General features: G+C 42.4%; 101 protein-coding genes and 1 other RNA gene (1 of these 102 running past the window's edge). 49 read left to right on the top strand and 53 right to left on the bottom strand.

Features of this window, described 5'->3' with window-relative positions; all coding sequences use genetic code 11:
- The 3 genes from V7L07_RS24105 to nfi all read right to left on the bottom strand — a co-directional run.
- Positions 1 to 352, bottom strand: partial view of an FHA domain-containing protein gene (locus V7L07_RS24105; RefSeq protein WP_335061358.1) — the 5' portion only. 1,607 nt of this gene lie to the left of the window's left edge; only the first 352 of its 1,959 coding nucleotides appear in the window; it begins with the start codon at positions 350 to 352; its stop codon lies off the left edge, out of view.
- Positions 353 to 569: 217 nt separating this feature from the next.
- Positions 570 to 1,121, bottom strand: a complete 552-nt coding sequence (locus tag V7L07_RS24100; RefSeq protein WP_335061357.1) for an FHA domain-containing protein — start codon at positions 1,119 to 1,121, stop codon at positions 570 to 572.
- A gap of 107 nt (positions 1,122 to 1,228) precedes the next feature.
- Positions 1,229 to 1,894 (bottom strand): deoxyribonuclease V, encoded by a 666-nt coding sequence (gene nfi, locus V7L07_RS24095; RefSeq protein ID WP_335061356.1) that lies wholly within the window; start codon positions 1,892 to 1,894, stop codon positions 1,229 to 1,231.
- A gap of 243 nt (positions 1,895 to 2,137) precedes the next feature.
- On the opposite strand from nfi, the gene V7L07_RS24090 reads away from it, so the two are divergent.
- A complete protein-coding gene (locus V7L07_RS24090; protein WP_335061355.1) occupies positions 2,138 to 2,650 on the top strand; it encodes a hypothetical protein in 513 nt (170 codons plus the stop codon).
- A gap of 181 nt (positions 2,651 to 2,831) precedes the next feature.
- Entirely contained in the window at positions 2,832 to 3,173 is a 342-nt protein-coding gene (locus tag V7L07_RS24085; protein ID WP_335061354.1) for a hypothetical protein, read from the top strand.
- A 239-nt stretch (positions 3,174 to 3,412) separates the two neighbouring features.
- Here the strand turns inward: V7L07_RS24085 and V7L07_RS24080 are convergent, their stop codons facing one another.
- From V7L07_RS24080 to purC, 8 genes are all read right to left on the bottom strand, one after another.
- Positions 3,413 to 3,787, bottom strand: coding sequence for a hypothetical protein (locus V7L07_RS24080; RefSeq protein WP_335061353.1), 375 nt, complete (start codon positions 3,785 to 3,787; stop codon positions 3,413 to 3,415).
- A gap of 167 nt (positions 3,788 to 3,954) precedes the next feature.
- Positions 3,955 to 5,238 (bottom strand): DNA cytosine methyltransferase, encoded by a 1,284-nt coding sequence (locus V7L07_RS24075; RefSeq protein ID WP_335061365.1) that lies wholly within the window; start codon positions 5,236 to 5,238, stop codon positions 3,955 to 3,957.
- A gap of 79 nt (positions 5,239 to 5,317) precedes the next feature.
- A complete protein-coding gene (gene lpxB, locus V7L07_RS24070; RefSeq protein WP_335061352.1) occupies positions 5,318 to 6,529 on the bottom strand; it encodes a lipid-A-disaccharide synthase in 1,212 nt (403 codons plus the stop codon).
- A 132-nt stretch (positions 6,530 to 6,661) separates the two neighbouring features.
- Entirely contained in the window at positions 6,662 to 7,480 is an 819-nt protein-coding gene (gene lpxA / locus V7L07_RS24065; protein ID WP_292853903.1) for an acyl-ACP--UDP-N-acetylglucosamine O-acyltransferase, read from the bottom strand.
- Positions 7,481 to 7,790: 310 nt separating this feature from the next.
- Positions 7,791 to 8,321 (bottom strand): 3-hydroxyacyl-ACP dehydratase FabZ, encoded by a 531-nt coding sequence (gene fabZ, locus V7L07_RS24060; RefSeq protein WP_335061351.1) that lies wholly within the window; start codon positions 8,319 to 8,321, stop codon positions 7,791 to 7,793.
- Positions 8,322 to 8,402: 81 nt separating this feature from the next.
- Positions 8,403 to 9,269 (bottom strand): UDP-3-O-acyl-N-acetylglucosamine deacetylase, encoded by an 867-nt coding sequence (gene lpxC, locus V7L07_RS24055; protein ID WP_335061350.1) that lies wholly within the window; start codon positions 9,267 to 9,269, stop codon positions 8,403 to 8,405.
- Between the two features lie 217 nt (positions 9,270 to 9,486).
- On the bottom strand, positions 9,487 to 11,997 hold the full coding sequence (locus V7L07_RS24050) for a BamA/TamA family outer membrane protein (protein ID WP_335061349.1): 2,511 nt from the start codon (positions 11,995 to 11,997) through the stop codon (positions 9,487 to 9,489).
- Positions 11,998 to 12,170: 173 nt separating this feature from the next.
- Complete coding sequence (gene purC, locus V7L07_RS24045) at positions 12,171 to 12,908, bottom strand: phosphoribosylaminoimidazolesuccinocarboxamide synthase (protein WP_335061348.1); 738 nt, start codon at positions 12,906 to 12,908, stop codon at positions 12,171 to 12,173.
- An 827-nt stretch (positions 12,909 to 13,735) separates the two neighbouring features.
- Here purC and V7L07_RS24040 point away from each other — a divergent pair.
- Positions 13,736 to 14,011 (top strand): DUF7219 family protein, encoded by a 276-nt coding sequence (locus tag V7L07_RS24040; protein ID WP_335061364.1) that lies wholly within the window; start codon positions 13,736 to 13,738, stop codon positions 14,009 to 14,011.
- A 101-nt stretch (positions 14,012 to 14,112) separates the two neighbouring features.
- Here the strand turns inward: V7L07_RS24040 and V7L07_RS24035 are convergent, their stop codons facing one another.
- The 6 genes from V7L07_RS24035 to V7L07_RS24010 all read right to left on the bottom strand — a co-directional run bounded on the left by V7L07_RS24035 (position 14,113) and on the right by V7L07_RS24010 (position 20,656).
- The gene (locus tag V7L07_RS24035; RefSeq protein ID WP_335061347.1) at positions 14,113 to 16,698 is read right to left on the bottom strand and encodes a GAF domain-containing protein; all 2,586 of its coding nucleotides are present in this window, start codon (positions 16,696 to 16,698) and stop codon (positions 14,113 to 14,115) included.
- 284 nt (positions 16,699 to 16,982) lie between these two features.
- Positions 16,983 to 18,113 (bottom strand): glycosyltransferase family 4 protein, encoded by a 1,131-nt coding sequence (locus V7L07_RS24030; RefSeq protein ID WP_335061346.1) that lies wholly within the window; start codon positions 18,111 to 18,113, stop codon positions 16,983 to 16,985.
- Between the two features lie 6 nt (positions 18,114 to 18,119).
- A complete protein-coding gene (locus tag V7L07_RS24025) occupies positions 18,120 to 18,764 on the bottom strand; it encodes a DUF4291 domain-containing protein (RefSeq protein ID WP_335061345.1) in 645 nt (214 codons plus the stop codon).
- Between the two features lie 12 nt (positions 18,765 to 18,776).
- Positions 18,777 to 19,931, bottom strand: a complete 1,155-nt coding sequence (locus V7L07_RS24020) for an NAD-dependent epimerase/dehydratase family protein (protein ID WP_179069093.1) — start codon at positions 19,929 to 19,931, stop codon at positions 18,777 to 18,779.
- Positions 19,906 to 20,070, bottom strand: a complete 165-nt coding sequence (locus V7L07_RS24015) for a hypothetical protein (protein WP_335061344.1) — start codon at positions 20,068 to 20,070, stop codon at positions 19,906 to 19,908. Before V7L07_RS24015 ends, V7L07_RS24020 begins: the two co-directional genes overlap by 26 nt.
- Positions 20,071 to 20,125: 55 nt before the next feature.
- Positions 20,126 to 20,656: a hypothetical protein gene (locus V7L07_RS24010; protein WP_335061343.1), complete on the bottom strand. Its 531-nt coding sequence runs from the start codon at positions 20,654 to 20,656 to the stop codon at positions 20,126 to 20,128.
- A 482-nt stretch (positions 20,657 to 21,138) separates the two neighbouring features.
- Between V7L07_RS24010 and V7L07_RS24005 the strand changes: the two genes are divergently transcribed.
- The 3 genes from V7L07_RS24005 to V7L07_RS23995 all read left to right on the top strand — a co-directional run bounded on the left by V7L07_RS24005 (position 21,139) and on the right by V7L07_RS23995 (position 23,574).
- Positions 21,139 to 21,492, top strand: coding sequence for a hypothetical protein (locus V7L07_RS24005; RefSeq protein ID WP_335061342.1), 354 nt, complete (start codon positions 21,139 to 21,141; stop codon positions 21,490 to 21,492).
- Positions 21,493 to 21,570: 78 nt separating this feature from the next.
- Positions 21,571 to 23,082, top strand: a complete 1,512-nt coding sequence (gene ycf46 / locus V7L07_RS24000; protein WP_334730886.1) for a stress-responsive protein Ycf46 — start codon at positions 21,571 to 21,573, stop codon at positions 23,080 to 23,082.
- 141 nt (positions 23,083 to 23,223) lie between these two features.
- Complete coding sequence (locus tag V7L07_RS23995; protein WP_015136553.1) at positions 23,224 to 23,574, top strand: DUF1257 domain-containing protein; 351 nt, start codon at positions 23,224 to 23,226, stop codon at positions 23,572 to 23,574.
- A gap of 407 nt (positions 23,575 to 23,981) precedes the next feature.
- On the opposite strand, the gene V7L07_RS23990 is transcribed toward V7L07_RS23995, so the two are convergent.
- Positions 23,982 to 25,019 carry a hypothetical protein gene (locus V7L07_RS23990; RefSeq protein WP_335061341.1) on the bottom strand — a complete coding sequence of 346 codons (1,038 nt, stop codon included), beginning with the start codon at positions 25,017 to 25,019 and terminating at the stop codon, positions 23,982 to 23,984.
- A gap of 56 nt (positions 25,020 to 25,075) precedes the next feature.
- Positions 25,076 to 25,321 (bottom strand): helix-turn-helix domain-containing protein, encoded by a 246-nt coding sequence (locus V7L07_RS23985; protein ID WP_334694971.1) that lies wholly within the window; start codon positions 25,319 to 25,321, stop codon positions 25,076 to 25,078.
- 228 nt (positions 25,322 to 25,549) lie between these two features.
- Between V7L07_RS23985 and V7L07_RS23980 the strand changes: the two genes are divergently transcribed.
- Positions 25,550 to 27,586 carry an N-6 DNA methylase gene (locus V7L07_RS23980; protein WP_335061340.1) on the top strand — a complete coding sequence of 679 codons (2,037 nt, stop codon included), beginning with the start codon at positions 25,550 to 25,552 and terminating at the stop codon, positions 27,584 to 27,586.
- Between the two features lie 140 nt (positions 27,587 to 27,726).
- Here V7L07_RS23980 and V7L07_RS23975 read toward each other — a convergent pair whose 3' ends face one another.
- The 5 genes from V7L07_RS23975 to V7L07_RS23955 all read right to left on the bottom strand — a co-directional run bounded on the left by V7L07_RS23975 (position 27,727) and on the right by V7L07_RS23955 (position 33,599).
- Positions 27,727 to 29,103, bottom strand: a complete 1,377-nt coding sequence (locus tag V7L07_RS23975) for an alkaline phosphatase family protein (RefSeq protein WP_335061339.1) — start codon at positions 29,101 to 29,103, stop codon at positions 27,727 to 27,729.
- 15 nt (positions 29,104 to 29,118) lie between these two features.
- Positions 29,119 to 30,345, bottom strand: a complete 1,227-nt coding sequence (gene eboE, locus V7L07_RS23970; protein ID WP_335061338.1) for a metabolite traffic protein EboE — start codon at positions 30,343 to 30,345, stop codon at positions 29,119 to 29,121.
- 287 nt (positions 30,346 to 30,632) lie between these two features.
- A complete protein-coding gene (eboC, locus tag V7L07_RS23965) occupies positions 30,633 to 31,565 on the bottom strand; it encodes a UbiA-like protein EboC (RefSeq protein ID WP_335061337.1) in 933 nt (310 codons plus the stop codon).
- Between the two features lie 89 nt (positions 31,566 to 31,654).
- Positions 31,655 to 32,659 carry a TatD family hydrolase gene (locus tag V7L07_RS23960; RefSeq protein ID WP_335061336.1) on the bottom strand — a complete coding sequence of 335 codons (1,005 nt, stop codon included), beginning with the start codon at positions 32,657 to 32,659 and terminating at the stop codon, positions 31,655 to 31,657.
- Positions 32,660 to 32,717: 58 nt separating this feature from the next.
- Complete coding sequence (locus tag V7L07_RS23955; RefSeq protein WP_335061335.1) at positions 32,718 to 33,599, bottom strand: EboA family metabolite traffic protein; 882 nt, start codon at positions 33,597 to 33,599, stop codon at positions 32,718 to 32,720.
- Positions 33,600 to 34,092: 493 nt separating this feature from the next.
- Between V7L07_RS23955 and V7L07_RS23950 the strand changes: the two genes are divergently transcribed.
- Positions 34,093 to 35,337 (top strand): 3-dehydroquinate synthase, encoded by a 1,245-nt coding sequence (locus tag V7L07_RS23950; RefSeq protein ID WP_442936084.1) that lies wholly within the window; start codon positions 34,093 to 34,095, stop codon positions 35,335 to 35,337.
- Positions 35,338 to 35,484: 147 nt separating this feature from the next.
- Positions 35,485 to 35,595: a type II toxin-antitoxin system YoeB family toxin gene (locus V7L07_RS23945; RefSeq protein ID WP_335061363.1), complete on the top strand. Its 111-nt coding sequence runs from the start codon at positions 35,485 to 35,487 to the stop codon at positions 35,593 to 35,595.
- Between the two features lie 251 nt (positions 35,596 to 35,846).
- Here the strand turns inward: V7L07_RS23945 and V7L07_RS23940 are convergent, their stop codons facing one another.
- The gene (locus V7L07_RS23940) at positions 35,847 to 36,545 is read right to left on the bottom strand and encodes a YdcF family protein (RefSeq protein WP_335061332.1); all 699 of its coding nucleotides are present in this window, start codon (positions 36,543 to 36,545) and stop codon (positions 35,847 to 35,849) included.
- Positions 36,546 to 36,856: 311 nt separating this feature from the next.
- Here V7L07_RS23940 and ctpB point away from each other — a divergent pair, with 311 nt between their 5' ends.
- The 3 genes from ctpB (at position 36,857) to V7L07_RS23925 (ending at position 41,886) form a co-directional block, all read left to right on the top strand.
- Positions 36,857 to 38,197: a carboxyl-terminal processing protease CtpB gene (ctpB, locus tag V7L07_RS23935; RefSeq protein WP_334694961.1), complete on the top strand. Its 1,341-nt coding sequence runs from the start codon at positions 36,857 to 36,859 to the stop codon at positions 38,195 to 38,197.
- 95 nt (positions 38,198 to 38,292) lie between these two features.
- The gene (locus V7L07_RS23930) at positions 38,293 to 39,282 is read left to right on the top strand and encodes a glycosyltransferase (protein ID WP_335061330.1); all 990 of its coding nucleotides are present in this window, start codon (positions 38,293 to 38,295) and stop codon (positions 39,280 to 39,282) included.
- A gap of 618 nt (positions 39,283 to 39,900) precedes the next feature.
- Positions 39,901 to 41,886 carry a sensor domain-containing protein gene (locus tag V7L07_RS23925; RefSeq protein WP_335061329.1) on the top strand — a complete coding sequence of 662 codons (1,986 nt, stop codon included), beginning with the start codon at positions 39,901 to 39,903 and terminating at the stop codon, positions 41,884 to 41,886.
- 76 nt (positions 41,887 to 41,962) lie between these two features.
- On the opposite strand, the gene V7L07_RS33560 is transcribed toward V7L07_RS23925, so the two are convergent.
- Positions 41,963 to 42,082 carry a lipase family protein gene (locus V7L07_RS33560; RefSeq protein WP_442936083.1) on the bottom strand — a complete coding sequence of 40 codons (120 nt, stop codon included), beginning with the start codon at positions 42,080 to 42,082 and terminating at the stop codon, positions 41,963 to 41,965.
- 425 nt (positions 42,083 to 42,507) lie between these two features.
- Between V7L07_RS33560 and V7L07_RS23915 the strand changes: the two genes are divergently transcribed.
- The gene (locus V7L07_RS23915; protein ID WP_335061327.1) at positions 42,508 to 42,822 is read left to right on the top strand and encodes a hypothetical protein; all 315 of its coding nucleotides are present in this window, start codon (positions 42,508 to 42,510) and stop codon (positions 42,820 to 42,822) included.
- 28 nt (positions 42,823 to 42,850) lie between these two features.
- Complete coding sequence (locus V7L07_RS23910; RefSeq protein ID WP_335061326.1) at positions 42,851 to 45,064, top strand: WD40 repeat domain-containing protein; 2,214 nt, start codon at positions 42,851 to 42,853, stop codon at positions 45,062 to 45,064.
- On the opposite strand, the gene V7L07_RS23905 is transcribed toward V7L07_RS23910, so the two are convergent.
- Complete coding sequence (locus V7L07_RS23905; RefSeq protein WP_335061325.1) at positions 45,047 to 45,622, bottom strand: Uma2 family endonuclease; 576 nt, start codon at positions 45,620 to 45,622, stop codon at positions 45,047 to 45,049. The two genes, V7L07_RS23910 and V7L07_RS23905, sit on opposite strands and share 18 nt — an antisense overlap.
- Before the next feature lie 163 nt (positions 45,623 to 45,785).
- Between V7L07_RS23905 and V7L07_RS23900 the strand changes: the two genes are divergently transcribed.
- Complete coding sequence (locus V7L07_RS23900; protein WP_179065030.1) at positions 45,786 to 46,481, top strand: response regulator transcription factor; 696 nt, start codon at positions 45,786 to 45,788, stop codon at positions 46,479 to 46,481.
- A gap of 638 nt (positions 46,482 to 47,119) precedes the next feature.
- Here V7L07_RS23900 and V7L07_RS23895 read toward each other — a convergent pair.
- Positions 47,120 to 47,404, bottom strand: coding sequence for an Npun_R1517 family heterocyst differentiation transcriptional regulator (locus V7L07_RS23895; protein ID WP_179065031.1), 285 nt, complete (start codon positions 47,402 to 47,404; stop codon positions 47,120 to 47,122).
- A gap of 867 nt (positions 47,405 to 48,271) precedes the next feature.
- Between V7L07_RS23895 and V7L07_RS23890 the strand changes: the two genes are divergently transcribed.
- The 4 genes from V7L07_RS23890 (at position 48,272) to V7L07_RS23875 (ending at position 54,356) form a co-directional block, all read left to right on the top strand.
- Positions 48,272 to 48,631 carry an NAD(P)H-quinone oxidoreductase subunit M gene (locus V7L07_RS23890; RefSeq protein ID WP_334766787.1) on the top strand — a complete coding sequence of 120 codons (360 nt, stop codon included), beginning with the start codon at positions 48,272 to 48,274 and terminating at the stop codon, positions 48,629 to 48,631.
- Positions 48,632 to 49,301: 670 nt separating this feature from the next.
- Complete coding sequence (locus V7L07_RS23885; protein WP_335061324.1) at positions 49,302 to 51,569, top strand: protein phosphatase 2C domain-containing protein; 2,268 nt, start codon at positions 49,302 to 49,304, stop codon at positions 51,567 to 51,569.
- A gap of 420 nt (positions 51,570 to 51,989) precedes the next feature.
- Positions 51,990 to 53,561: a CHAT domain-containing protein gene (locus tag V7L07_RS23880; RefSeq protein WP_335061323.1), complete on the top strand. Its 1,572-nt coding sequence runs from the start codon at positions 51,990 to 51,992 to the stop codon at positions 53,559 to 53,561.
- A 147-nt stretch (positions 53,562 to 53,708) separates the two neighbouring features.
- Complete coding sequence (locus V7L07_RS23875; protein ID WP_335061322.1) at positions 53,709 to 54,356, top strand: hypothetical protein; 648 nt, start codon at positions 53,709 to 53,711, stop codon at positions 54,354 to 54,356.
- Between the two features lie 307 nt (positions 54,357 to 54,663).
- On the opposite strand, the gene V7L07_RS23870 is transcribed toward V7L07_RS23875, so the two are convergent.
- From V7L07_RS23870 to V7L07_RS23850, 5 genes are all read right to left on the bottom strand, one after another.
- On the bottom strand, positions 54,664 to 56,046 hold the full coding sequence (locus tag V7L07_RS23870) for a PrsW family glutamic-type intramembrane protease (protein ID WP_335061321.1): 1,383 nt from the start codon (positions 56,044 to 56,046) through the stop codon (positions 54,664 to 54,666).
- Positions 56,047 to 56,539: 493 nt separating this feature from the next.
- Positions 56,540 to 56,992 carry a nitrate reductase associated protein gene (locus V7L07_RS23865; protein ID WP_335061320.1) on the bottom strand — a complete coding sequence of 151 codons (453 nt, stop codon included), beginning with the start codon at positions 56,990 to 56,992 and terminating at the stop codon, positions 56,540 to 56,542.
- A gap of 42 nt (positions 56,993 to 57,034) precedes the next feature.
- Positions 57,035 to 57,493, bottom strand: coding sequence for a phosphate-starvation-inducible PsiE family protein (locus V7L07_RS23860; RefSeq protein WP_335061319.1), 459 nt, complete (start codon positions 57,491 to 57,493; stop codon positions 57,035 to 57,037).
- Between the two features lie 286 nt (positions 57,494 to 57,779).
- On the bottom strand, positions 57,780 to 60,020 hold the full coding sequence (locus V7L07_RS23855; protein WP_335061318.1) for a molybdopterin oxidoreductase family protein: 2,241 nt from the start codon (positions 60,018 to 60,020) through the stop codon (positions 57,780 to 57,782).
- 381 nt (positions 60,021 to 60,401) lie between these two features.
- On the bottom strand, positions 60,402 to 61,904 hold the full coding sequence (locus V7L07_RS23850) for a NarK family nitrate/nitrite MFS transporter (RefSeq protein ID WP_335061317.1): 1,503 nt from the start codon (positions 61,902 to 61,904) through the stop codon (positions 60,402 to 60,404).
- A 199-nt stretch (positions 61,905 to 62,103) separates the two neighbouring features.
- Between V7L07_RS23850 and V7L07_RS23845 the strand changes: the two genes are divergently transcribed.
- The gene (locus tag V7L07_RS23845; RefSeq protein ID WP_335061316.1) at positions 62,104 to 62,424 is read left to right on the top strand and encodes a hypothetical protein; all 321 of its coding nucleotides are present in this window, start codon (positions 62,104 to 62,106) and stop codon (positions 62,422 to 62,424) included.
- Here the strand turns inward: V7L07_RS23845 and V7L07_RS23840 are convergent.
- Complete coding sequence (locus V7L07_RS23840; RefSeq protein ID WP_335061315.1) at positions 62,404 to 64,008, bottom strand: ferredoxin--nitrite reductase; 1,605 nt, start codon at positions 64,006 to 64,008, stop codon at positions 62,404 to 62,406. The two genes, V7L07_RS23845 and V7L07_RS23840, sit on opposite strands and share 21 nt — an antisense overlap.
- Before the next feature lie 647 nt (positions 64,009 to 64,655).
- Here V7L07_RS23840 and V7L07_RS23835 point away from each other — a divergent pair.
- From V7L07_RS23835 to V7L07_RS23825, 4 genes are all read left to right on the top strand, one after another.
- A complete protein-coding gene (locus tag V7L07_RS23835; protein WP_335061314.1) occupies positions 64,656 to 65,069 on the top strand; it encodes a QcrA and Rieske domain-containing protein in 414 nt (137 codons plus the stop codon).
- A gap of 165 nt (positions 65,070 to 65,234) precedes the next feature.
- Positions 65,235 to 66,479 (top strand): HEAT repeat domain-containing protein, encoded by a 1,245-nt coding sequence (locus V7L07_RS23830; protein ID WP_335061362.1) that lies wholly within the window; start codon positions 65,235 to 65,237, stop codon positions 66,477 to 66,479.
- A 5-nt stretch (positions 66,480 to 66,484) separates the two neighbouring features.
- Entirely contained in the window at positions 66,485 to 66,628 is a 144-nt protein-coding gene (locus tag V7L07_RS33555; RefSeq protein WP_442936082.1) for a DUF6888 family protein, read from the top strand.
- 949 nt (positions 66,629 to 67,577) lie between these two features.
- The gene (locus V7L07_RS23825) at positions 67,578 to 68,354 is read left to right on the top strand and encodes a hypothetical protein (RefSeq protein WP_335061313.1); all 777 of its coding nucleotides are present in this window, start codon (positions 67,578 to 67,580) and stop codon (positions 68,352 to 68,354) included.
- 211 nt (positions 68,355 to 68,565) lie between these two features.
- Here V7L07_RS23825 and V7L07_RS23820 read toward each other — a convergent pair whose 3' ends face one another.
- Both V7L07_RS23820 and V7L07_RS23815 read right to left on the bottom strand, forming a co-directional pair.
- Entirely contained in the window at positions 68,566 to 69,570 is a 1,005-nt protein-coding gene (locus V7L07_RS23820) for a FecCD family ABC transporter permease (RefSeq protein ID WP_335061361.1), read from the bottom strand.
- Between the two features lie 226 nt (positions 69,571 to 69,796).
- Complete coding sequence (locus tag V7L07_RS23815; RefSeq protein WP_335061312.1) at positions 69,797 to 70,420, bottom strand: 4Fe-4S single cluster domain-containing protein; 624 nt, start codon at positions 70,418 to 70,420, stop codon at positions 69,797 to 69,799.
- A 74-nt stretch (positions 70,421 to 70,494) separates the two neighbouring features.
- Here V7L07_RS23815 and V7L07_RS23810 point away from each other — a divergent pair, with 74 nt between their 5' ends.
- The gene (locus V7L07_RS23810) at positions 70,495 to 70,641 is read left to right on the top strand and encodes a hypothetical protein (RefSeq protein ID WP_335061311.1); all 147 of its coding nucleotides are present in this window, start codon (positions 70,495 to 70,497) and stop codon (positions 70,639 to 70,641) included.
- 155 nt (positions 70,642 to 70,796) lie between these two features.
- Here the strand turns inward: V7L07_RS23810 and ssrS are convergent.
- The 4 genes from ssrS to V7L07_RS23790 form a co-directional block, all read right to left on the bottom strand.
- A non-coding RNA gene (ssrS, locus tag V7L07_RS23805) (6S RNA) lies at positions 70,797 to 70,980 on the bottom strand.
- Positions 70,981 to 71,040: 60 nt separating this feature from the next.
- Entirely contained in the window at positions 71,041 to 72,207 is a 1,167-nt protein-coding gene (locus V7L07_RS23800) for a 5-(carboxyamino)imidazole ribonucleotide synthase (protein WP_335061310.1), read from the bottom strand.
- On the bottom strand, positions 72,204 to 72,728 hold the full coding sequence (locus V7L07_RS23795) for a pentapeptide repeat-containing protein (RefSeq protein ID WP_256874920.1): 525 nt from the start codon (positions 72,726 to 72,728) through the stop codon (positions 72,204 to 72,206). The genes V7L07_RS23800 and V7L07_RS23795 overlap by 4 nt, the downstream gene beginning before the upstream one ends.
- Positions 72,729 to 73,050: 322 nt before the next feature.
- Positions 73,051 to 73,203 carry a lmo0937 family membrane protein gene (locus V7L07_RS23790; RefSeq protein WP_334774842.1) on the bottom strand — a complete coding sequence of 51 codons (153 nt, stop codon included), beginning with the start codon at positions 73,201 to 73,203 and terminating at the stop codon, positions 73,051 to 73,053.
- A gap of 562 nt (positions 73,204 to 73,765) precedes the next feature.
- Here V7L07_RS23790 and V7L07_RS23785 point away from each other — a divergent pair.
- Complete coding sequence (locus V7L07_RS23785) at positions 73,766 to 74,089, top strand: hypothetical protein (RefSeq protein ID WP_179067797.1); 324 nt, start codon at positions 73,766 to 73,768, stop codon at positions 74,087 to 74,089.
- 249 nt (positions 74,090 to 74,338) lie between these two features.
- On the opposite strand, the gene V7L07_RS23780 is transcribed toward V7L07_RS23785, so the two are convergent.
- Positions 74,339 to 74,818 (bottom strand): beta-lactamase hydrolase domain-containing protein, encoded by a 480-nt coding sequence (locus tag V7L07_RS23780; protein ID WP_335061360.1) that lies wholly within the window; start codon positions 74,816 to 74,818, stop codon positions 74,339 to 74,341.
- A gap of 659 nt (positions 74,819 to 75,477) precedes the next feature.
- Here V7L07_RS23780 and V7L07_RS23775 point away from each other — a divergent pair.
- The 4 genes from V7L07_RS23775 to V7L07_RS23760 all read left to right on the top strand — a co-directional run bounded on the left by V7L07_RS23775 (position 75,478) and on the right by V7L07_RS23760 (position 78,081).
- Complete coding sequence (locus tag V7L07_RS23775; RefSeq protein WP_335061309.1) at positions 75,478 to 75,981, top strand: GNAT family N-acetyltransferase; 504 nt, start codon at positions 75,478 to 75,480, stop codon at positions 75,979 to 75,981.
- 114 nt (positions 75,982 to 76,095) lie between these two features.
- Positions 76,096 to 76,704: a TetR/AcrR family transcriptional regulator gene (locus V7L07_RS23770; protein WP_335061308.1), complete on the top strand. Its 609-nt coding sequence runs from the start codon at positions 76,096 to 76,098 to the stop codon at positions 76,702 to 76,704.
- Complete coding sequence (locus V7L07_RS23765; RefSeq protein ID WP_335061307.1) at positions 76,701 to 76,871, top strand: hypothetical protein; 171 nt, start codon at positions 76,701 to 76,703, stop codon at positions 76,869 to 76,871. The genes V7L07_RS23770 and V7L07_RS23765 overlap by 4 nt, the downstream gene beginning before the upstream one ends.
- 292 nt (positions 76,872 to 77,163) lie before the next feature.
- A complete protein-coding gene (locus tag V7L07_RS23760) occupies positions 77,164 to 78,081 on the top strand; it encodes a cation diffusion facilitator family transporter (protein WP_335061306.1) in 918 nt (305 codons plus the stop codon).
- Here V7L07_RS23760 and V7L07_RS23755 read toward each other — a convergent pair.
- Positions 78,069 to 78,275 (bottom strand): hypothetical protein, encoded by a 207-nt coding sequence (locus tag V7L07_RS23755; protein ID WP_335061305.1) that lies wholly within the window; start codon positions 78,273 to 78,275, stop codon positions 78,069 to 78,071. The genes V7L07_RS23760 and V7L07_RS23755 overlap by 13 nt on opposite strands.
- Positions 78,262 to 78,633: a hypothetical protein gene (locus V7L07_RS23750; RefSeq protein WP_335061304.1), complete on the bottom strand. Its 372-nt coding sequence runs from the start codon at positions 78,631 to 78,633 to the stop codon at positions 78,262 to 78,264. The genes V7L07_RS23755 and V7L07_RS23750 overlap by 14 nt, the downstream gene beginning before the upstream one ends.
- A 407-nt stretch (positions 78,634 to 79,040) precedes the next feature.
- On the opposite strand from V7L07_RS23750, the gene V7L07_RS23745 reads away from it, so the two are divergent.
- The 3 genes from V7L07_RS23745 (at position 79,041) to V7L07_RS23735 (ending at position 81,800) form a co-directional block, all read left to right on the top strand.
- Entirely contained in the window at positions 79,041 to 80,111 is a 1,071-nt protein-coding gene (locus V7L07_RS23745) for an aldo/keto reductase (protein WP_335061303.1), read from the top strand.
- A 45-nt stretch (positions 80,112 to 80,156) separates the two neighbouring features.
- Positions 80,157 to 81,047: an NAD(P)-dependent oxidoreductase gene (locus V7L07_RS23740; protein WP_335061302.1), complete on the top strand. Its 891-nt coding sequence runs from the start codon at positions 80,157 to 80,159 to the stop codon at positions 81,045 to 81,047.
- Between the two features lie 93 nt (positions 81,048 to 81,140).
- On the top strand, positions 81,141 to 81,800 hold the full coding sequence (locus V7L07_RS23735) for a DUF4142 domain-containing protein (protein ID WP_335061301.1): 660 nt from the start codon (positions 81,141 to 81,143) through the stop codon (positions 81,798 to 81,800).
- A gap of 34 nt (positions 81,801 to 81,834) precedes the next feature.
- Here the strand turns inward: V7L07_RS23735 and V7L07_RS23730 are convergent, their stop codons facing one another.
- Positions 81,835 to 82,041 (bottom strand): hypothetical protein, encoded by a 207-nt coding sequence (locus tag V7L07_RS23730; protein WP_335061300.1) that lies wholly within the window; start codon positions 82,039 to 82,041, stop codon positions 81,835 to 81,837.
- A gap of 67 nt (positions 82,042 to 82,108) precedes the next feature.
- Between V7L07_RS23730 and V7L07_RS23725 the strand changes: the two genes are divergently transcribed.
- On the top strand, positions 82,109 to 83,425 hold the full coding sequence (locus tag V7L07_RS23725) for a Gfo/Idh/MocA family protein (protein WP_335061299.1): 1,317 nt from the start codon (positions 82,109 to 82,111) through the stop codon (positions 83,423 to 83,425).
- A gap of 19 nt (positions 83,426 to 83,444) precedes the next feature.
- Complete coding sequence (locus tag V7L07_RS23720; protein ID WP_335061298.1) at positions 83,445 to 85,022, top strand: MFS transporter; 1,578 nt, start codon at positions 83,445 to 83,447, stop codon at positions 85,020 to 85,022.
- A gap of 70 nt (positions 85,023 to 85,092) precedes the next feature.
- Here the strand turns inward: V7L07_RS23720 and V7L07_RS23715 are convergent, their stop codons facing one another.
- Positions 85,093 to 86,169 carry an AI-2E family transporter gene (locus V7L07_RS23715; RefSeq protein WP_335061297.1) on the bottom strand — a complete coding sequence of 359 codons (1,077 nt, stop codon included), beginning with the start codon at positions 86,167 to 86,169 and terminating at the stop codon, positions 85,093 to 85,095.
- A 160-nt stretch (positions 86,170 to 86,329) separates the two neighbouring features.
- Positions 86,330 to 87,334 carry an ABC transporter substrate-binding protein gene (locus tag V7L07_RS23710; protein WP_335061296.1) on the bottom strand — a complete coding sequence of 335 codons (1,005 nt, stop codon included), beginning with the start codon at positions 87,332 to 87,334 and terminating at the stop codon, positions 86,330 to 86,332.
- A gap of 299 nt (positions 87,335 to 87,633) precedes the next feature.
- On the opposite strand from V7L07_RS23710, the gene V7L07_RS23705 reads away from it, so the two are divergent.
- Positions 87,634 to 87,768 (top strand): hypothetical protein, encoded by a 135-nt coding sequence (locus V7L07_RS23705; RefSeq protein ID WP_335061295.1) that lies wholly within the window; start codon positions 87,634 to 87,636, stop codon positions 87,766 to 87,768.
- 215 nt (positions 87,769 to 87,983) lie between these two features.
- Entirely contained in the window at positions 87,984 to 88,373 is a 390-nt protein-coding gene (locus tag V7L07_RS23700) for a DUF120 domain-containing protein (RefSeq protein WP_335061294.1), read from the top strand.
- 132 nt (positions 88,374 to 88,505) lie between these two features.
- On the opposite strand, the gene pgeF is transcribed toward V7L07_RS23700, so the two are convergent.
- Positions 88,506 to 89,291 (bottom strand): peptidoglycan editing factor PgeF, encoded by a 786-nt coding sequence (gene pgeF / locus V7L07_RS23695; RefSeq protein ID WP_335061293.1) that lies wholly within the window; start codon positions 89,289 to 89,291, stop codon positions 88,506 to 88,508.
- Between the two features lie 60 nt (positions 89,292 to 89,351).
- On the opposite strand from pgeF, the gene V7L07_RS23690 reads away from it, so the two are divergent.
- Positions 89,352 to 90,173 (top strand): biotin--[acetyl-CoA-carboxylase] ligase, encoded by an 822-nt coding sequence (locus V7L07_RS23690; RefSeq protein ID WP_335061292.1) that lies wholly within the window; start codon positions 89,352 to 89,354, stop codon positions 90,171 to 90,173.
- A gap of 90 nt (positions 90,174 to 90,263) precedes the next feature.
- A complete protein-coding gene (locus V7L07_RS23685; protein ID WP_335061291.1) occupies positions 90,264 to 91,802 on the top strand; it encodes a M23 family metallopeptidase in 1,539 nt (512 codons plus the stop codon).
- Between the two features lie 56 nt (positions 91,803 to 91,858).
- Here the strand turns inward: V7L07_RS23685 and V7L07_RS23680 are convergent, their stop codons facing one another.
- Positions 91,859 to 92,539 (bottom strand): riboflavin synthase, encoded by a 681-nt coding sequence (locus V7L07_RS23680; protein ID WP_335061290.1) that lies wholly within the window; start codon positions 92,537 to 92,539, stop codon positions 91,859 to 91,861.
- A 340-nt stretch (positions 92,540 to 92,879) separates the two neighbouring features.
- Here V7L07_RS23680 and V7L07_RS23675 point away from each other — a divergent pair, with 340 nt between their 5' ends.
- The 4 genes from V7L07_RS23675 (at position 92,880) to V7L07_RS23660 (ending at position 97,466) form a co-directional block, all read left to right on the top strand.
- The gene (locus V7L07_RS23675; RefSeq protein WP_012406891.1) at positions 92,880 to 93,377 is read left to right on the top strand and encodes a bifunctional nuclease family protein; all 498 of its coding nucleotides are present in this window, start codon (positions 92,880 to 92,882) and stop codon (positions 93,375 to 93,377) included.
- Positions 93,378 to 93,577: 200 nt separating this feature from the next.
- On the top strand, positions 93,578 to 94,708 hold the full coding sequence (locus tag V7L07_RS23670; protein WP_335061289.1) for an aldo/keto reductase: 1,131 nt from the start codon (positions 93,578 to 93,580) through the stop codon (positions 94,706 to 94,708).
- 359 nt (positions 94,709 to 95,067) lie between these two features.
- Positions 95,068 to 96,771, top strand: coding sequence for an ABC transporter ATP-binding protein (locus V7L07_RS23665; RefSeq protein ID WP_335061288.1), 1,704 nt, complete (start codon positions 95,068 to 95,070; stop codon positions 96,769 to 96,771).
- 77 nt (positions 96,772 to 96,848) lie between these two features.
- Positions 96,849 to 97,466: a Uma2 family endonuclease gene (locus V7L07_RS23660; protein ID WP_335061287.1), complete on the top strand. Its 618-nt coding sequence runs from the start codon at positions 96,849 to 96,851 to the stop codon at positions 97,464 to 97,466.
- A 44-nt stretch (positions 97,467 to 97,510) separates the two neighbouring features.
- Here the strand turns inward: V7L07_RS23660 and V7L07_RS23655 are convergent, their stop codons facing one another.
- The 3 genes from V7L07_RS23655 to V7L07_RS23645 all read right to left on the bottom strand — a co-directional run bounded on the left by V7L07_RS23655 (position 97,511) and on the right by V7L07_RS23645 (position 99,215).
- Positions 97,511 to 98,407, bottom strand: coding sequence for a hypothetical protein (locus tag V7L07_RS23655; RefSeq protein WP_335061286.1), 897 nt, complete (start codon positions 98,405 to 98,407; stop codon positions 97,511 to 97,513).
- Positions 98,370 to 98,873: a hypothetical protein gene (locus V7L07_RS23650; protein ID WP_335061285.1), complete on the bottom strand. Its 504-nt coding sequence runs from the start codon at positions 98,871 to 98,873 to the stop codon at positions 98,370 to 98,372. Before V7L07_RS23650 ends, V7L07_RS23655 begins: the two co-directional genes overlap by 38 nt.
- A 111-nt stretch (positions 98,874 to 98,984) precedes the next feature.
- On the bottom strand, positions 98,985 to 99,215 hold the full coding sequence (locus V7L07_RS23645; protein WP_335061284.1) for a type II toxin-antitoxin system HicB family antitoxin: 231 nt from the start codon (positions 99,213 to 99,215) through the stop codon (positions 98,985 to 98,987).
- Between the two features lie 298 nt (positions 99,216 to 99,513).
- On the opposite strand from V7L07_RS23645, the gene V7L07_RS23640 reads away from it, so the two are divergent.
- The 5 genes from V7L07_RS23640 (at position 99,514) to V7L07_RS23620 (ending at position 110,425) form a co-directional block, all read left to right on the top strand.
- Positions 99,514 to 104,937, top strand: coding sequence for a trifunctional serine/threonine-protein kinase/ATP-binding protein/sensor histidine kinase (locus V7L07_RS23640; RefSeq protein ID WP_335061283.1), 5,424 nt, complete (start codon positions 99,514 to 99,516; stop codon positions 104,935 to 104,937).
- Between the two features lie 167 nt (positions 104,938 to 105,104).
- Positions 105,105 to 106,370, top strand: a complete 1,266-nt coding sequence (locus V7L07_RS23635; protein WP_335061282.1) for a M16 family metallopeptidase — start codon at positions 105,105 to 105,107, stop codon at positions 106,368 to 106,370.
- A gap of 73 nt (positions 106,371 to 106,443) precedes the next feature.
- Positions 106,444 to 107,736, top strand: coding sequence for a M16 family metallopeptidase (locus V7L07_RS23630; RefSeq protein WP_335061281.1), 1,293 nt, complete (start codon positions 106,444 to 106,446; stop codon positions 107,734 to 107,736).
- Positions 107,737 to 108,091: 355 nt separating this feature from the next.
- Entirely contained in the window at positions 108,092 to 108,814 is a 723-nt protein-coding gene (locus V7L07_RS23625; protein WP_335061280.1) for a cyclase family protein, read from the top strand.
- 114 nt (positions 108,815 to 108,928) lie between these two features.
- Positions 108,929 to 110,425, top strand: a complete 1,497-nt coding sequence (locus tag V7L07_RS23620; RefSeq protein WP_335061279.1) for an aldehyde dehydrogenase family protein — start codon at positions 108,929 to 108,931, stop codon at positions 110,423 to 110,425.
- A 78-nt stretch (positions 110,426 to 110,503) separates the two neighbouring features.
- Here V7L07_RS23620 and V7L07_RS23615 read toward each other — a convergent pair whose 3' ends face one another.
- Positions 110,504 to 110,968: a cupin domain-containing protein gene (locus V7L07_RS23615; protein WP_335061278.1), complete on the bottom strand. Its 465-nt coding sequence runs from the start codon at positions 110,966 to 110,968 to the stop codon at positions 110,504 to 110,506.
- 90 nt (positions 110,969 to 111,058) lie between these two features.
- Between V7L07_RS23615 and V7L07_RS23610 the strand changes: the two genes are divergently transcribed.
- Complete coding sequence (locus tag V7L07_RS23610) at positions 111,059 to 111,769, top strand: TIGR04283 family arsenosugar biosynthesis glycosyltransferase (protein WP_335061277.1); 711 nt, start codon at positions 111,059 to 111,061, stop codon at positions 111,767 to 111,769.
- A gap of 60 nt (positions 111,770 to 111,829) precedes the next feature.
- Here V7L07_RS23610 and hetF read toward each other — a convergent pair whose 3' ends face one another.
- Positions 111,830 to 114,334: a cell division protein HetF gene (gene hetF / locus V7L07_RS23605; protein WP_335061276.1), complete on the bottom strand. Its 2,505-nt coding sequence runs from the start codon at positions 114,332 to 114,334 to the stop codon at positions 111,830 to 111,832.
- Positions 114,335 to 115,343 lie beyond the last annotated feature (1,009 nt).

The following is a 115,343-nucleotide window of genomic DNA, read 5'->3' as shown; positions in this document are numbered from 1 at the left end:
CTGGTGCAGAGGCGTTAGCAACAAATGTCACCGTTATTAAATAGGGGCCAATTTGCAACGTATCGCCATTAGCCAAGACACTCCGCGTTTGTGGTTGACCATTGACATAGACACCGTTAACACTGCCTTGATCAATCACCACTAGATGGTCTTGTTCCCACTCAATTAGGGCATGGTAGCGAGAAACTTCGTTACTGTTAAGCAGCATCCGAGAAACGCGCACTCCCTTAAGTTCAGCAGGTAAACGAGCAAATTCTCGACCAAAAGCGATCGGTATATTCAACCTTGGTTCTCGCTGTTCACCTGTCGCTGGTTCTTCCCAACTCAATTGGATTTGTAAGTCATTTGTCATTTGTCATTGGTCATTTGTCATTGGGCATGGAAAAAACTCTTCTCCAGTCTCTACTTGTCACTCCTAACTCCTAATACCATTTCTTTGTGAGGCTGCGCCAAACCCTTTTAACTTCTTTCTTTACTTTGTGTCCTTTGCGTCCTTTGCGGTTCGTTTTCCTTTCTTGTACTTAAACATGGTTTAGCGCATCTTCATACAGAATTGGTATAACTAACTCCTAATTCCTTGCTACCAAAACACTCACAGCCGCAGCTAAAGATGTCCCACACCAATGACAACCAATTTGTAGATTCTCTCCTGGGGAAACTTTATGACATTTGGGGCATTCTAAACCATAAACTCCTGCTGGCAGTGGCGCGGAGGGTGTTGGTGGATGGTGGTGATGTCCGATGTTTACTGGTGGATGGGGTGGCAACAAAATTGTTGCTGGAATGCTACCCGTCGAAACGTTAGTAACATTGAGTTTTATTTGTCCCAAAGTAATAATAGTGCCCTCAGTTAAAGGCATTTCACCTTGGACTAATTGCCGTCCATCGACAACGGGGGGATTTTGCGATCGCAAATTCCTAATATAAAAGCGCTGCTGCTGGTGATGAAAAAAGATTTCAACGTGTAGTCCAGAGACAGTAGGGTGACTCAGAACAATATCGCACCGGAGGGGGTCGCGACCGATGCGGACAGTGCCAGGATTTTGACTTGGCTGTTGCTCGTAAATGTTCTGAGTTTTATCTTGACCTGCATCGTGCCACTGTAAAGTTAGTGCGTTCATTGTTCTAACTTTGTAAATCGTATTTAGCTACTTCAACATCTTCCTGTGCGATTCCTAACACGATTGAGTAGGTGGAAGCAAGTATTTAGAAAAAACTTCAACAAGCTTTATCTGTCCGACGCTAATTTATCAGCAATACGTGTAGTTTCTGGCAGCCGATATTTTGGCGTGCAGCGTAATACATAGTCAATGGCTGTCGGTAAGCTAATTCGATGGCCGCTGGAGATGTATAGAGGTTTTACTGCTGTGCGCGATCGCAAAACTGCCCCAACGGTTTCACCCTCATATATCAGTGGTTGCGTACTGCCTTTGGTTTCTGCCAATTCTTCATGTTTCCCTAACAACCTGGACTTAGCTACACCAATTGTCGGCATATCTATAAGTAAACCCAAATGGCTAGCTATACCTAATCTGCGGGGATGAGCAATTCCCTGACCATCACACAAGATGATATCAGGTGTTGTTTTAATCTTTTCTAGGGCATCGAGAACGGCTGGAATTTCCCGAAATGAGAGAAACCCAGGAACATAAGGAAAGGTCGTAGGACGATGTGCTAGGCTTGTCTCAATTACTTGCAAATCAGGAAAACTCAATACGGCGACAGCTGCACGGCTAATGGTTCCATTAGCTTCAAAACCCATATCTACTCCAGCAACATACTGGATAGGTTCTTGCAGTTGATCCTCAGTAATTACTCGATCTCGTAGCGCTTCTTGGATAACTATCGCTTCTTCTAACGTCGATGGCCAAGCATGATCTCGATAAAACTTCATATTGAAAATTGGAAGTAAACTGATTAATATTAATTCTGTTAATTTGGCAAGCACAAAAACACTAGTTTTTGATGTTGGTCTAGGGGAAATATAATTTTTGTAAAAATCTGTGTAAAGACTATCTTTATACTAAATATTTTAGCTCAGATTAGCTGATATTTTGCATCATAATGTTACTTAAGGCTGTCAAGAGGGAATCCTGAGAATATAAGTTTATTTTCCGAGATTTTTCTTTTAGTGGTTATGACACAGCCAAATATTCTCAAACTTGCAAAGCAGGGAGATGCAGATGCGATCGCATCTCTGATGAACCGCCACCTACACCCCAAAAGGATCAATGCAAAAGTTGCCTTTAAGGATGCTTGCTTAGAGGTAATACTAGAATCTACCCAAGTACTAAATCAGCAAATTTTAGTTGCATTTATCCGCAAAGGTTTAACAGCCTTAGGGGCTGCATCTGTTGAAATAGTCAAAGTTTATGGACAACAAACAGGTAAGGATTTTCCAGATTGGAGTAAAGAGTTTGATTTGGGCATAGAAGAAGCTGAAATAGAAGCGGTAGAGTCTTCTACTAATCCTCAAAATTTAACTATTTGTATTAACTTAAGTGGCGATACTGCACAGGGATTAACAAACCAAGATTTTGAATTTATTGCTAATCAAATCAGCACTGATATTTTATCATGTTCTACTAACGCTTTTATTCAAAGAGTAAGTATTAGTAATGGTACTTCTGTGATTACAAAGGAACGTTAATGTTTAATTTGCCTCACGCAGAGGTGAAGAGAGAGAGTTGAAAATCAGGGCTTTTGTAATAATTTTAATAAATCTATCTAAATTTTAAACATAGGGCTAGATTTTGAAAATGTTGCTTTTACCTGTAAATAGGGAATCCTGATATAGAAGATATTATCTTAGTTTTTTAGATTTATTGGTTATGAAACAGCCAAATACTCAGGAAGCTCCTAAGCAAAAGCTACAAACTTTTTACTGGCCTTTATGGTTTCCTTATCCTACTTCTTGGTTAAAAGCATTAGTTTTGAATCTATTTTTGAGCGCTATTATCTTTATACTCAAAAATCCTGGAGAGTTAGGCTACCGAATCACATATTTTTTAAACAGTCCTGACTTATTTGCTATATTTACAATATTGTTGATCCTATCTCCAATTCCTATAATTTCTTTGACTCATCACTGCTTACACTTGCTCATTAGTAGATTTATCTCAGAAATTCAGACACCAGAAATAGGTAGAAATACTTTTCTTCCAAGTTCGTAGAAATACTTCCGCTAACCTCTAAAATTCCAACACAAATACCATCAAAGTCTATATTAGTTACACCCTCACCAGTGACTTCAAAATTGCCGACTGTGTTACTTCAAACTGATACATTCCGAGAAGCAGTAAGTTAGGAGTTTTTTTAGTGCCTGAACACAGCTGCAATACTTCAAACATTCAAAGTAGTCTTGATAGTAATGGTGGCTGGTTAATGCCAAACCTTTTTGTTAACTATATAGCTAATCATTAAGAAGATTTTTCACTTTCCATTTATCAAGACGTTCCATTAGCTGCCAGAGAATATTTTCTACATCTTCAAGTACAACCTTATATTCATCATATCTATATATATCTTTTAAGTCATAGTAACTATAGTGGAGTGTAAACCAACTAGCTTTTGGATAAATTGCAATACGATGATGCTTAGAATTTAAGTCAATACTTGGGTGTACAATGAGGTTCATATGCGACACCGTTGCAAAAAATGAAATAAACTTGGATTCAATAATTTGGTCAATTAACCAAGGCATGTAAACTAAATAGGTATGTCTTGATGTTTTTTCTAATACATACTCGTAAGCACTCTTAATATTGTACCAATCTTCATTTGACATAACGAGAGTTTAATTAACTCCAAATTAAAATGTTAGGAAAGTGCTGCATAGAAGAAATGTCTGTTAAACCCACTTTTAACATATAAAAACAACGTTTTGAAAAGAATGAGTGTGTATTATTGATTATTTAAACTATACATTTTAATTTGCATCTGGTATCTGCTACACTACATCTGCTTAATTAAACAATCACACTGATAATATTGCGCCGCTTGCGACATATTAAATTGTAATAGCTTTTCCTCTCCCAACTTGTATCGCGAACTTGGCTTAAAAGGCGAAATATTCAAACTGCGAATAATTTCTGATGCCACAGCCTTTGCTAGTAGCGGTGGTACAGAGTTACCAACTTGCCGAAATCCGTGCCATTTAGTTACATGAAATCTAAACCAATCGGGGTAAGAATGCAATCTTGCTGCTTCCCTGACGGTGATACACCGGGGTGTAGATGGATGAATCGGTCTTGGAGATGTGAAAGAACCCCTATACCTGTCTGTTCCGGCCCTTAAAGTATTGCAGACACCAGCAGGATGTAGCTTATGAAAACGACTAATTTTTTCTCTCTCGCCTTGTTGAGTATCCTGAAAACGTTTAATAGTTTCCGCAGAATGTTTTGTTCTTAAACTTGAAGAAAGTATTCGTAAGTCATATTCCCGTTTGTAAGAATAATCATCATCTAGGCACTTAAGACCACGAAGTACAAGAGCATATTTACTAGGTTTTTCGTATTCTGCTACAACCCAATCTCTTGTTAATAATTCAGGATATTTTTCTATTTCAGGTAAATCTCTAATTGCATCCCAGACTGTAGGACTCGATGGAATATGAGATATTTTTTTAGAAGTTAAATTATTTAGCAGCGCTTGTTTAGTAATCGGCTGAGGGTATCTTGGTAACTCTACATCTTCCCTTGCACCTATCAGAAATAATCTCTCACGAGACTGGGGTACTCCGTAATTTGCAGCGTTGAGAATTTGGTAATTTTCTTCTACTTGATAACCGTGAATTCTAAACTCGCTAATTAAGGTTTGGAGGATTTGTTTATGTTCACCAACTGTGATCCCCCGAACATTTTCCATCACAAAGAATTTCGGTTTTAGCTCAAAAACCAGCCGATGAAAGTGAAACACCAAAGAATTTCGGGGGTCATCAACAGCCCGTTTACCAATTAGGGAAAATCCTTGACATGGTGAGCCACAAATTACCACATCAATCTCGCGATCGCCAATGTCAGACCGATTCCTAATTTCTTCCCCGGTTGTATCCACAACACTTTTACATAACACTGAACAATAAGGGAAGTTAAACTCATGTGTTGCACAGTGGATCGGGTCAATTTCCACAGAGGCTAGCACATCAAAACCGGCTTGTTCAAAGCCAAGAGTCATACCACCCGCGCCAGCGAACAAATCAACTGCGATCGCTCTTTGTTTTTTCATCTCATAAGCCATGATACCTCTAAGGGGGATTGGGTATTGGGTATTGGGTATTGGGTATGGCATATTAAATATACAAATATACAAAATTTTCCTAGTCCCCAGTCCCCAGTCCCCAGTCCCCAGTCCCCAGTCCCCGATCCCCAGTCCCCGACAGCATTTGCAAAATTTCTAGAGCAGCGCGATCGCACACCCCAACTTCCCCTAAACACCGCCGCATTTCTTCATAATCTAACAAAGTTTGCTCTCTGCGACTGGGATTGAGTAGTAATTCCATTGCTGCTTGGATAATATTTTCTGCCGTAGCTTCCTCTTGTAAAAATTCTGGCACAATCGGCTTCATCACTACTAAATTAGGTGGCGATGCAAAGCTTATAGAACCTTGGAGGATTTTACGAGCTATCCAAGCAGTTAAGGAACTGAGGCGGTAAACTACAACTTGCGGCACGTTTAACAAAGCAAGTTCCAGGTTGACAGTACCAGATTTGCTAATGGCTAAATCAGCCGCAGCAAAAACTTCCTTTTGTTGAGCTAATAGAACTGTAGCCCGTAAACCGTAACGCTTAATAGCCTCTTCAATTGGTTGTCTATAGACTTCCAGCGACAGGGGAATCCAGAAACGAACTTCAGGTAATTTAGCTTGAATAGTTTGGGCAGCTTCAAAAATAATTGGTAAAAGATATTTTAGTTCTTGCCGGCGAGAGGCGGGGAGGAGTGCGATCGCAATCTCTTCTGGTGCAATCCCCAGGGTTGCACGGGCTACTTCCCGGCTGGGAGCGTCCTGCATCCGGTCAAGCAAAGGATGACCTACCCAACTCACTTCTGCCCCTTTCTCACGAAAGTAACGGGCTTCTTGTGGGAAAATTGCCAACAGCTTATCTGTAAAACCAACAATCCTGTTAGTATTACGCACATTGAGCGACCAAGCCCACTCTTGGGGAGCGATGTAATAGACCACAGGTACATCTGGTAAATGCCGTTTCACGTAAGTCCCAATTCCCAGATTCGGACTCATATAGTCGATTAGTACCACTAAATCAGGTGGATTTTGCTTTAAGGAAGCGATCGCTTGACGTTGCACCTGGAGGGTCGGTAAAACATAAGGTAGCCCTTCTAGAATACCCATTGAGCCAATACTGCTAGTATTACCTAGCAGAACTGCCCCAGCCTCTACCATTTTTTCGCCTCCCAGCGCTACAATCTCTAATTCCAACCCAATCGCCACAGCTTGACGCTTCAGCGCTGAAATTAGCAGCGACCCTTGTAAATCGCCAGATACTTCGCCAGTGCTGATAAATATCCGCATTTGATAATTAAAGTGAGGATTTAGGAATTCAAAGTGAGGATTTAGCAGTTAAAAGTTAGGAATCAGGAGTAAAGAGTTAAAAATTAAATTTATCAACTCATAACTCATAACTCCTAACTCCTAACTTTTAATTCACGATTCATCACTCACGCCTTTTTTACCTTTACCGGGAATTAAGCCACGTCTTCCTGGCATCTGAGAAAGTAGTAGAAAACGGCGTAGATGCTGCAACTCTTCGCTATCCCCTAAAAATTCCAACTTTTCCAAGGCATCCTTAAAAGACAAATCAGAACGGTAGAGAATGCGGAAGGCTTTTTTCAGCGTCAGTAAATCTGCTGAATCCATACCAGACCGTTTGAGTCCGACAAGGTTGAGGGTTCGCACCCGCGCCGGATTTCCCTCTACCAGCATATATGGGGCCACGTCCCGATCAATACGTGCCATACCTCCCACCATTGCGTGTCTACCAATACGCACAAATTGGTGGACACCTAAAACTCCACTCAGCCTAGCGCGTGACTCTATATGAACATGACCAGCCAAAGCCACAGAGTTAGCAATCACTACTTGGTCTTCAATCACGCAGTTATGAGCTACATGGACATAAGCCATCAGTAGATTGCCATCACCAATTACCGTTGCTTCACCAGCACCAGTAGCGCGGTTAATAGTAACGTACTCACGAATCAAATTGTTATCACCAATTTTGACCCAGGTTGGTTCTCCCACAAACTTGAGATCCTGGGGTTCCATACCGATGGCTGCACCTGTAAAAATCTGATTTTGCGCCCCAATTTCACAAGGCCCCTCTAGCACTGCATGAGCGCCGATTATTGTTTCAGGGCCCACTTTGACATGCGCTCCAATCACAGCATAGGCACCGACTTGCACTGTATGGTGGAGTTCCGATTTCGGATGAATTACAGCAGTTGGATGAATTAGCGTTTTCAAGGGTGAATCTCCAGAACTGTCTTGATAAGCCAGCGCCGGGCCGGGTTTCTGGGCAGCGTATGACTCTGCTAAAAAGAGTTATACCAACTGCCGTCCCATCGAGGCGACTGACATTGTTGAGAGTGAAGTATTTTCAGTGAACGAAAGTGCCGGGCAAAGCAAGTTAAGTGTGTTTGTGAGTGCGTCTCATAGAGAGGGCGGCAAAAATCAAGAAATTATCAGATGCTACTGTGGATTTTTTGACTGTTATCCTTTTTCAGAATTCAGTAGGGGCATTTCACGGCTATGCCCACACCACGAAAGCAAACTTTTAGTTAACTAGAGAAAACATTAATTCCCCTTCACAAGCAAGTTGACCCTCAACTTCGGCACGACCTTGCATCTTACCGAAACGACGTTGTTTTACCCATAACAGTTCCACCGTCATTACTAGTTGATCTCCCGGTATGACCTGGCGACGAAAGCGGACTTTATCGATACCAGCGAAGACAAACAGTCTGTCTTCTACCGAAGACATTTGAGTTAGGACAATGCCCCCAACTTGTGCCATTGCTTCGACAATTAACACCCCTGGCATCAGTGGACGCCCAGGGAAATGTCCTTGAAAATAGGGTTCATTGATAGTGACATTTTTAACACCAACAGCTTTTTTACCTGGAACGTAGTCAATTATTTTGTCTACAAGTAAAAATGGGTAGCGGTGGGGTAGTAATTTCTGAATTTCTTCAGATGTGAAAGTTGTTTTAATCTCAGAACTGATTGTAGTCTCATTTATAGCCAGTGATTCGGTAGATGTAGGTGTAGTTGTATCGATCGTATTCACTTCAGTGAGGATTGACATTGGCCGTGTAGTTGATTTTTCATCTGAAAGTTGAGTAGGCAGCCGTATATCCAAAGTCTTATTAATCCTAGACTTTAGGCTTTAGTTTGAATCTAAAATCCCAAATCCCAAGTCTAAAATTCTTTGAGCCAGTTGAATGTGTAAATTATGACTGGCTTTATACGCCAAGAAATGAGCGCGAGGAAAAGTTCCTAGTAAACTTAAATCTCCTACTAAATCCAAGATTTTATGACGTACTGGCTCATTTGCAAATCTCAATGGTGGATTTAGCCAGCCTTCAGGCCCACAAACGAGTGCATTATCCAAACTGCCACCTTTAATTAACCCTGTTTTTTGTAAGTGTTCAATTTGATGCAGTAACCCAAAAGTACGCGCAGGAGCAATTTCAGCAGCAAAGCTAGCAGAAGTTGTTCCTTGTTCAGCTGTTAGTGACCAACTATGCCATTGATTACCAATGGCTGGTAGATCAAAATCAATACCGTAACTAAACCGGGTTTCTGGTGCTGGGAGGGCAGATACAAAAGCATCTCCTTCATAGATCCATAAGGGTTCTGTAATAGCCAAGGGAACTTGGTTATTAACGGGTTGTGATACTAAGCCAACTTGGGCAATGTTGGCTGTCCACACACTTGCTGAACCATCTAAAAGTGGGACTTCTGGCCCATCAATTTCAATCCGGGCATTATCCACGCCCATACCCGAAAGTGCTGCTAACAAATGCTCTACTGTGCGAACAGACACCTCACCCTTACCCAACTGAGTTGAGAGAACGGTGTGATTAACTGCTGCAACTTGGGCTGGAATGATTGGCAAATCTGGTAAATCTACCCGCACAAAGTAGCGTCCACTTCCCGCTTCAGCAGGTAGTATCCGCACTTGGGTATTCACACCGCTATGCAGTCCCACCCCTATTTGGGTGATTTGGGCTGCTAGAGTGTGCTGCTGCATAGCCGAAAAGTCAATATATTTCCTTTAGTATTCATCATCTGTTTTGGTAAAATCCCTGATATTCCCCGAAAAATCTCATTAATCCCTTTATCGGAACAGTATTGAGGTAAATGTAAAAATTAGCAAGCTAATCCAAAAAAGTTAATTGTCATTTGTCCTTTGTCCTTTGTCCAATTGTGATTCACTAATGACTAATGACAACTGACTAATTGACAAATTAAAACCTTTCACCAATACCGAAATTAATCCGACTATCACCCACATCGTTGATACCGTAGTCAATGCGAATTGGCCCCAGTGGAGACTGGACGCGAACGCCAAGACCATATCCGAAGCCAGTACCGTTTTTGTTCAACAATTCAGCTGCTTGAGTACTAGTTCCCAGGTCACTACCAGCATCAAAAAATAGTGCGCCGCTGACTACTGAAAAAACTGGGAACCGATACTCTACTGATGCTTGCACATAACTGCGTCCACTACCTAATGTTCCTTCGTCATAACCCCGAACGGAGTTGCTACCCCCAAGAGTAAAAGCTTCGTAGGGAGGTAAGTCACCAAGAACTGTTCCTGCTTGCAAGTTAAATGCTAGAGTTTGTGCCCCTTTCGAGAGGCTAATCAACTTGATGGGTAAATATTGACTGTAGCTACCCCGTAATCTGGTGAGTAAAATGTTGCCTAGTCCTATAGGGACTGACTGATCAATCCCGAAACGGAGATAAGAACCCCTGGTGGGTTGCAAAGGGTTATTACGGAGATCGCGCTGTACACCGAGTTGCAACAGGAGTAAATCGTCTTCACCTCCTGGAGACTTGGTTAATTGAGTGGTGATTGGTTGTGTGACACCATTTCCATTCTGGTCGATCGGATTTCCATTACTATCAAATAGCCCTCCTGTTTTTACAAGATTGCCATCGGCATCACGGGCAGAAACTCGTTGATACTGTAAACCCGCTGAGGCAGTCCAAACGGAAGTTTTGTAAGGATTGGAGGACAGGGGACGGGTAAAGGTGACACCACCACCTACACGGAGAATACGGGGACGATCCTGAGAATCTGTATTAGTGGGATTAGCTGGATCAAATGTCCTAATATCCCGATCTTTGCCATCAAAAATCAATGAAATGGAACTGCGGCGAAAAATATTAGTTGTATAAGAAGTTCGGTAAGGATCTCCTGCGATCCAAGGGTCTGTGAACCGCAGGTCAAACAGCAGTTCTCGTTCTCCCACCTGTACTTCTGCGCCCAGTTTTTGGTTCCTACCGTTCAGGTTTTGCTGTTGATAGCTTACTGTTCCAAAAAGTCCGCTAGCAGAACTAATCCCTGCCCCAGCTGCAATAGAACCGCTGCTGCGTTCAGCTACATTTACTACTACATCTACCTTGCTAGGGTCAGTACCAGGGTCAAGGGACACATTCACATCTTCAAACAGTCCCAGCCCATACACACGCTGTAGGTCTTTTTGTACTGTGTTGCGATTGAATACTTGTCCTGGCTTCAGTTCTACTTCTCGTGTAATGATGTAATCTTGTGTCCGTCCCCGAATCGGTTGTCCTTTCTCGTCTGTCTCTTGACCATCTTTATTGCGGAACCGGACTCTAATATTTTCTACTACCCCTTCTGCTACTTGCAAGGTAACAACTCCGTTTTCAGAGACTTGTGGCGCTCCAATCACGTTTGCTAGCACGTAACCTTGGTCTTGATACCGCTTGTTTAACTGCTTGATGCCTTCTTGCAAGTCACGCAAGTTGAGAATTTTGCCATACTGCTCTCGAAAGACTTCATCCACAGTATTAGCTGGTAGTACAGAAGCGACACCAGTGCCAGGATTGGCTTGCACTTCTACTTTGCTGAGAACAGGGTTAGGCTGCACCACAAAGCTGACTCGCACTCCCAAGGGGGTATCTTCTGGCGTTGCTTGGACGTTGGAGAAGAAGCCAGTACCAAAAATGGCGTTAATATCTTCTTGCAGTTGGCTGCGGGTTGTGGTTTGCCCTGGTTGGGTACGAATTACTTTGTAAACTTGGCTTTCTAGTTCTGGTGATAGAAGCCCAGCTTGCGATCTAACTAGTACTTCCGACACCAGTACGCGGGGGTCATTAGCTTCTGGGGCTGTGTTGGGTTGAGTATTTCCCGGAGTTGTCGGCGGGTTAACATTCTGCGGACTGGGAGTAGCACCTGGGCGTGGTGCGGGTGTTCTTTGTTGATTATCTGGGAATGGAATGTCTGGAGTACTTGATGGTTTTGGAGTTGTGGGTAATAAAGGTTCCGTTGTCGGTGGATTGACATTTTCTGGGACTGAAGTTGTCTCAGGAGTTGGGGAAGGCGCTGGTTGTTGAATTTCTGGAGCGGGAGACGGCTGTTGAGTAGGGCTGGGATTGAGTTGAGAGGTTTGTGCCGTTTTTGGTGTTGTAGAGGCTGACACTTTTACCCCTGGGGTTGCGTAGGCGTAGCCTGCCGCAGGCATCGCTGCTGGATTGGCAGGATAAATTGCGATAACGCGGGATTGGGGACGCTCCCCTTCCATAACCCCTGTGGATTTAGATAGAGATTCTAGACTTTTACTAGAGTTAAGCTGACCAGTGTCTTTTTCTGGCTGCTGGTTTGTTTCTAGTGTCAAAACTTCTGTTGTCTGTTTTGAACTGTTGGCGGTTTCGGCATTTGCACTCAATGAGCCACCCAAAGGGGCTGCAATTGCCACTACTGCCAGCAATACGGGAGATAAACGCATTTTACTTATATTCCTCTTCACGACCACACACACAAGATTACAAGGCAATAATGCCCTCATGCCAAAGGTAAAATTCAAAACATAATTTTTTTCTTTTGCTTTTTTACTTTACAAGGCAAAAGGCAAAAGGCAAAAGCAAATATAATTCCTTCTGACCTTTTAGTTTTCACCTGTTAATTTGTAGTTTCTACTGCTTTTAACACTCGTTGTAAAACCTCCTGGTAGGCATCCTCTACTTTTCCTAAGTCCCGGCGAAAGCGGTCTTTGTCCATTACCCGGCGGTTTGAGTCTTCTTCTGCGGTATCCCACAAACGGCAGGTGTCGGGGCTAATTTCATCTGCCAAGAGCAACTGCTGTTGTGAGTCCAAACCAAACTCTACTTTGAAGTCTACTAGGGTAATGCCGCACCGCTGCCAAAATTTATTCAGAAATTCATTGATTTGCAATGCTAGATGTGTAATTGCGTCTACTTGTTCCGCAGTAGCTAGTTCTAGCAGGTACAGGCGATCGCGTGTCAACAAAGGATCTCCTAACGGATCGTTTTTGTAATAAAACTCAACCAAAGGCTGTTTCAGAATTGTACCCACTGATAATCCTGTTTGCTGACACAAACTGCCAGCAGCAATATTTCTGATCACCACTTCTAAGGGGAAAATCTTGACAGCCCTCACTCGCATCTGATTTGGGGCAGGGCTATCGATAAAGTGAGTCTTTATACCATAAGCCTCCAACTGTTTAAAAAGCTGGCTGGAAATGCTACAATTTATTTCTCCTTTACCTTGGATGCTGCCACGCTTTTGGGCGTTAAACGCCGTGGCGTCATCCTTAAAATCAGCCAACAAGACTTCCGGATCGTCCGTTGTATAGAGAATTTTCGCTTTGCCTTCGTATAACTTGGAATTAACAGACATGGTGGCAGGTAAAGTTTTAGGCTATGGACAAGAGTTGTCCTTTGAGGCTTCACCATTTTATCTTTAGTTATTAACTATTAGCCATTGGTGATTATTTTAATGAGGGAGCAGAGAGCAAGGGAGAAGAATTTTCCCCTCTACACCCCGCCCCTGTGCCTCTTTCCAATGCCCAAGGCCTAATCCCGAATTTCTCACCACATCTCAATACTTGAATAAGTAATGAGTAATGAATCTTACTTATTACTTGTTACTTATTACTTCGCTCGTGAGGTTCGCTAGTGGGAGAGTTCAATCTGCCAGGTTCAATCCCTTCTCTCATGCGTGAGAAATGCGGGCTAATGCCCTCTTGTTGGTAATTCTTCAGTAGCTAGTTGCCAGAGATTCAGAACTAAATCTCTAACTTTTAACAGAGGACAATTTGCTTTTCTACATAGTATATTTACTTAAGTAAGTTTATTGGTAAAATTGTAATTATTATTGCAAATATAATTTTGCTAAGATATCTGGGTATGTTTTATTATGTATCTAATTGTTTCGACTGAAGTTGATTACAGTTTGAACTTCATAAATTAAGATGAGATAAATTGACAACTGGGAGGAAAGTCAAATGTTCTCTCTGGTTATTTTAGCAGAAGCTTTTTTGTAACATTTACAACAAAAATATTTTAAGATTTATCCTCTAGTCTCAAAATCTGAATTAACCAATTCCTGCATCACCAATTGGAAAAGGATTTGGGTGATTGGGTTTTCCCCAGTCTGACAAAAGAAAGATGAGGTTAGCTAGTGATTCAGCTTCAGAGATTCAAATAGAAGGAGAATTGAATAAATTGGAGAATAAAATAGTGAACAAGGATGATTTTCTCTTCCCTCGTGGTCGCTACTACGGTCAGGTAAAGCCAGAAAACTTGGTTTTTAATGCAAATCTACAGGAATTTGCTCAACGTGTCAGCTACATTTGCAACTTAGAAACAGGTGGAAAACTACCTCCAGGTGCAGCTTACGAACAAATAAAGGATCTATGGAAACAGTTGAAACGCTCAAAAAAAGAGCTAGGAATTGGCGAAGCTCCGTTTCAGGATGATCAGGGAGAGGCTAAAGGTTAAAGGAGAGACACGAGGTCTGGCGTAGAGATAAGGGGGATGAGGGAGATAAACAAAACTCTTAACTCAGCACTCAGTACTCAGCACTCCTAACGCCCAATGCCCTATTTAGAAAGCATTGTCCAGACACCATCCCAAGACTCTGGGGGCGGGGTTTGTTGATAATTACGCGCACGTTCTAGGTGTATATCAACAGCTTGGTCTTGGGGTTGGATGCATTTGGCGGCTTCAAAACAGGCGATCGCTTGTGAGAAGTTGCGCGATAAATAAGCAGCGCGTCCAGTATGATAATGAAACAAAAACTCTTGAGTGTTGGTATCTAGGGGAGTAGTGCGATCGCCAATTAACTCGTAGATATTCACCGCCTGGTGTTTCCCTTTGACACGAATTTTATCTAACTGGCGCACCCAAATGCGATCGCTGCACAATTGGTAAGTAAATTCGCTTAAAATAATGTCACAACCATAATCCTTTGTTACCGCCTCTAAGCGCGAACTCAAATTTACACCATCTCCAATGACGGTGTAATCCATTCGTTTGCGGGAACCAATATTACCCGAAACCACATCCCCAGAACTAATCCCAATACCAATACGAATTTGTGGTTGCGCCTGGATAATTCGCCGCTGGTTAAATTCCTCCAAGCGTTGTCGCATATCCAACGCGGACTGTACAGCCCTCCAAGCATGATTTTCTGTAAGTGGTAGCGGCGCACCAAATACCGCCATTAAGGCATCCCCAATAAATTTATCGAGAGTACCTTCGTGGTTAAAAACCGCCTCTACCATCGTTTCAAAATACTGATTTAGCAGCAACACCACCTCAGCTGCACCAAGATTTTCCGTGAGTGTTGTGTAGCCCCGGATATCAGAAAATAAGATGGTTACTTCTTTGCGCTCACCTACCATTAAAGCATCTTCTCCCAGCGCCATCACTTGTTCAGCGACATGAGGCGTTAGGTAGCGAGACATGGTAGTTTTCATCCGTTTTTCCTGACTGATGTCTTCCAACACCACCAAACCACCGCGTACTCCGCCTTCTGGGTTAGTCAGGGGATTAACAGTGAGATTAGTACTGCGCTCTAATATTTGTACCTTATCAGTAGTGAGAAACTCAGATTGGGGAATCAGGGGTTGATTCCAGGGAATAAAAATATCGGGGTTAGTGCGATCGCGCACTGCTAAAATTGAATGCTGAGTCCTGAGAGTCTCACTTTTAACTCCTAACTCCTCACTCATAACTTGGTATAGTCCCACCATCAAACTTTGCTCTGGCACATAATGTTTAGCTCCAGTTTTGAGACTATCTTCTAGTCGCATTTGGAGATTTTCAATCGGTACAACTTCCCAAACTAGGCGGCCAATCAAATTTTGTTCCCACAAAAGCTTCTTGTTCTTGCTATCGGCGTCTCCTATCGGACAACCCAGCAACTCCAATGCTGCATCATTAATCGTGACAATTTGTCCTGCCATATCTGTAGAAATCACCGCATCTGACAGACTTTGTAAAATATCTTTTTGATACTGTTTTTCTAACAGTACATTTTCAAACAGACGAGCATTTTCTAAGGCAATTCCGGCTTGATTATTAAAAGCCCGCATAAACTCTTCATCAGAAGCAGTAAAACTCCCTTGTTGCTTATTAATTAATTGCGTAACCCCAATCAATTCATTTGCAGAATTAAATACTGGCAAACACAGAATATTGCGAGTTACATAGCCAGTTTTTCTATCTGTCGTTGGGTCAAAGCGGGGGTCTTTGTAAGCATCAGAAATATTTAAGGCTTCACCTGTAGAAGCTACATATCCAGCAATGCCACGGTTAGCAGGAATGCGGATTTCTATCAAGTTTGTGCCATCTGCCGCCGCTGCCACTTTCGTCCAGAGTTCGCTCATCTCTTTACGATATAAAAATAGTGTACTGCGGTCTGCCTGCATGAGAATTCGGGCTTGTTCCATGACTATCTGCAAAGTTGCTTCTAAATCCAGACTTTGCCCTAGTGTCTGAGTTGCCCGTAACAAAGCTGTTGCGCCTCTTTGATTACGAGCAGCGACATAAAAAGATTGGCAGCTTTCTAGAATAATACCAATAGAAGCGGCAAAGTCTCGAAAACGTTCTTCATCATCATGATTAAACGGAACATTCCCGGTTTTATTAGCTAGTTGCACTACCGCTACAGTCTTGTTTTTGCTACTAATAACGGGCATACATAAAATGTTACGTATTTTGTAGCCCATTTGTTTTTCAAGCTCTGGGCTAAATAGCGGATGAGTATAAGTTTCAGATATATTGAGATATTGACCTGTACTCGCAACATGACCAGGGATACCCACTGTAATAGGAATACGAATTTCTAAGAATTTTTGGGTATTATCTTGAGGAACTTTTGACCACAATTGACCTTTGTCATAGTCAACTAAAAAAATAGCTGTATGTTCTGCTTGGAGAATTTGACCGATTTTGAGTGTGATGGCTTCTAATACTTTCTCCAACATAGTTTCTAGAGCTTCATTATTGATTAGTTCAATAGCTCTCAGAAATTGTTGGAACTCAGCAGTTATGAAGTCAAGTAAGCAAACAAATTCGTTAACAGATAAGTCTTTAACGCGACGCAGTAAGGCGTGAGTACGATTAACTTGAGTCAGTTCAGTTAATGTAGCCAAGACGCTGCCAGGGTTGGGGAGTGTCATGGTAATTTTAGATTTTAGATTTTAGATTTTAGATTTTAGATTTTAGATTTTAGATTTTGGGCATTGGGCATGGTTATTTTTTGTCTCCCTCATCTCCCCAGTCCCTATAGCGGTTCTCAGTTGCATAGAATACAGACCTAACAAGAACAGCCCCTTCCCTTCTAGCGTTGGGGAGTAAAATTCCATTCCTCTCTCCTAAAAGGAGAGAGGAATGGAAGTGAGGTCAAAGTGTATTGCTTCCGTTCGAGAAACGCTATAGTCCCTAGTACCCAGTACCCGTCCTGTTATCTTGCCAACTGTTTAGAAAATATCACTTTTTGATAGTAATCTTGTAGCTGCCTGGTGGCAGCTGCCCAACCCCATCTTTCTGCTTCCTGGCGAGCATTTTGGCGGATGATATCTCGTTGTTGTTTTTGTTCCAAGAGACGAACAGTAGCAGCTAACGCCCCTTGAATATCTGCTGTTGGCTCAAAAAGATATCCATTTACGCCATCTGTCACAATATCAGGAATTCCCCCCGAACGGGCTGCTACAACGGGACAGCCAGCAGCCATCGCTTCTAGTAATACTAAGCCTAGTGTTTCTGTACGGGAAGGAAAGATAAAGGCATCAGCACTCGCAAAGGCAGAACCTAATTCTTGTCCCATGAGATACCCAACAAAATAAGTATTTGTGCCAGCAAAGTGTTTTTGCAATGCTTGACGGTGGGGCCCATCCCCAACTAATGCTAACCGCCCTTGGGGAATTGCTTCTAAAATTGGTTTGATGCGCTCAATTTCTTTTTCAGCCGAAAGCCGCCCAACGTAAAGTAGCAATGGACTTTCTGGATGATTTTGCGATAAGCGCGATCGCATCTCTACACTAGCTAAATCGGGGTGAAATAATTCTGTATCTACCCCGCGCTGCCATAAATCTACACGTTCAATACCGTGTGCTGTCAGTTCCTCCACCATTGCTGTGGAGGTACACAGATTCAAAGCTGCTTGATTATGAGCGCTTTTCAGTAATTCCCAAAGAAACCCTTCTAACATCGCCAAACCGTAATGTTGGAGATATTGGGGTAAATGGGTATGATAAGACGCCACTAAAGGGATTTTGAGGATTTTGCTATAAAATATACCTGCTAAACCCAAAACTGCTGGATTTACGACATGAATAATATCAGGCTTAAACTCTTCTAAAACATAACCAATAGCTGGGCGGGGTAATGCCATTTGCAATTCTGGATACAATGGCAGAGGAAAGCCAGTAACACCGTAAACTTTAGCGCCTTTGTGTTCTGTGATGCCTCCATCTGGGGCAATCACCAGCACTTGATTACCACTGCGCTGTAGATGGTCAACAGTATGGCGTAGGCGCGTTACAATGCCGTCAACCTTGGGTAAAAAGGTTTCGGTAAATAGAGCAATTCTCATAAAAAACTATTCAGTCCAGGCAGATAATCTCAGCTTTGCTTGCGTTTCGGTATCAAACACAGAATAGACTCTCTCCTGTGGTGTAATCAACTCTGCACAGTCAGATTTAATATTTTGGCGCTGTTTTTGTACAAAGTCCGAGATATCCTCAATGTTCACAATCCAATCTTTGGCGTAAGCAGCTAGCACTTGACCACGTAACCCTAACTGAATAGCGCGTCGTTCTAATTTTGTCCCAGTTGGGTGATGGTCTGGGTCCCATTGTAGGCGGACTTGTGATTGCTTCAATGCTCTTTGCCATATACTTTTATCGGGATAAAGTTCTGGAACGTAGCTGGAATGAACAGCCGCCGCTAAAATTTCATCAAAAGCTGAACGCTTCATCCAAATAGCTAACACTACCTCCTGTCCATTTTGTGTACCCCATCCAGAACGATACATCATCCAGAGGAAGTTAGGTTTTATCCAACTCATGCGGTCAAAACTAAACTCACCACCAAAATAACCATAGGTAGCGGCGAAGTTCCCAATAGATGGACGATACGCTTGATAAACAACAATTGAATGGTCGTCATATTGTGCTAAAATATGACGACCGTTTTCAGGCCAATTACTGACTTGAGTTAAATAAGCTTCTGTTATCAGCCGCACGCAGAGTTTACCCTAATTTCTGTGCCAAGAGACTTTAGGCAGAATTTGTTTGTGATCAACTCGTTTCTGATACTTAATGGCAAAGTTTAACAGAGAATCGAGTAGAGAATCAGAGAGCAAGTGAGGCTGTAAACCTAAATCGAGCAATTTGGTGTTTTTCGCGTTGAAGTAGTGTTCTTCTTTCTCAACTCTGGGATTATCTAAGTGATTGATTTCTACGTTCAATCCGATAGCGTTACCAGCTTTTTTCACCATCAATGCCAATTCGCCAACGCTGAATTGTTCGGTAAATTGATTAAATACACGGAATTCACCAGCTTCGGCAGGGTTAGCGATCGCTAATTCCACACATCTAACTGTATCCCGAATATCCAAAAATCCGCGAGTTTGCCCACCTTTACCGTAGACAGTTAACGGATGTCCAATGGCGGCTTGAATACAAAAGCGGTTCAGTGCAGTACCAAACACACCATCGTAATCTAGCCGATTAATCAATAGTTCGTCTATCCCCGTTTCTTCAGTTAAAACGCCATAAACCACACCTTGATTTAAATCCGTTGCTCGCAATCCCCAAATCCGGCAAGCAAAGTGGATGTTATGACTATCATGGACTTTGCTTAAATGGTACATTGACCCAGGCTGCTTGGGATAAGGTAGGGTATCCTTGCGTCCATTGTGTTCAATGGTGATATACCCTTCCTCTATATCAATGTTGGGTGTACCGTATTCTCCCATCGTCCCCAACTTCACCAAATGACAATCGGGGAAATCTTCGCGCATGGCGTACAGTAAGTTCAAAGTCCCAACTACATTATTGACCTGGGTAAGAACTGCATGTTCTCGGTCAATCATAGAAAATGGAGCCGAACGCTGTTCACCAAAATGCACTAGGGCATTTGGCTGAAATTGCTGTAGTGTTTTATGGAGAAATTCGTAATTTGTAATATCGCCGATGAACAAGTCAATTGATTTACCTGTCAAATCTTGCCAGCGCTGGAGGCGTTGCTGAATTAGTGCGATGGGAGTAAGAGTTTCGACACCAAGTTCATTATCCCAGTGCCGCCGCACCAAACTATCTAAAATTCCAACTTCATAACCTCGATTGGAAAGGTAAAGAGCAGTTGCCCAACCGCAATATCCATCACCACCAATAACCAGGACTTTCATCTTCACTAGTTTTTACTCGCTGATAGCTAAATTTATCAGGTTTCTGTCCCCTCTCAATCATCATTCTGGGGGAGATGTGGATTTTGGGCATTGGGGATTGGGGATGAGGGGTGGCAAGCTTTTTTATAATCTCCGTCATCTTCCTCATCTCCTTTATTCCCATGCCCCATGCCCTATGCCCCATACTCCATAACTCAAGACTTCGTAATTCGATACTGTTGGGCAATGTAATAAAACAAACGATAGTAATCTTGAAATTTTTGGCTCTTGCTTCGTCCCCGCAAATAGTATTTCACTTGACCCTGAGTTAGGGTCAGTGTCATGGAACCTACTTGTTGATCAACTTCTACAACTACCACCCCAGATACTCCTTGGGTGGTTTGAAAATTGGGTTTTATCTTTTTCACAGACTCTTGATCTGTAACAATCGAATTTGGTAACTGATGACTTGCCCATCCCCGAATTTCCACTGAGTTATCCTGTGCTGAAATAAACGCAATTCCATCATCATTTGCTGGGGCTGCTAAAGAAGTCCAGTTACTCGGATATGGAAATTCAAAGCCATAACGAGAGTTAGTATAAGTCTTCCAAGCGATCGCTCCAGCGTTAAAATCATTTGCAGTACAACCCCACAGGATTATTAGCAGGGCAATTACTCCGCTAACGCTGGCGGCAAACTGATAAATTCTTCGCCCCAAACTACAGGTTTTATTAGCAGTAGCCATTTATATTACACATTTCGCCAAGATCAATACCTTGCACAAAAAAAGCACTCATTAAAAGTTCAATATTCTTTCAGGATATTTACCATTCTCTTTTAAGCTCTCAGTAGAGAAGCTTATAAAGAGTGTTTTATCAGACAGTTTATGTACAGTGCATCTCAGACAGCCGAGCTAACTTTAGAGCTTTTTCACTTCCAAACCAACACTTTATAATTTCCAGCCATGTTTATAACCGGAAAGGTGTTCAACTTTAATCCGCTGAGGCTCCAAATCACTAAAAAATAAGCCAAGTCCGGCAATCATTACTTTATTATTGTTGGTTTAGCGATCGCTAATTCCCAGTTTCAGCCTGATTCATTAGCATCTCATCTCCAAATGTAAACAAATGTAACAAAAATGCCGTTAAAACGTTTTACTGTCTTGACAAGCAAGAAAAGAACCGATAACTTGATATACATACCCGGGTAAGACCGTTAAAGAGTTATATGCAAACGCAAACTAAGCAAAAGGTCACTTTGTATTTATCGCCAGAGTTGCACAGAAAACTGAAGATTCGTTCAGCAGTTGATTCCGAGCCAATGTCAGAACTTGCCGAGCGTGCCCTTGGTTTTTACCTGTCTAATCAAGAATTAGTTGAAGAGTTAGAAGATTCTAGTTATGGGCGGACTCATAGAGTTTATTCATGCCCGACTTGTGATAGCTCACTAGTATTACGTGATGGGGAACTGGTTACTTTAGGCAATCAACCAGGAGTAGTTGGTAAAGAGCATCTTTCTATTGATGAGATGGATGAAGATGAAACCAATCCCAAGGGTGAGGAAGAGTTAGTTCCTTGCTAAATAGATATTCATGATTCGGTTGTCTTTACCAGAAGCAATGTCTCTACTGTCTCTATAAGGTCTCAAGTAGGTCGAAGTATGAAAGAAGAGCTCAATATCCTAATTCAAGCTCAATACCCTTTAATCTACCTTGTGACCTCCGAGGAAGAGCGGGCCGAGCTAGCAGTTTCCACAATCGCCCAGTTATTAAAGCCCCAGCGCCGAGTATTTATTTGGACAGTAACACACGGGATTGTCGAATATGGTCAACCCCGGAATGTTACCCAACATAATACCGTATCTCCAGAGGCGGCGATTGAGTGGATAATTCGGCAGAAAGAACCAAGTATATTTATTCTTAAAGATTTACACCCCTTTATAGATGCGCCTGCAACTAACAGATCGTTACGTGATGCGATCGCTAGTTTCAAGGGTATGCAGAAGAACATCATTTTGATGTCTCCAATGCAACAAGTACCTATAGAACTGGAAAAAGAAGTTGTTGTTCTCGACTTTACATTGCCAGATATGGCTGAGTTGAACAAAGTCTTAACTCACCATATAGAGCAAAACCGTGGTCGTCGGCTGACAACAGAAGCCAGAGAAAAACTTCTTAGAGCCGCTTTAGGTCTAACTAAAGATGAAGCTGAGAAAGTCTACCGTAAGGCACAGGTAACTACAGGGCGTTTGACGGAAGATGAAGTAGATATCGTTTTATCTGAGAAAAAGCAACTGATTCGGCGCAATGGAATCTTAGAATACATTGAAGAAGATGAAACCATTGATGCTGTAGGTGGCTTAGAAGAGTTAAAAAGATGGCTCAAGCAACGCTCTAACGCTTTTACAGAAAGAGCGAGAGAGTATGGTTTGCCTCAACCAAAGGGGATGCTAATTTTAGGAGTTCCCGGTTGCGGTAAGTCATTAATTGCTAAAACTACTTCCCGGCTGTGGGGTTTACCACTGTTGCGGTTGGATATGGGGCGAGTCTACGACGGCTCAATGGTGGGACGAAGTGAGGCAAATCTGCGAAACGCCCTGAAAACAGCAGAATCTATCTCCCCAGCGATTTTGTTTATCGATGAATTGGATAAATCCTTTGCTGGTAGTGGAGGTTCATCTGATTCTGATGGGGGGACTTCAAGTAGAATCTTCGGCTCCTTCCTCACATGGATGCAAGATAAGAAATCACCAGTATTCGTGATGGCAACCGCCAACCGAGTAGAACGCTTACCTGGCGAATTCTTGAGGAAAGGACGCTTTGATGAAATATTCTTTGTCGATCTGCCAACACCGGAAGAACGGCAACACATTTTCAATATTCACCTGACGAAACGCCGTGAAGACATCTCTCGATTCGATCTTGAGCAACTAGCCAAGATGTCTGATGGCTTTTCTGGGGCAGAAGTTGAGCAAGCGATCGTTGCGGCAATGTATGAAGCTTTTGCCCAAGATCGGGAGTTCACCCAACTAGATATTATTGCTGCACTGAAGGCAACATTGCCGCTGTCTCGAACGATGCAAGAACAAGTAACGGCTCTGAGAGATTGGGCCAGACAGCGCGCCCGCCCCGCAGCATCCTCCGTAGCTGAATATCAGCGAATGGAGTTTTAAAAGCTTTCCTCTGCCATCCCAGGGGGAAAGGCTAGCTGAAAATGCTAGCAGTTATAAGAAAGGCCGCATCCTGTTAAGCGCGGCTTCGCCCAAAACAAACCGTTGTCGTTTTTCTCAATCTTCTCATTGGAGGAAACCCAAATGTCTCACTTTAGCACCCTGCGTACCAAAATCACCGATGCCGAAATCCTCAAGGCTTCCTTGCGCGACCTCGGTATCAGCGTAAAGACTGAAGCTGATGTCCGTGGTTATAACGGTCAGCGTGTCCGTTCTGACATCGTTGCCGTGTTGGAAGGCGAATATGACCTCGGCTGGTCTCGCAACAGCGATGGTTCTTTTGACCTAATCGCTGACTTGTGGGGCGTTGCTAAGAAGCACAACCAAACCGAGTTGATCAACTCAATCAACCAAAAGTATGCCGTTAACAAAACTTTGGCTGAAGTAAAACAGCGCGGTTTGCAAAACGCCAATGTGAAGTTGGTATTGCAATAACAATTTCTCTGCGCGTTCCCAAAGCTGCACGGGTTAACCATATAAATAGCGGTTAGCCCGCTTTTTTATCGGGATTGAGATTTATTTCTCAGTCCCGATTTTTGATTAGTCTAGTCAATACTAATTTAAAATTAGTAATTTTATTTCATCGTAGTAACATTGATGTAGTCAGCATGACAACCAAGCTTATTTTTAATTAACTTAAGAAGTTCTGCTTTATGTCGAAGCAACCATTCAGGATTGTTACTAGGGTACAAATATATGTTGTAAGTGTAAGTATAATACGCACTAACATAACCCCTTTCCGGTGGCGGAGAGGGGTTATGTTTTTACAAGAGCATGAGTTGCAAATGCTTAACCGCACTCATCTAGCAATAAATGTATTTTGGCACTAAGCTAATTTTTAGCTAATGAAGTTTAAGTTTTTGATAGTTATCTGCGATTTGCTTAAGCAGCTTTCGGATGCTGTCCAGACTTTTGCTTCCTTGAATGCGGTTCCCGTCGTCTGAAATCCAGCTTATGTTGTCAGCAGTATGTCCAGATGTAGCGCTTGCAGGATCGTCGAGTTTCAACGGGTTAAGATGACCAACTTGGAAGCTTGATTTGCCGTGCGTTCGGGTTGTTAACTCTGCCTCGAATTTTTCAAAGGACATAGGAATAAGTGTGATCGGGCATTGAAATACTGGCTGTGTATTAAAGAGAATTTTCTCTTGTTCAAGTGCTTGTCTTGATGTAGCTGGAAAACCATCAAAAGTACAAAGCTGTTCAATTAAAACGTACTCAATTTCCATACAAGTTCGGCGATTAGCAAATTGAACTGAGTGCGGATGTGTTTCCCATCGCTTTTCTCTGTTAGTTTTAAAATTCCCAGTTAAAGCACGGTCGGTCAGATAAGTTTTAATTTTGATCTTATCGCTCAGAACCAATTTGAAAAATTTTGCATCTGGGCTGGTTTCGCCTTGAGTCAGAAATTTTCGCAGCTTTAACGTGCGTAGAATTGTCTCAGTGTATGTCCAAGCAACATTACCAAGTTGATGTATCCTTGTAGTTTTGTCGGATATATCAGGCTTTGCAAGATAGTCGATAGGTGCTTCGTAGGGAAGTTGTGGGTGTTTGAAAAACAGTTCCAGGGTTTCCCTATGTTCTGGCGTTTGTAACCACTGATCTAATTTTGAAATAAGGTCTATGGCAATTTCAAGACATTCATCAAAAGAGCAATATCGTTGATCGCCATTTAGTTGCTCGAACCAGCGTGTTCGGAATTTAGTGGAATCTATTGTTGGAACCTTGACAAGTTCAATGAGGAACACATGTCGTAAAATCGCCCCACTGACAAAAGAGAGATACTTTTCACTGCCCAACTGTGCAGTGATAGGAATCATAAGCTGTGATATTCTGGAATCACTGCTGAACAATGGCAATGCAGCCTGATACAGATTCGTCATATTGAAGCGCTCTGCATTACAAGCCTGCTCAATAGACGTTTGAAGAGGATGCCTATTCATTCGGTCAAACGTTCCTCGAAGTCAACAATGAAGTTGAGCAATCCAATCCCAACTGCGCTGCACCACCGACGCAATTCAACAATATCCAATCTTCTTTCACCACGTTCACACTTACTAATGACCGATTGAGTTGTGCCAAGGCGTTCGGCTAGTTGTTCTTGCGTCAACCCAGCTTTTTTCCTGCTTTCTATGAGAACTTCTAGAAAAACTGCGTAATCCTTGGAAAACAAAGACTTTGGCATGTTTTGAAATACATTGCCTCATATCTTAAAGTCTGATTGTGAATAGTCCAAAATCGACTTTTTTAACGGTCTTAGTATCAGAATTATCTGCACTCGTTTCAGAGCCAGTAAATTCGAGTGGTCATGGCTTAAAAATACAAATATTTTATGAAGACTTGTTGAATAACAGTATCTGTTTTATTATTTAATTCAATCAGAATATGAAAATCAAAAGCTTTATCACATAAAATGAAAAATAGGCTTCAAAACCATGAGCAGTTGTCATTGCTGGCATCAGAAGCCAGTGAGGGCTTGGATTACAAAGAAGCTTACCGCCAAATCCGCAACTACCTTGCCGGTCAATATGTAGGAGCAACTCGTGATGAAGCACTGCTAACAGAGGTGATTAAGTGCCTCTTTTGCAAGTTGTATCTTATAAAACAACAAGTCCAGTTTGATAATAACGATGCCTTTTTAGTTGCCAAGCAGTATAGAAAAGCATTCTCAGAGCTACGTGATTTATTACCGAACTTGTTTGGTATACAGGCTATTTTTAGCCATGAAGAAGAATTATTGCTCGACCCAGCAAGCATTACGTATATCGATCAGAAACTAGATAAAATCCACCTCAATAACTGGAGTCGTGATCCTTTTGGAGATGCTTACGAAATTTTTATTGGTTCTACCATCAGAGGACAAGAGGGACAGTTTTTTACACCTCAGAATGCCGTTGAACTCTTGGTTTCACTTGTAGCTCCCAAGTCAGGGGAAAGATTCATTGACCCAGCTTGTGGAGCAGGCGGGTTTCTCAATGCCATAGCACGTAGTCTAGTTACTGCTGGTGTTTCTCCAAAAGATGTCTCCAACAGTGTTTTTGGAGTAGATAAAGATAGCTATCTTGTTAATCTCGCAGCAGCTCGCTTATCGCTAGTTACGCTCTCACCCGCCAATGTTTTCTGTGCAGACTCGCTTGCTTGGGTAGCAGAAAGAGAGAAAAATTTCGTATTGAAAGATAGTTTGGGTACTTTTGATGGTGTAGTAACCAATCCTCCCTTTGGCTCTCGTATTGTGTCGGTGATCAGCAATGTACAGAAAGTGTTTGATCTGGGTTATAAGTGGAAAACAGATAAGAAAACATCTAAATTTGTCAAATCTGATATACTTCAAAACTCCGTTCCACCACAAGTACTTTTTGTTGAACGCTGCCTCTCTCTGGTAAGAGCTAATGGACGCATCGGTATGGTTGTTCCAGAAAGCCTTATATCTAGTAAAAACTATCGATATGTTATTAATTACATTAGAGAATATGCACACATCAAAGCAGTATTGGGGATGCCAGAGTCTCTTTTTAAAATTTCAGGGAAGGGAGGAACTCACACTAAAACCTGCTTAGTTCTTTTTCAAAAGAAGCCAGATAGGGAATTAGACGGTGGCAAGATCAGAATCTTCATGGCAGAAGCCAAATGGTGCGGACATGATAGCAGGGGACGACAACTTGGATGTGATGAACTACCTGAAATTGGTAGGAAATATCATGAATTTTTAAGCAATATGCCAAAAGAGTATACTCATCTGGGGTATAGCATCTCTGATAATCAAATCGTAGATAACGTTTTAGCTCCTAGATATTACAACCCCGAAGTTAATGATTCGCTGCAACTGCTTAAGGATACTCATCACTTAATAAAGTTTGGGGATTTAGTTTTATCAGGAGTAATAAAAATTAGTACAGGAGATGAAGTAGGTAAGCTTGCTTACGGAAATGGAGATATACCTTTTATTCGCACCTCTGACATATCTAATTGGGAAATAAAAGTAGATCCAAAGCATTGTATTAGTGAAGAAATTTATACGAATTATGCCAAAAAACAAGATGTTCAAGAAGGGGACATCTTGATGGTGCGAGATGGAACTTACCTGATTGGTACTTGTGCATTTGTGACAAAATATGACACACGTATTATTTACCAAAGTCACCTATACAAACTCCGTGTAACTGATCTTTCTAAACTCTCTCCTTATCTACTGCTTGCGGCATTAAGTTCTGTTCCTGTTCAACAGCAGATTAAATCCAAGAGATTTACTCAAGACATTATTGATTCTTTAGGAGATCGGATTAATGAACTCATATTACCTATTCCAAAAGACAAATTGTTACAGGAGAAAGTAACAAAAATGGTGCAGCAGGCTATTCATGAAAGAATTGAAGCACGAGAGCTAACAAGGAGAGCGTGCTTAGAGTTACTAAGTAACAATGCTATTAATTTTGATATCGGTGATAATTAGTGCGTAGGCCTAGGCCGTCGTAGACATCGCTGGACTGATTAAAACTCTAAAATCTAGCTAATCCCCACATTCCGCCCAGAACTTAACTTCTGGGCTAATAGATCCATCTGCAAATTATAGATTCTTACCAAGATATGTCGCTACTTCTGATTTAAATGTTTGAGAATCAACGAGAAAACATCTGTCGCCTCAATTCGATTTTCATCAACTAGGTGAGTTTGATGGGTGATAAATAGAGGCCCTTCATTTGGAGAGGTGGTAATAGTACCATGAGAGCCACGCACCAGGGAAGCATCCAAAGGAATCACGTCCATGAGGTAGCGAAAACCTAGTTGTTTCTGAAGTAACTTAAGAGCAACTTTTCCTTGAGGAAATTTAATTTGCGGATCGAGGAAAAGTTCTACAGGATCGTAACCAGGTTTGCGGTGAATATCTACAGTTTTAGCAAAATCAGGCGCTTTTGCATCATCTAGCCAATAATAATAGGTAAACCAAGCATCAGGTTGAGCGATCGCTACTAACTCTCCCGATCTAGAATGAGCAAGATGGTAGGCTTGTTTACCTTCATCATCCAATACCTGCGCTACGCCTTCGGTTGCTTCTAAAAGCGATCGCACTTTCGAGATATATGCTGGATCGTTCACATATACATGAGCAATTTGGTGATCGGCAACAGCAAAGGCAATACTAGCACCAAAATCGAGTAGTTCTCGCCCCAATTCTTCTCGTACAGCAATTAAACCATTTTCTCGTAATACACGGTTCAAATCTACAGCTTTAGAAACTGGCGTAATGCCATACTCAGAAAGAATAATTACCTGAGTATTACGTGCTTGATAATATTCAATTAAATCGCCACAAACAGCATCAATTTCTCGCAAATCTGCTTGAATTTGTGTTTGATTGTTACCAAATTTTTGCAGACAGTAATCTAAATGTGGTAAATAAACTAGTGATAGTGTCGGGCTGTAACGTTCCTCAATCCATTTTGCAGAATTGGCAATCCATTGGCTAGAACTAATGGAAGTTTTTGGCCCCCAGAAATCGAACAGAGGGAAGTTTCCTAAATCAGATTGAATTTGCGATCGCACATCACTAGGATGGGTATAAATATCAGGTAATTTTCTCCCATCGGCGGGATACATTGGGCGCGGCGTAATGGCATAATCTACAGAAGAATACATGTTGTACCACCAAAAAAGGTTGGCACAAGTGAAGTTTGGATCAATTGATTTAGCGATTTCCCAAACTTTGGGAGCCTGCACTAGTTTATTAGATTGTCGCCAGAACTTCACTTCACATTCGTCGCGGAAGTACCAACCATTAGCGACAATCCCATGTTCATCAGGCAATTTTCCTGTTAAATAAGTAGCCTGAACAGAACAAGTTACAGCAGGTAACACCGTTGCGATCGGAACTACTTGCCCTTTCGCAGCCCAAGAAGATAAAAACGGTGTGTTTTCTCCTATTAAGTTAGGTGTTAATCCTACGACATTTAGAATAACTGTTTTTTTCATAAACTTAGTTCCTTATTAATTTGCGGCCAGTTCTTTTAATACCCACTCATATTCTCGCTGAATAGAAGTCAGCAAATCTATTTTCATTTCTGATGGCAATACATCCCAAGTGTAAGTCTCAATTTCTAAATGTGAGCAAGCATTATTTGTCTGAAGTAGATGCAAAACAGTAGCAATATCATCTTGAGTAGATTGCAAAATTTGATAATCATGAATAAAAATTGGGACATGAAAATGAGTGCGCCATTCTTCAGCTAGAGATTGCTCTAAATGTGGTAGTGCAGTGATTAAGTCAGGATAGTGATGGAGTGTACCATCATTACGACGTTCTATTACCTGGTGAAGATAGGTAGATTCTGCAAAAGGACGTAAACGTTCAACTATCAAACTACGCTTCTCAACATCAGCAGGTATTTTTACTTTAATTGCTGCGCTGATTTGAATTTTGCCAATCTTAATTCCTGCCAATTGCAAAAGTGTAAATACAGACTTTGGCTGCTCATATTCCACTGAAAAATGACAGGTATCATAGCAAATCCGAACATGTTCTAGCAATTTAGTCTCTGCTAAACTCTGCTCAATATTTAGCTTTTCTGATAAATAATTACCGCCAATTGGCAATAACCAATTTTGATAGAAATCAATTATTTCTGAGGTATTTTCAATTAAACCATCAGGCTCAGGTTCTAAATCAATATGGAGTATCTTTCCTGTCTCTTCGCAGATGCGAATCATTTCTACAACAACTAGTGCTATATTCAAACAACTCTTTTTCAAAACTATCTCGAAGGTTGCTTGGTCTTTTTCCCACCAAGGTTTATAGGATAATGGTAGTGTAGAAATTCCGCCGTCAAGTTCTTCTGGTAATAGAGTAGCTAAAATTTGCGCCAAGTTTAATGTATAATTAACCCGTTCTTCGGTAGACCAATCTGGTAAATAAACTTGGTCTTTTACTACCTGTCGATGAAATCCGCCAAAAGGGAATCCGTTTAAAGTAAAAACATATAAATCTTGTTTAATCAGCCAAGTTTGGAATTGAGCTAAGTTATTACTTTCTAAAAGTTGTTTTGCGGCGATATCTGCTAACCTCAAGCCAATACCAAAAGGTTCTGTAGGCGATAAACGCGACTTTAGTTCAGGAATATAGGTTTTTAAATTAGCGAAAACTTCTAGCCAACTTTCACCAGGATGAATATTGCTACAATAAGTTAAGTGAAAGTTGCTATCTTTTGTGATTTTCATTTTTATGCCCCATATTTCATAAAATAATTAATCTGTTTTCTGAAGTTTATACAATTTCATCAAATATCTACCACATATTTATGGTTAGGGGCGCATAGATACGCGCCTAGAGGTTGTTTACTAGCCCTGGCGATTAGAAATCGCGGCTACACGAGACTTTACCCACCTCCGTGGGTTAAAAACCCTTGATTCCTCATTAGTCCACGGAGGTGGACTTGGTTTGTGTAGTAGCGAATTATATTCGCCCAAAACTTTTCAAACATCCTTTTATAACTGGGTATTCAAGTTTAAGTAACAGCAAATATTTGTGCTAGTTTCATCGAAATTGGTAGCAAGATTAGCACTAATAAACCGTAATATAAACCAGCAAAACCAGATGCAACAGTTGCATCTAAGACTATTAGAGATAAAACACCTATTTTTACGGCATTTCGGATATTTTCGGCTATTGGTTCACGTGCAGCTTTGACAAAATTAGGCAAGATTCTGACAGCTAATAAAACAGCGAATGGTAGTGCTGCAATCGCTGTATATTCTCCTAATAATCCTAAAGCTAAAACTGCCGTCAAAACTATTGCAATTAGCAGTAGTGCTAGTACTCCCGTAATCTTATTACCACCGTGAACTTCACCCTGGCTAATTGCGGTGATCGCAGCAATATAAAGAACAGGAATTAGCGCTAAATACCAACGTTCTCCGATGATTTCGGGTACAGCACTGACACCTAACAATAAATTACTACCACGGCACAAACCCATATTTAAAGGGCCAAAAAAAGGATGATGTTTGGCAAGTGAGTTATAGAGGAGGCATGAAAGAGTGATAAAAATAGCGATCGCAGCACTCAACGACGATACTTGAAAAGCAGCTATAATCCCGATTGCAAATAGTATACTTCCCAATAAAGTAGCATTTTGACGAGATACACGACCACTCGGAATTGCTCTATTTGGTCGTTCTTTTGCATCTAATTCGGCATCAAAAACATCATTAAAAACTATACCACCGCCGTATAAACCAGTTGTAGCTAATAACAACCAAGATAATGGAATTAATACGGCAAAACTTGCTTCTCCGTTAATTAATTTAGCAAAAATAACCCCAGAGCCAGAAGCAGCAAAACCAACAAGAATATCCGCCCAAGCAGTAACAATATTAGCAGGACGCATTAATTCTAGATAACCCCGCCAGCCTTGAAAATTTAAGCTTGCAACATTCACTTATCTGCCTCCGTGTCTACTAATTTCTCAAAATAAACTGCATATTACAGATAAATCAGATATTTATGCAATTCCCCACTCCCTACTCCCTACTCAATCAACACATAATCTGAAACTGATTTGATTCCTGGTTCCTGTCCCCGCAGCACAGAATTACCACTGAACATTTGACGCTGATCGACAGATTGGGGATTGAGCCAATCTGAAGCTTTCATTTGCCCCGTTTGACTGTAAGCAGCTAGGGCATTTTCATAACAAACTGCTCGCACATGTTCTTCAGGAATGCCTCTATCTAACATCAACTGAGCCGTTTTTGGGACTGCCAAAGGATCGCTAATACCCCAATCAGCACTACTATCTACAATGATCCGATCGCGTCCATACTTACGGACAACTTCTACCATTCTGGCGTTACCCATTTTCGTCTGTGGGTAAATCGTGAAAGCTGCCCAAAAACCGCGTCCTAATACTTCTTCAACGGTTTCTTCGTTGTTGTGGTCGATAACTACTTGTGAGGGATCTAAGCCATATTCAATACAGCGATCCATACTCCGACTAGCACCCACTTTTTTATTGCGATGAGGAGTATGAATTAGTACTAAAGTATCGAGTTCTTTGGCTAATTCTAACTGTTGACAAAAGTACTTATCCTCTGCTTCTGTCATATCGTCATAGCCAATTTCGCCAATGGCAACAACTCCTTCTTTACAGGCATAAAGTGGTAGCAGTTCCATAACTTCTGTTGCTAGTGCTTCATTGTTAGCTTCTTTCGGATTTAATCCGATTGTGCAGTAGTGCTGGATGCCAAACTGACTAGCACGAAACCGTTCCCAACCCACAAGACTACTGAAGTAGTCTTTAAATGAGCCGGCGTTGGTTCGGGGTTGTCCTAACCAAAAGGCTGGTTCAATGACAGCGACAATACCATATTCCCGCATTACTAAGTAATCGTAAGTAGTACGGGAACACATGTGAATATGAGGATCGATAAACATCATGGTTTTAATGATTGGGAATTGGGCATTGGGAATTGGGCATGGGGCATGGGGCATTGGGAATTGGGCATGGGGCATTGGGCATTGGGCATTGGGCATTTTCCTTGTCCTCCTCGTCCCCAGTCCCCAGTCCCTTCTATTTGTAAACAAAGAGTCGTTAGCGCAGATCGCCGCAAGCATCTCGGCTAAAACTGCTCCAAGTCAGATTACCTTGTTGAATGGATGACTGTAAATCTGGGTAATGAGAAAGTAATACTTGCGCTTGGGGTAAAGGAGACTCGGCACAAGCTAATGCTGCTGCTTTTTGCTCGTCTATAGCCCCATTAGCCAGTACTTTTTCTAAATCTGTGATGATGGCGCTATCGGCAAACCTCCCTACAGGTCGCCAAAGTTCTGGTGTAACTGAGCGTTTAGCTGCCCAGCGCTCATGGGCATAGGCTGCCAACATCTTCGCCAATTCTGGGTTAGCACGCCGATCTAGACCCCAAATTAGATGCAACGGACTGCCGACAAACACAGCCTTCAGCACCATTTGATTCCAAGCAGCATTATCTAAATAATTTGCAGGATAGGGATTGCGTAATGCTATGGCTTGAAATACATTACTCATATTGCTGCGAATTCCCTCAGCAGTACGGTGGCGATGTAATTCTGGATGTGGCAATAATGGCAAACTTTGATAAAGAACAACTAACTCCCCCATATCGGCAGTGGAGAAGAATTGATCGAGCGATCGCAAATACCCCTGAGTATCATCGTGGGGTAAAGCTAAAAGTAAGAGTGTGCGACCTGCTTGATCTACACTCCAATGAGCAGGATACCAACCGGGAATTACATCCTGTGCTGCTTCTAAGTCCTGGAATGTTAGCTGCAAATCCTCTTTACCGAGATAGCGCGGCACGGCACTAAAAGCTGTAAAAAACACTTGTTCCGCAGCACCGCTAACAATCTGTGCCTGCTTCTGTTCCAGCCAGGCAAAAGCTTTTTCTGAAACAGACTTTAACAGCCATTGATGCAGTAACTTGTTTACTTTACTCATGATAAATTCAGGAGAAGTTGTCCAACTTCTTTATGACAACTAAGTATAAAATCTACCACTAAACTTGATACTTTGGGATTGAAGTAGTTAGCTCGTATTCTACTGAGATCATAAATTCACTGAATCTATAAAAATCTCCCGACTTTAAAGAAGATATTGTAAAGATATCATTTCAATTACATGAACACTGAATTATCTTACGGAAAAAACTTAGAATTCTATGTAATAATGATCCCCATTGCAGTTGCCAACATCAGATACAGTATAAAGTCTAGATAAAGTCCAGGCATTGATAAGAGTTGTAACCTAATTCTATTTTGACTTTATCTACTAAGGTCAAAGCACTTAAAAAGTGTGATTAGTTTAGTAGTTAAATTGGTCTAGTAAATCATTTAAATAATATTTAAGTATTTAATGGATTTATTATGTCCATTGTGCCGTCAACTCTAATTGCAGCAATGTATCTATTTACAGTTATTTCAAAAACAATAATATTCAAATGGCTATTCAACAAAAAACCGCTCTTAATCTGCAACCAATTAACCAATGTGTTCGGGTAACTTTCAATTATGATGTTTACTTCACTAAAGGTTTGTTTCAGCTAGATAATCCTTTACTCGCAGAAGTGATTGCCGCAGATGGGGAAATAACCCCAAAGCAAGTGCTAGCAGTGGTAGATGGAGGATTTTTACAATCCCAGGATGGGTTGCTAAAAAAATTATCAGCCTATGCCCAGCGTTATGAAGACGTGCTAACACTAAGCGGTGAACCGATAGTAGTACCGGGTGGAGAAGCAGTCAAAAACGATTCTAGATTTATAGAGCAAATTCATCAGCAGATCAATGCATCTGGATTGTGCCGTCACTCCTACGTATTAGCAATTGGAGGTGGAGCCGTTTTAGATATGGCAGGATACGCAGCAACAACAGCTCACCGAGGAATTCGACTGCTACGAGTACCAACAACAGTATTAGGGCAAAATGATTCAGGCGTAGGGGTAAAGAACGGCATTAATGCTTTCGGCAAGAAAAACTTTTTGGGTACATTCATGCCACCTTATGCTGTCTTGAATGACTTTGATGTTCTGACTAGCCTTGACGATCGAGATTGGCGATCGGGTATTGCAGAAGCGGTGAAAGTAGCGCTGATTAAAGATGCAGATTTCTTCAATTTCATTATGACTAATGCTGATAAATTGGCTAATCGAGACATGGACATAATGGAAAGGCTAATCTATCGCTGTTCTCAGTTGCACTTAGAGCATATTGCTGGTAGCGGCGATCCCTTTGAAATGGGTTCATCGCGTCCTTTAGATTTTGGACACTGGGCTGCTCACAAACTAGAGCATTTAACTAATTACAGCCTACGTCACGGTGAAGCTGTAGCGATCGGCATTGCTTTAGATACGACCTATTCATATTTAACAGGGCAACTCTTGCAATCAGAGTGGCAAAGAGTTCTAACTACACTCAAAAAATTAGGCTTTACTTTGTACGTATCGGCATTGACAGAGCAATTAGATCAACTAGAGCATCCGCATTGTATATTTAGGGGGCTTACCGAGTTCCGTGAACACTTGGGAGGAAAATTAACGATCACTCTTCTACAAGGAATCGGAGAAGGAATAGAAGTTAACCACGTAGATTTGTCTTTGTATAAAGATGCTATCTTGATGCTGCAAGGTTGGGAACTTTATAAACTGGGCGGGCAAGATGCCCACCCCACAAGAGTTAATTGAATATTTTTTTATTTGGAAGTCCCTTACACAAAACAAGCGCAAAAAGACACGAGGAAATTAGCTTTTAGTAATTTAAAGGAAAAGGCAGAGGAATTACTCGCAGTCCTTGAAGAAAATCCTTTTTAAAATCCTCCACCTTATGAAAAGCTGGTTGGTGACTTATCAGGTGCTTATTCTCGTAGGATAAATATACAGCATCGGTTGGTATATGAGGTCATCGAATCCGAGCAAGTGAATTGGGTTTTGAGTAAAGGTTAAAGGTTTTTTCTTTCCCCTTTCCCCCGCCCCTTATCCCCAGAGGGGGCCCCACCTTTCCCTTTTCCCCAAAACCCGACAAGTATTGACACAGTAGGGGCAATTCATGAATTGCCCCTACGATAGATGTGGTTCAAACACATGAAAACTGCTGTAAGCTATTGGACATTTAACTTGCATATTACCTGGAATTAAAACTCTTGTGGGGTGGGCGTCTTGCCCGTCCTAGTTACGCAAATTAGAAGTACATTAGTTTATCTCCTCAACCCCCCTTGGTGTTCACAATGAAAACCTCGATTTTCCCAAGCTTGCATATCTACTTCGGTAAGTTTTGTCACATTTGAGCATTGCGGTTGAATAATTTGACTTAAAATCGCCCAAAATAAGCTGCGTGTTACATCTAACCCAGTTTTAAGCCAAGATTCATTATTACCAGGGACGCCCAACTCCTGAACGATCTCTGACTCTACCCAAATACCATGAGCGCCCAAAAGAATCTGTGCGATCCATACGGCTCTAGGTAAATGACTTGGTGAGGTAATCAACATGACTTTATGCACTCCCCAACGCCGCAAAATTGGAATACCATAATAAAAATTTTCAAAGGTAGAATTCGCGCAGTTTTCTAACCAAACGTTTTGTAACTCTGCTAATTCCGCCTCAAAAATTAACCGTATACAGGGATCTGGGGAACCATGAGAAATTAAAATTGGGGTTTGTGGGTATTGTTTTGCTTGTTGGGCGACATAAGTCTCTCGACGAATACTGCCACCAAGCACAAAGAAGGCATCTACAGGCTGCAAGGAAGCAAAAACTAAGGTTATAGTAGTAAAAATCAGCCAAACACCCAGGATAACGTACAATCCGCTAGTTAGTTTTTGTAACAATTGCCACAAATTAGCCGATTTTTTTTTAATAGAAATTAATGATTTGATGGTAAATTTGCGTTTCATGACTTAGGTAAGAAAAGCTGATTTAATGGCTATATAACAGTGCTGCAATTCAGTGAGCAAAGTGCTATCTTATAAAAGTAATCGAGAATGCAAATATGACGCTAATCAAAGTGTCATAAGGTCAGTATGGGCTTCCGGAGAAGGCTAACAAACTGAGAAATGGTTGTTAATAACTAATGCGGTATTTTGGCATCATTTAACCATAAAAATGATGAAGGAGCATAGTTTATTTTGGGGTATAAAAACTTAAAATTTTCTGGAAAGCCTGATTGCTAAACTGTCAACAACACAATTATTCCAGCTAAGTATACATGAACCAATCTGCGAAAAGTTACTCACCGCTCCAAGTAGCCTTGATTGGTGGAGCGATCGCCACGACTGCTACGATGTCTGTATTCGGCCCTGCTTGGACTCGTGGTGTCCGTGCTGCTCTAGCCCTACAAGACAGCCCAAAAGTGATAGTTGACCAAGTTTGGCAACTGGTAAATCATGAATATGTCGATGGTAAATTTAATCAACAAGATTGGCAAGCAACCAGGCAAAGCCTGTTAAGCAAAGACTACTCTTCTCGCGAAGAAGCATACACCGCCATCCGCGAAGCTTTACAAAAGTTGGGAGATCCTTATACTCGATTCATGGACCCCCAACAGTTTGAAGCCCTGACGAACCAAACATCTGGAGAAGTTTCTGGTATTGGCGTTCGGATGGAAGTGAACGAAAAAACTCAGCGGCTAACTGTTGTCGAAGCCATAGAAAATTCTCCAGCGCTGAAAGCTGGGATCAAAGCAGGCGATGAAATTTTGGCAATTGATGGCAAACCCACTCTCAAAATGAAAGTGGATGACGCCTCCAAGTTAATCCGTGGCAAAGCGGGTACTCCCATCAAACTACGACTGGGACGGACGGGCCAAAATGCCTTTGATTTGAAGCTAACAAGAGCAAGTATTGAAGTACCAACAGTACGCTATACCCTCAGACAAGAAGGGAATCGCCGCGTTGGCTATATTCGTTTGCGAGAATTTAGCGCCCACGCCGCAGACCAAATGCAACGAGCCATCCGCGATTTGAATACTAAGAAAGTTGATTCTTATGTCTTAGATTTGCGGGGAAATCCTGGCGGGTTATTGCAGGCAAGCATTGAAATTGCTCGGATGTGGTACGATAATGGCGGAATTGTCAAAACAGTAGACCGCGTGGGCAGCAGTGAAGAAACTAAAGCCAATCGCACTGCTTTGACAAATCGTCCTTTGGCGGTCTTGGTAGATGGTAATTCAGCTAGTGCTAGCGAAATCCTCACAGGGGCACTCAAGGATAACAAGCGGGCGGTAGTTGTTGGTGGTCAAACCTTTGGCAAAGCCTTAGTGCAGTCAGTTCATGAACTCGCAGATGGTTCCGGCTTGGCTGTGACTATTGCCCATTACTACACCCCTGCGGGAACCGATATTAACCATAAAGGGATTACGCCAGATATCAAACTAGACTTGACAGAAGCACAAGAGCGTCAGTTGGCTTCTAATCCAGATTTAATTGGCACTAAGAGCGATCCGCAATATGCCCGTGCGATCGCAATTTTATCAAATAATAACTTTGCCCAGCCACCGGCAAATCAACCCACTCAACCCATGAGTCGCGCTGGTGACTTGAAATTTTAGTTTCAATTCCTCACTAATTCTGACTCCTTCTAATTGTTCCAGGATTTGGATTTGGGCATACTAGCTAGTAACCCCATTTTCCAAATCTCAGATTTATGAATCATCAGTCAGTTGATGCAGCCACCGCCACCAGCTTTTTACCAATGGTGTCGGTGGTTGTTCCTATTTATAACGGTGAGGCGGATTTACCAGAGTTAATCAATTGTCTATTGTCTCAAACTTACCCGAAAGAACGGGTAGAGTACTTGTTGGTAGACAATAATAGTAGCGATCGCACTCTCACGATCCTCAAAATATCTGCCGAAAATTGCCCAATTACAATTCACCCATTGAGTGAAAACCAAATTCAAAGCTCTTATGCTGCTCGTAATAGTGGGATTCGCGCCGCTACGGGTGAAATTATCGTTTTTACCGATGCAGATTGTCGTCCACAACCACAATGGTTAGATGCACTAATTAAACCTTTTGTCAATATAGAAGTGGTAATTGTTGCTGGTGAAATTGTGGCACTACCAGGCACAACACTGCTAGAAAGACACGCAGAACTCCAGGAAACTCTATCGCAAAAGCACACCCTGAACCATTCCTTTCGTCCCTATGGTCAAACGGCTAATTTGGCGATTCGACGCATAGCCTTAGAAAAAGCAGGTTTATTTCGCCCCTATCTTACCACAGGTGGCGATGCCGATATTTGCTGGCGAATTTTGGGGGAAAACATCGGGCGTTTGGAATTTGCTCCCGATGCGATCGTTCAGCACCGCCACCGCGCTACACTTCAAGAACTGCAAAGTCAATGGCGGCGCTATGGACGCTCAAATCGCTATCTGCACGAACTACACGGTGTAGATTTGATGCGAGAGATGACACCCAAAGAATACGGCTATCGTTTGACACGTTGGTTATTGAAAGAAATACCAAGAGATATTAAAAAGGCGTTGGCGCAGCCCAACCCAGGCATCGCAGGTCAAGCCACCTTTGTAAATTTATTAAATACTCCCATTGGTTTGTTCACAGCTAGAGCGCGTACTGCTGGGCAAAGAGACGCCAAGCTACCAGAGAATGCCAAGATAATTGATCGACTCTAATAATATTACTAATCTGTCAAGCTAACAATCCTTGGTAAGGGTGGAGAATAGGGAATGGAGAAACGTTTTTTCGGTGTTGGACAAGGTTTTGAAATCACGTAAAATCATTTTCATACCTGAATTCAGCAACGCCAAAGAAAAAAGGCTATTGTCGGTCCAAAAGCATTGACTGAAAGCCTTATTTTTTTCTTTCACTCAAAAAAATGAATCTATCTTAAGAAGTATTTTCAAAAATAGGGAAAGCAAATATGCTGTTAATGATCAAGTTTTAACTTTGATATTTTGTATTTAATAAAATAAAGTTAAGAATTTCAGTAGGTAGGACTTGCCGCAACTTTGCATTTTTGTAATTAATAGACAAGTTTGTGGCACTGAATAGGGCAAACATTTGATTTGAGCGTGTACAAATTTGATTGCTCCCTCATCATTAATAGATAAGTTAGTAAATCAATAAAACAAGTTCTGCCACATTTATTTTATTTACAATGTGTCCGCTCTTGCAAGTAACCCGATCCTTGCCTGCTCAATAGGGTCTGAAACCTTGAGGAAAGTATGGGGTTTGTTTCTCCTGCTTTCTTCATTCACAGCTACGCTTCATAGTTTTGTGAGTTGAGCAACATGAAAGTGGATGAATTTAGCCAACAGATAGAGCAATTACGCTCACAGATACAGGAACAATTGCAATGTGATGGAACTAAGCCAAACTCACAACGGGAAATTGTAACCGGGGCTTTTGAGGAACTTAATACCGCAATGGAAGAACTATTGACAGCTTCCGAGAAGTTAGAAGAAGCGCGAGTAGCAGTAGACAAAGAGCGCCAGCGTTACCAAGATTTGTTTGAGTTTGCTCCCTATGGTTACTTGATAACTAATACCATTGGGACAATCCAAGAAGCTAACCATGTAGCAGCAACCTTACTTGGTATTCAACAAAAGTATTTAGTCGGTAAACCATTAATTATCTTTATTGCTCAACAATACCGCCAGTCCTTTAGCTCTCAAATGAAGAATTTGCAGGAGCTAACCAACTGGGAAATTAACCTAAAACCACATAGAGGAGAGCCTTTTCCTGTTAGTGTAAAAGCCTCAGTCGTATATGACCTTGAGGGTAAACAGCTTGGCTGGCGTTGGCTGCTATGCAATATTAGTGAACGCAAACAAGCTGAAGAAATGTTACACCAAGCTTACAGTGAGTTAGAAATCCGGGTGGCGGAAAGGACAGCGGAACTGGTAAAAGCAAATCAGAAATTGCTAAATGAAATTACAGAGCGTAAACGAGTCGAGTCACAACTGCTGCACCTTGCTTTTCACGATGCGCTGACGGGTCTGGCAAACCGTGCTGCATTTATGAACCGTCTAAAACATGCGATAAATTATTCAAAACGGCATTCAAATTATCTATTTGCTGTGCTATTTATCGACCTAGATCGGTTTAAGGTGATCAATGACAGTTTTGGACACCTAAATGGAGACCAACTTCTGCTTGCTACTGCAAGTAGGCTAGAAGTGTGTGTACGCTCTATAGATACAGCAGCACGGCTTGGGGGAGATGAATTTACAATCCTGCTTGAGGGAATCCAGGATGTGTCAGATGCTATCATAGTAGCTGAACGTATTCACCATGAACTGGCGTTACCCTTTGAGCTTGATGGACAAGAAATGTTCATCACGGCAAGTATTGGCATCGCGTTGAGTTCGACAGTAGATTATGAACACCCAGAAGAACTGTTGCGGGATGCTGATACAGCAATGTACCGAGCTAAGGTGTTAGGCAGAGCGCGTTATGAGCTATTCAACTCAGAGATGTCTGCTAGCGCTCTAGCAAGATTGCAGCTAGAAACCGATTTGCGCCGAGCAATTGAACGCGAAGAATTTCGAGTTTATTACCAACCGATTGTTTCACTCGCTAGTGGCTCTATTTTAGGTTTTGAGGCTCTGTTGCGCTGGCAGCATCCAGAGCGTGGTCTACTTCATCCAGCAGATTTTATTCCCCTTGCAGAGGAAACTGGACTAATTTTGTCCATTGGCAACTGGGCGTTGTATGAAGCCTGCCGCCAGATGCAGGCTTGGCAGGTGTGCCATCGTTCCAACTTACTAGAAAAAATTAGTGTTAATCTCTCCATCAAGCAATTTTCTCAGCCGGATTTGATTGAGCAGATTGGGCAAATTTTGCAATTGACAGGTCTTGACACTAGTACTCTAGTACTAGAGATTACTGAAAGCGTAATTGTGGAAAATGGCGATAAGGCAACTGCTGTAATTTTACAACTTCGAGAGATGGGCATTGAGTTATCAATTGATGACTTTGGTACAGGCTACTCTTCATTAGGTCGTCTTTATAACTTTCCGATTAGTGTGTTGAAAATTGATCGTTCTTTTATCAGCCCAATGAGCGCCAATAGTAAAAACTTAGAAATTATTGAGATAATCGTCACCTTGGCACATAAGTTGGGTGTGGATGTGCTTGCCGAAGGAGTAGAGACAAAAGAGCAACTAGCACTTCTCAGAAAGTTGAACTGTGAATATGGCCAGGGACATTTTTTTTCACTTCCATTAAATAACTCGGCTGCCGAGGCATTAATTATGCAAAATCCTCAGTGGTAAGGGTTATTTAGCTAATTGTAATTTCTTGTTTGTCTCGTTCCCTGTCCCCGACTGGAAACGAGGTTTTAAAGGAGTTTCAACTTAAGTTGACATCAATATCTTCCGTGTTTGCAATTCGCCAGTGCCGAACTTTTAGAGCTTCAAAACTCGCTGCAAATTGTCTATCCCCGCATCGTGGGCTAGCAAAGGTGTACAGTGTAATGCCAGTTTTCGAGCCATTTCAGCATCAAAACCTTTAGGGTAGGTATTGGTATCCAGCTGAGAAATAATTATTCTGTCTGTTGAATGGTTTGTATCAGTTGAAGATTGCATTAGTTCTACCTCAAGCTCAGAAAAATAATTAAATAATTATGAGAATGCGTACAACAAGTCCTGTAATATTTTTGATTGTGAGTTATTTGCATTTGTGCCGTAATAAATAGCCATGTCTTTGTCCTGGTTATTGGTTAGATTTTTGATCGCTGTGATCTTCCAAATACTCTAACGGGCTGGTATAAAGTCTGTCAGTAAGAAAAGGTCGGGAAAAGTTCGGATATTTTTGGTAGATTTACGTAAACTTTTGCGAAAAAATCAAGTTGCTCGTGGGAATATTGTAGTTAAGCTGTATTACTACGGAAATAAATGACGGTTGAAGATGCGATCGCACTTGTTGAGCAATTATTGGAACGAGGACGCTTAACGAGAACGCAAGAGATTGTATTTCGCTATGCTTGGGAAGGGAAAACTTACCTAGAAATAGCGCCAGAAGTCAAATATGACTACGGTCACATCAAAGACGTTGGTTCGCAACTATGGCGATCGCTCTCTCAAGCTTTAAATGAAAAAGTTACCAAGAATAATCTGCATAGAGTTCTGAAGGGAGCTATACAGCAGCAGAATGGTGTAAACATCTCCCCAAGATTAAACCTCCAACCCTTCAGCGATCGCACCGATTAAAGATTATATTCGGGAGTCACAGGTATGTTTGTTATTAAAACCATTAGTTGATCAACTATTTGCACATTTTGAAAATAAAAATAGATTAGAAAAATATATTTATCAAGTTATTACGAACTTACAAAATTATCCTCCCATTCAAACTGGATATGCGGGAGGAAATCTTTTAAATATACTCTGCCATATTTCAGCAAATTTAAAAAATGCCGATTTTTCAAACCTCACTGTTTGGCAGGCATATCTGAAAAATATGAATTTAAATCATATTAACTTCCAAAATGCTGATTTATCAAAGTCGGTTTTTAGCGAAACCTTTGACAGTATTTTGGCAGTAGCATTTAGTCCCAATGGTAAAATTTTAGCGGCTGGTGGCGTAGCGGGTGAGGTGGAATTATGGCAAGTAGCTGACGGAAAACCACTTTTGAGATGGAAAGCACATTCCTCTTGGATTATTTCACTAGCATTTAGTCCCAATGGTCAAATACTAGCGACTGGTAGCGACGATCAAAGTGCAAAGTTATGGGATGCTAACACAGGCATTTGTTTAGAAACCTTTCAAGGACATACAAGTTGGGTCTTTGATGTAGCATTCGCTCCCCAACACTGCGCGAATAGTCCAGATAGCCAAACACTTGCTAGCATCGGCGATCAACACACGATTAATTTATGGGATGTTCGTCAAGGTAAACTATTAAGAACTTTTACAGGACACAGCACTCAACCTCACTCCATCGCCTTTAGTCCTGACGGTCAAATGCTAGTTAGTAGTGCGAATGACAGCACTATCAGGTTATGGAGTGTACCTACAGGTGAGTTACTCAAAACTTTCCCAGGACAAAGCAATTTTGTACAGGCTGTTGCTTTTAGTCCTGATGGAACAACTATTGCGAGTGTGGGCGATGACTATATTATCCAGTTATGGAGTGTGAGAACGGGCGAACTACTCAATACTTTCATACAGGGACACGTTTCTTTTGTACAATCAATTGCTTTTAACCCTGATGGGAAAATCCTGGCCACTGCTAGTCATGACAAAACCATCAAGTTATGGGATGTGACTGCGGGTATCTGTAAGAAAATTTTGCAAGGACACACTAGCCAAGTTTGGGCAATTGCTTTTAATCCTGATGGGAAAATAATTGCTAGCAGCAGTCAAGACCACACTGTTAAGCTATGGAATACTGCGACTGGGCAATGTGTCAGAACTTTCAAAGGATACACTAATGCCTTTAGATTAATTGCTTTTAGTCCTGACGGGAAAACCTTGGTAAGCGGTAGCGGTGACTGTCAGGTGCGATTGTGGGATATTCAGGAGGGTATATGTCTTAAAACTTTATCAGGACATACCAGTTTAGTTGTATCGGTTGCCTTTAGTCCCAACGGTAAGACCTTAGCAAGTGGCAGTATCGTAGTTAAGTTATGGGACTCAAGCACAAGTGAATGTCTCTTGACTTTGCACGGACATAGCAATTGGGTTTGGTCGGTAAATTTTAGTCCTGATGGCAAAACTTTATTGACTGGTAGCGCTGATCGAACTTTAAAATTGTGGAATGTGCAAACGGGTGAGTGTTTAAAAACATTACAAGGTCATACTGATTGGGTTTGGTGTACTGTTTTTAGTCCTAATGGTCAAACTTTGGCAAGCACCAGCGGAGACTATACGGCGAAAATCTGGGATACCACAGGTGTATGCTTAATCACTCTTAAAGGGCATCGCAATAGTGTATGGTCGATCGCTTTTAGTCCTGATGGTAAAATTGCAGCTACCGCCAGCGATGACCACACTACAAAATTGTGGGATTTAACGATAGATAATAGCGATCGCTTACCATCTGGTGTATGTATCAAAACCTTAGAAGGGCATACCAGTGGTGTTTATTTTGTAGCATTCAGCCCCGATGGTTCGCAACTTGCTACAGCCAGTGATGACCAAACAGTTCGGATATGGGACGTAAATACTGGAGAATGTCTCAAAATTTTAACAGGACATAGCAATCGGGTGTGGTCAGTGAAGTTTAGCCCCGATGGTGAAATACTTGCAAGTGCGAGTCATGACGAAACGATTAAACTGTGGAATGTCAGAACTGGCGAATGCTGCAAAACGCTTCAAGCTCCACGACCTTATGAAGGAATGAATATAGCCGGAGTCAGAGGGTTAACTGAGGCACAAAAAGCTTCGTTAAGAATGCTAGGCGCAGTTGAAGTTGATTCCAAGATTAAGTTACTAGAGAATTCCTTGTAAATTCAAGGTAAAACCTGATAGTACATCTTCTCCCGATAACTGATTTGGTGATAGTAGCACTTCCTTCTCTTTTCCCTGGCGATAAATTTCCACTTGCTTACCTTTGGGGTCAATTAGCCAGCCTAACCGCGCACCGTTCTTCATATACTCCTGCATTTTGTCTTGGAGGGACTTGAGGGTGTCGGAATCAGACCGCAGTTCTACTACGAAGTCTGGACAAATAGGAGGAAAAGTCCTTCTTTCTTCAGGAGCCAGTGCTTCCCACCGCCCTAAAGGAATCCAAGCTGCATCAGGTGAACGTAAAGCTCCATTGGGAAGTTGAAACATCGTTGAAGAGTCAAAAGCTTCTCCAGTCCCGTCTTCATCTGTCCAAGTTCCCAGGCGTTGAGTTAATCTGCGATTTCGACTACCAGTTTCTCCACCAGTCGGCGCCATAACTACTAATTCTCCTGATGCGGTGCGCTCTAGTTTAGCATCAGGGTTGACTTGACATAGCTGATAAAACTGCTCAGAAGTCAGATTAATTAATGGTTCTAGGTTCAGGGTAATAGCAGTCATAGCTTCTCCCATCTTGATGATCACATAATAACTGGAGACATGGGGGATGAGGGAGCAGGGGAAGAATAATTACTCCTAACTTCTAACTCCTAACTCCTAACTCTTGATCAATGACTGTCAACTTTCGCTAAATTGGAAAAAGGAAAATTCAAGGAAATCTTAAATGTCAGCACAATTGTTACTGGTGGATGATGAACCAGGGATACGGGAAGCCGTGAAAGACTATTTGCAAGAGAGCGGTTTCAGCGTTCAAGTCGCCAGTAACGCCCTTGAAGGTTGGGAATGGATGCAGCTGAATACACCCGACTTAGTGATTTCCGATGTGATGATGCCTCAAGTGGATGGCTATCAGTTCTTGAAGCAACTGCGAGAAGACCCCCGTTTCCAAACACTACCAGTAGTATTTTTAACAGCTAAAGGTATGACAGGCGATCGCATCCAAGGCTATCATGCTGGTGTCGATGCCTATCTACCCAAACCCTTTGATCCAGATGAGTTAGTGGCTATAGTCGAAAATTTGCTAGCCCGCCGCGCCGCTAAGGCTGCAAGTACGGGAGATGACTCTGAAACCCCCGATCTTGCTGAACTAGCTAATCAGATTGCCCAAATTAAGGCATTGTTAACTCAAAGAAATGCTATTTCCCAATCGCCAGCCCCTTTCAAAATTGATTTGACACCGAGAGAGCAAAGTGTTTTAAATTTGGTTGCTGAAGGGTTAATGAACAAAGAAATCGCCCGCCGCTTAGAAACCAGCGTCCGTAATGTAGAAAAATACGTCAGCCGTTTGTTTAGTAAAACTGGCACCAATAGCCGTACAGAGTTAGTTCGTTTTGCTTTAGAACACGGTCTTGCTAAATAGGCATTGGGCATTGAGCATTGGGCATTGGGCATTGGGGATTGGGCATTGGGCATTGGGCATTGAGCATTGGGCATTAGGCATTGGGCATTAGTTATTAATTCTTCTCCCCCTGCCTCCCCTACTTCCCCTGCTCCCTCTGCTCCCTACTCCCTACTCCCTACTCCCTACTTCTGAGTAATAGGTAACTGGCCGTTAAACCATTACCTATTACTAGTAATAGATAAAACATAAGTATTTCAACAAATCAGGCACTTAGCTTAAGCAAAAAGCTAAAAGAAAGGTTATTTATTTTTACTTTGGTCTTTTAGATTTTCATTTGATTAGCGCCTGTTGTCCAATTCCCCATCTGTAAAGACACAGGGTTTTGTTCTTCCGGCAATGTTTTGATAAAAACTCGGTAAAATGCACCCGGCTGAATTTGCTCTTAGATTCTACCAGTACCCTTTGCTACAAAGTTTTTAATAGCGGAAACTGTTCCTGGGACTTTGTGCTGCTAAATAAGACCTTCACAAAGCAGAAATCACAATATTTTAATTTTATGAATTCTACTTGCTGCTTAGTTTTTATGGCAACGGGGGTATGGGATCAACATTTGATTTGATGCCCAATTCACGTTTTTCAGTAATTAAATTACACCTTTATACTTGAGGATTTTCAGCAACATTACGCAAGCGCATTAGCTGTCGTCGCATTTGAGGAGAGGCTTTAAACTCAGACACTTCTTGCGCTTTAACAGACGCTTGCAGTGTCTCTAGAAAGTCATCAGACCCTTCGGTTAAAGCATCAAGTAGCACCTGTAAAAGCTGCTCGCGATCGCTCAATAAACTCTTTTCCTCAATCAACCGGAATTTAAGATGGATTTCGCACTCATAAACACCTACTTCGAGATTATTTATCTGGCGTGGTAATGCTTTGGAGTTCATAGCTATTGAGATTCCTTTACTTGGTTGTCATGAGGGCAAGGAGGTAGATGTCTAGCAAAAATTCTTTATATCTCTTTTGAATCCAAAGTGCTTGAATTAAGAATTTTTCTTCATCAATCACCTTTGTATTCCATTTCACTCTCCTGTGGTGTATTTTCAAGCTAGATTTTCAGTGTCTAGATTTTGACGTTTCTGTACCAGATGTAGCTTATGGTAAGCCATAACTATTATTCAGTTTTTAAGATTCTACACAATAAAGTTTCTGTAAGAAGTTGCTCAACCTGTTTAAAGGTTTTTACATCAACTTTATGTGAACGTCAACAACAGTTTGACTTGTTACTCTAATTTTAGTGTTTATACGTAAGTAAAACCGCTTAAATCTTTCGAGTTTCTTAAAGCCAGCAGTCGATGTAGCGCTATTCAGTGTAATTACTTGATGTATGTTTTTTGCAATATAAAATTCAGGAGAAATTGATCGGCAGAATTATTAATGTCAAAACTTTTATTCTTCAAAAAAAATGTACACAGATCAAATTATTCCTGGAAAGTGCCTTGTCCTACGGTCTTTTGAGCTTGATTGAGTACAAAAAATTTAGCAGTAAGTCAGATTAGTACACTAAATTAAAATACTCTCTCCATTAATTTTTACAGGAAAATAATTCGACTACTGTCAGTACTAGTAGTTAATTATGTCTTTAACTCATAACAGAAGTAACAAACTAATCAGTAAAGGTGATATTTTTACTTATATCCATTCAATATACCCTTTGAAAACTGCATTCAAAGCTTGTAAATTGAGAGCATCTAAGCTCAGAGATAGCGTTTACAATAATTTCAGTGTAATCCACGCAAATCTTACACCTTTTTATGGATAACCCGATGCTGCTCAAGTCCACAACCCGGCATATCCGCATTTTCGCAGGTGAAATTGACCGGGATGGCGATCTAGTTCCTAGTCAACAAGTCTTAACGTTAGATGTTGACCCAGATAACGAATTTAATTGGAATGAAGATGCGCTGCAAAAAATTTATCGAAAATTTGATGAATTAGTAGAAGCATCTAGTGGCCAAGACCTCACAGATTATAACTTACGCCGTGTGGGGTCAGATTTAGAGCATTATCTGCGATCGCTCCTACAAAAAGGAGAAGTCAGCTACAATCTTTCTGCCCGTGTTACCAACTACAGCATGGGAGTCCCTCAAGTTGCCATTGACGACAAACAATAAGGTTGGGCATTGGGCATTGAAAAGAGGCAGAGGGGCAGGGTGCAGGGGGCGGAGGGGAAAATTCTTCTCCCTGCTTCCCATGCCCCATTTCCCATACCCTAAAACTCCATCCCGCAAGTGGCGTGGAGTTTTTTATTTCTTGGAGTTCCCTTAGGCAGAGAGAGGAATGGTTACAAGTCTACTTCTTAACTCAGCACTGGCTCAACCCTAGCTATCGCTAACAGCAATCCTGAAGAGATTTTTAGAGCCACTGTATTTATCCGGTACTTTTGCCAAAATTAATATTTGCTATTCTTAATTCTTAATTAAAGTTAATTCTTGCTATCCTACTTATAAACTAAATAAATACCAACATTATCCGCCTCTTGATGATGGGATAATTTAGCAAAAGCAAATCGTGCAGTTATGCTTGGGTTATGCTTTGGTGACAGGGTTGGGTTAGTTGCTTTGGCGATGGAGAGTCACAGGGCAATAGAAGCTATGATTAGGCTGTAGGGTTGACTTAGGAGCGTATTTTTTGGATAAGTTTTGTATTAGCACCTGCTGATATCCGCCAGCTAAAATCATCATCTAAAGTCTGGGTATGTCAAGTTTAAGAAAGATGAGCGGTCTAGATTGTCCCTACTAATGCTATTAAAGAAATTGCCAATCGCTGATCGGTGCGAAAACTATGGAAAATGACGCGGCAACGCTCTACTGTCCAAACGAAAATTGTCAGGCTGCCAACCCCCTGACTCACAAGTTTTGCCAGCGATGTTCCACGCCCCTACTCAAAAATTATCTCTGGGCTGTGGTAGATGGCCCAAATGTGGGTAGCCCTGGAGAAATATTAGCCGATCGCTATTTAATCCTTGATAAATTTGTTCTTTTAGATACGAAGCCTGGTTTATTAGCCCTAACGCCGGAGTTAGATAATCTTCAGCCCCTAAAAGCTTACCTGAGACTCATTCCCTACCGCTTACACGTACCGCAGGTGTACGGAGTACTGTTTGTTGCTGACGGATCTTCCGAGCGAGAAATATTACTCTTAGAAAAACCGCCACTATTAGTAGACGACACTATCCAAAAAGTGAGTTTGGGCAGTGAATTAACCACTGCTTGGCGTGATGCAACATCGATGCGCCAACTCAATTGGTTATGGCAAATAGCTCATCTATGGCAACCTCTTGCAAGTGAAGGTGTCGCCTCTAGCTTACTTGACTCTTATGTACTACGGGTAGAAGGATCGTTAGTACGTTTGTTGGAATTACGTTTCGACAGTGCCACACCAGAATTACCCCAATTAGGTGAATTTTGGCAGCAGTTGATCGGTGATGCTAAACCAGCCATAACTGAATTTGTCGATCGCGTTAGCCTTGCTTTAATTCAAGGACAGATTAATTCCACCGATCAATTAATCGGAGTTTTAGATCAAGGACTGGCTGGGTTAGGGCGATCGCAAACACCCACAATCCAAATTATCACCAAAACCGACACCGGGCCCAGTCGTCAGCGTAACGAAGACGCCTGTAGCCCCCCCAGTGGAACTCTAGTCAGCAAACCACCCCAGCCAACAGCCTTAGCAATTGTCTGTGATGGCATCGGCGGCCACGAAGGCGGCAATGTCGCCTCAAATTTAGCCATTGAAACAATCCAGCAGCAGGTACAGCAACTAACAAAAGTTCCCTACGACCACATAGACCCTTCACTGCTGCTAAATGACTTAGATAAGGCAGTGGCAATGGCCAATGACAAAATTAGTCAGCGCAATGACGGTGAAAATCGCCAAGGGCGTCAACGCATGGGCACGACTTTAGTCATGGCATTGCCTGTTGCTCATGAAATGTACATTACCCACGTCGGCGATAGTCGTGCCTACTGGATTACACGCCACGGCTGTTATCAAGTTACCCTCGATGATGATGTCGCGTCCCGCGAAGTGCGGCTAGGTTATGCCATTTACCGCGAGGCTATACAACAAAGTGCTGCTGGCTCTCTCGTCCAGGCTTTGGGGATGGGGCCCAGTAGTTCACTGCATCCCACATCGGGACGGTTTATGCTCGACGAAGATGCAGTTTTTCTGCTCACATCCGATGGTTTGAGTGATTTCGATCGCGTGGAGGAGTACTGGGAAACTGAAATCTTGCCGATTCTACTTGGGGAAGCAGATATAGCAACTGTTGCCAATAGATTAGTCGAACTTGCTAATACTAAAAATGGACACGATAATGTCACCGTCGCTTTAGTTCATTATCAAGTCCAATATTGGGAACCAGAAATCACCATCAAAGCAGTGATTCCAGAGAGTTATTCTGCCAAAACTGTTGATTTGGCATCCAGGGCAACAGCTCCGACACTTTTAGGTAGCCCAAACCACAAAACTCAGGTAATTACTGAAAAGGAGCCAGTCAAAACGCGCAGTTTACCGCTACAGTGGATTGTTCCATTACTATTTGTGGTAGCCGCAGGTGCTTTAGGATTGTTCGTAAAGCAGCTGCGATCGCAATCATGGAAATTTCCAACTTTTGCCAATCCCACCCCAACTGCCAACCCTACCATTGAAGCAACACCCACACCGCGATCGCTGGCTAATCTTTCTCCTGGTTGGGTAATTAAAACCAACAATGACATCTCCTTGGGGAGCAACCAATCACTTCCTCGCGGGACTTTTTTAGAGGTTATTGAGAAAAAATCAAATCCCAAACCGGCTTCTGGGAATTTTTCGGTATCTATGCGAGTCTGTGCCAATAAAAGTACACAAACTCCAGCTAATACTAATACCCCATCTGTAACTACCTCAGTTCCACCAAATTCCAAACCTTTGCCAGCAACAATATTGCTAGACTTGTCCCAACTCAACCGTTTTGGCGTCTCTGTTTTACAATCAGATGCACCAAGTCCATGTACAACTGTCACCCAACCGCCAGTTACCGAACCAGCTGACACAAGTCCAACTTAGTTAAATACTCGATAAACTTGTAAAAACCTGGAATAATAACAGGTAACAACCAAAGTAAAAAATTTACAAGGTAAAAAAGTAGAAAATTTTCGCCTTGGAGGATTTTTATTTGAAATTATCAAGAAAGTCAAGAGAGCAAGGGCATTTCTTACTGGAGGAAAAGGTCTAAGACTTTCACTGTTGCGTCAGCTTCCCACAGGCTACGAGAGTTCAGTAGCTCCAAATCAGGAGAGGTCGAATCCTATAACTGATTTACCCCTCCTGCCCCCAAGATGAAGTTAAAAGTCAAAAGTTAAAGGGCAAAAGAGAACTGATGAAGTCTTAATTCTTTTCTTTTTACTTTTTACTTTTAGCTTTTGACTTACTAGCCCCTGCCCCTGCCTTATAACAATTGTTTTTAGCTTTTAGTTTAATGAATCCATGCCATCCCTGAATTTGGCGATCGCCCGTCTCCTAAACACTGGCACTGACAACTTCGCCATTTGGGTGGTCAAGGCTCCCTATCCCAGTGGCTACGTTTTACGTGACTGTGTATGGCCTGTTGAACTGACCCAAGTCTGGCAAGAATGGCAGCAGATGTTTGCTGGTCATGGTCGCCTTGATATTTCCTCTAACTCAACGTCTCAAAGCAAACCATTGCCCATAGATTTGATTTCACCCCCTTCAGGTCAGACTACTGGCCCCTACAGCAGTCGTCTGATGCAATACTTGGGAATGAATTTATGGCGCTGGGTATTTGACGGACAAATTCTTGGTAGCCTAGAACGCAGTCGCGGTATTGCTATGGGTCAGCATACACGTTTGCGCTTTCGACTAGAAATTCGCGACCCGGATCTCATCGCTTTCCCTTGGGAAATTATGCAGCGTGAGCCTGGTCAATCGGCGATGTCTCTCTCGCAAGATTTGCTATTTAGTCGCACCAGCACTGAAGTTGATGCTTTACCCTATTTGAAAACTGACCAGGCTTTAAGTATTTTGCTAGTTTTAGGTCATGATGACAAACTGCAACTAGAACAAGAAGCTGCCATTTTACAGCAAATTCTTGCAGATACACCTGGTAATTCCCAAAGATACGCGCCTTGTGTAGTCAATCAACTCATTCAACCAACTCCACAGCAGTTGATTGATGAATTAGAAACCAAAGCATACAATGTTTTCTTTTACGCTGGACATGGTTTGCCAGACCCAGATGGAGGGTTACTGTTTTTGCGACCAGAGATGCCCCTGAATGGCATAGAATTAGCACAAGTCTTGACGCGTACAGGTGTAAAGCTAGCAGTTTTTAATGCCTGTTGGGGCGCACAACCAGCCGCAATCAATCGTCAAGCGATCCCTGCCAGCAGTTTAGCAGAAGTACTGATTCGTCATGGTGTGCCTGCGGTTTTGGGGATGCGCGATGAAATCGCTGACCACGAAAGCCATAGTTTTATTCAAGCATTTACCGAAGCTTTGCGATCGCACAAGCCAATTGATGAAGCCGTAGCCCAGGCTAGGCAAGAGTTGTTAACACTGTATAAATTTAATCAACCTGCTTGGACTTTGCCTGTTCTCTACCTGCATCCAGATTTTAATGGCGAACTGATTAAGAATCTGGATGAAGGTATTACGGAACTACCAGATACAGCCATTCCTGATGTCGGTTCCTCACTTCCAATTGCAAGTTTACGATCGCTTACTCCCAAAGGTAAAATCTGGTTACTGCGTTATGGAGTTACCCGCATCGGCCGCACGAAAGATAATGATATCGTCATCCCCGAACCATCTGTATCCAAACGCCACGCCGAAATCTTTTGCCGCAATACTCTTACAGATGCTACATTGGTGCGAACTTATTACTTGCAAGATTTTTCTACCTACGGTACAACCTGGTTTTTAGGCCCTAATGGTTGGCAACAAATCCTCCGAGAGGAAGTCCCATTGAAATCGGGAATGCAGGTAAAGTTTGGAAGTGCTAGAGGTGAAACCTGGGAGTTTGTGATTGAAGACTCCTAGCGGAGCTATTGCACAAATGGATTTCTATGTTAAGCATCAGCTTTTAAAATCTGTTTTTTTGGAGAAAAATGCAACTTTTTTTTGCGGAAATCTCCTCTTAAAATTTGTAGTTGTCAATACCATCAAATAATCACGAGGTAAGAAAAAATGGCTCATAAAATTAACGGCTCAGACACTTTCTCTTCTTTGCCATCTCAAATAGACTTAGAGTTATTAGAAGCCTTACTGGAACCAGAAGATGCTACCTATCCTTGGAATCCAGGTGATGATCAATCAGAAGCTTATTTTCAAGAACTAGAACAACAGTTCGGAATGGACGATTTGCTTGATGAAGAACTAACAAGGCGATCGCAAGATTTTTACGGACATCTAGACACACTTTGGGCTGGTATTGCTTCGACGCCAGACTACAATGACACCCGGCAACAGGTAGTAGTGCTTAATCTTCAAGAAATATTACGTACTAATTTTGCTGCCTGTGTTCCTCAAACATTGCTCAACACCATTGCCACAAAAGCTGCTGAAATATTTGCGGCTCGTCAATTAATCAGCGATCAACTGGTTGAGTGCGTTCAGACAGTACTACCAGCTTGGGAAACTGAGGATCTCCTCGTTTTAGCTCGTCCTTTTGCTTATGCTATGCGAAGTAGTGAATCGCAAAATGCGGCATCTGCACTCAGTAATCTTCAAAATAGCGAGTGGACAGCTTTATCGGAAGTAGATAAAGCAAAGGTTAGTTTAGCGATCGCTTCTTATGCTTTTACACAACTCAACAACTCTCAGTCTGAGGTATGAATGGGGAATGGGGAGTAGGGAATAGGGAAAACTTTTCAGCATGGGTTTTGTTCGCGTAACCCGCACTTTGCGTTCACTCTGTTTAGAGGCATCTTTTGAAAAGATGTTGGTTTACTTATGCAGAAGTGCTAAAGGAAAAGCCAAAAATCAAAACTTTTATAATAAATTCTAATGGTTTTTATTTTTGTATTTACAGTTACCCAAAGTAAAGTAACTGTACGCTAATTTTTAAACGAGGCCATCTATCCCAAGAGGTAAATATTGAAAATTGGGAATTGGGCATTGGTTATTCTTTATCCCCCTACTCCTATTTTGGCCCTAGAAATCGGGTAGCAAAATTTTGCGATCGCGTTGGTGACAGCGCTCGTGCTTTGAGAATTGCCGCCATCAAAAAGGCGTAAGATAACACCCCAACAACTACTAACAGCAAGGCATTGATTGATCCTGTAGCATTCCACAGAGCATGGAGCGCAGAGGCACTCAGATAACCAATAGAAAGAATTTGCCAACTCCTACTAGGTTTGAGGACAGCCAACCCAATAAAATAACCAAGGTAGCCACTATAAGCCATGTGTCCGGCTACAGAGCCTAAAATTCGGGGAATTAGCAGTTGTAAACCTGCCAGTTGACCAGCAGCGCCTATACCTACCTGTTGCGTGACATTCTGAGTGATATCTGGCACATACTGACCTAGAGTTTCTAGGAGAGTGAAACCTACAGCAGAAGCCGTTCCCAAGAGAATACCATCTAGAGGTTCCCAAATACCGATGCGTTCCCGCCAAGGTGAAGACAACATTCTACCGATGGCAAAGGCCCCTAGTACAGGTAATGCCTTGAGTAATTCTTCCATCAAGCCAGCGCCAAAAAACATCCGCACCAGCAACTCTGTGAAAGTGATCGATTCTTGAGGTGTGGGCAAGCTTCCAGGCAAGATGCCGCGAAACACGAAGATAAATAGATCCAACACCGGACTGAGCAAAATCAGCGTTGTACCCAATGCTGTAGCCATTAGTACCCACCAAGGCTTCTGTTTACCGCAAAGTTGATAAACAAAATAGTAGGCAGCAAAAGCGATATAACTTGCTACAATTACTTGATTAGCTTGGGGACGACCGACTGTAGCAAACATTAACACTACAAAGACGACGGTCAGTATTCCCGGTACGAGGTAAGCTTTACTAGTTAAATCTTTACCAGTAGAAATAATCGGAAAAAGCTGGGTGAAGCTAACAGAATCCGGCTGCTTTAATTGCGTATGGTTGTGGTAGTTCGTCGCCGAAGGCAGTGGTGTCACTTGGTTTACTGTCGTCGCCGGAGTAATTGAGGTATACTCATACTCAAAAATATATTGCGGCCCATCAGCACCTAGAGAAATGCGATCGCCTGGGTGCAATTCCTGGCATTCATACAAGCGTTGTCCATTTAAATAAGTGCCATTAGCACTATTCAAGTCACAAAGCACCCAGCTAAATTTGCTATCTGGGGATAGAGAGAGGGGACGAACCACTGCATGACGACGAGATACCATTCGGTAGATCATGGCATCCAAGACAACTTGGCAGCTGGGGTCGCGTCCAATTACCATCTCTTTACTGGGGGGCAGTGAGTAGCGAGATTCTGCTCCAGAAGTTGCCCCATTACCAGACACTAGCCGCAGAAATGCATTATGTCTTGCGTTTTTGCCTGTCATCGATAAGAAGTGCGTTTCTAAACTAATTCTTCACCTAATTTGGCGGCAGGACTAACCTTGGCCACATTAACAGCAGCATTGCTAAATCCACTATAGCTTCACTTACTGCTAAGAAATTTAAAATTCTCGATGCAAAATTTCAAATTGTTTTACCTAATGTAAATAAGTATTCCATCTACTGAGAGTTTGTCATAAAGCTGACTTATTAGGCGGATAAATCAGATTGTATCAGTACTATACTTTTGACCTCCTAGCTGCAAATTAAACCCACGGCAGTTTATCAAAAAATAGTAGTTTTTACTGCTTTCAGTGCCATTGCAGAAATATATAATTTTCCGCCGTCTGTTGTCGGTTGTTTTTGCTACTGATAATTGACTAATCTTGTTGGGAATGGGGAATAGGGAAAGAAACTGCCTTCAAGATTGGGCTATTCCCGATGAATTGGGAAGCTCAATCCGTCTTACGGCACAGTAGTTCACTGACTATTGACTAATTAAAGCAGATGGAATTCTGCGATCGCTCTCTTAAAGTTTTTGTTTTCATGTCCTGGCTGGCTGAGTTTAATCAAGGCAAAACGCTGTAATGGCGTTAAGGCTGCCCAATTTTGTTGTGTCAGGGTTACACCTATTTCTTGAGCTTTTTCTTGAAGGCTAATTGGTACTATGCCAGAGTCTAGCCATGCGGGATGAGGCTCGATGGGCAATTTTTTTGCTGGTATACCACTACGTCCGATAATTAATTGCTGGATATGGTCGTGGTAAGACTGAATTTCCGTTTCTGTAGTGCAAGGTAATTCAACTAAAGCTTGACGCTCATCTGTAGTCATTTGGTTCCAGTCGGGCAATTTTAACTTGATGCCACAGGTATCTAATTTACAGCGTACCTGCATAGGAATGCAACGCAGGGAATCAACAAAATCTGCTTCAAATTGAAAGAAATCTGTCACGTTGTTTCGCTCCAAATTCAAAATTACAAATTACGAATTATTTCAACCTGCATCTTTGGAATTACTGAGACGAATTATCAAATAACTAATCGATAACGACAGAATAGCTATACCTAGACCAATTATATCAAGACCTCCAATTTTTTCTAGATCAAGAATAATAATTTTTCTGGCAACAGCAATTAAAGAAGTAACAATAACTAATTCAACTTGAAAAACGTGTTTTCGGAGATAGGCTGTAATATTTTCTAAGATTTCTAAGGCAATTAAAATATTTAAAAATAAACCAAAAACCTTATACAGGGTTGTGTTAAACTTCCCATAAGGTATTGTAAATAATTCTTTAAAAATAAAGATTCCTAAATCTGTAATCGCTACCAAAATTACAATTACCATGAAAATAGATAAAGTTTTAGAAACTAGAACTTCTATATTTTCGATGATGTGCATAAAGCTCTCATCTTTGGTAGCTCCTAGAATTCGCCTCATTAACTTTTTCATCTGCTGCACCTGATTCTAAGATAAAATAAAATCCCATAGATAAATCTAGAGGATTAAAAATTAATTACTGATACTTTGTAAGTTTGCTATCTATTTTTTTATTCTTCATCCATATCTAAAAAGTAAAACTTCTAGTTGATAGAAATTGTACTTCTTTAGATATAGTAATTGGTAACAGTCAAAATTAGAGAGTCATAAAAAATGATAATAACTATTGACTATTGATTATTGACGAAATTACCTATTGCTGGTTATAAAATACCAGTTTCGGGCGACACTTTGCAGCTTACCATTGTGAAGACTGGAGTTGATGATTCTTGATGGGAACTTCTACAGAAATTGTTATCAATTGCACTGCACAGGCTTTGAATTCTGGTTGCAGTGAATCGGGGCACGCTTCTGGATGGGTAAGGGCGTTAGCTTCGGCATTGTCTGCCCACAGCGAACCCCAGTGCATAGGGACAAAAACTGTACCAGGTGCGATCGCTTTTGTCACTTTAGCAGGAAACTTCGCTTTACCGCGACGCGATCGTACTTCCACACACTGATTATCTACAATACCTAACTTAGCAGCATCATGGGGATGAATTTCAATAAACGGTTCGGGATGCATTTTGCAAATTTTTTCAATTCGACCAGTGCGTGTCTGTGTATGCCAGTGTCCGTAAAGTCGTCCATTAGTTAGCACAAAGGGATAATCTGGGTCTGGTGGTTCTGCCAATCCCTTGGAGTAATATGCCCCAAATCGAGCGCGTCCATCAGGGGTGTGGAAGCGGAGATTGGTGTAAAGGCGTTTGGAGTGAGGAGTGAGGAGTGAGGAGTTAGGAGTTGAAGATTCTAATTCATAACTCCTAACTCTTAACTCATAACTTTTTTCTGGATGAGGCCATTGCGTCGGGCCTTCTGCTTGTAGTTGCGCGTGACTAATACCTGTCATATCGCAGGGGCGATTTTTAGTTAGTTTGACAAACTCAGCGTAAACTTCCGCAGAGTTAGTAAAGGCAAATTCTTTCTCAAAACCTAATCTACGTCCAACTTCGGCAAAAATTTCCCAATCTGCTTTCGCTTCTCTTGGCGGTTGGCGGAATCCTGAACACAGAGTTACTACCCGTTCGGAGTTTGTCATCACACCAGTTTTTTCACCCCATTGGGCTGCTGGTAGCAAAACATGAGCGTAAGCAGAGGTTTCTGTGGGATAATATGCGTCTTGGTAAATGGTGAAAGGCGATCGCAACAACGCCTTTTTAGTCCGCTCTAAATCCGGCATACTCACTGCGGGATTAGTAGCCGCAATCCATAGTAACTCTACAGCGCTATTTTCTAAGCCAGTAATCATATCCCAAGCAGTCAAACCGGGATTGGGCGAAATTTGTCCTGGCTTAAGTCCCCAAAACTCCTCAACTTCTGCACGGTGCTGAGGATTTTTCACCGCCCGATAACCTGGTAATAAATGCGCCAAACCTCCGGCTTCCCGTCCTCCCATCGCGTTCGGCTGACCAGTGAGGGAGAAAGGGCCAGCCCCAGGTTTGCCAACTTGTCCAGTCATCAGGTGCAGGTTAATAATTGTTCTTACCTTAGCCGTCCCTTCTGAGGATTGATTCACACCCATTGACCACAAAGATAGTACCCGCTCAGATTTACCCCAGTAGCGCGCGGCTGTTTCTAAATCCTCAATGCTGATTCCACATTGACGAGCCACTACTTCCGGCGGATAGTGGCGAATTACTTCCGCATAAGCCGGAAAGTTGATGGTGCAATCGTCCATGAACATCGTATCAATGTAGTTCCAGCGCATCAACAAGTGAGCGATGCCGTTTAACAAGTCGATATCTGTACCGGGACGAATGGCTAAATGTAAATCAGCGGCTTCTGCGGTTGGTGTGCGACGGGGATCAACCACAATCATTTTGACTTTGCGGTTCTTTTTGTGATATTTCTCCAGGCGGTTAAAAACGATGGGGTGACATTCGGCTGTGTTAGTACCAATTAAAAATGCACAGTCGGTTAACTCCAAGTCTTCGTAACAGCATGGTGGGCCATCTGAGCCAAAGCTTTGAATGTAGCCAGCCACCGCACTAGACATACATAAACGAGAATTGGCATCAAAATTATTAGTACCCAGACAGCCTTTCATGAGTTTCTGGGCTATGTAGTAATCCTCAGTTTGAAACTGACCGGAACCGTACATACATAAGGCTTCTGTCCCTTGGGTGAAGCGGATAGTTTGAATACGTTTGGTGATGAGATCAAAAGCTTCATCCCAACTAACACGCCGAAACTCTTGATCTAATGAGTCTCGCACCATTGGGTAATGTAATCTATTTTTATCTAAAGATTCTGCGATCGTTGCGCCTTTAACGCAAACCATTTCCTGGCTAGATGGATGGGCTTTATCGCCCCGCACGCGCCAAGTTGGATTTCCTTGGCTATCTCGATTAGTTGCTTTGCCAAGTTGGGCTGGGGGTGAAACTTCTAGTCCACAGCCAACACCACAGTAGGGACAGAGGGTTTTGGTAAATTCACTCATGGCAGTTGTACCATTTTGTTGTTTTGATTATGCAACCTCAGATGTAGCGACAGATTGAGAAATTTATGTGTTACACAAAAACTCTTTGAAACGAATGACACTAAGAAAAGCCCAAAGGCTTTTCTTATCTTGTTCCCAGCCTGGAGGCTGGGAATATATTTAAAAGAGGCTCTGCCTCTTGTCAAGCTACTGGAGGCGGAGCCTCCCAGAATGGGTTCCCAGCCTAGAGGCTGGGAACCAGTCATACGAACCGCCAAGACGCAGAGAGCGCAGAGAGAAGAAAAGAGATTTTCATGCATTAGGATTGCTATGGAAGGATGAAGTGTAAAATTACCTAATTTAGATTTGATAGTTAATTTCACTACTTCATCTTTCAGGTGCTTATTCTTCAGTTAAGAAAATAGAGTTTTGAGTTGCGGTTTCTGGTAATTCACCTTCATAAGAAGGGGCAAAGGAACCTTTTGGTTCTTTGAGGAAGAAGGCACACATAAAGGCGCAGACTAAAGCGGCTAAACCCATTGTGGAAAACAGTGTGGGAGCGTCGGTTAAGCTGAAAATTGTCAGGTAAACTACGCCGCCAAAATTACCGTAAGCTCCCACGTTACCTGCTATTTGTCCAGTGGCTTCTTTTTTAATTAGGGGGACGATGCTGTAGGTTGCACCGCAGCCAGCTTGGGCAAAGTAAGCGGCTAACATTGTCACTGCGATCGCTACTGGAATTGGCCAGCTACTACTAATAAAATGTGCGGTCAAATAACTAACACCAATGCCGATACTGATAATTGTCATTGTCCATTTACGGGAGCTAAATTTATCAGAAATTAAGCCACCACTGGGACGAGAAACTAAATTTAAGAAGGGATAAGTAGCAGCAATCATCGCAGCGACAACATGCTCTAAAGCAAAGGTTTTTTCAAAAAATGCTGGCAGCATGGAAACGGCTGCTAGTTCGCTACCAAAGTTAGTTATGTAGGTGAATTCTAGTAAGGCTACTTGACCAAATTGGAAGCGTTCTGATGGAGTGTAAGTTTTTTTGCCAATTAGTAGTTCTCGGTTTACTTCCCAAGCTTTATAACTTTGGTAAGCAAATAATCCTGCTAATAGCAACCAAGTCAGATACATTTGGCTCAAAGTTAGGAAGTGAATGTTCTTTTGTTCTAAACGCCAAGCTAATAAACCCAAGGCGAAAATCAAACCAAAATTCGAGACAATCATCGCCCAGAAGCTTTTAATGCTGGTTACTTCCAGAGAACCATTTTTCTTAGGTTTTTTATAGACTTTCCCTGCGGGCGTATCTTGGACGGTGTTGTAATAAATTACGCCGTAGATGGCTGCAATAATCCCTGTAAGTGCGATCGCAAACCGCCAGTTAGAAGCACCACCAGCGAAAAAGCTCGTAGAAATTGCCAGTATCGGTAAGGCAAACTCTGCGCCAAATGCCCCAAAGTTGCCCCAACCGCCATAAATCCCTTGAGCAATTCCCATCTCCTTCGGCTGGAACCATTCGGCTACCATACGGATACCAACCACAAACCCAGATCCAACAATTCCCATCAGCAAACGACTGATGACTAGTTGATTAAAATCTTGTGCTAGCGCTGTTGCTAAACAAGGAACAACCGTAAACATCAGCAAGATTGAGTAGGTGATTCTGGGGCCAAAACGATCCAGAAGCATCCCAATAATTAATCGTGCGGGGATTGTGAGGGCGAGGTTACAGATGCCCAAAGTTTTAATTTGCTCTGGTGCTAAATGTAGTTCTCTACCAATGGTTGTAGCGAAAGGGGCAAAGTTAAACCAACAAACGAAGGTGAGAAAGAAAGCAAACCAAGTCTGATGTAAGATGCGGTAGCGATCGCTAAATGAAAATAATTTTTTAAGCATTCCAATCTTTCTAAATTTAATAAAACACAGAGAAGAGGTAGGCACAGTTGCAATATGGTTCGGTTAACGTGTTTATTCGTCGGAGATCCCCCCAACCCCCCTTAAAAAGGGGGGCTTTTTTTCCAATGACCCCCTTAAAAAGGGGGTCGCCACAGGCGGGGGGATCTTATCCGAACTATATTGAGGGGAAGTTGAGTCTTTGAACTCGGAAGTTGCACCTTTGAACTCGGACGTTGCACCTTTGAACTTGGAAGTTGCGCCTTTGAACTCGGAAGTTGCGCCTTTGAACTCGGAAGTTGCGCCTTTGAACTCGGAAGTTGCACCTTTGAACTCGGACGTTGCACCTTTGAACTCGGACGTTGCACCTTTGAACTTGGAAGTTGCGCCTTTGAACTCGGAAGTTGCACCTTTGAACTCGGAAGTTGCGCCTTTAAAGTTGAAGTATGATTCTTACTCCATGCCCAATCCCCAATCCCCAATACCCAATCCCCAATACCCACTAACAGCTACTAACAACTAAAGCTTCTTTGTTGAGTTTTGCCCCAAACTTTTGGATGAGTAAATCTTGCAATATTGGCTGCAAGTCTTCGCATGGTATACCTCTGATAACACAAGTTCCTAAATGAGCATCTTTGCCGACTTTGCCACCCATATATATGTCAACGCTTTCGAGAGTTTTGCCATTTTTGCGAGTTTTAGTTCCCATCAAGCCGATGTCTGCAACTTGGGGCTGTCCGCAAGAGTTGGGGCAACCTGTCCAGTGAATTCGCACTGGTTTGGTGAAGGTTAACTCTTCTTCTAAAGCTTTAATCATTGCCAGGGCGCGGTTTTTGGTTTCGATGAGGGCAAAGTTGCAAAATTGTGCGCCTGTGCAAGATACTAGCGATCGCGCCAGCAAACCAGGGTTAATTGAAAATCTTTCTAGCAACGTTTCTGTTAAAAATGTTGCTAAATTCGAGTCAGCAATGTTGGGAATAACAATGTTTTGCTCAACTGTGAACCGGATTTCGCCAGTGCCGTAAACTTCTGCTAGACGAGCGATTTCAAACATACCTTCGGCATCCAGCCGACCAACAGGAATATGCAGGCCTATGTAATTTAATCCTGCTTGTTTTTGTTTATATACCCCAATGTGGTCGCGTTTTTCCCAGTCGATCTCGTCTTTAGCCGCTGCGGATATTAATGATTTACCCAAACGGCTTTCTACTTCTGCTCGAAATTTATCTACACCCCATTCATCAATTAGCCACATCAGCCGGGATTTTTGCCGATTAGCGCGTGGCCCATGATCGCGAAATACTTCCAAAACCGCTCTACATACAGCTACCACATCTTCTGGAGCCACCCAAGCATTCAGAGGAATCGCCGCCTCACAACGTTTAGCCGAGAAAAACCCACCGACGAGGACATTAAACCCGAAAATGAGTTCTGAGTGGGAAAAAGACTCAGCACTCAGCACTCGGCACTCAGCACTATTTTTAAATGCTGGCACAAAAGCCAAATCGTTAATTTCAGCATGAACCGAATTGTCTCTTCCACCTGCGATCGCAATATTAAACTTCCGTGGTAAGTTGCTAAACTCTGGGTTCCCTTCGCCTTTGTTGGTGAGCATATCTTGAATTTGTTGTACTAACTCTCGCGTGTCGTACAACTCATCTGCATCCAACCCCGCCACCGGATCGCCTGTAATATTGCGGACGTTATCCATCCCTGACTGAATGCTGGTTAAACCAACTGCGTCAAATCTATTAAAGATATCTGGTAAATCTTCAATTCTAATTCCCCGTAATTGGATATTCTGTCTGGTAGTAATATCAGCGCAACCATCATCGCCGTAACGCTGCACTACTTGGGACAAAACCCGCATCTGACTACTGGTAAGAATACCGTTAGGCATCCGCAACCGCATCATAAACTTGCCTGGAGTAACTGGGCGAAAAAACACGCCTACCCATTTCAGTCGATGGTCACGATCTGTTTCGTTCATTGCCTCCCAACCCAAGGCGGCAAATTTCTCTATCTCACTCTTGATGGCAAGTCCATCTTTTTCTGCTTTTAATTTCTCAAATTTATTGAGGCTGGTGGTAATTACTGTGTCTGTCATGAAGCTGAATCTTGTTGCAAATTACTGATATGCTGAGGATCTGTGCTGGTAATTTCCCAATACCAATCAATCCGTAGTGACATCAGGTGATGTCTCCACGAAGGTTAGGGAATAAAAACTCAATCCTGAGGAACTTCCAAATAAAAAAATATTTAATTAACTCTTGTGGGGTGGGCATCTTGCCCGCCCAGTCTGTATGGCGGGCAAGATGCCCAACCCACAACATTGGATAATTTATTTCTTGGAGTTCCCTGAACTGAATTACGGCTGATTATTTTTACTCAAGAGCATTCCAACGCAAAACTTCAAATCCGTGGTTAGTTAAGGAAAACTTGTTGCCATTTACATCTTGGGAATTTGTCAACAGGTTTAGATAATGTTTATGTAACAATTTCGATACTCATAACTTAAAGTGAGATTTTTGTTAAAATCGTATAAATTGCTACGCTTTTTAGATAAAATTGTCAAAAACGCATGGTTTATATGTATTTTTTGCATCTAAGTCACCAATAAGCAATGTAGAACCTTTAATCAAGGGTATTTGAGATGACTGAAGCAATTTTGGATCGCCATAGATTCATCAAAAATCTAAAATCCAAAATTGAGCAGCAGATGTTAGTTAAAACTTAGATATTATTTCAGCAACTATGAAACGTCGTGATTTTATCAATTGGGTAGGTTTGGGTTTGATTGCGAGTTCTCTACCTGTAGCGATCGCAGCTTGTTCCTCTCAAACAACTCCAGCATCTAAAGATTGGCAAACAGTAGGTACATCGGCAGAATTAGATAAAACAGGTCAATTGCTGGCGAAAGACTCACCCGCCGGGCCTGTGCTGGTAGTCGGCACATCTAAAGCCGCAAATCTGACTGCTGTTAACCCTACCTGTACTCACGCAGGTTGCACTGTAGTATGGAAGGCTGATGCGAAAAAATTCGTTTGTCCCTGTCATGCTTCGGAATTTGGGGTTGACGGTAAAGTGCAAAAAGGCCCGGCGACAAACCCGCTGAAAACTTATGCCGCCAAAATTGAGGGTAATTCTGTTGTAGTCAAACCAAGCTAATGGAGGCAGGAGGCAAGAGACAAAATAGTTCCTCTTTTCCGTTAGTGATACCGGGGCGTTGAGCTAGTTCCCAGTCCTGAGTAAAGAAGTGAGATTCTCCACTCAGCACTCAGCACTCATAACTCAGCACTCTTAGGGGGCAGAAGATGATAATTAAAGCAGGATATTGTGAGTAATATCAAACAGCTTTTGGTGCAAGTTGAGACAGCATATAATACAGATGATTGGTCATCATTAATTCAATATTTGCAACAGTTAATTTTAGGGACAGACTCGGAACATTTAGAGATAGTTAAAAACCAAGAATATCTTCTGAACTTAACACTTTCAATGTTAGAAATGGGGGATTTTCAGCAACGCTGGGAAATTACCAAAGTGTTGACTCATTTGGGAAATATTGCCATTCCACCACTCATTGAGATATTAGAAGATGAAGACGCAGAAGAAGAATTACGCTGGTATGCAGCAAGGACTTTGGGCGAATTTGAACACCCAGAAGCCATCGCGGCAATAGTTGAATTATTGAAAACCGATGAAGATGAAGAACTTAAAGCGATCGCAGCTACAGCACTAGGGCAAATGGGTACTGTTGCTATTACTTCACTAACTGAACTTCTATTAGATGAAGATACACGGCTTTTGGCAGTGCGATCGCTTTCATATATTCGCCAACCAGAAACTATCACACCACTCTTGAGTGTATTACAAGATCCACAACCAGCAATCCGCGCCGCCGCAATTGAAGCCCTCAGCAGTTTTCATGACGAACGTCTAGCACCAATCCTGTTGAACGCTTTGGATGATATAGCCGCCACAGTGAGGCGTGCAGCAGTGCTTGGTTTAGGTTTTCGCCCCGAATTACACCAAGCATTAGATTTAGTAACGAGACTGCAACCCAAGCTTTACGACTGTAACCTTGAGGTTTGTTGTGCCGCCGCAGCTTCCCTTTCTCGTATGGGTAGTGATGACGCTGCCAAATACTTATTCGATCTGCTAATCTCACCTGATACACCAATAAAGCTGCAATTAGAAACCATCCGCGCTTTAAGCTGGGTGGGGACATTATCTAGTTTGGAATATTTGCAAACAGCACTGAATCAAAGTACATCAGAAACAGTGTGGCAAGAAATTGTCACAGTTTTGGGACGAGTCCAAAAACCGCAGTTAACTACACCAGCCGCAGAAATATTATTGCAAATACTGCGATCGCAACATCCAGCCACAGAGATTACTAAGATTAAAAGTGCGATCGCCTTATCTTTAGGACAGTTAGGCGAAATGCAGGCAATTGAATCATTGATTTTGCTGTTAGGCGATTCTAATGCATCGGTGAGACTACATGCGATCGCTGCACTGAAAAATCTAGGCAGTAAAGCCACACATCAACAATTGCAGCAGACAGAGGAATAGAGAAGTTGCCTAGAGCAATAATTATTCCTACATCAGAACAAAAGACCCAGTGCTTTATATTATCCTGCTTGTTTACTAAGTATTATTTACCAATAAATTTGGTTCGTGTAGACGAACGAACAGGGAACTCGTTTCCAGCCGGAGGCTAGAAATGCTGCTACTAGCGACTCTGCCGCCAGTAAGGGAGGCGGAGCCTCAACGGCGGGCATTCCCAGTCTGAGACTGGGAACGAGGCAATCACGCCAGATTTAAAACAAGGAATAGCGATCGCTTTAGCGAATGGTAAATTTTAGTAATAACTGATAATAAAAGTATTCCTTAAGTCTCAAGTAAGACACACCTGGAGTATGAAGTTATAAGTTATCACGTGAAATAATATTGTGAAGTATTCTTAATAGAGTCTCAAGCGTTGGTAGCATCTGCCTGCTTATAGTTTCTAGTTCATTTATATCCAAATAACCAAAAGCTAATGTCAAAGTAATTATATCTATTTCGGTGAAAATTCTGCTTAACTTAGCTATAACTTATACTTACTTAATTATATCTATGGAAATAATTAAAAGTAATTAAAAGTTTGTAGTATATTCTATCTTTTGGCTAAGTAAGCTAAGTCTCACGGCTTTTAGAGATTTATCTAATTGCAAGCTCTAAAACATTTTATTGTTTTCACAGTCATAGACTAAAATGCAAAATTAATTCCTGCGATATAAATGGTTTTACACCTATGGTAGAAGTTAGATAAAAAACTAGCAGCTATTCTGTGTAAAGGAAACAAAATAATTCACAATGAGTAATTAAAAGTTGGATAGGAAGAGAATATAATTTTATTTTTTATTTAAAAAATATTATTCCTTCTCTATCGATTGTGAGCAAGCGACTTTGGTCGTGCGTTCTTAATTATGAATTATTTTACTTTCTCTGACCAATAGTAAGTTGTTGTGAGATATTCAAATGCTTTCAATTTTTCCAAAATAGGCTAGATGAAAGACTCCTCAACACTGGTCGATATTTACCTATTTAGCAGTGGATTGGATAGACAATATCGGCTTTGAAAATCAATCACCCACAGAAATCTAGAACATATAAGGAACCATAAGTATGAAGCCTTTGAATTTATCTAAAGCTGTTTTAGCTACTGTCTTTGCCATCAGTTTCGCCTCTGTGTCCTTACCTCCTTCTGTTTTTGCCCAGAGTGGAGGTTCTGGCAGTGGAGGTTCTGGCAGTGGTGGCTCTAGCTCAGGTACTGGAGCTACAGGCAGTGGTACAGGTACAGGTACTACGGGCAGTGGTACAGGTACTGGAGCTACAGGCAGTGGTACAGGTACAGGTACTACGGGCAGTGGTACAGGTACTGGCACAACAGGCAGTGGTACTGGAACTGGAGCTACGGGCAGTGGTACAGGTACTGGCACAACAGGCAGTAGTACTGGAACTGGAGCTACAGGCGGTGGTACAGGTACTGGCACAACGGGCAATGGTACAGGTACTGGATCTGGCACAATGGGCAGTGGTACTGGATCTGGCACAACGGGCGGTGGTACAGGTACTAGCACAATGGGCGGTGGTACAGGTACTAGCACTGATACTACAGGTACTAACACAACAGGCTCTGATTCCACAGGTACTGGAACTGGTACAGGTACTAGCACAACAGGCTCTGATTCCACAGGTACTGGAACAACGGGCACTGATACTACAGGTGCTAATAGGAATGAAGGCATCACAACATCTGAAAGAACTAGCGATCGCGGTTTCGATTGGGGTTGGCTAGGTTTGCTTGGTCTAGCTGGTTTAGGAGGACTAGCTCGTAATCGCGAAAAAGTCCGGGCTTATAGCGATCCTGATGAACTAACAACTCCTCGTTCTAGAAAATAGTATTCACCATACTCTAGGAGTGCGTAGCGGTCGTTTGTGCCCTCTGTGCCTCTTGCAAATCTGACGCGATCGCAGCCGTATACACAAGTTGTACGGCTATTTGCTTGAGGTTGTACAAAACCTTGGTTGATCAAATAGCTCCACCATTAGTCGTGTATTGACTCGGTTGGGATTGACCCGCAAAAAAACGCTTCACGCCAGCGAAAGAAGCTCAAAATTTATTAAAGCCAGCAGAACGACGATAAAGTAACCAGATAAACAGCGGTGAACCCAGCAAGGCAGTGACGGAACCCACTGGTAGTTCTACTGCTCCTAGCCTAGAGAGTAAATCTGCAAAAGTCAGTAACCATGCACCTGCCAGGGCAGAAAGTGGTAAAACAAAGCGATGATCTGTACCAACAATGAGGCGGACACCGTGAGGGACAACAAGACCAACAAATCCAATCAAGCCACTGATGCTGACTGCACCTGCGGCTAATAGAGTGGCAACACCACCAATTAACAGGCGCGATCGCGTTAACGAAACCCCCAAACCCACAGCCAAATCATCTCCTAAAGCCAGCACATTTACCGATCGTGCCAGTAAACATCCCCCAATCAATGCAACGATGATATAGGGACCAGCCGTAGCAATTTCTTGCCAACCACGCCCATTGAGGCTACCAACTAGCCAACTGAGTGCAATTTGAATTTGACCGTCTTCAGCTAAAAGCAACAATGTACTTTGTACAGCACCAAATAAAGAACTGATCGCCACTCCGCCTAAAATCAACCGCTCAACAGAAATTCCCGATCCCGCACGACCGAGCAAAATAACGATCCCAGAAGTCAAAATTGCTCCCATCCACGCTGCTAGAGGAATTGCGATCGGGAATATGTGCCACACAATCATCAGAATCACAATTAATCCTGCGCCCGCTGAAATGCCCAAAATAAATGGATCGGCAAGACTATTGCGTAGCATTCCTTGTAGCAATGCTCCTGACATTCCCAAAGCTGCACCAACAATCAGAGCAGCAGTAATGCGCGGGAGACGTAAATCCCACAGAATAGTCTGTTTAACCGGATCGCCTTTGCGGAGAATGGCTTGCCAAAATTCTGACATATTTAAGGGTACTGCTCCTTGAGAAAGCGATAGCCCTAGCGTTACCACCAGTGCTATACCAAGGAGTAAAACAGCCCAAAATACACGGTGTTTAGTAAAAATTGTCTCAATTAGTCTAGTCAAATTTAGATATGTATTTTTTTTAATATAATTCGTCTCAAATTATAGATGCATTTGGAATGAGAGATTGGACAAGGAGTGAAGGGAGTTAAAATTTGAACTTTGAGCCTCAGAAGGTCAAAGTCGAGCCTCGGAAGCTCAAAGTTGAACCTCAGAAGCTCAAAGTTGAACTTCAGAAGGTCAATTTTTAAGTTTTAACTTCTTGCTCCATGCCCAACTACGTCAGTTCCAGTCCACCTTGATAACCAGTGACAATGCGGCCACCATCCTTGAGGATGTGGATTTCTATCTGGTCGCTAGCCCAAGTAATTTGGTCTTGGAAAGCTGGGTTTAACACCCGAACCTTTTGATTGCTAGAAGAGACTGGAGAGTTGGGAGAATTTATTGCTAGAGATTGGACAAAAGGCCCGTCAATCAGGATATCGAGTTGTTCTAATAATGCTTGCGAACCTGGCGGCGCGGATTCAGACTGTAGCTGCTTAAGAGTGAATCCACTAAAAGACATGACATTTAAGCCAGCAGCTTTTACCTTCTGAGCTAAAGATGCCAGTGCAGTAGCTTGCCAAAACGGTTCTCCACCAGAGAACGTTACACCTGTGTTGCGGGAATTGCTGAGAATATTTTCGGCAAGGGTATCAACAGCAATTAATTGGTTAACCTCAAATGACCAGGAGTTAGTATTAAAGCAGCCAGGACACTCACGAACACACCCTTGCACCCAGACAACTGCACGACAACCAGGGCCATTAACTTCTGACTGATCGACGTAACCCATAATATTGAGATAGCCTGGGGGAATTTCGATGAGTGCTAACGATGGGTCAGTTGGCTTAGTTTCCATCTCTTTAACTCCTTTTAGCCGTTGCCTGTTAACCGTTAACTATAGCTAATCTCCAATTATATAACTGTGAAAATTTGACTATTAAGTTAAGTAATACCATAGTACTTTTATCTAAATTTGCGGGGGAGGTTGGGGCAAGAGGCGATCGCCTTTGCAGAGAGAAATTAAGCGATCGCTTCCTCAAGTTAATAAACAATAATCAGTATGGCGATTTAGTTTGAGGGTAAATGCCCCTATTTTTCTTAACTTGACGCCAATGGCAAGATGCCCACCCCATAAGAAAATTTGGGATGTTTTTTATTTGGAAGTTTCTTTGAAACTGATTGAAATAATTAAAGCTCCCAAATTCTAACTGACTTTGGGAGCTAATAATTTTAAGTTCACCGCGACGCCGTTTTACCTAAGTTTATGACCTGGGTTTATCCAGGTGGGAACCTAAATTCCTCGTTTAAAGTTTCCAGGTACATGCCCGGTATACTGCCACGAGAACAGTTGACTCCCTTGTCATTAAAGGCATAGATCAAAAAACTTGATGGCAGTCACCAACGTCGTAGTGCAACTCATTCATTATAGCTTTCAAAAAGATGTTGTGTGTTCAACATCGAAACTTTCTGATCAATTTACCTGGGATACCAGATAGATTCTATAGTGTGGGCGATATCGTTGGCGTATGCAGTCACCGATTCTTTATTCTGATTATCCAGCAAAACAGTAACATGCCCTAACTTTCGCCCAGGACGTGATTCTGTCTTCCCATACCAGTGAATGTGCGCGTGGGGAATTTCTGCTATTTGTTGACGCTGGCTTTGGTAGTCGCTGTGAGAATTTTCATATCCCAGTAGGTTCACCATCACAGCGCCAGCGCACTGTAAAGCTGGATTTCCCAAAGGTAAACCACAAACGGCTCTGAGATGCTGCTCAAACTGAGAAGTTTCGCAAGCGTCAAGAGAAAAATGCCCAGAATTGTGGGTACGGGGGGCAATTTCATTTACCAGGATTTTGCCATCAGCACGGATAAATAGCTCAATTCCAAAAATTCCCACTACTTCTAGGCTATTTAATAGAGTATGTGCGATCGCTTCTATTTCTGCTACTTGATTGGGAGTAATCTCGGCTGGCGCAATCACCCGCCGACACACTTGTTGTTCTTGTTGGGTTTCCACCACTGGATACGTGACAATTTCCCCCTCTACAGAACGAGCTGCAATTATTGCTAGTTCCCGTTCAAAAGGTACAAATTCTTCTAACAAGAAAAGTGATTGATTTAAAGTCTTTATTGTGCTTTCATCAGTTAGCTTTTGCTGTAAAGTAGCAAAATCCTGAATTATGAAAGTACCTTGACCATCATAGCCGTGACGGCGAGATTTGAGAACTACTGGAAAACCTAGATATTCTATTTTTGATTTGATATTTTCCACCTCGTCAAGGGCGAAAAATTGAGGAACTGGTAAGCCCAAATCGCGTAAATAGCAACGCTGATGATATTTATCTAAAAGAGGGGCTAAAGCTTCTAATCTGGGGCGGAAACAAACGCCTTGCTGTGCTAAAAAAGACAAAGCTTGCAAGTTAACAAATTCGTTTTCAAAGGTGATGACATCGCATTTTTTAGCTAATATCTCTGTAGCACTAGCATCATCTACCGGAGCAAAAACGATTTCCTCAGCAATTGACACTGCCGGGTCATGTTCACTAGGAGTTTGTACTACTAATTCTACACCTAGCTTCTGTGCTGCATCCGCCATCATCCAGGCAAGTTGTCCGCCACCAATTACACCAACACGTTTCATTGACATCCTAGAGAATCACGAGTTTGCACGCCTGTTTTGGAATTTACACCACTGGCTTTACCGCACAGTTCTTTGATTTGCGCTCTATCCAAAATTGCATCTGTAAAATCTGCACCGTCTATATTTACATCATTAAAGATAGCGCGGAGCAAAAGAGCTTCTTTGAAAACTGCATCGCTCAAATCTGCCTTAGTCAAGTTTACCTGATCGACCATTGCATTCGTTAAATCTGCTCCGTGGAGATTTGCTTTTGTCATCACTGAAGCGCTCATGACTGCTCCCCGCAAGTCAGCGTTTGCAAAGTTAGCCAGTTCCATATTGGCGTTAGAAAACTCCGCAGCTTGCAAACTCTGTCCAGAAAAATCACGTCTTGATAACTCTGCATTACTAAATGACAGTGGATGAGTCCAGTCTACTGCCAGTGCAGGATCAGCCACACACCAGATAATAATTCCCAGAAGGAACGCCAACCCTTGCCGCCAAAGGATATCGAGAGCCAATTTGGTGTCTAATCGCTGCATTTAAGCTTACCGCATTTGAATATTAGCAAGACTGGATCATCTAGTTGAGACTCACAGTCTTACTACTGGATTTGGAGATGTGTATTTCTCTAGCTTAATATTTTGTAACGCAAAAAGGTTAGATGCGTCGCAGTTTGTAGACGCTGAAACTCCTTTAAAACAAAACCTCGTTTCCAGCAGGAGGCTGGAAACGAGGCAAATCAAGGTTTTGAAACCCAGGATCGGTAGCTTTTGTTTGTGTAGACGCGGTTTCTAACCGCCCGTTTCACGCAACTCAGCACAGGCTAAACGCCCCGCTACCGCTAACGGTACTCAGCACTCTTCACACATCACGCGCTTTGAAAAAATTATAGATAGCAAGGGCTATGGCTAAAAGCAACACTGCATGAATTAAATTTCCGGCAATATGAAGTGCCAGTCCCAATGCCCAAAAAGCAACCAGTACAACAACAATGCCCCAAATTATACTAAACATATAATATTTGCTCTGATTCAAGTAAGTTTTTATTTGCTCATATACTTTACTCCTACCTTGACTTTGATTCTATTTATCTTCAGAGAGGTATATAACTTTAAATCGTCGCTCTTGAGAGAGAAAACTAATTTAACTCAGTTTGGAAAATAAGTGAGGTCACTTTGCTTCTCTACGATATCGCAGACAAGACTTGCTTTCTTGTCAGGATACGCTATTGGTGAAGTTTGTTGATTTGTTCACAATTCTTCATTTTTAGATTGCAATTTCAAGATATAAAGAGTTTTTTGAGCAGTAATACTCACCGACTTATTTACAATTCTTGACTTTCCATTTTTCAAGTAAAGTTTGTTGTCTTTTAAATTCAATAGCCCCGATCAACTGTTAGTCTTTTAATTAATGAAAGCAAAGTTTGAGCGTAATTATATGCGTCTCAATTGCTTAACAAAGCTTAAAAGTTCGATAATTAGCGTTGATTTTATAGCGATTAGTTAGTTCTTCAGGAATCTCCAAGAGTTGACATTCACCAAGTACACAACTTCCAAAAACCGAACTCCCAAACCCGATGATGAATCATTACTCACTTCAATGGATTGAGGCATGGTGCCAAGAGAATGGCTGGACAGATTTGTTTGTCGAGCGACGTAATAACTTCTGGGCTTTCCCTCCGGGTGGGGTAATGCCAGAACCGATTCCAGTTCATGCTCTCAGATTAATTAAAGCCGAAAATGGGCTGACTTTTGAAGAACGATTGTGGTCAATGTCCGCAGTGATTGGCACAATTTTAGCTGTTCTCTTTACTTTTTGGTTTCAATCGCCGATGCCCTTAGTTTTAGCTTTCGCTTTGAACGCCGTTACAGTAGCTCAATTTGAACTTGAAGATGCCTAGATTATTAATTTGGGCTTTGCGATTAAAAACTGCTCTTGTCTACTTTCAGCAAGAGCAGTTTTTAATTTAACAAGAAAGAATTCAGAATTGAATTCTGAATTCTGTGCAACTCGCTACCGCTGCAAAAAAACAAGCAACGCGCAGCGTCTCGTAGAGAGCATCTTGATTCTGAATTCTGAATTCAATGATTTGTATAGCAAATGTTTAGTCTATTAGGACATAACAATTAGAAATCACTAACACCTCAAATCAACTAGCAGGTACAGCTACCTTTGCGTGTTTGTTAACGTAGTCCACAAATAATTGCTTCAATCGGGGACTAATACCAGCGTGTTCAAAGAATCCAAAGCCAAGACTCTTAGCTTTTGCTAGGGTTTCTTCTGGTGTTAATCCTTCCTGGATAGCGATACTTAAGAGCGCAATTCCAGTTGAGCGCATCCCAGCTGCACAATGTACAACTGCTGGTTTAGGGATTTGTTCGAGTGTCATGAGGATTTTGGTAATCACCTCTTCATTTAAATTTTTTAGATCCACCTTGAGTGGAACATTTTGATAATACAGCCCTAATGCTTCTGCTATTTTTTGCTCATCCTTAGAAAATCCTAATTCATCAGGCGATCGCAAATTTAGAACGGATTTAAAACCTTCTTGAATAGCTTGCTCAAGCTGTTTCGGTATGACTTGTCCTGTAGTTGTTAAATTTTCGTTAATCTGTATGGCGTTGATCACATTCACTCCTTTTGACTTCCTAATGTCTTCCAGCTTGGTTAATACTCTAAGGGAGCAAGCTTTGAGAAGATATTTAAAATAAACACCGCAAAATTAGCCAAATATCACAAGATATTGCTTTATTGCTTCAAAATTAGTCTTTTGAAGCCGATTATTTTATTGCTTTATCCATAATATACGGTTTGCCGATAGGTTTACTGGTGATTAGAACTCATTATACTTTATGCCGATAAAATTACCGTAGATTATATTTCAGGAGCTATACTATTGGGCAGGTTGGCGGAGCAACTGAATCAAGATTTTCGTGAACAAGGGTATAAATAATGACTCCTATAGAACAAGTTCTTTCTCTATGCATTGGAATAGTATTGTTCCCAAATTTGACACAGTTAGATTTCACGGGGTCAAAGAAGCAAGGGGGAAGACTGAGACGGAGCTTGTACTTTGCCCCAGTTCAAGCGCCCTTCCAGGGCGGGGCTTCTCTTCTCTAGCCAACGAGACGCTCCGCGAACGTACCCATGCCGCAGTGCTTGGCGCAGAGTGTTGGGCTTGCTTCCCCTGCGAAAAAGCTCCCTTCCCCTCTGCCTCTTCTGTTGACTCAATTGCAAACTACTATCTAAAATCCAAAATGGTATAATCTGAATGCCAGTCCTGAACCTATGAATGCTAACGAAATCTCTCTTCGACCTGCCCAGGAAACAGATGCCTGGGTGCTGAGTGCAATTCATATTGCTGCTATCAAAGCTCTGCCTGCAACTTTTTACACCCAAAAAGAACTTTTAGCTTGGCGTAATTACCGCAACAAAGCTGATGGTTCAAATATCTTGAAAAGTATGAAAGCGGAAACTTGCTGGGTTGCGATCGCGGGAGATGCTGTTATAGGTTTTGCTAGCTTCATTGTTGACGAACTAATCGGGCTGTACGTTCATCCTAAATATCAAGGAAAAGGGATTGGCCGTGCTTTAGTTCAACATTTTTGTGATGAAGCAACTGAGCAAGGTGTAGATAAGGTAATTACAACTGCTAGCCTTTACGCTGAGGGGTTTTATTTACGACTGGGATTTACTGCCATTGAAAGAGTGCCTCATTATTTAAGAAGTGGGATAGTTGTTCCAGTTACTAAAATGAGTAAAACATTAGCTCCTGCACCAAAATCAATTTGAGAGGGTAAAGATTTTCAATAACTTTAAAAATGCTGGCATCACGATTATTTTTTCCCAAGTTACAACCGCTTTTTCTACATAACATATTATTTAAGTAAGTACTTGCCAGCATCAATGCATAAAACCATCCGTTCATCAACTCTTACCCGTACACGTTTGATAGAAGCTGCCTTGCAGGTATTTGCTAGTTTAGGTGTTCAAGGAGCAACTACCCGTGAAATAGCTCGTGTTGCTGGTGTGAATGAGGTGACTTTATTTCGCCACTTTGCTAGCAAAGAACAACTTCTGGGAGCAGTAATGAAAAATGCTTTGGCACTCCAGACAGAAGCTCTGGCATATCCCGAAGCCTGGACGCAGGATCTAAAAATTGATTTAAGACAGTATGCCTATCTTTACAACACGATGCTAGAGGCACAGGAAGACTTAATTCGTACCTTCATTGGAGAAGCCAAACGTCATCCTGAGGCAGCCAAACAAGTGATTCAAGAAGCTGCCAAGCCATTAGGGGAGAAACTAGTAGCTTACCTGCAATCGAGTCAGAAACGAGGCACTGTCAGAGCAGACCTCGATCCGTTTCCGGCAGTGGATATGTTTACAGGAATGCTGTTAGCTGGAATGCTGTGTCGCACTGTCAAATTCAATCAAGGCAACTATAGTTGTGAGGACTATATCGAAACCTGTGTAGATATTTTTGTGCGCGGTATCAGTACTAAGCTGTTGTGATTATACGTTTGCACATTGAGGCGGCAGGGGAGCAGGGTGCAGGGAGCAAGGAAGAGGATTTACAGGTTTTGCCTAATCATGGTTGTGATGCAATTTGTAGGCGCAACAGCTTAATTCTTTGTCAGTTGTCAATGCAGATGTCAGCCATGAGCCAAATTAGACAATAGACATCTCCGAAAAAGAATGTAGAGACGTAGCAGTGCTACGTCTCTACAAGGGTTCTGGTTAACGCATCTTTAATTTCTGGAGATGTCTAATGATTTAATGGCGCTAATGGAACATACGGTAATAGACCCGAATCTAGGATGTGTTGTCAACCAATACACTTGTAGAGACTTATAGAGACGCGATAAATCGCGTCTTGAAATGCCAATCAGTAGAACTCTCAGGACTGATGACCACTCAAGTAAAATTTGGTACTCTTAGCTTGGAATCACTGTAATTACGTCCGTGACCGAGATGAGTAGTCCAACAGCCCGATCCTACGCTTTCTTATCGATTGCAGCGGCAATCGTCACTATTGGCATAAAATTTGGCGCTTACCAGCTAACTGGGTCAGTAGGTTTGCTTTCAGATGCTATTGAATCAATTGTAAATCTCCTGGCTGCATTGGTCGCTTTATGGGCATTGACCTATGCTGAGAAACCAGCCGATGCCGAACACGCCTTTGGGCATTCTAAAGCCGAATACTTCTCCAGTGGTGCAGAAGGTGCGTTGATTATAGTGGCAGCCATTAGCATTGCTGTTGAAGCTTGGGGACGCTTGCTGCATCCAGAACCATTAACACAGTTGGGATTCGGGTTGGCACTCTCCCTATTTGCAACCGCAATCAACGGCGTTGTTGCCTTTATCTTGCTACGAGCAGGGCGACGGTTGCGTTCTATTACACTGAGGGCTGATGCTCACCATCTGTTTACCGATGTGGTGACTTCGGGTGGTGTGATAGTTGGAATCTTACTCGTCAAGCTAACAGGCACTCTCGTACTCGATCCAATTGTCGCCCTGATAGTAGCAGCAAATATTACTTGGACAGGATTTCGTTTACTGCGGGAAACCAGTAGCGCGTTACTGGATGCAGCTTTGCCTAAAAAAGAAATTGACGCAATCAAGAGCATCCTTAACGAGTACAAACGTCAAGATATCCAGTTTCATGCTTTGCGAACCCGTACTGCTGGAACCCGCCGCTTTGTTTCCTTTCATGTTCTTGTGCCTGGATCTTGGACAGTGCAACAAGGGCATGATTTATGCGAGGCAATTGAGCTTGCTATTCTTGGGGTGCTGCCTTCAACTCACGTTACAACTCATCTGGAACCCGTAGAAGATCCAGTTTCTTGGGACGATTTGGAGTTGGAGCGTCCGAGCAATCAGCCAATGTAAGATATGAAATAAGAGATTAATTGCTGCCGTTGAGCTTTCAGGAATGACGCGATCGCATCCGCGAAGCGTCTCGTTGGCGCAGCCTCTCGTAGAGAAGAGAACCGCTGCCGCCTTTGGCAGTTCGCACTCTCATCAACTGCAACGCCAAATACTGCAAATGCGATCGCTTCTAACGGGCGGTTACGCCATCGCAACTGTTTTTTTACGCGAAGGACGCTTGCGGTCTGATTTTTTCTTCAGTCCTACTGCTTGAGCCTGATCGCTATCTGAGCCATATTGCCCGCGTACAACTTCTTTCATCGCTAATACAGCATTATGAAATTCCCACTCTGCTAATCGGGCAGCATCAGCAGCCGCACGGTATAAAGCTAGTTTCTCAGTTTCGTTTTGCTGAGAAATCAACATCGCCTGATAAACTTCCTGTAAGTTTGCAGATGAGGCATCAGCACGAGTTGTGTTATAGGTACTGACGGTTTGCAAACCGTGGAATGAGTCAATATCTTGACTAATGGCTTGAGGACGCAAACGACGTGTTGTGTCTTGGATAGTCATAGATGTATCAAGTAGTATAGTGTATATTTAATGTACCCATTGAAACTAAAAATATATCAGTAAGACCAAGTTTTAAATTGGGCAATCTTAAAGAAAGAGTAAGTTTTTGCAATACATCGACTCGCATTGTGAATACATCGACTCGCATTGTGAATACATCGACTTGCATTGTGAATGCATCGACTTGCATTGTGAATGCATCGACTCGCATTGTAAATGCCTCGACTTGCATTGTGAATGCATCGACTTGCATTGTGAATACATCGATTTGCATTGTGAATACATCGACTTGCATTGTGAATACATCTTGCGGAGTATGTTTCAAAACACACCTTAGCTAGAGTCTTTGTGCCAAATAGGCGTGATAGTATACGGCTCATTCCTGTTGTTACTTGTAGGAGACACTTATGGAAATCAGTAGACGCAGCTTATTAAAGACTGCTTCTGCTTCGGGATTAGTGGCAGCAGGACTTGTAGTTTCGGAAGGATTTTTGCAACCGATTCTCGCTCAAACAAAAACTGTTGATGAAAATACTCAACTGTTAGCCCAAAGTTCAGCCACTCCAATTCGACGCGGCGAAATGTTATATCGCCACCTCGGACGCACCGGAGAACAGGTATCTGTGATTGGCTTGGGGGGGTATCACATTGGAAAAATTCAAGAAGAGCAAGAAAGTATCAAGTTAATCCGCAGTGCGATCGATCGCGGCATCAACTTTATGGATAACTCTTGGGACTATAACAACGGACGTAGCCACCGTTGGATGGGAAACGCTCTTAAGGATGGTTATCGCCAAAAAGTTTTCTTGATGACAAAAATCGACGGTCGCACCAAAGGCGCTGCCAAAATGCAGATTGATGAATCGCTCAAAGATTTGCAGGTCGATCACATTGATTTATTGCAGCATCATGAAATACTGCGCTTTGAAGACCCCGATCGCGTCTTTGCTCCTGGTGGCGCAATGGAGGCAGTTGTTGAAGCCCAGAAAGCAGGTAAAATTCGCTATATCGGTTTTACAGGACACAAAAATCCCCTGATTCACCTGCAAATGTTGGAAACTGCGGCACAAAATGGTTTCCGTTTTGATACTGTGCAGATGCCTTTGAATGTGATGGATGCCCATTTTAGAAGTTTTGAACATCAGGTTTTACCTGTGTTAGTGAAAAACAATATTGGTGTGCTGGGAATGAAATCCATTGGAGAATCTTACATTCTCAGAAGTAACACCGTCAGTGCAATCGAGTGTCTGCATTACGCAATGAATTTACCAACGTCAGTGGTAATTACAGGCATCGATAGTATGGGAATTTTAGACCAGGCGTTTGAGGCAGTCCGCACCTTTAAGCCAATGGATCAAGCACAAGTTACAGCACTGTTAGCGCGGACTCGTGAGGCAGCAGCTAAAGGGCAGTACGAACGATATAAAACTACAACCCAAAATGATAGTACAGCCATGAATCCAGCTTTTCTTGGCTAAATATTAATCCGATTTTTTTCAAGTAAGACACTATGCGAGAACATCATGAGCAAACGCATTGCATATTTAGGACTCGGCATCATGGGCAGTGGTATGGCAACCAACTTGCTCAAAGCTGGTTATGATCTACGGGTTTGGAATCGCAGCCCAGAGCCTTGTAAGCCTCTAGTAGAACAAGGTGCAACCCAAGCACAAACACCTGCACAAGCTGTAGAAAATGCCGAGGTGATTATGTACTCGCTAGCCAATGATAATGCTATTGAAGAGGTTGTCTTTGGGCAAGATGGCATTTTATCAAAGGTGCAATCGGGACAAATTGCGATCGACATGAGTACAGTTCATCCTGACACCTCCCGCAAAGAAGCCGCAGCATATAGCCAAAAGCACGTTGAATTTCTTGATGCCCCTGTTTTCGGCAGCAAAAATGAATCTGCAAATGGGGGATTGTGGATTGTGGTTGGTGGCAAGCGGGAGGTATTTGAGCAAGTCAAACCAATTTTAGAGCCGTTAAGCGAAACGATCCATTACCTGGGTGACACTGGCAAAGGCGCAGCCATGAAACTCATTGGTAACTCGATTGTGGCAACCCAAATCGAAGCTTTAGGGGAAGCGCTGATTTTGGCCACCAAAGCCGGACTGAATCCACAAGACGTTCTTGATGTTCTGCACGTAGTAGATTTTCGCTCTCCGATTTTTGACGGTATGGGCAAGACGCTGGTGAATCGAGACTTTACACCGAGTTTTGCTTTAAAGCATCTGCTGAAAGATGCCAATTTGATCGCTCGATTTGCCCAAGATTTAAATTCTCCCACGCCTGCTGCGGCAATTGTCAGAGAAACCATTAAAACAGCAGTTAATCAAGGATGGGGCGAAGAAAATGCCTCGGCATTAATCAAAGCTTTGGAGTTAGAAGCAGGAGTAACCATTAAATCATAAGTGTTTGTTTGTAGCTTACTTAACTGTGCTGATGGCACTTAGTTTTTCATTCAACGTTTCAAAATATAGCTTTATCCAAAGAAAACACTAATTATGTCCAACTTCAAAATACTCTCTACTGGGATAGTAGCGATCGCCTTATCTCTGGCGACTGGTTGCACACCAACTACTCCCCATGACCAAAATACATCTGAAGCTCCATCTGCTGTGCCTGTACAAAGGACTGAGACTGCATCACCAACTCCATCCCCAACTGCATCACCAACTTCATCAGGGCAAAATAACTTCAGTTCTTCAGACAGAAAGTTCGTGACTGACGCTGCTCAAGATGGTTTAGCAGAAGTCCAACTAGGACAACTGGCGTTACAACGTGGAACCAATGATGCGGTAAAACAGTTTGGACAGCGTATGGTTCAAGATCATACCCAGGTAAATAATCAACTCAAACAGTTAGCGACTCAAAAAAGTGTCACGCTGCCAACTACTATCGGTAGGACAAATCAGCAAGCCCTACGTCGCTTATCCGCACTTTCTGGTGCTAAATTCGATCGCCTATATATAAATGAGATGCTTCAAGGGCATGAAAAAGATGTCTCCGCATTTCAGAAGGAAGCTCAAAAAGGACAAGATCCAGACGTGAAAGCATTTGCGGCTCAAGCGCTACCAACCCTCCAAGAACATCTGCAACAGGTTCGTGCCATTGCTAATCCTGGAAGTTCAACTAGCACCCCAACTCCAACTACTACCCCATGAAGAGTGCTGAGTTCTGTTAGCGGTAGCGGGGCGTTTAGCCCGTGCTGAGTGCTGAGTTGAAAGACGATGTATTGGCATTGTAAGTCAATGTATTGGCATTGTAAGTCGATACATTGGCATTGTAAGTCGATGCATTGGCATTGTAAGTCGATGCATTGGCATTGTAAGTCGATACATTGGCATTGTAAGTCGATACATTGGCATTGTAAGTCGATACATTGGCATTGCAGGATATTGCCAAATTTAATTTGCGACAAATTGCTGTACTAAGTCCAAAATTTTATCATTTCATCATTAATAAAACCACGATGTCTAAATTGTTTAAAGGAGAATTTTCTCGTCGCAAGATTCTGACTACTGCTGGATTAGGAGCCATCTCAGCCGCCGCAATTGGTAGTATGGGCGAAGAAGTTGCTGCTCAACAGCCAACTGTGCAAGCCACTCCACGCGGAGGAGAGTTGCCACCTCAGATTCAGTTCCCGCCCATCTCGGAAAAGACTGAGGTTGATACAGGTGGGCCACCAACTGCATTACCTCCAGAGCGACGCTTAGGATTTGCGATCGTCGGACTTGGCAGACTGTCATTAGAAGAAATCATGCCTGCGTTTGCAGAATGTAAATTAGCAAAGCCAACTGCATTAGTTAGTGGTGATGCTGCCAAAGCAAATCTTGTTGCCCAACAGTATGGCATCAAACCGCAGAACGTTTACAACTATCAGAATTACGACAATCTCCGCAACAATTCAGACATTGATGTAATTTATATTGTACTACCCAACAGTATGCACCGAGAATATACGGTGCGTGGTGCAAAAGCTGGGAAGCATATTCTGTGTGAAAAGCCAATGGCAACCACAGTAGAAGATTGTCAACAGATGATTGACGCGTGTAAGCAAGCCGATCGCAAGCTGATGATTGCTTATCGCTGCCAATATGAGCCGCACCATCGCGCCATGATTCAGATGATCCGCAGCAAAGAATTGGGAACTGTGAAGGTAATTCAGGCAGATAACGGACAAAACCAAGGCGGTGACTTAAATCAGTGGCGATTGAAACGCGCTTTAGCTGAAGGTGGCTATTTACCAGATGTGGGAATTTATTGCCTAAATGCAACTCGCTATTTAACAGGAGAAGAACCGATCGCAATTAGCGCCCAAATCTTCAGTACTCCCGGCGATCTGCGCTTCAAAGAAGTAGAAGAAAGTGTCACCTTCCAGCTGCGGTTTCCCAGTGGGATACTAGGGATTTGCTCCACTAGCTACGGCTTTCACGAAGGGCGGCGGTTTCGCGTCTTCGGTTCTGATGCTTGGGGACAACTAGATCCGGGGTTCTCTTACAATGGTTTGCGGATGATGGTTTCACGCAAATCACCAACAAATAGTATGGCAGAAAACATTAGCGAAGTGCGGATAGGTGAGAAGAACCAGTTCGCTTTAGAAATCGATCATTTTGCAGATTGTGTGATTCAGAATAAGCAACCCCATACCCCTGGTGAAGAAGGTTTGCAAGACCAAAAACTGATCGCGTTGATTTACGAAGCCGCACAAACAGGCAAAACGATCGCTCTACCTCGTGTATCAGGATTAGATACCACTCGTGGCCCCGCTCCTCGAATGCTGAAGTAAATATGTGCATACCGCAGTTATGACAACCTCTGCTTGGAGTCCGCTCCGTAAATCTTTGTTTCGCGATCGCTGGATTGCCTCAATTGTCTCCAACATTGGCGGTTGGATGGAGGACACGGCGGGAGCTTGGCTAATGACTTCTCTCACCACCTCTCCCCTATTGGTGGCACTCATGCAAACAGCCGCAACTTTACCAGTGCTGCTGTTAGGACTACCAGCCGGAGCAACGGCAGATATTTTCGATCGCCGTCGGTTACTGCTGTTTTGGCAAGCCTGGATGCTGGTTGCTGCACTGATCTTGAGTGGATTAATTTTTGCAGGTACGATTACGCCGTGGTCACTATTGGGGCTGACGTTTTTGCTTAACTTGGGAGCGGCAATGAATGGCCCAGCTTGGCAAGCTATTGTACCAGAATTAGTACCGCGATCGGAACTCGTGGCTGCGATCGCTTTAAATAGTGCTGGATTTAATATTGCTCGAGCAGTTGGCCCGGCGATCGCAGGTTTTATACTGGTGGCAGCCAATGCAGGAGTCGTCTTTCTGATTGATGCCCTTTCCTTTATTGGGGTGATTATCATCCTTTACCGTTGGCAGCGCAAACCGTTTTACGAAAGCGCTCTCCCCGCAGAGCGAGTATTAGCTTCTATGCGGGCTGGTATTCGCTATGTCCGCTTTTCTACTGCTTTGCAAGCCGTGTTAATTCGAGGGGGTGTTTTAACTAGTTGTACCAGTGCTTTGTTTGCATTGTTGCCTTTAGTGGCACAGCAGGATTTACAACAAGGTGCAGGTGGCTATGGTTTATTACTCGGTAGCTTTGGATTTGGGGCGATTGTCGGTGCAATTTTGCTGCCACGAGTGCGGCAACATCTGACAGCCGATGGAGTTGTGATTGCAGCAACTCTGGTATTTGCAGTTGCTACATTAATTCTGGCGTTTATTCACAACGTACCTTTGGTGTTGCTAGCCTTACTGGCGGCTGGAATTGCTTGGACAAGTATGACATCCAGCTTGAATATTACAGTACAGCTTGCTGTTCCGGCTTGGGTGCAAGCGCGGGCGTTAGGAACTTATCAAATGGTATTTCAAGGAGGTTCAGCAATTGGTAGTATTGTTTGGGGTGCGGCGGCAGAACATTGGGGAACGCCAAGTGCCTTATTCGTTGCTACTCTTGGCTTAATTGGAGGAACTTTTACCGCGTGGCGTTACCCGTTGCTATCAGGAAAACTTGATTTAGCTCCAGCATTACGGCGGGCGGAACCGCTAGTAGTAATTGAATTGCAACCAGAAGAAGGGCCTGTTTTAGTCACACTTGAATATTGTATTGACCCAGATCAAGCAGAAGAATTTATTGCGGCAATTCATGCTCTGCGAGTGGTGCGACTACGAGATGGTGCGATTCGTTGGGGCATCTTTCATGATACATCTGTGCCGAATCGCTACTTAGAGACATTTATCGTCGAGTCTTGGGTAGATCATTTACGTCAGTATGAAAGGTTTACAGTGGCAGATCGAGAGATTCGCCAAAAGGTTTTTGCCTTTCATCAAGGCGATGAACCCCCAGTTATTTCTCACATGATTTATGCTCACCAATCCTAATACCAATTCTGTATGAAGATCGACTCCCGACTCCCGACTCCCCACTCCCTTTTATTGGATAGTTGCTTATTTAATCGTTCGATTGAACATCTATTTCAGTTTCAACTCCAACTGACTCTATCAGCTTTTCTGACGGAGTAAACTCATCAATCAGCGTAATTATCACTGCTGCCGCAGGCACAGCAAGTAGCACACCAATAAATCCAAAGAGCTTACCCATTACCAAAAATGTCACAATCACCATAACTGGATGGATATTTACTTGTTGACCCATCACCAAAGGCTGAACAACATGGGCATCTATTTGATTCATTACAAAGAAAAGTATCAATACAAATACTAGTTTTAGCGGTGAAATACTCAATGCTACCAATGCTGGTAAAAAAGCACCAATGACCGAACCAAAGTAAGGAATTATTTCAAATAAACCTGCAATAATCCCAAATGGTAGTGCTGACGGAATCCCCAAAATCAAAAGCCCAAACGTTGCTCCAGCACCCAGAAATATCATCGCTATTCCTGTCCCAAAAATCCAACCTCGCAATCTTGTCTCGCAAGCCTTAAGGATTCCTTGAAACCGATGGTGATGTCGCCTTGGTACTAATCTTAAAATCCCTTTCACTAAGGAATTAGGATCGTAAGCCATGTAAAGCGCTAAAATTAACGTTGCTACCAACTCTACGGTTAAACTCAAAGCTTCACCTAAGAAAACTGGTACTCCCCCTAGTAACTGGTCGGTCAAATTCCGTAATTGTATTAGTGCTTGGGAAATATCAGGAATAAAAGCAAATTTCTGACGCAGTTGCTCAACATCTCCTGTCAATCTATTGAGATAAGTTGGTAATGTTTTGATTAATTTTTGAGATTCAAATGTCACACTAGGTAGGACTACAGTAGCTAATACCACAACAAATCCGATGATTAATCCAATTAGTAGCAAAACAGCAACATCCTGTGATTTGACTAACTTTTGCAAAAACCTTAATAGGGTTCGCAAAATTAAAGCAATCAATGCTGCAACAACTAAAAGTTCTAATACTGGTAAAAGTTGATATAAAATGTATAGTACTACCGCTACCATTACTGCCAATGGCGCACCACGAGTTAACTGCGACCATCCATTGTCTGTATCTCTGGGATTCGCCATTACTATCACTTATTTTTCTGTTTGAATTTTACAATTTTAGTGCCTGGGATGGCGCAGAATTTTTATTGACCATTCACTTTTAGAAGTTATTAACTGATAGCGACGCGCAAAGCGAGTCCGCGTACCCCTGCGGGGAAGCACGACTCGCTAACGAAGCTACTCAAGAGGCGACGGCTTTAGCGATCGCTGTATCAATTGCTTTATCCCAGTTTGGCTGTTGTTTGATCAGTCCCAGACGAGCCAGCAGTTGGGATTGTGTGACAAGTTCTTGGCGGTATTCCTGATTAGGCGGCTCAAACAGTAAGTTCCGACGACCCAAAGTCAAAGCCGCGGCCTCTTGTGAAAGCTTATTCTCTTTAACTAGGATATCCACCGCCGCCTGACGATTATCTTGAACCCAGGTTAGCGCTTGCTTATAGGCTTTAAGAAACCTCTGTATTGTCTCTGGGTTTTGTTCTATGTACTCTGTGCGCCCAAACAGAGCGACATAGTTCAACACATAGTCACCGCCGTCTACTAATGGGACTACTTCTTTAGCAACTTCAGCACTGGCATAAAAAGGGTCCCAAGTTCCCCATACATCGATCGCACCTGAAAGTAATGCGGCTCTACCTGCATCGTTTTCTATCTGAACCCATTGCACATCAGTGTCTTTTAGTCCAGCCCGTTCTAGTACTTGTACTGCAAAAAAGTAGCTTTTTCCCGATGGGTTGCCGATTTTCTTACCCTTTAAATCAGTTACCTTCTTGATGGGTGAGTTAGGTAAAACTAGCAATCCGTGAGTCTTTGGGCTACGTTCAACTAAGGCGATGACACGGATAGGCTGACCTGCGGCGATCGCAGCTACAGGTGTACCCCCTAAACCCAAATCTAAGGCTCCAGCAGCTAATGCTTCGGTAACTGGCTTGAGCGAAAGTAGGCGACGGAACTCAAAGCTGGTTGATTGTCCTGCAAATGCCTTCTCTAAGAATTTTTGTTGCCGCAGCGCAAACACTGCAACATAGGGTGGCTGAAAGCCTAGACGTAGCTTGCTTGCACTCTTGCTTGTCGCCGCCACAGGAGCCACACTAGGCGTTGTTGATGGGGCTTTGGCAATCTTTCCACAGGCTGCCACGGCTGCTGTTGATATGCCCATTCCTAGCAAGTGACGGCGTTTAATGCTCATATAAATTGCACTATTAATCTACGGCAAGTCGATTGATTTACAGGGGTTAGCAACTAATATTGACATAGCTACTAGCAAAAAGCAAGACACTAGTACCGCAAGGCGGAATTCAAAATGACGCTCTCTACGAGACGCTAAAAGCGAACGCAGACTCGCTAACGCTGCGCTAACAAAATTCAAAATTCAAAATTAATGCAGCGTAAGCGTTTCATTGATTTTGAATGGGTGGTTTATTTACGCCGTATTGTACTAGTACAAGAAGGCAAAAGTAAAAAGGCAAAAGTAAAAAGGCAAAATTAATGCAGCGTAAGCGTTTCATTGATTTTGAATGGATGGTTTATTTACGCCGTGTTGTACTAGTACAAGAAGGCAAAAGTAAAAAGGCAAAAGTAAAAAGAAAGAATGCTTATTTTGTCAGTATTCTGGCTATTTGAAATGGGTGCTTTGTTTACGCCGTATTGTACTAGTACCGTAAGGCGGAATTAAAAATTAATACTTAGACTTTTAAAACAATCTCTAAGGGAATTCCAAATAAAAAAATATCCAATTAACTCTTGTGGGGTGGGCGTCTCGCCCGCCCAGTCCATAGGGCGGGCAGGATGCCCACCCCACAATATAAATACCAGCCTATTTACAAAAATCAGGATATATGAAAATCTTAAAAGGGAAGGTTGTCAGTGGTTTTGGAAACTTTTCTTACTGGATTGAGAAACTCCAGGAATATTACCTGAGAAAAACGGGAATGAAATTCTTCCCTGGGACTTTAAATATTAATTTAGATCAACCTTACTATCTGCCAAAAAATGTAATTCGTCTGGAAAAGGAAGAATATGGAGGGACTGTTTCTGTGAGCATTGTTCCCTGTAAAATATTTGGCAGAGATGCTTTTATCTTAAGAACAGATAAAAATAATACCGAAAATGGAGATCATCCGAGAACAATTATTGAAATAGCTTGCGATGTGAAACTTCGGGAGCTATATAACCTTAAAGATAACGATTTGATTGAAGTTGAGATTCACGATGTCAGATTTATCTGAATTAAAAATCTGCTTGGAGATGAAGCGTTAATCCATTACGCGGTCGTATTTTTGATCCGCAATATAGCAAATTTATATATTGAATCCAAGCTGATAAAGCGATCGCTCTATCAGCCAAAACACATTTGAATGCTACTGAGTTGTTTTGCCACTAACAATCCCTGACCACTGAACTTTTTTCTCTTTCTCCCGGCGGTAAGAAAAGAAATGCTCTGGTGTTTGGAAAGTACAATAAGGTGCGATCGCAATTTGTTCTGTACTAATCCCCAAATTTTCCAACTGTAAAGTATTCACTCGCCTCACATCCAGCCTTACCTTTCCGGGATCGGGGTCTTCTAGTAAAGGTGAATTTGGTAGCTCATATAATGCAGTGAGAATTTTTTCTTCGCTATTATGTGATATGATACTAGCCCCGATTTCGGCAGCCACTTCAATCGAGACTTGGTAAACCTCACCAGCGATCGCAGGGCCCATCGCAATGCGTAAATCATCGAGTTTACTACCTTGAGATTGTAATCGAGCGATCGCTTGGGGCACAATCTTCTTCGCAGTTCCCCGCCAACCCGCGTGTAATGCTGCCACCCGTCCAGTTTGCACATCCCCAATCAACACGGGTGTACAATCTGCGCTAGCAACCCAAACAGCTTGTAGAGGCTGCTCACTCATTAAACCATCCGCCGATGCTAAATCCTCCCCAGCAGAGCTTAAAAAGCTTTCAACCTCTTGAGGGGTGAGAACAGTATTGCCATGAACCTGCTTTAAGCGATAGACTAATGCCTCTGGTTGCAATACTTCTGTGATAACTTGTGGCGATCGCGGCCAGAACTGCTGGGTAAAAAAGCCGTGATGCCAACGTTCCAAAAGACTACAAGTTAGATAGGGCAGTCCTTCCCAATTGTGCCAGTGCCAAGTGTGCATCTTGAACCAAACCTAAACAAATCAATGCTAACTTGAACAACGGAATTTGGGTTAACTGCTGTGGGATTTAATCTGCAAAACTTGGAAGCAGCCTTGCAAGAAGCAGGGCGTAAGCATACATATTTACCATTTTCCCTTCACTTTTTTGAAAGCGTCTCCTCAACCAACCAAACCCTCTGGGACTTACTCAACCAAGGGGCTATTTCAGGAACAGTAGTCATCGCAACTGTGCAATCTGCTGGGCGCGGACAATGGGGCCGTCAGTGGATTTCTCCGATTGGTGGACTATATGTTTCCGTGGCAATTTCTTTCGACCACAAAATAGAAGCTACTGACAGCTATCAGCTAACTTTCGCTACTGCTTGGGGAATTGCGTCTCAATTGCGCCAACTCGGCATAGATGTTGGGATAAAATGGCCCAACGATTTAGTGCTAAATGGTCGCAAACTCGGCGGCATTTTGACAGAAACCAAAGTCAACAAAGGACAAATCACCCAAGCAGTAATTGGTGTTGGTATTAACTGGACAAACCCAGTACCCGAAACTGGAATCAATCTGGAATCGTGGCAAGCATCCCAAAATTTCAGACCAATCTCTTGTCTGGAAATGTTAACCTCTAAAGTCTTGCTGGGAATAGAATCCGGTATGGAGTGCCTGGAACAAGAAGGAATAAGCATACTCTTGTCTCGCTATCTAGATTTGCTTACAAACATGGGCGATCGCGTGTATGTCAATAATCTTTCAGGTACAGTAGTTGGAGTGACATCTCAAGGAAATTTACGAGTTGATTTAGAAACACATGATACAAAGGAACTAATTACACCGGAAATTTATATTGAACCCGGTACAATCAGTTTGGGGTACCATAAATCTTCCGTTTAAATTTGAGGTTTGTTCAAAATTTCGCTCTTTGGGCAAGACAAACCACTAGCATCATCTCTTTAGGCTAATTACACACAACTGAGAGAACAAATGACGCAGCGCAAAAATTCTGCCCCTGATAGTTTGCATTACTTATGGCAGCAAGGTCTGACAAAAAAACGTTTTGCCTCAACACTACCAGCCCAGAGCCTCTGTTGGCTGAGTAGCCTCAGCCTCCTCAGCGGCGGCTTTGTGTTTGCCCAAACGGAAACACCACAAATAGACAACATCGTTCCCACTGTTGAAAGTTCTCAACCAACAGCAGTTATAAATCCAGTCAAAAAACAGGCTGTTGTACCGGAAGCCACTCAAGGGCAACCAGAATTTTCTCAACGGCGAGCCAGACTTAGACAGAGACTAGGCAAACCAGAGGTTGCTCAATCAAAAGAGCCAGTTAGGCAGTCTACACCCAAAATCGAAACTGCCCAACCTGTTGTGATTACCAGACAGTCAAAGCCCAAAGTAGAAGCTTCCCAGGTTACTCCTGCAAGGGTAAGCCCCACCCGCTCTTTACCTGACAAACTCCCAGAAGTTGCTCAACCAAACAACTCAAACAACTCTGTCAGTGTAACTGCGGGAAAAACCAAGGATTATAATAACGCCTATATTGATCCTAATAGTTATGACAGTGGTGCTACAGGTACTTATCAAGCACCAAATTCCGTAATTCTCACAGAACGCTCTAGTGGCTGCCGAGCCATTTTGCCTTCAGGGCAAAGCGTATTAGGTGGCGTTTGTGCCAAAGCACCTGAAAGGAGTGTAGCTGATTCTAATGGTAAAGCAGCACCTACTTGGCTCAGAAGAAGTGAAAACGCTCAATTACCAGTAGTTTCACCCGTGCGGCAAATTGCAAGTACTGGTAACACTAGCAGGTGGCGTCCTACTGAAAGTGGTTCTACTGGTGACACCAAGAGCGCATTTCGCCCGAATCGGTTTATCCCGAATCCTGGCGAGTTCAGCCCCACAACAGTGAGTGCAACTCCCATTACGCCGAGTGGTGGTACTTTACCTCCACCAATGGCAGATGGCAATATTGCACCCCGCCCCAGCAATGTAGCTTACGACTTCTCACTGGCATCAGTATTGCCACAAATCCCCTCTATGGGACGAGTCGCCTATAGTGGTACGGGAATGATGTATCCCTTGTCTATTCCCGCTCCCATTACTTCCTTGTTTGGTTGGCGAGTTCATCCAATTACAGGAACCCAACGCTTCCACGCTGGTACAGACTTGGGTGCGCCTACAGGAACGCCAGTTTTGGCAGCTGCGGCTGGTCAAGTAGAAACTGCTAACTGGGTGGGTGGTTATGGTTTAACTGTTATCCTAAATCACAAATCCGCTGAACAAACTCTCTACGGCCACATGTCAGAAATCCTTGTGAAACCTGGTCAATGGGTACAGCCTGGAACTGTCATCGGGCTAGTTGGCAGCACCGGGTTATCCACAGGGCCTCACCTGCACTTTGAAGTCCGTCACTTAACACAAAATGGGTGGGTTGCTACTGACTCAGGCGTGGAATTACAAAGTGCCCTTAGCCAGTTAGTGCGGGGCTTACAGACCGCCCAGGTTAGTCAGCAACCAGGAAGCTAGATTGGAAATTTTGGATTTTAGATTTTAAATTAATCTAAAATCCAAAATCCAAAATGTCAGAGATACCCGTGTTCTGCTAAGAATGCGGGTGTAATCTCATCCATACTATTTTCATCATGGGCTGTGGTGTGTGGGTTGCCAGAGTAAAGGAATTTTTCGACGTATTTGCCAAGAATATCTCCTTCTAGATTTACCAAACTCCCAGGAAGCAAATAGCGGAGATTTGTCTCGCTGTATGTGAGGGGAATTACCGCCACCTTGAATTGAGAGAGTTCTGGCTCATAAGCGGCAACTGTGAGGCTGATGCCATTGACGGCGATGCTACCTTTAGGGACAATGTACCGTGCGATCGCCTCGGATGCAATAAAGGTCATTTCCCAAGAAGTAGCCGTTTGTTCTGCCACTAGCAATCTACCGATGCCGTCTACATGACCCATCACGAAATGACCGCCAACTTTGCTGCCTACCCTGAGCGATGCTTCTAAGTTGACATATCTCTGTTGTGTTTGCTCACCTCCCAACGTCGTGCGGCGTAGCGTTTCTGGTGAAGCCGTGGCGATAAACCCGTTCTTTAAAACTTTTTCTACTGTCAAGCAAACACCATCGACAGCAACACTGTCACCATAAGCCAAGTCTTGCATAATTACTTCACCCGACTGGCTCACACAAGTAATTTGCCAAGAATCGCCCCCTAAGGGTTCCATCGTTCCTAATGCCTGGATTAATCCTGTAAACACGGCTTTTTTGTCAAACTAACTCTATTTATTGCCTAATTTTGGCTGAAGTCAATTGGTAATTGTCACATAAATCTCGAACATTCAAGTATATTTTCTGACTTTTTTTCGTATAGGGATATTAACACATTAGCATCCTTCACGAGGCATACTTGGGTAAGAAGGTTATTGTCTAAGAAGACCAGTTTGACTTACTCTGGTTTTCACCACAAGTTCGGAGTTTAATAGAAGCAATTATAGAGAACGAATGCTTATGTTTATTACTGTCGCCAAACCGCCGAAAAAGGGGTACTATTTGTTACACAGCATCCAAGGCTCTCAAAGCATTGTAGAGGCCTAGCCAATGATTGAAATGAAAGTTGCTGGCATAGCATTAGATGCCATAACCCGTAGCCCGATCGTACTTTTGAAAGATTCTTCAGATCGGCGGGCTTTGCCAATTTACATCGGTCAGGAACAGGCTAGGGCCATTATGGGCGCACTGGAAAATCAGAAGCCTCCCAGACCCTTAACCCACGACCTGATTGTAAATCTTCTAGAGACTTGGAACATGACTCTAGAAAAGGTAATTATTCATTCCCTGCAAAAGGATACATTTTATGCAGCTTTAATTGTCCAGCAAGGTGAGGTCAAAAAAGAAATTGACGCGCGTCCTAGCGATGCGATCGCTATTGCCCTACGTACAAATACTCCCATTTGGGTAATGGAAGAAGTCATTGCCGATGCTTCTATCCCTGTTGATCGTGATGCAGATGAAGCTGAACAGCAAGCCTTCCGTGAATTTATTTCCAATCTCCGCCCTGAAGACTTGATCAAGCGCTTTGGTAATGGCGATAGCTAGGAGAGTGCTGAGTGCTGTTAGCAGTAGCGGGGCGTTTAGCCCGTGCTGAGTGCTGAGTGTTAAGAAAGAATAGAGAATCTTAAATCTTAAAGAATAAAATAAGTTCTTTATTCTTTCTTTTTCACTTTCTCATTCTTGTACAGACAATATTAATCGTGTTTCTACTCAGCACTCTGCACTCACTACTCAGCACTCAATTTATGCAATACCGACGCTTTGGAAAAACGAATCTGCACCTCTCGGTTTTTTCTCTGGGAACAATGCGTTACCTGGCTTCTTTTGAAAATGCTCACCAAACCATCGAAAAAGCCTTAGCGTTAGGAATTAATCATTTAGAAACCGCCAGAGGTTACGGCAAAAGCGAAGAGTATCTTGGTAGGGCGCTAAAAGCTGGGTTATCAGTACCCCGAACGAGGCTTTACATCACTACCAAAATCTCAGCCACAGCAGATGGTGACTCCATGCGTCGGTCCATCAACGAATCCCTAGAACGATTACAGCTAGATTATGTAGATTGCTTAAGCGTTCATGGTTTAAACACTTGGCAACATTTGGAGTGGGTGCAAGCCAAAAATGGCTGTATGCAGGCCGTTGAGGAAGCTGTTGCCGATGGACGAGTGCGACACGTTGGTTTTTCTACCCACGGGTCATTAGAGGTAATTCAGGCTGCAATCAATACAGATTTATTTGAATTTGTCAATCTGCATTATTACTATTTTTTTCAACGGCACGCACCAGCGATTCAACTAGCTGCCGAAAAGGATATGGGTATTTTCATTATTTCCCCTGCTGATAAGGGAGGACGCCTCTACACGCCACCTCAGACCTTAAAAGACCTCTGCTATCCGTATTCACCCTTAGAACTAAATTATCGATTCTTACTTGCTAATAACCGTATTACTACTTTGAGTATAGGGCCAGCCAACCCAGAAGAATTAATAGAACCTTTGCAAGTTGCTGACCATGATGGGGAGTTAACATCAGCAGAAATTTCTACTTTTTTGCGTTTAGAAAATCACCAAAAAATTGCTTTGGAAACTGATAATTGTAGCCAGTGTTATGCTTGTTTGCCCTGTCCAGAAAACATCAATATTCCAGAGGTATTACGGTTACGTAATCTTGCAGTGGCATACGACATGAAAGACTATGGCCAATATCGTTACGGAATGTTTGAAAATGCCGGTCATTGGTTCCCTGGAATGAAAGGCAATCGGTGTACAGAATGTGGTGATTGTTTACCTCGGTGTCCAGAAAAGTTAGATATTCCAGCGTTGCTGAAAGATACTCACGAAAGATTAAATGGGAAGGCAGGTAGGAGATTGTGGGGATGAAGGAGGCAAGGGGGCAGGGAAGGCAGGGGAAGCAAGGGAAGTAGGGAGAGGCAAGGAGGCAAGAAAAGTGATTTGTATCAATTATTTCGTGAAATGCTATGACCACCCCGAAAAGTTTTTAGGTTTTAACTTCGGGGTTTTCAGCGAACATTCTTAGAAAAATGTAAAATTAATAAAGATTTAATAGAGTCAGGAAGATCCGCCCAAGCTGGGGTATCTCGCCCAAAAAAGATGAAAATTAAAAAAAAAGAAATATCCTACGTCAATCGCTGACGGTTTTTCGCTACAGTGGACGGGCTGTCAGCTTAGTATGGACTACTAGCCGATCGCTTACTATTCTTCTGGCTAGTTTAACTTTAATGGCTGGTCTTTTACCGGCGGCAATATCCTACATCAGTAAATTAATTGTTGATGCAGTTGTATTTGCATCTCAAGTTCATTCACAAAACAATGGTTTTGTCAATATTAATCCCTCGCTATTTTATGTAGGATTAGAAGCGATCGCTGTAATTTTACTAGCAGGCAGTCAGCGAGGAATTATCATTTGTCAATCTTTATTGCGGGCGTTAATGGGTCAGCGAGTAAATGTACTCATCTTAGAAAAGGCACTGACACTGGATCTTAGGCAGTTTGAAGACTCAGAGTTTTATGACAAACTGACCAATGCCCGACGAGAAGCATCAGTTCGTCCGCTTTCTTTAGTAAACCGCACCTTTGGATTAGTGCAAAATGCCCTTTCCCTGATTACCTACGGGATTTTGCTAGTAAATTTCTCAGGTTGGGCGGTAGTAGTACTGATTTTGGCAGCTATGCCTGTATTTATTGCCGAAACAAAGTTTGCTGGAGAAGCCTTTCGCTTATTTAGTTGGCGTGCATCAGAAACTCGTCAACAGCACTACTTAGAAAATCTCCTAGCAAGAGAAGATTTTGTCACAGAAATCAAACTCTACCAGTTGGGAGAGATGCTGCTAGGACGTTACCGCAACTTGTTCGATCAACTCTATGGCGAAGACCGCGATTTGACTCTGCGGCGAGGATTGTGGGGATATCTCCTGAGTTTAGTTAGTACTGGTGCTTTTTACCTAGCTTATGCTTGGATTGTGCTGGAAACAGTGCTAGGTAAGATTTCTTTGGGAGATATGACCATGTATCTTACCGTTTTTCGCCAAGGACAATCTACTTTCTCCAATGCCCTTACTTCTATTGGCGGGATGTATGAAGACAACCTATATCTATCAAATCTCTATGATTTTCTAGAAGAAGAAGTACCAAAGTCATGGGGTAAAGCAACTATTGGTTTAAATTCCCAAGATGGTATCCGTTTCGAGAACGTATCATTTACTTATCCGGGAAGTTCCAAGCCAGCATTGAAAAACATTTCGCTGCATCTGAAACCTAGAGAGAAACTGGCTATTGTCGGTGAAAACGGTTCTGGTAAGACTACCTTAATCAAACTACTTACCCGACTCTACACCCCTGACTCTGGGCGAATTTTCTTAGATGGCTTGGATTTACAGGAATGGGATGTGGATGTGTTGCGCCGTCGCGTTGGTGTGATTTTTCAGAACTTTGTCCGCTACCAGTTCACAGTGGGTGAGAATATTGGCGTGGGCGATGTAGAACATCTCGACAACAAAACCCTGTGGCGAACTGCTGCTGAAAAAGGCATGTCCCAATCTTTTATTGACCAATTACCCCAAAGCTTTCAGACTCAACTTGGTCGTTGGTTTAAGGGAGGACAGGAACTTTCTGGGGGACAGTGGCAGAAAATTGCACTGTCTCGTGCATTTATGCGATCGCAAGCAGATATCTTGGTGTTAGATGAACCAACATCAGCAATAGACGCCCAAGCTGAGTTTGAGATTTTCAATCATTTTCGCGCTGTTACTAAAAATCAGATGGTACTTTTGATTTCCCATCGCTTCTCGACAGTACGAATGGCTGACAAAATCCTAGTTATAGAAAACGGCGAAGTTATAGAACAGGGAACTCACGAAGATTTGTTAAAGCTAGGAGGACGTTATGCCAAATTGTTTCTCTTACAAGCGGCTGGTTATCAATAGGAAAAAAAGTTAAACTGTTGGGTAAACATGGGTCACTAAATGCTCCGTATCGTTAAACATTGCTACCTGATCAAACTATGCAAATAACAAAACAGCGACACTATACCCCAGAGGAATATTTAGAGCTAGAAGAAGCTGCTGAGTATAAAAGCGAATACATTGACGGGCAAATAATTCCTATGGCAGGTGGAACAATAAATCACAATCAAATAGCACTTAACTTGAGTACTGAGTTGAATTTTGCTTTTAAAAAGCAGAACTATCGAGTTTTCATGGGTGATGTTCGTCTGTGGATAACTCAAAAGCGTACCTATACCTATCCAGATGTGATGATTCTGGCGGGTGAACCAGAGTTTTTTAACAACCGAAAGGATATAATTCTGAATCCACAGATTATTGTTGAGGTTTTATCAAAATCTACTAAAGGGTACGATCGCGAAGATAAATTTCAGGCTTACCGAACTATTTCCACTTTCCAAGAATACCTATTAATTGATCAAACTCAGATTCATGTAGATCAATTTTCCAAAACTGGGAAAAAACAATGGACGCTTCGTGAATATGATGAAGAAGATGAAGCGATCGCACTTGTAACCGTACCCTTTGAGATTTCTCTACAAGATTTATACAACAAAGTTAAGTTTGAGCCTGTTGAGTCGGAAAGGGAAAGTGCTGATGTTGAGCAATTGGGGTAAAGTGCGATCGCTTAAGGTGTTTAAAGCACTTAGGCGATCGCTCATTATTTTTGTATATCTAAATTCTTTAAACCACGAAGTTTTGGAAAACTTTCTAACTCAAACTCCTTTTTTATAAGCTGAGAAATATTATTTATTGTTTCAGGCAGAGCAAAAACCATAATAGTATTGAGTGTAGTTTTTCTAATTCCCCCAGTCTGAGGTTCTGGATGACCTATATTTCGCAGAATATCAGAAAGTTTTATTGAGGGATGAGAGTGAACGTTGAAAGTTAATCTATCTTGATTTGCAAAACGTATGTACCAATCGTAGTCTGCTAGAGTATTTAGCTTAATATCTTGGTTTCCACCCAAAAATTCAGTATGTTCAATATTAGGTCTAAATAATTCTCTTAATTCCTCCATTCCATCATCCCATTTCAACTCCTCCTCTGAAAAAATAAATTCAGAATCAACTTGCCTAACTTTTTTCTGAAGTTCATATCCTTTGCAAAGACTTCGATTTAAAAAGGCATACTGGTAGAGTATTTCGGGCATTTCTACTCCAAGAGTATATAAACTCCGTCCCTCGCAGAATGCGCGAGCCTCATCACGCAGTTGATTTATTAGTAGACCAATATCTTTAGTAGCAAAACTTGTGTAATCTCCTCCTTTAGCTTCAAAGGCATCAGCTTTTGCTCTGACACTAAAGGCAAGAGCTACCATTAACGGTAATCTTTCCGGTTTGCCTGTCTCAATACGATTAAGCTGAGTTCGCAGCCAAGCTTCTAAATCCTCGGCTCTTTCAATAAGTTGATCTGCTTCTAGTAATTCAGGTAGTATATAGGTAAATCGTTCATAGGCTTTGAGTAATTTAAAGGTTCGAGTCTCAAACTCTTCTCTACGCCTACGAGCTTCTAAATCTTTAACTTCTTCTACAACATTTTGAAAACCTGCATGCATCTCCATCACGGAGAATATTCATTTGCTGTGCTAAGTTACACTGATTACACACTAATAACTCAAAAGTACGGTGTTGAATAGTAAGGGCATTTTGAATACTGTTAAAACATGACTGAATCTGCTCATTATTTCGGTCTAATTTTTCTGAGAATACTTGAACTTGTTGATGATTTCTGTCTAACTTCTCAACGCATGATTGAATCTGCTCTTGATTCCGGTCTAATTTCTTTTTGATCTTGTGAAGTTGGACAGAATTATAAATGCCTACACCAAGATTGAGTATATTTACTCCAAGATTAGCAATGTTAAATATATCAAGAGATGGTCTAACGGATTGAATTGTCTCTCCACTCGCTCTATAGCGGGTACACCAAGTACCTGCTTCACCTTCGACTACCTCATAATCTGAGGCATTTCCTCCCTTAAATAAATGTGGTTCTGGTCGCTGAGTAAATGGATTAACCATAGTTGTTGCAAAATAGACTTAATCTCAGTATTCCCAGCAATATCCTTGATGTATCACTTCTTTTATACAAAAGAGCGATCGCCATATTTGTGCAGAGTATCTAAAAAAGATTTAAGCCACTTTTAACGGTTTTTGAGGAAAAGTAATTGGCTCTGGCAAAGGTTTTCCTTGCTCTTCATACCATTCAATCAGAGATTCAATCACCTCTTGTCCGTGTATAGCGGCTTCTTCATAACTCTTACCATGAGTCTGAAATTGCTGCCAAGGAAATTCCGGTAAGTGTACTAAGTAGCAATTATCCTCATCTGACCATTGAATTACCATACTATAGCGATCGCTCATTATTCTTCCTCTATTTCTATTTCTCCAAGTTGTTTCAAAACACGATTGGCTTGCTTTTCTAAGTATCGGGGTGCATCGTCTCTATCTTTTCCAGCAATGGTAACTGTGATTCCCCTTAAAAAATATTTTTATTCCTTTCATAAATAAATTTAGGGTGCTGTTACCCTATATTCGGGGCTAATTTTTTTCTGTTCCCTGTTCCCGCCCCGTTGGCGCAGCCTCTCGTAGAGAAGGAACTTAGTAAATGTTGCCATGTTTTTGGGAACCCTAGATACTGAGGTATTCAAAATTAAGCCCTATGGTCAGCATTCCCGGTTATCACGTTAGCAAAAAACTCTATAACGGTTCTCGAACCTTAGTTTATCGCGCTAATCGAGAGACTGACCAAAAATCTGTGGTGATTAAGCTGATGAAAACTGCTTATCCCAGCTTTAGCGAATTGGTACACTTTCGCAACCAGTTCACCATCGCCAAAAATTTGAATCTACCTGGAATCATCCAAACCTACAGCCTGGAAACCTATCAGAATGGCTATGTGTTAGTGATGGAAGACTTCGGGGGAATTTCCTTGAAGGAATGGGGAGTGGGGGGAAGGGTAGAATCTCTGATGGAGTTTTTACAAATTGCGATCGCTCTGTGTGATGCCTTAGATATTCTAATTCGTAATCGGATCATTCACAAAGATATTAAACCCGCCAATATTTTAATTAATCCAGAAACTAAAGAAGTTAAGTTAATTGACTTTAGTATTGCATCTCTGCTACCACGAGAAACTCAGATATTGATGAGTCCTAATGTGTTAGAAGGAACACTGGGCTATTTGTCTCCAGAGCAAACTGGACGAATGAATCGAGGGATTGACTACCGGACTGATTTTTATTCTTTGGGTGTAACTTTTTACGAATTACTAACAGGGCAATTACCATTTCAATCGCAAGATCCGATGGAATTGGTACATTGTCATATTGCCAAACTTCCGCCATCCCTTCGGGAAGTTAAAAGTCAAAAGTCAAATGTCAAAAGTGAAGAGATTCCGCAAGTGTTGTCAGACATTGTGATGAAATTGATGGCGAAAAATGCTGAAGACCGCTATCAGAGCGCATTTGGGCTGAAATATGATTTAGAAAATTGTTTAGCTCAACTCAATGAGACGGGGAAAATTGTAAGTTTTCCAATTGCTCAACGGGATGTGTGCGATCGCTTTATTATCCCAGAAAAACTCTATGGTCGTGAGCATGAAGTTGAAATTCTGCTAAAAGCCTTTGACCGCGTTACCAACAATCAGACAGAATTAATGCTGGTGGCTGGTTTTTCTGGTATTGGTAAAACTGCTTTAGTTAACGAGGTTCACAAACCTATTGTCCGGCAACGGGGCTACTTCATTAAAGGCAAATTTGACCAATTTAATCGGAATATTCCCTTCTTTGCTTTTGTACAGGCATTTCGAGACTTAATGGGACAATTACTGAGTGAAAGTGATGTCCAATTGTCAACTTGGAAAAATAAAATTTTACAAGTGCTGGGCGATCAAGGACAAGTTATTCTTGAGGTAATTCCCGAATTAGAACAAATTATTGGTCAACAACCACCTGCAACTGAACTTTTACCAAGTGCAGCCCAGAATCGCTTCAATTTACTCTTTCAAAAGTTCATTCAGGTGTTCACTACAAAAGAACATCCATTAGTAATTTTCCTTGATGATTTGCAGTGGGCCGATTCTGCATCACTGAAATTGATGCAACTGTTGATGAGCGAGTCAGGAAGTGGCTCTTTACTTTTAATTGGGTCTTATCGAGATAATGAAGTATCTACCACGCATCAGTTGATGTTGACTTTAGCGGAGATTTGCAAAGCCAATGCCACAATTCACAGCATTACTTTAGCTCCGTTAAGTAAAGCTAGTTTAAATCAATTGGTGGTTGATACCTTGAGTTGTTCAGATAAAACTGCCCAACCTCTAACGGAACTCGTCTATCAAAAAACTCAAGGAAATCCATTTTTTGCAACACACTTTCTCAAAATATTATATGAAGATGGACTGATTACTTTTAATTCCGATCGAGGGTACTGGCAATGTGATATTGTTGCTGTGAAAGCACTTGCCCTTACCAATGATGTTGTAGAATTCTTAGCGCTACAGTTGCAAAAATTGCCAGCAGCAACGCAAAATATGTTGAAATTAGCTGCGTGTATTGGCAACCAGTTTGATTTGCGAACCCTAGCAATTGTTTCTGAACAATCGGAAACCGAAACGGCAGCATCTTTATGGAAAGCTTTACAAGAAGGGTTAGTTTTACCTACTACTGAAGTTTATAAATTCTTTCAATATAGTGGGCATGATTCTGACTCAAACCCATTAAATTGCAATTTCCAAGTCCCCATCTACAAATTTTTACATGACCGGGTACAACAAGCGGCTTACTCTCTGATTCCAGGTGAGCAGAGACAATTTAGCCATCTTAAAATTGGTCAATTACTCTTGCAAAATACCTCTGAGTCACAGCAAGAGGAGCGGATTTTTGAGATTGTCAGTCAGTTGAATCGAGGAATGTTACTAATTACCCAACCGACTGAACGTCAACAATTAGCTCAGTTAAATCTGAATGCTGGTCGCAAAGCGAAAGAAGCTACTGCTTATGTTGCAGCAATTCATTACTTCTATTCTGGAATGCAGTTGTTGACAATTAATAGTTGGGAAATCGCCTACGAACTGACTCGAAGTTTACACGAAGAAGCTGCCGAAGCTGCTTTTCTCAATAATGAATTTGACCAGATGGAATCTCTGATCCAGGTCGTCATTGAAAAAACAACTACCTTACTGGATAGAGTGAAAGTTTATGAAGTGCAACTCCAAGCTTATCAGGTGCAAGGTCAACCATTCCAAGCGATCGCAACTGGGCGCGAACTTCTCGCCCAACTTGGGGTAACATTACCTGAATCAGTAACACCTCCAGACATTCAGCAATATGTAGTAAACACGCTCTCCACCTTGGCAGGCAGAAGTATTCAGGACTTAATTGATTTGCCATTAATGAATGATGTCAAAGCTTTGGTTGCGTTGCGGATTATGGCTAGCATTGCTCCTGCCATCCACCAAACTGCCCCTTATCTGTTCCCAATTATTGCCTGTGAAGAGGTGAATTTATTTCTTAAATACGGCAATGCACCACTCTCAGCACCAGGATATGCAGATTTTGGAATTGTACTTAATACTTGTAACCAACTGGAGTTAGGCTACGAATTTGGCAAGCTAGGTTTAATGCTTGTGGATAGATTTCAAGCAAAATCTGTTCAAAGCATGACTATATTTAAAGTGGCTGCATTGAATCAATGTAATAAACAACATGTTCGGGAATCAATTAGTTTATTACAGGAATCTCATAATATTGGATTAGATACGGGCGACTTTTTTCATGTGCTGGCATCGATGATTTTCAAATTATTCTACGTCTATTTAAGTGGCACAGAAGTTTTGGAAGTCTTGCTAGTAGATATCAAAAACTATGAATCTAATTTTGCCAAAAATCAGCGCTTATTAAATTGGTCTAGCATAGTCTGTCAAAGTATTAACAATTTAACTACATATAGCGATAATCCAGAATGCCTCCTTGGTGAATCTTGTCAAGAAGAACAACTCTTATCTGCGCTGCTCGCAGAGAACGACGAATTAACACTCCATATATTTTTCTTAAGTAAGTTAATACTCAGTTATCTATTTGAGAATTTTCCGGCGGCAGTTGAAAATGCAAATCAGGGAGAACAATACCTCAACGGTGCGGCAGGAATGTTATCTGTGCCTGTTTTCTACTATTACGATTCTCTCTCTCGGCTGGCTGTCTATCCAACGGCTGAACCATCCCAACAAGAGCAATTACTCTTAAAGGTTGGCGAAAATCAGGAAAAATTGCAGTTCCGAGCCAACTTCGCACCGATGAATTTTCAGCACAAATTTGATTTGGTGGAAGCAGAACGCCATCGGGTTTTAGGCGAAAAAATAGCAGCAATAGAATTGTACGATCGCGCCATAACTCTAGCGAAAGAAAACCAATATATCCAAGAAGAAGCCTTGAGCAATGAGCTTGCTGCCAAGTTCTACCTCGACTGGGGTAAACAAAAAATCGCCCAAGTTTATATGCAGGAAGCTTATTACTGCTATGCTCGTTGGGGTGCTAAAGCCAAAACTGAAGACTTAGAAAAACGCTATCCTCGACTCCTGGCTCCCATCTTACAAGGGCAACATCATCGCTTTCAAGTGAATTCAACCGTAGATGCATCATTATTTCCACATCAAACCATCCATACAAATCTTTCTAGCAGCAGTATTTCGGAAGCCCTCGATTTTGCCACCATCTTTAAAGCCTCACAAGCTCTCTCTAGTGAAATTCAATTAGAGCAATTACTGACTACTCTTTTGCAAGTGGTAATGGAAAATGCTGGGGCACAAAAAGCTGCATTACTTGTACTCCAACAGGGCGATTTAGTGGTTGAAGCTGTAGCCACCATCAATGAAGGAGTCACTCTGGTATCTGTACCATTGTCAACCAGCGAAGACATTCCCATTACACTGGTAAACTATGTCAAACGCAGCTTGAAAACTGTTGTGCTAGATAATGCAACAGCACAAACTGATTTTATCGCCGATTCATATTTCATGCAGCAACAACCTAAGAGTGTGTTGTGTACGCCGATGTTAAATCAAGGTAGACTCATCGGGCTACTATATCTAGAAAATACGCTGACAATTGGTGCATTTACAAGCAATCGCACTGAAGTTATCCAACTGCTATGCGCTCAAGCTGCCATCTCTCTAGAAAATGCCCGTCTTTATCAAGAATCTCAAAATTATGCCCAACAGTTAGAGCGATCACTACAAGAACTGGAGCATACGCAATTACAAATGGTGCAAAATGAAAAAATGGCAACCTTGGGTAATTTGGTTGCTGGGGTGGCACATGAAATTAATAATCCGATTGGATTTCTCAAAGGCAGTCTCAACAATGCCGAAGATTATATCCAAGACTTACTTGCTCATATCCAATCCTACCAACAACATCATCCCACTCCAGCGATCGCAGTGATTGAGCATGGCGAAGAAATTGATCTAGAATTCTTGACTGAAGACTTACCAAAATTAGTAGGCTCGATGAAGGTGGCTTCAGAAAGGATCAAAGATATTAGCATCAGTCTTCGCACCTTCTCCAGAGCCGATACAACCGAAAAAGTTGCTTGTAACCTCCATGAAGGGATTGAGAGTACCCTGTTGATTTTGAAGTATCGCCTCAAAGCTAATGAAAAACGTCCAGCAATTGAAGTCATCACTGAATACGGGAAATTACCACCAGTTAAGTGCTTTTTAGGACAGTTAAATCAAGTATTTATGAACATCCTTGCTAACGCTATCGATGCCTTAGATACTTCCTGTGAGGGGCTTTCTTTTGCCCAAGCCCAAGCCAATCATCACCAAATACTGATTCACACCGAAGTATCCAGCGACCAAAGCATGGTAGCAATTCGCATCAAAGATAATGGTCAGGGGATGCCAGAGGAGATTAGATCGCAAATATTTAACCACCTATTTACAACAAAAGAAGTTGGGAAGGGAACAGGATTAGGATTAGCGATCGCTCGTCAAATTGTCGAAGAAACCCATAATGGGCGGTTGAGTTGTAATTCTGTGCTTGGCGAAGGAACAGAATTTGTCATTGAGATTCCAGTTTTTTAACTAATTCGCGATTTTCGTTTCAATGCATAACTCGTCTAATTTTTCGGTAGTGCAGAGAACAGCGATCGCACAATTCTACAAAATCTGTATAATTTGATTCTAAATTAGGTATCGTTCAGAGTTAAGATGACACAATTGCCTCAAATTGTGGTTAAAACTACAAAAAATTGTTAAAACAACTAACTAATACAGTATTTCCAGCCTCAGTCTTCCGGCTAGAGAGTGGTTTAACTTTTATTCATCAAGAAATTCCCACCACTCCCGTAGTTGTGGCGGATGTTTGGGTGCGTGCTGGAGCCAGCCTAGAGCCAAAACCGTGGTTTGGTATGGCGCACTTTTTAGAACACATGATTTTTAAAGGTACGGCGACGCTACCCCCTGGGATGTTCGATTCCAAAGTTGAAAATCGGGGTGGCGTGAGTAATGCGGCGACAAGCTATGATTATGCTCATTATTCAGTCACCACTGCTGCCGCTTATTTAAAAGATACTCTGCCCTACTTGGGAGAACTCCTGCTCAATGCAGCAATTCCAGAAGATGAATTTAGCCGCGAACGCGACGTGGTGCTAGAGGAAATTCGCTCTTGTCAGGACGATTCCGACTGGATAGGATTTCAAGCGCTGATTCAAAGCATCTATCCACATCACCCTTACGGACGTTCGGTGTTGGGTACTGAGCAAGAACTGATGCAGCAGTCACCAGAAGCAATGCGCTGTTTTCACCGCACTCACTATCAGCCGGAAAATATGACGGTGGTAATTGCCGGAGGTATAGCCCAGCAACCAGCTTGGGAAATGGTCAATCATTCATTTGCTGATTTTGTCGAACGCTCTAATTGTCCGCAATTTGAGAAAGTGGCAAAGCCAGTAATAACAGGTATTCACCGTCAAGAACTGTGTTTACCACGCATAGAACAAGCGCGATTGTTGATGGCGTGGCTGGTACCCGGAGTAGAAGATATCCGTACTGGCTATGGTTTAGATTTCTTGTCGGTGTTATTAGCAGAAGGGCGAACTTCGCGTTTAGTACGTGATTTGCGCGAAGATTCGCAATTGGTACAAGGAATTTGCAGTAGTTTTTCTCTACAACGGGAATCAAGTTTATTTACAATAACTGCCTGGTTGGAACCAGAAAATCTAGAGGAAGTTGAGTCTTTAATTTGCACTCATTTGGATGATTTGCAGACTAAAGGAATTAGCGAACAAGAACTTGCGCGTACACGTAGGCTGCTATGTAATGAATATGCGTTTTCCACCGAAACGCCAAATCAACTGACGGGGCTTTATGGGTATTACAATACCATTGCCCAAGCTGAATTAGCTGTGACATATCCCCAGCAAATTCAGTCTTTTGATGCCCAAGAACTGCAAAAATTAGCTAAACAGTATCTCTCGCCGGAGAATTATGCGGTTACTATACTTAAACCGTGTTAAGTATTGGGCATGGGGCATCGGGCATTAGTTTTTGACAAATGACGAATGACAAATGACAAAGGACAAATGACAAATGACAACCTTGTTGCAAAAATCGCCCATCCATCGCACCGTATTAAACAATGGTATTGTCGTGCTGGTGGCAGAAAATCCGGCTGCGGACATTATTGCAGCGCGAATCTTTGTGCGTGCTGGTAGTTGTAACGAAAACCGGGAGCAAGCAGGGTTGGCACATTTGCTCTCAGCAGTGATGACAAAGGGATGCAATGGACTTTCTAGCTTGGAAATTGCCGAAAAAGTCGAGTCTGTAGGGGCGAGTTTGAGTGCCGATGCTGGCACTGATTATTTTTTGCTATCTTTCAAGACGGTAACATCCGATTTTGCGGAAATTTTAACATTGGCGGGGCGGATTTTGCGATCGCCGACTTTTCCCGAAACTCAAGTAGAACTAGAACGGCGTTTAGCACTCCAAGATATTCGTTCCCAAAAAGAGCAACCGTTCACTGTCGCTTTTGAACAAATGCGGCAAGTAATGTACCAAAATCATCCCTACTCCATGTCCGTGCTAGGAGATGAATCCACCATGAGCCGCTTAACTCGTGCGGATTTGGTGGAGTATCACCAAACTTATTTCCGTCCAGATAATATAGTAATTAGTATTGCTGGTAGAGTCACACCCACAGACGCAGTGGCATTGGTGGAAGAAGTTTTTGGTGATTGGCAATCCCCAGCCCAAGCACTGCCAATACTGAATTTACCTGAGATTAAGATAGAACCGCAGGTAAGACTAAAGCCAATACAGACACAACAATCAATCGTGATGCTCGGTTATTTAGGAACAGCGGTGAGTTCTATTGACTACGCCCCACTGAAGTTGCTGTGTACCTACTTGGGAAATGGGCTTTCTAGCCGCTTGTTTGTCGAATTACGAGAAAAACGCGGTTTAGCTTACGAAGTCTCCGCCTTTTACTCTACAAGGCTATTTCCAGCGTCCTTTGTGGTTTACATCGGTACAGCACCGGAGAATACCAGCATTGCCCTAGAGGGACTGCGTACAGAAGTAGATTTATTGTCTACCACCGAAGTATCCGAAAGCGCACTCCAAGCTGCTAAAAACAAGATTCTGGGGCAATATGCTTTAGGTAAACAAACGAACGGGCAAATTGCTCAAATATACGGTTGGTATGAAATTTTGGGCTTAGGAATTGATTTTGACACCAAGTTTCAAGAATTGATTACGGCTGTGAGTGCCCAGGATGCGATCGCTTCAGCTTGTAAGTATTTAAAAGAGCCTTATTTATCTTTAGTTGGTCAAGAAGAAGCAATTAATCGTGCGATGTCTACGACGGGCGAAGCCTACGTATAGGCTGACTTTAATTCTCTCCTTTTTAAGAATGATTAGAGAGAAAACATATTGAATTATATGCCGCAGCTACCCCGTTGGAGACATTACACAATGGAGATATGAGTGAAAAAAAATGTAGAGACGTAGCACTGCTACGACTCTACAAGGGTTCTGGATAAAGCATATTTCATAATTTCTGGAGATTTCTAATTTTATCTAAGTTTAATTAAAAATTAACAACCAGTTAGTATAGGGACAATCAAATCGATTTAAAAACGTTCTAATTGTAGTAATATCTTTGCGTAGGTGTAGCCCAAACCAGGCATCGCACCTGATTAAAAAAAATCCCTGAGTACAAATAAAATAGAAGGCTGGGATGATACAACCCCAAAGTCAAAATAGTATCACCTACACACGCGTTATCCACCTAAGTCATGTAATTGACGTAGATATTCCCCAATGGTCTGGAGATCCCACAGTAGAGTTTGAAACTGTGGCTGAACTAAATAATGATGGCTATTACCTGCGGCGTTTCTCCTTGGGGGAACATAGCGCCACCCATATCAACGCCCCTAACAGCTTTCATAGTTCTGCTCTGGGAATTGACCAATACCCCGCCCAGTCTTTAGTTGTACCAGCGGTGGTCATAAATATTTGCCAAGCCACAGCAGATAATTCTGATTATGCCCTAACTATTGCTGATGTTTTGGCTTGGGAAGAAGAACACGGTGAAATTTCTCCTGGCTGCGTAGTTATACTGAATACTGGTTGGGAAAAAAAGTGGTTTGATAAAAGTGCATTCCTCAATCATGATGCTCAAGGGATTCCCCACTTTCCAGGATTTGGCAGCAATGCCACTCAATTTTTACTTGATGAACGGCAAATAGTTGGAGTGGGAATTGATACTCATGGTGTAGACCCTGGACAGGATAACAGTTTTGCGATTAACCGCTTGGTTTTAGAACAACCGCGCATTGTGTTGGAGAATCTGACGAATTTGGATCAATTGCCACCTAAAGGTACTACTCTAGCGATCGCAGTTCTGAGATTACGTGGTGGTTCTGGTTCTCCTGTTGGAGTATTGGCGTTAGTGCCTTAATTTTTATATCGATATTTAGCGATCGCGCCAATTTTCTAAACTTGAGGATAACCTAGAAAGCAAGCAAACTTAAATACACAAGTTTCAGTAGATCATCAGCCGGAGATTTTCAAAATGACAACTCCGCTATCTTGCCGCAATTATATAGACGGTCAATGGTTGAGTGCCAAAGAGGAAGCAACCCTAGAAAGTCGCAACCCTGCCGACAAAACCGAAGTGGTTGCCACATTTCCCCGTTCCCAAGTTCAGGATGTAGATACAGCAGTAGCCGCCGCCCGTAAAGCCTACCGTAGTTGGCGCACAGTCCCCGCCCCAGCTAGGGCAGAATACATCTTTCGTGTTGGGGAAATATTACTCCAGCATAAAGAAGAACTTGCCCAATTAATCAGTCGAGAAATGGGTAAACCCTTGACGGAAGCCAGGGGAGATGTCCAAGAAGGTATTGACTGTGCCTTTTACAGTGCTGGCGAAGGACGGCGATTATTTGGGCAAACCACACCCTCAGAAATGTCCAATAAATTCGCCATGACTGTGCGGATGCCTATCGGAGTCTGTGCCTTAATTACTCCTTGGAATTTCCCAGTGGCAATTCCTTGCTGGAAAGCTATGCCAGCCTTGGTGTGTGGCAATACAGTTATTCTCAAGCCTGCTGAAGATACTTCCGCCTGTGCAACTAAATTGATTGAAATTTTTCAACAAGCAGGTTTACCACCAGGAGTAATTAACTTGGTGCATGGTGTGGGAGAAGAGGCGGGGAAAGCTTTAGTTGAGCATCCCAATGTAGATTTGGTGTCGTTTACCGGTTCTTCAGAAACGGGTGCTTTTGTCGGCGCGACTTGCGGACGCACTCACAAGCGTGTCTGTTTGGAAATGGGTGGTAAAAATGCCCAAGTGGTGATGGAAGATGCCGATTTAGACCTTGCTCTTGATGGGGCAGTGTGGGGAGCATTTGGAACAACAGGGCAACGCTGTACGGCTACTAGTAGGCTGATTTTACATCGTGATATCAAGGAAAAATTTACCGCTATGCTTTATGAGCGTACCAGTAAATTACGCTTGGGTGCTGGCACTGATCCAAATACAGATATTGGTCCAATAGTCAATGAAAAGCAACTCCAACAGGTGAGCAAATATTTAGATATCGCTCGTGAGGAAGGGGCAAAGGTCTTAATTGGTGGAGAAATTGCTAGTGAAGGCTCATTGAAAAACGGTTACTTCTTTCAACCAACTATTTTGGATGATGTAACTCCTGATATGCGAGTTGCTCGTGAAGAGATATTTGGGCCAGTAGTGGTATTGATTGAGGTTAGCTCCTTTGAGGATGCGATCGCAATTCTCAACGATAGCAATTATGGTCTTTCTTCTTCAGTTTACACCCGCAATATCAATCGGGCTTTTACTGCCATGCGCGACATCGAAGCAGGTATCACCTATATTAACGGCCCCACTATTGGCGCAGAGGTACACTTACCCTTTGGGGGTGTGAAACAAACCGGTAACGGACACCGCGAGGCTGGAACTACTGCAATGGATGTTTTCACAGAATGGAAAAGTGTCTATGTTGACTTCTCTGGAAGTTTGCAACGCGCTCAGATAGATAATCGTAGTTAATTATCTGCAAATACACTTGGGTTAAGGTTTTATTCTCCTTAACCCTCCTGAAATTTGAATCCCCTAATTGATTCTGAATCAATAGGGTGTACCATCACGATGAATAAATTTTCTAGACTTGCCATCAGGGCTGGCTGCTGTTAGCAAATTTTCTACATCGGGGAAAGTAGCTTGGTCATTGGGAGTACGATCTCCTATCTCTAGATAAATTGCAACAGAGGATGAGCGATTTACTAAATGATGTCCATTTGCCTCACCTGCGGGAAATCCTGCTGCTATTCCTGGCGTGAGAATTTCTGCACCTGCATCTGTAATTAATGTCAGTTCACCTTCCAAAACATAGATTAACTCATCTTGATGAGAATGCCAGTGTCTTAAAGCCGAATAACTTCCAGGCTCTAACTTCACTAAATTTACTCCAAAGTTTTTCAATCCGGCAAAGTTTCCTAACCTTTGTCGTATTCTTCCTGCAACTAATGCTTTGAACTCTTCAGGATAATTCGTATTTCTTTCTGTAGGTACTTGTTGAGGATCGATAATCATAGAATTACCAATTGGATTTATTGTGGATTATGCCACAAAATTTAGAACAGGTATCTTAATTATTGATGTACCTTAGTCCTTTGAGAAATTATGAATCAGAATATTGTAAGTTGCAGAATTTCGATTATTATTCCGGCTATTAATGAAGCGGTCAATATCAAAGAAGCAGTTACAACCACCCAACCTAGTACAAATATAGAAGTCATAGTAGTAGATGGTGGCTCAAAGGATAACACAGTAGAAATAGCCCAGTCTTTAGGTATCAAAGTTATCTCATCATCTCCCGGTCGTGCTGTGCAAATGAACGTGGGTGCTGTCGCGGCTAGCGGTGAAATTCTATTATTTCTCCATGCAGATACTCGTTTGCCGACTGGGTTTGATGACATGATTCGCACAGCACTACAACAGCCGGGGAGTGTGGCTGGTGCATTTAAATTGCGGATTGATGCGTCACTTTTCAGTTTACGATGGGTGGAGTGGGGGGTAAATGTGCGATCGCATTTTTACCAAATGCCTTATGGCGACCAAGCAATTTTTTTAACAAAGGAAGTATTTCAGCAAATAGGCTGTTTTCCCGAATTGCCTATCATGGAAGACTTTGAACTTATGCGTCGTTTAAAACGCATCGGACGCATTGTAATTATCCCGACACCAGTTGTCACCTCAGCCCGTAGATGGTTGCAAAAGGGAGTATTCAAAACTACGTTACTTAATCAATTAGTAATTACTGCTTATTTACTTGGCATTTCACCGGAGCGAATTCGTTGCTGGTATCGCCGAGACAAATTTAAGAGGGTTTAAGAGGATGTTAGGACTAGCCCAGAATCCCCGAATTTAGCTATGCACATTCGGGGAATTATGTCAATTTACTTCACCTTTTTCCTGAAGGAGCGATCGCCAATCTTCAATCGCCTTCTCCGTCCACAGCCAATTTTTAGCTAATTTATCTACCTGGAAATTTTCTCGATCGGACTTGAGAACCATTTGCCGCAACTTCATCGCTTCATTGAGATACTGTGTCTGCTTACCACTAGATTGACTAAGTGCAGATTTATACAATCCCAGAGCTAAACCAGCATAAGAAGTTAAAGCGTCTTGAGGCACTTCCGTCTTTGTGGATGTTGAGTTTGTGTTCTGTTCTTTGAGAGCTAAATTCAAAGCCTTAAACCAAGAATCATTGGCTCGATTTAGATTGCCTTCTGTGTAATAGGCAAATCCCAAAGCGTTATTATACAAAAGCGATTCGGGTTTAGCTTTGGCAGCAGTTTCCCAGTAACGACGGGCATCATCAATACTATAATTATTGTCTCCAGTTTGGATAGACTGCCACGCCAATCGTCCCTTGTAAAAATTCACAGATGGATCGTCAGCTTGTTTACTGGGAATTAATTTCAGGGCAGTTTCAGCCGCAGCCAGTGCGCCCCGATTAAGTAGTTCTTCTACAGCCAATAACCCACCTTGCAATTCACCCTGGCTCAATTTTTCCGTAGCAGTAGCAGTGACAATCCCAGTTGCTTCTATTCCCAAATCAATGTTCGGCTGTTTTTGAATGGGTCGAGAATCAGGTAAAGACTGGGTGGGAATTACTGGTATATTAGGCAGGGTTGCTTGGTTTCGATTTTGCCACCACCAATTGAAACCGATCGCAGCTGCTAACGTACTGATTCCCACAACACCCACAATCGGCCACAGCCTGCGGCGACGGGTACGATTTCTTGGTGAAAGTGGTGGCGGCGAAAAATTAGAATTTTGCCAATTTCCTTCCAGGTTCCCAGGAGTTACAGGTGGCGGTGGTGGAACTTCTCCCCACAAATCTGCTTCCTCTTGCAAAGAAGTAATTTCCTCTGAAATCTGGTTTTGATGAAGACTATTTTCGCGAATTTGTTGATCCGGTTCAATTACAGCTTTTTGGTTATCTAGCTGACGAAACAAATCCGAAACGATCGCAGAATCTTCTTCATAACTTGGGTCATCATACTCAATTTCATCAACTAAATCGCCCCAAGTATCTTCACCGAGCCAGTCCAACCCAGAAGAGTCACGTGTCAAACCAGAAGGAATCATGTCTTCCATTCCTAAAGGTATCTCGCTATCATCAGCCATAGCAGAGTACATCGTTGAAGTTGCCCCTAAAGGCGAACTATACTGATTCAGCGACTCCGTAGTTGCGGATAACTCAGTTTCCTGACTCAGAAAACCGTCAAATTCTGGCTGGAGATATAAAATCGGTAATGCCCAGTACATCTGGTGAGAACCATAAGCAGAAATTAATCCTTGGCGCACCCGACTGACGCACAAATCTACTGGATATCCCTGACTTAAATTGCGGTAAAATAATTGCGTAAGTGTCAACGCCACTTCATCAGGAATTCGTTCTGACATCGCCAAAACGCTTCTAATTCCCCGCTTTACTAGACTTTCTGCTAGGTTACGTTCGCCAGTATCTCCAGAAGGATTGGACGCAGGGGTGTATGCCCCCAAGCAGGAATTAAACACTGCCATTTGAATGTTATTGTTGACGAGCAAACCTGCCAAATCGTCCCCAGTCAAAATTTCGGTTAAGCCAGTTCTGCGACTAACAAGATAAATTTCTCCACCATTGGAGCCTAAGTTACTATGACCAGAGTAGTGTAGAACGTGGTATCTGCCTTGTTCTAGGGCTTGTGTCAGTTCTTCCCGTCCTGGTTGGTCTAATACAGTAAGTTCAATTTCTGGCAAACGATTGCTACCTTCAGTCAGTCGTGATGTTTGGCGCTGAAGTTCCGCCTGTAATTTAATTGCTTCCTGTTTCTGTAAATCAAGACGGACTTGATCTGAGGGAGAAGCAATTACCATCAATACTTTGACACCACCTTGTTCTAGTGGTGTGGGCATATTTTGGGATCGCAAAGGAGAAGCCCCAGAAATTCCACTTTGGAAGCGAGAAAAAGCCACATAAGGCCCAGTAGCCAGAGGGCGATCGCCTGCGTGCATCACTTCCCAAGGCAAACGAGCTAACCTAGTGTCTTTTAGCCCCAAACGTAAGCGTAGTACTTGTTGGTGATTCTGGGCAATACCTTGGGCAGTAATCCAACTATCTCTGAGAGTACCTTGAAATAAGGCATTATAGAATTGTTGACCCAATGCCACCAAATTAACAGAGTTCCTGGCGATATCGCTTTCGTGCCCGCCAGAAGTGAATGGATCTCCTTGTAACACCGACTTCAACGGGTCATTCATCAAATGCCCAGCAGCCATCAACCAATCAGCTATGGGCCAAGTCACCAATTCTTCTGCCAATGGTACCCCAGGCGCGACTTGTTCCGTCCGCACCAAGTAGTCATTTTGCCCTACTGGGGTTACGGAAATATGGAATTCCTGGGTCACAACTTCTCCTGCTTGCCTCCTAAATCTGGTTTGAAACGCGAAAGTTTCAAGTCGATTTTTCGCTCCCTCTAATAACTTAGATGCATCCTGCCCCTGAATGTTTCTAATTCAGTGCCATTTTGGTTTTTCTGCCCTGACAACTTTATCCGGATCGGATTACTTGGGTCTAGAACACTTAATTGGTAGATGCACCTTGATCTTCAACTCCCCTAGTTGGCTAACACCCACTGGGGGTTTTTTTATTTTGGCAAACAACAGCAACTTCTGACGCAGATATTCTCTACCAGAAAATAGTGCTTAATCCTAGAATACTTGATTAGTAGATGGATGTCCCTTGATCTTTAACTCCCTAATCTAGTTAATATTCACTCTTGTTTTTTTTGACACACGACAACAATCTATTTTCTAATAAATTTGTCCGGAGTATGGCAGTTAAACCTAGAACATTTAAGTGGTAGATGCACCCTGATAACTAGCTCCCCTGGTTGGCTAACGCCCACTGGGGTTTTTTTTATGAAGATAGAGTGCTATTCGTTAACCCTGGCACACCAATTTTGTCAAGTAGCGCACCGATATTTCATTGGTAGATATATCCTGATAACTAACCCCTCTGAGGTTTTCTCTGACCGCCAAATAGTAAAAACTTCAACCTCTGCTAATTTATCCGGTAGCGACCCATTTACTTTAGAAAGGATTATTGGTAGATGCACCCTGATAACTAACTCCCCTGTAGGTTAACACCAACTGGGGTTTTTTTATTTAAAAAAATAACTGACCTTGATAACTAACTCACCCGGTTGGCTAACACCCACTTGAGGTTCTTTCTCGTTTCGTAAGTGTAGCCGATCCTAGACATCACCATCAATCCTAATTTAGTTCATTTTCTCCGGAAGATACTAGCTGCCCCTAGAAAAGATTATTGGTAGATGCACCCTGATAACTAACTCCCCTGTAGGTTAACACCAACTGGGGTTTTTTTATTTAAAAAAATAACTGACCTTGATAACTA

Origin of the sequence: Nostoc sp., assembly GCF_036916985.1 — a bacterium.
GTDB lineage: Bacteria > Cyanobacteriota > Cyanobacteriia > Cyanobacteriales > Nostocaceae > Nostoc.
Note: the sequence above shows the minus strand (reverse complement) of the source record. Positions and strands in the feature narration are given on the sequence as shown.

Bases quoted from the DNA above. Each gene is read 5' to 3' on its own strand.
- V7L07_RS24100 (WP_335061357.1), bottom strand. From the start codon at position 1,121: ATGAACGCACTAACTTTACAGTGGCACGATGCAGGTCAAGATAAAACT.
- nfi (WP_335061356.1), bottom strand. From the start codon at position 1,894: ATGAAGTTTTATCGAGATCATGCTTGGCCATCGACGTTAGAAGAAGCG.
- V7L07_RS24090 (WP_335061355.1), top strand. From the start codon at position 2,138: ATGACACAGCCAAATATTCTCAAACTTGCAAAGCAGGGAGATGCAGAT.
- V7L07_RS24085 (WP_335061354.1), top strand. From the start codon at position 2,832: ATGAAACAGCCAAATACTCAGGAAGCTCCTAAGCAAAAGCTACAAACT.
- V7L07_RS24080 (WP_335061353.1), bottom strand. From the start codon at position 3,787: ATGTCAAATGAAGATTGGTACAATATTAAGAGTGCTTACGAGTATGTA.
- V7L07_RS24075 (WP_335061365.1), bottom strand. From the start codon at position 5,238: ATGGCTTATGAGATGAAAAAACAAAGAGCGATCGCAGTTGATTTGTTC.
- lpxB (WP_335061352.1), bottom strand. From the start codon at position 6,529: ATGCGGATATTTATCAGCACTGGCGAAGTATCTGGCGATTTACAAGGG.
- fabZ (WP_335061351.1), bottom strand. From the start codon at position 8,321: ATGTCAATCCTCACTGAAGTGAATACGATCGATACAACTACACCTACA.
- lpxC (WP_335061350.1), bottom strand. From the start codon at position 9,269: ATGCAGCAGCACACTCTAGCAGCCCAAATCACCCAAATAGGGGTGGGA.
- V7L07_RS24050 (WP_335061349.1), bottom strand. From the start codon at position 11,997: ATGCGTTTATCTCCCGTATTGCTGGCAGTAGTGGCAATTGCAGCCCCT.
- purC (WP_335061348.1), bottom strand. From the start codon at position 12,908: ATGTCTGTTAATTCCAAGTTATACGAAGGCAAAGCGAAAATTCTCTAT.
- V7L07_RS24035 (WP_335061347.1), bottom strand. From the start codon at position 16,698: ATGACACTCCCCAACCCTGGCAGCGTCTTGGCTACATTAACTGAACTG.
- V7L07_RS24030 (WP_335061346.1), bottom strand. From the start codon at position 18,113: ATGAGAATTGCTCTATTTACCGAAACCTTTTTACCCAAGGTTGACGGC.
- V7L07_RS24020 (WP_179069093.1), bottom strand. From the start codon at position 19,931: ATGAAAGTCCTGGTTATTGGTGGTGATGGATATTGCGGTTGGGCAACT.
- V7L07_RS24015 (WP_335061344.1), bottom strand. From the start codon at position 20,070: ATGACGGAGATTATAAAAAAGCTTGCCACCCCTCATCCCCAATCCCCA.
- V7L07_RS24010 (WP_335061343.1), bottom strand. From the start codon at position 20,656: ATGGCTACTGCTAATAAAACCTGTAGTTTGGGGCGAAGAATTTATCAG.
- V7L07_RS24005 (WP_335061342.1), top strand. From the start codon at position 21,139: ATGCAAACGCAAACTAAGCAAAAGGTCACTTTGTATTTATCGCCAGAG.
- ycf46 (WP_334730886.1), top strand. From the start codon at position 21,571: ATGAAAGAAGAGCTCAATATCCTAATTCAAGCTCAATACCCTTTAATC.
- V7L07_RS23995 (WP_015136553.1), top strand. From the start codon at position 23,224: ATGTCTCACTTTAGCACCCTGCGTACCAAAATCACCGATGCCGAAATC.
- V7L07_RS23990 (WP_335061341.1), bottom strand. From the start codon at position 25,019: ATGACGAATCTGTATCAGGCTGCATTGCCATTGTTCAGCAGTGATTCC.
- V7L07_RS23985 (WP_334694971.1), bottom strand. From the start codon at position 25,321: ATGCCAAAGTCTTTGTTTTCCAAGGATTACGCAGTTTTTCTAGAAGTT.
- V7L07_RS23980 (WP_335061340.1), top strand. From the start codon at position 25,550: ATGAAAAATAGGCTTCAAAACCATGAGCAGTTGTCATTGCTGGCATCA.
- V7L07_RS23975 (WP_335061339.1), bottom strand. From the start codon at position 29,103: ATGAAAAAAACAGTTATTCTAAATGTCGTAGGATTAACACCTAACTTA.
- eboE (WP_335061338.1), bottom strand. From the start codon at position 30,345: ATGAAAATCACAAAAGATAGCAACTTTCACTTAACTTATTGTAGCAAT.
- V7L07_RS23960 (WP_335061336.1), bottom strand. From the start codon at position 32,659: ATGCCCAATGCCCAATGCCCAATGCCCCATGCCCAATTCCCAATGCCC.
- V7L07_RS23955 (WP_335061335.1), bottom strand. From the start codon at position 33,599: ATGAGTAAAGTAAACAAGTTACTGCATCAATGGCTGTTAAAGTCTGTT.
- V7L07_RS23940 (WP_335061332.1), bottom strand. From the start codon at position 36,545: ATGAAACGCAAATTTACCATCAAATCATTAATTTCTATTAAAAAAAAA.
- ctpB (WP_334694961.1), top strand. From the start codon at position 36,857: ATGAACCAATCTGCGAAAAGTTACTCACCGCTCCAAGTAGCCTTGATT.
- V7L07_RS23930 (WP_335061330.1), top strand. From the start codon at position 38,293: ATGAATCATCAGTCAGTTGATGCAGCCACCGCCACCAGCTTTTTACCA.
- V7L07_RS23925 (WP_335061329.1), top strand. From the start codon at position 39,901: ATGAAAGTGGATGAATTTAGCCAACAGATAGAGCAATTACGCTCACAG.
- V7L07_RS23915 (WP_335061327.1), top strand. From the start codon at position 42,508: ATGACGGTTGAAGATGCGATCGCACTTGTTGAGCAATTATTGGAACGA.
- V7L07_RS23905 (WP_335061325.1), bottom strand. From the start codon at position 45,622: ATGACTGCTATTACCCTGAACCTAGAACCATTAATTAATCTGACTTCT.
- V7L07_RS23900 (WP_179065030.1), top strand. From the start codon at position 45,786: ATGTCAGCACAATTGTTACTGGTGGATGATGAACCAGGGATACGGGAA.
- V7L07_RS23895 (WP_179065031.1), bottom strand. From the start codon at position 47,404: ATGAACTCCAAAGCATTACCACGCCAGATAAATAATCTCGAAGTAGGT.
- V7L07_RS23890 (WP_334766787.1), top strand. From the start codon at position 48,272: ATGGATAACCCGATGCTGCTCAAGTCCACAACCCGGCATATCCGCATT.
- V7L07_RS23885 (WP_335061324.1), top strand. From the start codon at position 49,302: ATGGAAAATGACGCGGCAACGCTCTACTGTCCAAACGAAAATTGTCAG.
- V7L07_RS23880 (WP_335061323.1), top strand. From the start codon at position 51,990: ATGCCATCCCTGAATTTGGCGATCGCCCGTCTCCTAAACACTGGCACT.
- V7L07_RS23875 (WP_335061322.1), top strand. From the start codon at position 53,709: ATGGCTCATAAAATTAACGGCTCAGACACTTTCTCTTCTTTGCCATCT.
- V7L07_RS23870 (WP_335061321.1), bottom strand. From the start codon at position 56,046: ATGACAGGCAAAAACGCAAGACATAATGCATTTCTGCGGCTAGTGTCT.
- V7L07_RS23860 (WP_335061319.1), bottom strand. From the start codon at position 57,493: ATGAAAAAGTTAATGAGGCGAATTCTAGGAGCTACCAAAGATGAGAGC.
- V7L07_RS23855 (WP_335061318.1), bottom strand. From the start codon at position 60,020: ATGAGTGAATTTACCAAAACCCTCTGTCCCTACTGTGGTGTTGGCTGT.
- V7L07_RS23850 (WP_335061317.1), bottom strand. From the start codon at position 61,904: ATGCTTAAAAAATTATTTTCATTTAGCGATCGCTACCGCATCTTACAT.
- V7L07_RS23840 (WP_335061315.1), bottom strand. From the start codon at position 64,008: ATGACAGACACAGTAATTACCACCAGCCTCAATAAATTTGAGAAATTA.
- V7L07_RS23835 (WP_335061314.1), top strand. From the start codon at position 64,656: ATGAAACGTCGTGATTTTATCAATTGGGTAGGTTTGGGTTTGATTGCG.
- V7L07_RS23825 (WP_335061313.1), top strand. From the start codon at position 67,578: ATGAAGCCTTTGAATTTATCTAAAGCTGTTTTAGCTACTGTCTTTGCC.
- V7L07_RS23815 (WP_335061312.1), bottom strand. From the start codon at position 70,420: ATGGAAACTAAGCCAACTGACCCATCGTTAGCACTCATCGAAATTCCC.
- V7L07_RS23800 (WP_335061310.1), bottom strand. From the start codon at position 72,207: ATGAAACGTGTTGGTGTAATTGGTGGCGGACAACTTGCCTGGATGATG.
- V7L07_RS23795 (WP_256874920.1), bottom strand. From the start codon at position 72,728: ATGCAGCGATTAGACACCAAATTGGCTCTCGATATCCTTTGGCGGCAA.
- V7L07_RS23790 (WP_334774842.1), bottom strand. From the start codon at position 73,203: ATGTTTAGTATAATTTGGGGCATTGTTGTTGTACTGGTTGCTTTTTGG.
- V7L07_RS23785 (WP_179067797.1), top strand. From the start codon at position 73,766: ATGATGAATCATTACTCACTTCAATGGATTGAGGCATGGTGCCAAGAG.
- V7L07_RS23775 (WP_335061309.1), top strand. From the start codon at position 75,478: ATGAATGCTAACGAAATCTCTCTTCGACCTGCCCAGGAAACAGATGCC.
- V7L07_RS23770 (WP_335061308.1), top strand. From the start codon at position 76,096: ATGCATAAAACCATCCGTTCATCAACTCTTACCCGTACACGTTTGATA.
- V7L07_RS23760 (WP_335061306.1), top strand. From the start codon at position 77,164: ATGAGTAGTCCAACAGCCCGATCCTACGCTTTCTTATCGATTGCAGCG.
- V7L07_RS23750 (WP_335061304.1), bottom strand. From the start codon at position 78,633: ATGACTATCCAAGACACAACACGTCGTTTGCGTCCTCAAGCCATTAGT.
- V7L07_RS23745 (WP_335061303.1), top strand. From the start codon at position 79,041: ATGGAAATCAGTAGACGCAGCTTATTAAAGACTGCTTCTGCTTCGGGA.
- V7L07_RS23740 (WP_335061302.1), top strand. From the start codon at position 80,157: ATGAGCAAACGCATTGCATATTTAGGACTCGGCATCATGGGCAGTGGT.
- V7L07_RS23735 (WP_335061301.1), top strand. From the start codon at position 81,141: ATGTCCAACTTCAAAATACTCTCTACTGGGATAGTAGCGATCGCCTTA.
- V7L07_RS23725 (WP_335061299.1), top strand. From the start codon at position 82,109: ATGTCTAAATTGTTTAAAGGAGAATTTTCTCGTCGCAAGATTCTGACT.
- V7L07_RS23720 (WP_335061298.1), top strand. From the start codon at position 83,445: ATGACAACCTCTGCTTGGAGTCCGCTCCGTAAATCTTTGTTTCGCGAT.
- V7L07_RS23715 (WP_335061297.1), bottom strand. From the start codon at position 86,169: ATGGCGAATCCCAGAGATACAGACAATGGATGGTCGCAGTTAACTCGT.
- V7L07_RS23710 (WP_335061296.1), bottom strand. From the start codon at position 87,334: ATGAGCATTAAACGCCGTCACTTGCTAGGAATGGGCATATCAACAGCA.
- V7L07_RS23705 (WP_335061295.1), top strand. From the start codon at position 87,634: ATGCAGCGTAAGCGTTTCATTGATTTTGAATGGATGGTTTATTTACGC.
- V7L07_RS23700 (WP_335061294.1), top strand. From the start codon at position 87,984: ATGAAAATCTTAAAAGGGAAGGTTGTCAGTGGTTTTGGAAACTTTTCT.
- pgeF (WP_335061293.1), bottom strand. From the start codon at position 89,291: ATGCACACTTGGCACTGGCACAATTGGGAAGGACTGCCCTATCTAACT.
- V7L07_RS23685 (WP_335061291.1), top strand. From the start codon at position 90,264: ATGACGCAGCGCAAAAATTCTGCCCCTGATAGTTTGCATTACTTATGG.
- V7L07_RS23675 (WP_012406891.1), top strand. From the start codon at position 92,880: ATGATTGAAATGAAAGTTGCTGGCATAGCATTAGATGCCATAACCCGT.
- V7L07_RS23670 (WP_335061289.1), top strand. From the start codon at position 93,578: ATGCAATACCGACGCTTTGGAAAAACGAATCTGCACCTCTCGGTTTTT.
- V7L07_RS23665 (WP_335061288.1), top strand. From the start codon at position 95,068: ATGGCTGGTCTTTTACCGGCGGCAATATCCTACATCAGTAAATTAATT.
- V7L07_RS23660 (WP_335061287.1), top strand. From the start codon at position 96,849: ATGCAAATAACAAAACAGCGACACTATACCCCAGAGGAATATTTAGAG.
- V7L07_RS23655 (WP_335061286.1), bottom strand. From the start codon at position 98,407: ATGCATGCAGGTTTTCAAAATGTTGTAGAAGAAGTTAAAGATTTAGAA.
- V7L07_RS23650 (WP_335061285.1), bottom strand. From the start codon at position 98,873: ATGGTTAATCCATTTACTCAGCGACCAGAACCACATTTATTTAAGGGA.
- V7L07_RS23645 (WP_335061284.1), bottom strand. From the start codon at position 99,215: ATGAGCGATCGCTATAGTATGGTAATTCAATGGTCAGATGAGGATAAT.
- V7L07_RS23640 (WP_335061283.1), top strand. From the start codon at position 99,514: ATGGTCAGCATTCCCGGTTATCACGTTAGCAAAAAACTCTATAACGGT.
- V7L07_RS23630 (WP_335061281.1), top strand. From the start codon at position 106,444: ATGACAACCTTGTTGCAAAAATCGCCCATCCATCGCACCGTATTAAAC.
- V7L07_RS23625 (WP_335061280.1), top strand. From the start codon at position 108,092: ATGATACAACCCCAAAGTCAAAATAGTATCACCTACACACGCGTTATC.
- V7L07_RS23620 (WP_335061279.1), top strand. From the start codon at position 108,929: ATGACAACTCCGCTATCTTGCCGCAATTATATAGACGGTCAATGGTTG.
- V7L07_RS23615 (WP_335061278.1), bottom strand. From the start codon at position 110,968: ATGATTATCGATCCTCAACAAGTACCTACAGAAAGAAATACGAATTAT.
- V7L07_RS23610 (WP_335061277.1), top strand. From the start codon at position 111,059: ATGAATCAGAATATTGTAAGTTGCAGAATTTCGATTATTATTCCGGCT.